General features: G+C 73.6%; 104 protein-coding genes and 5 pseudogenes (1 of these 109 running past the window's edge). 74 read left to right on the forward strand and 35 right to left on the reverse strand.

The features are described 5' to 3' along the window. Positions 1-90: 90 nt before the first annotated feature. From AB0H57_RS00005 to cofC, 5 genes are read right to left on the reverse strand one after another with little or no spacing between them, the layout of a single operon-like run. Positions 91-966, reverse strand: coding sequence for an NUDIX hydrolase (locus AB0H57_RS00005; protein WP_357501240.1), 876 nt, complete (start codon positions 964-966; stop codon positions 91-93). Next, entirely contained in the window at positions 954-2,483 is a 1,530-nt protein-coding gene (locus AB0H57_RS00010) for a CYTH and CHAD domain-containing protein (RefSeq protein WP_357501241.1), read from the reverse strand. Before AB0H57_RS00010 ends, AB0H57_RS00005 begins: the two co-directional genes overlap by 13 nt. A 19-nt stretch (positions 2,484-2,502) precedes the next feature. Continuing rightward, entirely contained in the window at positions 2,503-4,731 is a 2,229-nt protein-coding gene (locus tag AB0H57_RS00015) for an RNA degradosome polyphosphate kinase (protein ID WP_357501242.1), read from the reverse strand. A 50-nt stretch (positions 4,732-4,781) separates the two neighbouring features. Further along, the gene (locus AB0H57_RS00020; protein WP_357501243.1) at positions 4,782-4,979 is read right to left on the reverse strand and encodes a cold-shock protein; all 198 of its coding nucleotides are present in this window, start codon (positions 4,977-4,979) and stop codon (positions 4,782-4,784) included. A gap of 23 nt (positions 4,980-5,002) precedes the next feature. Then, a complete protein-coding gene (cofC, locus tag AB0H57_RS00025) occupies positions 5,003-5,650 on the reverse strand; it encodes a 2-phospho-L-lactate guanylyltransferase (RefSeq protein WP_357501244.1) in 648 nt (215 codons plus the stop codon). A gap of 118 nt (positions 5,651-5,768) precedes the next feature. On the opposite strand from cofC, the gene AB0H57_RS00030 reads away from it, so the two are divergent. The 5 genes from AB0H57_RS00030 to AB0H57_RS00050 all read left to right on the forward strand — a co-directional run bounded on the left by AB0H57_RS00030 (position 5,769) and on the right by AB0H57_RS00050 (position 10,735). Continuing rightward, complete coding sequence (locus tag AB0H57_RS00030) at positions 5,769-6,509, forward strand: lysophospholipid acyltransferase family protein (protein ID WP_357501245.1); 741 nt, start codon at positions 5,769-5,771, stop codon at positions 6,507-6,509. Then, entirely contained in the window at positions 6,506-7,513 is a 1,008-nt protein-coding gene (locus tag AB0H57_RS00035) for an NAD(P)H-dependent glycerol-3-phosphate dehydrogenase (protein ID WP_357501246.1), read from the forward strand. Before AB0H57_RS00030 ends, AB0H57_RS00035 begins: the two co-directional genes overlap by 4 nt. 6 nt (positions 7,514-7,519) lie before the next feature. Further along, complete coding sequence (locus AB0H57_RS00040; protein WP_357501247.1) at positions 7,520-8,638, forward strand: cystathionine gamma-lyase; 1,119 nt, start codon at positions 7,520-7,522, stop codon at positions 8,636-8,638. A 180-nt stretch (positions 8,639-8,818) separates the two neighbouring features. Continuing rightward, the gene (locus AB0H57_RS00045; RefSeq protein WP_357501248.1) at positions 8,819-9,610 is read left to right on the forward strand and encodes a putative protein N(5)-glutamine methyltransferase; all 792 of its coding nucleotides are present in this window, start codon (positions 8,819-8,821) and stop codon (positions 9,608-9,610) included. A 72-nt stretch (positions 9,611-9,682) separates the two neighbouring features. After that, positions 9,683-10,735, forward strand: a complete 1,053-nt coding sequence (locus AB0H57_RS00050) for an ROK family protein (protein WP_357501249.1) — start codon at positions 9,683-9,685, stop codon at positions 10,733-10,735. 32 nt (positions 10,736-10,767) lie between these two features. Here AB0H57_RS00050 and AB0H57_RS00055 read toward each other — a convergent pair whose 3' ends face one another. Together AB0H57_RS00055 and AB0H57_RS00060 are read right to left on the reverse strand one after the other, a co-directional pair. Then, the gene (locus AB0H57_RS00055) at positions 10,768-10,968 is read right to left on the reverse strand and encodes a DUF397 domain-containing protein (RefSeq protein ID WP_222953203.1); all 201 of its coding nucleotides are present in this window, start codon (positions 10,966-10,968) and stop codon (positions 10,768-10,770) included. 4 nt (positions 10,969-10,972) lie between these two features. Then, on the reverse strand, positions 10,973-11,818 hold the full coding sequence (locus tag AB0H57_RS00060) for a helix-turn-helix transcriptional regulator (protein WP_357501250.1): 846 nt from the start codon (positions 11,816-11,818) through the stop codon (positions 10,973-10,975). A 290-nt stretch (positions 11,819-12,108) separates the two neighbouring features. On the opposite strand from AB0H57_RS00060, the gene AB0H57_RS00065 reads away from it, so the two are divergent. Beyond that, a complete protein-coding gene (locus AB0H57_RS00065) occupies positions 12,109-12,324 on the forward strand; it encodes a hypothetical protein (RefSeq protein WP_357501251.1) in 216 nt (71 codons plus the stop codon). A gap of 190 nt (positions 12,325-12,514) precedes the next feature. Beyond that, complete coding sequence (locus AB0H57_RS00070; RefSeq protein WP_357501252.1) at positions 12,515-13,609, forward strand: D-alanine--D-alanine ligase family protein; 1,095 nt, start codon at positions 12,515-12,517, stop codon at positions 13,607-13,609. 42 nt (positions 13,610-13,651) lie between these two features. Here the strand turns inward: AB0H57_RS00070 and AB0H57_RS00075 are convergent, their stop codons facing one another. After that, positions 13,652-14,233 carry a DUF3515 family protein gene (locus tag AB0H57_RS00075; protein WP_357501672.1) on the reverse strand — a complete coding sequence of 194 codons (582 nt, stop codon included), beginning with the start codon at positions 14,231-14,233 and terminating at the stop codon, positions 13,652-13,654. A gap of 78 nt (positions 14,234-14,311) precedes the next feature. Further along, positions 14,312-14,545 (reverse strand): Lrp/AsnC ligand binding domain-containing protein, encoded by a 234-nt coding sequence (locus AB0H57_RS00080; RefSeq protein WP_222953704.1) that lies wholly within the window; start codon positions 14,543-14,545, stop codon positions 14,312-14,314. Positions 14,546-14,667: 122 nt separating this feature from the next. Here AB0H57_RS00080 and AB0H57_RS00085 point away from each other — a divergent pair, with 122 nt between their 5' ends. Together AB0H57_RS00085 and AB0H57_RS00090 are read left to right on the forward strand one after the other, a co-directional pair. Further along, complete coding sequence (locus AB0H57_RS00085; RefSeq protein ID WP_357501253.1) at positions 14,668-15,606, forward strand: thiamine-phosphate kinase; 939 nt, start codon at positions 14,668-14,670, stop codon at positions 15,604-15,606. 18 nt (positions 15,607-15,624) lie between these two features. Further along, positions 15,625-16,092, forward strand: coding sequence for a GNAT family N-acetyltransferase (locus AB0H57_RS00090; protein ID WP_357501254.1), 468 nt, complete (start codon positions 15,625-15,627; stop codon positions 16,090-16,092). A gap of 94 nt (positions 16,093-16,186) precedes the next feature. Here the strand turns inward: AB0H57_RS00090 and rpmB are convergent, their stop codons facing one another. Further along, positions 16,187-16,378: a 50S ribosomal protein L28 gene (gene rpmB / locus AB0H57_RS00095; RefSeq protein WP_013284551.1), complete on the reverse strand. Its 192-nt coding sequence runs from the start codon at positions 16,376-16,378 to the stop codon at positions 16,187-16,189. A 199-nt stretch (positions 16,379-16,577) separates the two neighbouring features. Between rpmB and AB0H57_RS00100 the strand changes: the two genes are divergently transcribed. Together AB0H57_RS00100 and recG are read left to right on the forward strand one after the other, a co-directional pair. Next, the gene (locus tag AB0H57_RS00100; RefSeq protein ID WP_357501255.1) at positions 16,578-18,197 is read left to right on the forward strand and encodes a DAK2 domain-containing protein; all 1,620 of its coding nucleotides are present in this window, start codon (positions 16,578-16,580) and stop codon (positions 18,195-18,197) included. Next, positions 18,194-20,395: an ATP-dependent DNA helicase RecG gene (gene recG / locus AB0H57_RS00105; RefSeq protein WP_357501256.1), complete on the forward strand. Its 2,202-nt coding sequence runs from the start codon at positions 18,194-18,196 to the stop codon at positions 20,393-20,395. Before AB0H57_RS00100 ends, recG begins: the two co-directional genes overlap by 4 nt. 675 nt (positions 20,396-21,070) lie before the next feature. On the opposite strand, the gene AB0H57_RS00110 is transcribed toward recG, so the two are convergent. Continuing rightward, positions 21,071-22,162 carry an LPXTG cell wall anchor domain-containing protein gene (locus AB0H57_RS00110; protein ID WP_357501257.1) on the reverse strand — a complete coding sequence of 364 codons (1,092 nt, stop codon included), beginning with the start codon at positions 22,160-22,162 and terminating at the stop codon, positions 21,071-21,073. A 335-nt stretch (positions 22,163-22,497) separates the two neighbouring features. Here AB0H57_RS00110 and rsmD point away from each other — a divergent pair, with 335 nt between their 5' ends. The 9 genes from rsmD to AB0H57_RS00155 all read left to right on the forward strand — a co-directional run bounded on the left by rsmD (position 22,498) and on the right by AB0H57_RS00155 (position 30,428). After that, positions 22,498-23,061 carry a 16S rRNA (guanine(966)-N(2))-methyltransferase RsmD gene (gene rsmD / locus AB0H57_RS00115; protein ID WP_357501258.1) on the forward strand — a complete coding sequence of 188 codons (564 nt, stop codon included), beginning with the start codon at positions 22,498-22,500 and terminating at the stop codon, positions 23,059-23,061. Continuing rightward, positions 23,058-23,546: a pantetheine-phosphate adenylyltransferase gene (gene coaD, locus AB0H57_RS00120; RefSeq protein ID WP_357501259.1), complete on the forward strand. Its 489-nt coding sequence runs from the start codon at positions 23,058-23,060 to the stop codon at positions 23,544-23,546. Before rsmD ends, coaD begins: the two co-directional genes overlap by 4 nt. A 151-nt stretch (positions 23,547-23,697) precedes the next feature. Then, positions 23,698-24,195, forward strand: a complete 498-nt coding sequence (locus tag AB0H57_RS00125; protein ID WP_357501260.1) for a hypothetical protein — start codon at positions 23,698-23,700, stop codon at positions 24,193-24,195. 110 nt (positions 24,196-24,305) lie between these two features. Continuing rightward, positions 24,306-24,869 (forward strand): YceD family protein, encoded by a 564-nt coding sequence (locus AB0H57_RS00130; protein WP_357501261.1) that lies wholly within the window; start codon positions 24,306-24,308, stop codon positions 24,867-24,869. Between the two features lie 5 nt (positions 24,870-24,874). Continuing rightward, positions 24,875-25,048: a 50S ribosomal protein L32 gene (gene rpmF / locus AB0H57_RS00135; protein WP_088646032.1), complete on the forward strand. Its 174-nt coding sequence runs from the start codon at positions 24,875-24,877 to the stop codon at positions 25,046-25,048. A 114-nt stretch (positions 25,049-25,162) separates the two neighbouring features. After that, positions 25,163-26,164, forward strand: a complete 1,002-nt coding sequence (locus AB0H57_RS00140; protein ID WP_357501262.1) for a phosphate acyltransferase PlsX — start codon at positions 25,163-25,165, stop codon at positions 26,162-26,164. A 103-nt stretch (positions 26,165-26,267) separates the two neighbouring features. Beyond that, positions 26,268-27,131 (forward strand): ribonuclease III, encoded by an 864-nt coding sequence (rnc, locus tag AB0H57_RS00145; protein WP_357501263.1) that lies wholly within the window; start codon positions 26,268-26,270, stop codon positions 27,129-27,131. After that, positions 27,124-27,981, forward strand: a complete 858-nt coding sequence (gene mutM, locus AB0H57_RS00150) for a bifunctional DNA-formamidopyrimidine glycosylase/DNA-(apurinic or apyrimidinic site) lyase (RefSeq protein ID WP_357501264.1) — start codon at positions 27,124-27,126, stop codon at positions 27,979-27,981. The genes rnc and mutM overlap by 8 nt, the downstream gene beginning before the upstream one ends. A gap of 230 nt (positions 27,982-28,211) precedes the next feature. Beyond that, complete coding sequence (locus tag AB0H57_RS00155; protein ID WP_357501265.1) at positions 28,212-30,428, forward strand: MMPL family transporter; 2,217 nt, start codon at positions 28,212-28,214, stop codon at positions 30,426-30,428. Positions 30,429-30,528: 100 nt separating this feature from the next. On the opposite strand, the gene AB0H57_RS00160 is transcribed toward AB0H57_RS00155, so the two are convergent. Beyond that, on the reverse strand, positions 30,529-31,410 hold the full coding sequence (locus AB0H57_RS00160; RefSeq protein ID WP_357501266.1) for an endo alpha-1,4 polygalactosaminidase: 882 nt from the start codon (positions 31,408-31,410) through the stop codon (positions 30,529-30,531). 187 nt (positions 31,411-31,597) lie between these two features. After that, complete coding sequence (locus tag AB0H57_RS00165; RefSeq protein WP_357501267.1) at positions 31,598-32,974, reverse strand: CAP domain-containing protein; 1,377 nt, start codon at positions 32,972-32,974, stop codon at positions 31,598-31,600. A gap of 369 nt (positions 32,975-33,343) precedes the next feature. Here AB0H57_RS00165 and AB0H57_RS00170 point away from each other — a divergent pair, with 369 nt between their 5' ends. The 3 genes from AB0H57_RS00170 to AB0H57_RS00180 all read left to right on the forward strand — a co-directional run bounded on the left by AB0H57_RS00170 (position 33,344) and on the right by AB0H57_RS00180 (position 38,142). Further along, positions 33,344-33,538 carry a hypothetical protein gene (locus tag AB0H57_RS00170; RefSeq protein WP_357501268.1) on the forward strand — a complete coding sequence of 65 codons (195 nt, stop codon included), beginning with the start codon at positions 33,344-33,346 and terminating at the stop codon, positions 33,536-33,538. 375 nt (positions 33,539-33,913) lie between these two features. Continuing rightward, positions 33,914-37,522 (forward strand): chromosome segregation protein SMC, encoded by a 3,609-nt coding sequence (gene smc, locus AB0H57_RS00175; protein ID WP_357501269.1) that lies wholly within the window; start codon positions 33,914-33,916, stop codon positions 37,520-37,522. Further along, positions 37,522-38,142 carry an HAD-IA family hydrolase gene (locus AB0H57_RS00180; protein ID WP_357501270.1) on the forward strand — a complete coding sequence of 207 codons (621 nt, stop codon included), beginning with the start codon at positions 37,522-37,524 and terminating at the stop codon, positions 38,140-38,142. The genes smc and AB0H57_RS00180 overlap by 1 nt, the downstream gene beginning before the upstream one ends. 101 nt (positions 38,143-38,243) lie before the next feature. Here the strand turns inward: AB0H57_RS00180 and AB0H57_RS00185 are convergent, their stop codons facing one another. Continuing rightward, positions 38,244-38,477, reverse strand: a complete 234-nt coding sequence (locus tag AB0H57_RS00185) for a hypothetical protein (RefSeq protein ID WP_357501271.1) — start codon at positions 38,475-38,477, stop codon at positions 38,244-38,246. Positions 38,478-38,495: 18 nt separating this feature from the next. Here AB0H57_RS00185 and AB0H57_RS00190 point away from each other — a divergent pair, with 18 nt between their 5' ends. Further along, entirely contained in the window at positions 38,496-38,708 is a 213-nt protein-coding gene (locus AB0H57_RS00190; RefSeq protein WP_357501272.1) for a helix-turn-helix domain-containing protein, read from the forward strand. On the opposite strand, the gene AB0H57_RS00195 is transcribed toward AB0H57_RS00190, so the two are convergent. From AB0H57_RS00195 to AB0H57_RS00215, 5 genes are all read right to left on the reverse strand, one after another. Further along, on the reverse strand, positions 38,695-39,225 hold the full coding sequence (locus AB0H57_RS00195) for a DinB family protein (RefSeq protein WP_357501273.1): 531 nt from the start codon (positions 39,223-39,225) through the stop codon (positions 38,695-38,697). The two genes, AB0H57_RS00190 and AB0H57_RS00195, sit on opposite strands and share 14 nt — an antisense overlap. Positions 39,226-39,327: 102 nt before the next feature. Then, complete coding sequence (locus AB0H57_RS00200) at positions 39,328-39,819, reverse strand: universal stress protein (RefSeq protein ID WP_357501274.1); 492 nt, start codon at positions 39,817-39,819, stop codon at positions 39,328-39,330. 4 nt (positions 39,820-39,823) lie between these two features. Beyond that, on the reverse strand, positions 39,824-41,443 hold the full coding sequence (locus AB0H57_RS00205; RefSeq protein WP_357501275.1) for an MDR family MFS transporter: 1,620 nt from the start codon (positions 41,441-41,443) through the stop codon (positions 39,824-39,826). Positions 41,444-41,662: 219 nt separating this feature from the next. Beyond that, complete coding sequence (locus AB0H57_RS00210; RefSeq protein ID WP_357501276.1) at positions 41,663-42,106, reverse strand: MarR family transcriptional regulator; 444 nt, start codon at positions 42,104-42,106, stop codon at positions 41,663-41,665. Between the two features lie 24 nt (positions 42,107-42,130). Continuing rightward, positions 42,131-43,843: an alkaline phosphatase D family protein gene (locus AB0H57_RS00215; protein WP_357501277.1), complete on the reverse strand. Its 1,713-nt coding sequence runs from the start codon at positions 43,841-43,843 to the stop codon at positions 42,131-42,133. Positions 43,844-43,988: 145 nt separating this feature from the next. On the opposite strand from AB0H57_RS00215, the gene ftsY reads away from it, so the two are divergent. The 24 genes and pseudogenes from ftsY (at position 43,989) to AB0H57_RS00335 (ending at position 67,664) form a co-directional block, all read left to right on the forward strand. Continuing rightward, positions 43,989-45,173, forward strand: coding sequence for a signal recognition particle-docking protein FtsY (ftsY, locus tag AB0H57_RS00220; protein WP_357501278.1), 1,185 nt, complete (start codon positions 43,989-43,991; stop codon positions 45,171-45,173). A gap of 6 nt (positions 45,174-45,179) precedes the next feature. Then, complete coding sequence (locus tag AB0H57_RS00225; protein WP_357501279.1) at positions 45,180-46,043, forward strand: aminoglycoside phosphotransferase family protein; 864 nt, start codon at positions 45,180-45,182, stop codon at positions 46,041-46,043. Positions 46,044-46,276: 233 nt separating this feature from the next. Beyond that, positions 46,277-47,653 carry an ammonium transporter gene (locus AB0H57_RS00230; RefSeq protein WP_357501280.1) on the forward strand — a complete coding sequence of 459 codons (1,377 nt, stop codon included), beginning with the start codon at positions 46,277-46,279 and terminating at the stop codon, positions 47,651-47,653. Positions 47,654-47,677: 24 nt separating this feature from the next. Then, the gene (locus tag AB0H57_RS00235) at positions 47,678-48,016 is read left to right on the forward strand and encodes a P-II family nitrogen regulator (RefSeq protein ID WP_357501281.1); all 339 of its coding nucleotides are present in this window, start codon (positions 47,678-47,680) and stop codon (positions 48,014-48,016) included. A gap of 13 nt (positions 48,017-48,029) precedes the next feature. After that, entirely contained in the window at positions 48,030-50,339 is a 2,310-nt protein-coding gene (locus AB0H57_RS00240) for a [protein-PII] uridylyltransferase (protein ID WP_357501282.1), read from the forward strand. 54 nt (positions 50,340-50,393) lie between these two features. Continuing rightward, a complete protein-coding gene (locus AB0H57_RS00245; RefSeq protein ID WP_357501283.1) occupies positions 50,394-52,517 on the forward strand; it encodes an acyltransferase family protein in 2,124 nt (707 codons plus the stop codon). 142 nt (positions 52,518-52,659) lie between these two features. Further along, positions 52,660-53,562, forward strand: coding sequence for an ABC transporter ATP-binding protein (locus AB0H57_RS00250; protein WP_357501284.1), 903 nt, complete (start codon positions 52,660-52,662; stop codon positions 53,560-53,562). Continuing rightward, entirely contained in the window at positions 53,552-54,373 is an 822-nt protein-coding gene (locus AB0H57_RS00255) for an ABC transporter permease (RefSeq protein WP_357501285.1), read from the forward strand. The genes AB0H57_RS00250 and AB0H57_RS00255 overlap by 11 nt, the downstream gene beginning before the upstream one ends. Before the next feature lie 20 nt (positions 54,374-54,393). Beyond that, entirely contained in the window at positions 54,394-55,521 is a 1,128-nt protein-coding gene (locus AB0H57_RS00260) for a sensor histidine kinase (protein WP_357501286.1), read from the forward strand. Further along, positions 55,518-56,174, forward strand: coding sequence for a response regulator transcription factor (locus AB0H57_RS00265; RefSeq protein WP_357501287.1), 657 nt, complete (start codon positions 55,518-55,520; stop codon positions 56,172-56,174). Before AB0H57_RS00260 ends, AB0H57_RS00265 begins: the two co-directional genes overlap by 4 nt. A 132-nt stretch (positions 56,175-56,306) precedes the next feature. Next, a complete protein-coding gene (gene ffh / locus AB0H57_RS00270) occupies positions 56,307-57,857 on the forward strand; it encodes a signal recognition particle protein (protein WP_357501288.1) in 1,551 nt (516 codons plus the stop codon). A gap of 59 nt (positions 57,858-57,916) precedes the next feature. Then, positions 57,917-58,996 (forward strand): amidohydrolase family protein, encoded by a 1,080-nt coding sequence (locus AB0H57_RS00275; protein WP_357501289.1) that lies wholly within the window; start codon positions 57,917-57,919, stop codon positions 58,994-58,996. A gap of 185 nt (positions 58,997-59,181) precedes the next feature. Continuing rightward, positions 59,182-60,588 (forward strand): proline--tRNA ligase, encoded by a 1,407-nt coding sequence (gene proS, locus AB0H57_RS00280; protein ID WP_357501290.1) that lies wholly within the window; start codon positions 59,182-59,184, stop codon positions 60,586-60,588. A gap of 74 nt (positions 60,589-60,662) precedes the next feature. Continuing rightward, the gene (locus AB0H57_RS00285) at positions 60,663-61,310 is read left to right on the forward strand and encodes a DUF402 domain-containing protein (RefSeq protein WP_357501291.1); all 648 of its coding nucleotides are present in this window, start codon (positions 60,663-60,665) and stop codon (positions 61,308-61,310) included. A 240-nt stretch (positions 61,311-61,550) separates the two neighbouring features. Continuing rightward, positions 61,551-62,054, forward strand: coding sequence for a 30S ribosomal protein S16 (rpsP, locus tag AB0H57_RS00290; RefSeq protein WP_357501292.1), 504 nt, complete (start codon positions 61,551-61,553; stop codon positions 62,052-62,054). Then, complete coding sequence (locus tag AB0H57_RS00295) at positions 62,029-62,289, forward strand: RNA-binding protein (RefSeq protein ID WP_357501293.1); 261 nt, start codon at positions 62,029-62,031, stop codon at positions 62,287-62,289. Before rpsP ends, AB0H57_RS00295 begins: the two co-directional genes overlap by 26 nt. Continuing rightward, positions 62,289-62,828, forward strand: a complete 540-nt coding sequence (gene rimM, locus AB0H57_RS00300; RefSeq protein ID WP_357501294.1) for a ribosome maturation factor RimM — start codon at positions 62,289-62,291, stop codon at positions 62,826-62,828. Before AB0H57_RS00295 ends, rimM begins: the two co-directional genes overlap by 1 nt. A 14-nt stretch (positions 62,829-62,842) precedes the next feature. After that, positions 62,843-63,631, forward strand: coding sequence for a tRNA (guanosine(37)-N1)-methyltransferase TrmD (trmD, locus tag AB0H57_RS00305; protein WP_357501295.1), 789 nt, complete (start codon positions 62,843-62,845; stop codon positions 63,629-63,631). A gap of 168 nt (positions 63,632-63,799) precedes the next feature. Beyond that, on the forward strand, positions 63,800-64,159 hold the full coding sequence (gene rplS, locus AB0H57_RS00310; RefSeq protein ID WP_357501296.1) for a 50S ribosomal protein L19: 360 nt from the start codon (positions 63,800-63,802) through the stop codon (positions 64,157-64,159). 185 nt (positions 64,160-64,344) lie between these two features. Continuing rightward, positions 64,345-65,195: pseudogene (gene lepB, locus AB0H57_RS00315) on the forward strand (signal peptidase I). A 30-nt stretch (positions 65,196-65,225) separates the two neighbouring features. Beyond that, positions 65,226-65,846 (forward strand): signal peptidase I, encoded by a 621-nt coding sequence (lepB, locus tag AB0H57_RS00320; RefSeq protein WP_357501297.1) that lies wholly within the window; start codon positions 65,226-65,228, stop codon positions 65,844-65,846. A 119-nt stretch (positions 65,847-65,965) separates the two neighbouring features. Then, complete coding sequence (locus tag AB0H57_RS00325; RefSeq protein WP_357501298.1) at positions 65,966-66,514, forward strand: NUDIX domain-containing protein; 549 nt, start codon at positions 65,966-65,968, stop codon at positions 66,512-66,514. After that, positions 66,508-67,344 (forward strand): ribonuclease HII, encoded by an 837-nt coding sequence (locus AB0H57_RS00330; RefSeq protein ID WP_357501299.1) that lies wholly within the window; start codon positions 66,508-66,510, stop codon positions 67,342-67,344. The genes AB0H57_RS00325 and AB0H57_RS00330 overlap by 7 nt, the downstream gene beginning before the upstream one ends. Next, on the forward strand, positions 67,341-67,664 hold the full coding sequence (locus tag AB0H57_RS00335) for a DUF2469 domain-containing protein (RefSeq protein ID WP_007075222.1): 324 nt from the start codon (positions 67,341-67,343) through the stop codon (positions 67,662-67,664). The genes AB0H57_RS00330 and AB0H57_RS00335 overlap by 4 nt, the downstream gene beginning before the upstream one ends. 65 nt (positions 67,665-67,729) lie before the next feature. Here the strand turns inward: AB0H57_RS00335 and AB0H57_RS00340 are convergent, their stop codons facing one another. Then, positions 67,730-68,836 carry a sulfite oxidase gene (locus AB0H57_RS00340; protein WP_357501300.1) on the reverse strand — a complete coding sequence of 369 codons (1,107 nt, stop codon included), beginning with the start codon at positions 68,834-68,836 and terminating at the stop codon, positions 67,730-67,732. Positions 68,837-69,177: 341 nt separating this feature from the next. Between AB0H57_RS00340 and AB0H57_RS00345 the strand changes: the two genes are divergently transcribed. Then, complete coding sequence (locus AB0H57_RS00345) at positions 69,178-69,897, forward strand: M23 family metallopeptidase (RefSeq protein WP_357501301.1); 720 nt, start codon at positions 69,178-69,180, stop codon at positions 69,895-69,897. 41 nt (positions 69,898-69,938) lie between these two features. On the opposite strand, the gene AB0H57_RS00350 is transcribed toward AB0H57_RS00345, so the two are convergent. Beyond that, positions 69,939-71,120, reverse strand: coding sequence for an aminotransferase class V-fold PLP-dependent enzyme (locus tag AB0H57_RS00350; protein ID WP_357501302.1), 1,182 nt, complete (start codon positions 71,118-71,120; stop codon positions 69,939-69,941). A gap of 69 nt (positions 71,121-71,189) precedes the next feature. Next, the gene (locus tag AB0H57_RS00355; RefSeq protein WP_357501303.1) at positions 71,190-72,164 is read right to left on the reverse strand and encodes a tyrosine recombinase XerC; all 975 of its coding nucleotides are present in this window, start codon (positions 72,162-72,164) and stop codon (positions 71,190-71,192) included. A gap of 253 nt (positions 72,165-72,417) precedes the next feature. Here AB0H57_RS00355 and AB0H57_RS00360 point away from each other — a divergent pair, with 253 nt between their 5' ends. Further along, the gene (locus AB0H57_RS00360) at positions 72,418-72,759 is read left to right on the forward strand and encodes a hypothetical protein (protein ID WP_357501304.1); all 342 of its coding nucleotides are present in this window, start codon (positions 72,418-72,420) and stop codon (positions 72,757-72,759) included. 100 nt (positions 72,760-72,859) lie between these two features. On the opposite strand, the pseudogene AB0H57_RS00365 reads toward AB0H57_RS00360, so the two are convergent. The 6 genes and pseudogenes from AB0H57_RS00365 to AB0H57_RS00390 all read right to left on the reverse strand — a co-directional run. Next, positions 72,860-73,798, reverse strand: a pseudogene (locus tag AB0H57_RS00365) (DNA-processing protein DprA); the annotation flags it as partial. Next, positions 73,794-74,045 (reverse strand): annotated as a pseudogene (locus AB0H57_RS00370) (transposase); the annotation flags it as partial. The pseudogenes AB0H57_RS00365 and AB0H57_RS00370, both read right to left, overlap by 5 nt. Before the next feature lie 274 nt (positions 74,046-74,319). Next, positions 74,320-74,544: a hypothetical protein gene (locus AB0H57_RS00375; RefSeq protein ID WP_357501305.1), complete on the reverse strand. Its 225-nt coding sequence runs from the start codon at positions 74,542-74,544 to the stop codon at positions 74,320-74,322. Between the two features lie 107 nt (positions 74,545-74,651). Then, positions 74,652-76,049: a recombinase family protein gene (locus AB0H57_RS00380; RefSeq protein ID WP_357501306.1), complete on the reverse strand. Its 1,398-nt coding sequence runs from the start codon at positions 76,047-76,049 to the stop codon at positions 74,652-74,654. Positions 76,050-76,077: 28 nt separating this feature from the next. Next, a pseudogene (locus AB0H57_RS00385) lies at positions 76,078-76,329 on the reverse strand (magnesium chelatase domain-containing protein); the annotation flags it as partial. Positions 76,330-76,417: 88 nt separating this feature from the next. Then, positions 76,418-76,777, reverse strand: a complete 360-nt coding sequence (locus AB0H57_RS00390; protein WP_357501307.1) for a YraN family protein — start codon at positions 76,775-76,777, stop codon at positions 76,418-76,420. A 174-nt stretch (positions 76,778-76,951) separates the two neighbouring features. On the opposite strand from AB0H57_RS00390, the gene AB0H57_RS00395 reads away from it, so the two are divergent. The 9 genes and pseudogenes from AB0H57_RS00395 (at position 76,952) to AB0H57_RS00435 (ending at position 86,033) form a co-directional block, all read left to right on the forward strand. Beyond that, a complete protein-coding gene (locus AB0H57_RS00395) occupies positions 76,952-77,107 on the forward strand; it encodes a hypothetical protein (protein ID WP_357501308.1) in 156 nt (51 codons plus the stop codon). Positions 77,108-77,179: 72 nt separating this feature from the next. Further along, positions 77,180-78,122: pseudogene (locus AB0H57_RS00400) on the forward strand (hypothetical protein). A 307-nt stretch (positions 78,123-78,429) separates the two neighbouring features. After that, positions 78,430-79,362, forward strand: a complete 933-nt coding sequence (rpsB, locus tag AB0H57_RS00405; RefSeq protein WP_357501309.1) for a 30S ribosomal protein S2 — start codon at positions 78,430-78,432, stop codon at positions 79,360-79,362. A 132-nt stretch (positions 79,363-79,494) separates the two neighbouring features. Next, positions 79,495-80,322, forward strand: a complete 828-nt coding sequence (tsf, locus tag AB0H57_RS00410; protein ID WP_357501310.1) for a translation elongation factor Ts — start codon at positions 79,495-79,497, stop codon at positions 80,320-80,322. Positions 80,323-80,484: 162 nt separating this feature from the next. Continuing rightward, positions 80,485-81,252, forward strand: a complete 768-nt coding sequence (pyrH, locus tag AB0H57_RS00415; RefSeq protein ID WP_357501311.1) for a UMP kinase — start codon at positions 80,485-80,487, stop codon at positions 81,250-81,252. 93 nt (positions 81,253-81,345) lie between these two features. Further along, complete coding sequence (frr, locus tag AB0H57_RS00420) at positions 81,346-81,903, forward strand: ribosome recycling factor (protein ID WP_357501312.1); 558 nt, start codon at positions 81,346-81,348, stop codon at positions 81,901-81,903. Between the two features lie 269 nt (positions 81,904-82,172). Then, the gene (locus AB0H57_RS00425) at positions 82,173-83,549 is read left to right on the forward strand and encodes a phosphatidate cytidylyltransferase (protein WP_357501313.1); all 1,377 of its coding nucleotides are present in this window, start codon (positions 82,173-82,175) and stop codon (positions 83,547-83,549) included. Positions 83,550-83,653: 104 nt separating this feature from the next. Then, positions 83,654-84,802, forward strand: a complete 1,149-nt coding sequence (rlmN, locus tag AB0H57_RS00430) for a 23S rRNA (adenine(2503)-C(2))-methyltransferase RlmN (protein WP_357501314.1) — start codon at positions 83,654-83,656, stop codon at positions 84,800-84,802. Positions 84,803-84,833: 31 nt separating this feature from the next. Further along, positions 84,834-86,033 (forward strand): DivIVA domain-containing protein, encoded by a 1,200-nt coding sequence (locus AB0H57_RS00435; protein WP_357501315.1) that lies wholly within the window; start codon positions 84,834-84,836, stop codon positions 86,031-86,033. An 84-nt stretch (positions 86,034-86,117) separates the two neighbouring features. Here the strand turns inward: AB0H57_RS00435 and AB0H57_RS00440 are convergent, their stop codons facing one another. Further along, complete coding sequence (locus AB0H57_RS00440; protein WP_357501316.1) at positions 86,118-86,342, reverse strand: DUF2631 domain-containing protein; 225 nt, start codon at positions 86,340-86,342, stop codon at positions 86,118-86,120. A 267-nt stretch (positions 86,343-86,609) separates the two neighbouring features. Between AB0H57_RS00440 and AB0H57_RS00445 the strand changes: the two genes are divergently transcribed. After that, on the forward strand, positions 86,610-88,190 hold the full coding sequence (locus tag AB0H57_RS00445; RefSeq protein ID WP_357501317.1) for a Rieske 2Fe-2S domain-containing protein: 1,581 nt from the start codon (positions 86,610-86,612) through the stop codon (positions 88,188-88,190). A gap of 108 nt (positions 88,191-88,298) precedes the next feature. Continuing rightward, positions 88,299-88,952, forward strand: coding sequence for a TMEM175 family protein (locus tag AB0H57_RS00450; RefSeq protein ID WP_357501674.1), 654 nt, complete (start codon positions 88,299-88,301; stop codon positions 88,950-88,952). Here the strand turns inward: AB0H57_RS00450 and AB0H57_RS00455 are convergent. After that, positions 88,933-90,537, reverse strand: a complete 1,605-nt coding sequence (locus tag AB0H57_RS00455; RefSeq protein ID WP_357501318.1) for an NAD(P)/FAD-dependent oxidoreductase — start codon at positions 90,535-90,537, stop codon at positions 88,933-88,935. The two genes, AB0H57_RS00450 and AB0H57_RS00455, sit on opposite strands and share 20 nt — an antisense overlap. Positions 90,538-90,697: 160 nt before the next feature. Here AB0H57_RS00455 and AB0H57_RS00460 point away from each other — a divergent pair, with 160 nt between their 5' ends. Beyond that, positions 90,698-91,120: a 50S ribosomal protein L7/L12 gene (locus AB0H57_RS00460; RefSeq protein ID WP_357501319.1), complete on the forward strand. Its 423-nt coding sequence runs from the start codon at positions 90,698-90,700 to the stop codon at positions 91,118-91,120. Positions 91,121-91,131: 11 nt separating this feature from the next. On the opposite strand, the gene AB0H57_RS00465 is transcribed toward AB0H57_RS00460, so the two are convergent. Beyond that, on the reverse strand, positions 91,132-91,974 hold the full coding sequence (locus tag AB0H57_RS00465; protein ID WP_357501676.1) for a YhjD/YihY/BrkB family envelope integrity protein: 843 nt from the start codon (positions 91,972-91,974) through the stop codon (positions 91,132-91,134). Between the two features lie 51 nt (positions 91,975-92,025). On the opposite strand from AB0H57_RS00465, the gene AB0H57_RS00470 reads away from it, so the two are divergent. Continuing rightward, on the forward strand, positions 92,026-92,571 hold the full coding sequence (locus AB0H57_RS00470; RefSeq protein ID WP_357501320.1) for a GNAT family N-acetyltransferase: 546 nt from the start codon (positions 92,026-92,028) through the stop codon (positions 92,569-92,571). A 75-nt stretch (positions 92,572-92,646) separates the two neighbouring features. Here AB0H57_RS00470 and AB0H57_RS00475 read toward each other — a convergent pair whose 3' ends face one another. Then, on the reverse strand, positions 92,647-95,733 hold the full coding sequence (locus AB0H57_RS00475) for a DNRLRE domain-containing protein (RefSeq protein ID WP_357501321.1): 3,087 nt from the start codon (positions 95,731-95,733) through the stop codon (positions 92,647-92,649). 446 nt (positions 95,734-96,179) lie between these two features. Here AB0H57_RS00475 and AB0H57_RS00480 point away from each other — a divergent pair, with 446 nt between their 5' ends. After that, positions 96,180-104,003, forward strand: a complete 7,824-nt coding sequence (locus tag AB0H57_RS00480; protein WP_357501322.1) for an RHS repeat-associated core domain-containing protein — start codon at positions 96,180-96,182, stop codon at positions 104,001-104,003. Positions 104,004-104,090: 87 nt separating this feature from the next. Further along, on the forward strand, positions 104,091-104,525 hold the full coding sequence (locus AB0H57_RS00485; protein WP_357501323.1) for a hypothetical protein: 435 nt from the start codon (positions 104,091-104,093) through the stop codon (positions 104,523-104,525). Between the two features lie 284 nt (positions 104,526-104,809). On the opposite strand, the gene AB0H57_RS00490 is transcribed toward AB0H57_RS00485, so the two are convergent. Then, the gene (locus AB0H57_RS00490; RefSeq protein WP_357501324.1) at positions 104,810-105,028 is read right to left on the reverse strand and encodes a hypothetical protein; all 219 of its coding nucleotides are present in this window, start codon (positions 105,026-105,028) and stop codon (positions 104,810-104,812) included. A 204-nt stretch (positions 105,029-105,232) separates the two neighbouring features. Between AB0H57_RS00490 and AB0H57_RS00495 the strand changes: the two genes are divergently transcribed. The 7 genes from AB0H57_RS00495 to ispG all read left to right on the forward strand — a co-directional run bounded on the left by AB0H57_RS00495 (position 105,233) and on the right by ispG (position 111,550). Then, positions 105,233-106,039, forward strand: a complete 807-nt coding sequence (locus tag AB0H57_RS00495; RefSeq protein WP_357501325.1) for a helix-turn-helix transcriptional regulator — start codon at positions 105,233-105,235, stop codon at positions 106,037-106,039. After that, on the forward strand, positions 106,030-106,236 hold the full coding sequence (locus tag AB0H57_RS00500; RefSeq protein WP_357501326.1) for a DUF397 domain-containing protein: 207 nt from the start codon (positions 106,030-106,032) through the stop codon (positions 106,234-106,236). Before AB0H57_RS00495 ends, AB0H57_RS00500 begins: the two co-directional genes overlap by 10 nt. Before the next feature lie 291 nt (positions 106,237-106,527). Beyond that, positions 106,528-107,121: a YcxB family protein gene (locus AB0H57_RS00505; RefSeq protein WP_357501327.1), complete on the forward strand. Its 594-nt coding sequence runs from the start codon at positions 106,528-106,530 to the stop codon at positions 107,119-107,121. A gap of 157 nt (positions 107,122-107,278) precedes the next feature. After that, a complete protein-coding gene (locus AB0H57_RS00510; protein WP_357501328.1) occupies positions 107,279-107,863 on the forward strand; it encodes a Uma2 family endonuclease in 585 nt (194 codons plus the stop codon). A gap of 43 nt (positions 107,864-107,906) precedes the next feature. Beyond that, positions 107,907-109,118, forward strand: coding sequence for a 1-deoxy-D-xylulose-5-phosphate reductoisomerase (gene dxr / locus AB0H57_RS00515; RefSeq protein ID WP_357501329.1), 1,212 nt, complete (start codon positions 107,907-107,909; stop codon positions 109,116-109,118). After that, complete coding sequence (locus tag AB0H57_RS00520) at positions 109,118-110,368, forward strand: site-2 protease family protein (RefSeq protein ID WP_357501330.1); 1,251 nt, start codon at positions 109,118-109,120, stop codon at positions 110,366-110,368. The genes dxr and AB0H57_RS00520 overlap by 1 nt, the downstream gene beginning before the upstream one ends. 9 nt (positions 110,369-110,377) lie before the next feature. Further along, the gene (gene ispG, locus AB0H57_RS00525; RefSeq protein ID WP_357501331.1) at positions 110,378-111,550 is read left to right on the forward strand and encodes a flavodoxin-dependent (E)-4-hydroxy-3-methylbut-2-enyl-diphosphate synthase; all 1,173 of its coding nucleotides are present in this window, start codon (positions 110,378-110,380) and stop codon (positions 111,548-111,550) included. 148 nt (positions 111,551-111,698) lie between these two features. Here the strand turns inward: ispG and AB0H57_RS00530 are convergent, their stop codons facing one another. Next, on the reverse strand, positions 111,699-112,373 hold the full coding sequence (locus tag AB0H57_RS00530; RefSeq protein WP_357501332.1) for a helix-turn-helix domain-containing protein: 675 nt from the start codon (positions 112,371-112,373) through the stop codon (positions 111,699-111,701). 131 nt (positions 112,374-112,504) lie between these two features. Here AB0H57_RS00530 and AB0H57_RS00535 point away from each other — a divergent pair, with 131 nt between their 5' ends. Beyond that, positions 112,505-113,329: a methyltransferase domain-containing protein gene (locus tag AB0H57_RS00535; RefSeq protein ID WP_357501333.1), complete on the forward strand. Its 825-nt coding sequence runs from the start codon at positions 112,505-112,507 to the stop codon at positions 113,327-113,329. Between the two features lie 120 nt (positions 113,330-113,449). On the opposite strand, the gene AB0H57_RS00540 is transcribed toward AB0H57_RS00535, so the two are convergent. After that, positions 113,450-114,001 carry a PadR family transcriptional regulator gene (locus AB0H57_RS00540; protein WP_357501334.1) on the reverse strand — a complete coding sequence of 184 codons (552 nt, stop codon included), beginning with the start codon at positions 113,999-114,001 and terminating at the stop codon, positions 113,450-113,452. 132 nt (positions 114,002-114,133) lie between these two features. Between AB0H57_RS00540 and AB0H57_RS00545 the strand changes: the two genes are divergently transcribed. After that, positions 114,134-114,512: the 5' portion of a GNAT family N-acetyltransferase gene (locus tag AB0H57_RS00545; protein WP_357501335.1), read on the forward strand. It continues 461 nt past the right edge of the window; the window shows 379 of its 840 coding nt (coding positions 1-379); it begins with the start codon at positions 114,134-114,136; its stop codon lies off the right edge, out of view.

The following is a 114,512-nucleotide window of genomic DNA, read 5'->3' on the forward strand; positions in this document are numbered from 1 at the left end:
TCAAAACCGGCACGCCCTACAACGAGACGACCGCCTGGCCACACCACACCGCCGAACCCGCTACTTGACACTCGTACGTCCTGGGATGTCTTACAGGCGGTCGGCGGCGAGGAGGCGGTCGCCGGTGAAGGCGAGCAGCCAGCCGCCGCCCTTCGGCGTGGTGAAGTCGTCGGACCGGCCGGTGAGGTGCGCCAGCAGGCCCGGGATCACCTTGCCCTGGCTGCACACCGCGACCGGGTCGCCGGCGACGGCGAGTTCGGTCAGTCGGGCCGCCGCGGCGAGCGCGCACTCGTCGGCCTGCTGGCCGGGCCGCGGTTCGTCCAGGTCGCCGCAGACCTCGATCGGCAGGTCCAGCAGCGCGGCCGCCGGGTCGAGGGTCTGCACGCAGCGTCGGGCCGAGGCGGCGAGCAGGCGTACCGGGCGGACCACGGCGACCAGGTCGGCCAGCGCCCGCGCCTGCGCCCAGCCCTCCGGGTCCAGCGGCCGGCCGTGGTCGGGACCGGTCCAGGTGCCTCGCTTGCCGGCGTGCGCGTGCCGGACCAGCACCATGGTCGCGGTGACCGGCGGCAGCGCCGCGAACGCGGCGAGCACCTCGGCGTCGTGCGGGTAGCTGACCAGCCGGGCCGCGTCGTCGACGGGCAGCCAGCGGACGTCGTCGACCTCGGTGTCCGGCTGGAAGCCGCCCTGGGCGACCGCCCGCATCGACCAGTGGTCGACCACCTTGGGGCGTCCCTCGCTGCGGTAGTGCGCGGCGGGGAGGCGGACCTGCGGCACCGCCCGGACGTCGGTCTCCTCGGCGATCTCCCGTACGGCGGCGAGCAGCGGATGCTCGCCGCGCTCCAGCTTGCCCTTCGGCAGCGACCAGTCGCCGTAGCGGGGACGGTGGATCAGGCAGACCTCGACCGCCGCGCCGGCCGGCCGCCAGACCACCCCGCCGGCCGCCCGGATCCCGGTCACGGCAGCCATCTCGTCCGCCGCCGCCGGCTCGCCCGCCGCCAGGCGGTCGGGAACTCGGCGCGGGCGCGGCGCACGGTCTGGCGTTCCCGTTCCAGCAGCCGGCCCGCCTCGACCGCCAGCCGGTGGTCGTCCGGGTGCTGGCCGGCGAGTTCCGCCCAGGTCCGGGCGGCGACCGCGGCGTCCTGGTGCTCGCCGAGCAGGTCCTGAATCCGGGCCAGCGCCTTGGCCAGCCTGCGGGCGTCCCGGCCGACCACCGGGGTCGCCGCGCCGGCGGCGTACCGGGCCTGCTTGGCCCGCTTGCGGACGGCGTGCCAGCGCTCGTCCGGCCCGAGCGGGTCCAGCGCCGCCGCCCCGCCGTCCGCCGCCCCGCCGGCCAGCTTCCGCCACGGCCGGGCGACCAGCCGGGGCAGCACCCTGCGCGCCGGCCGGTCCGCCCTCCGGGTGAGCCGGGGTGCCCGCGCGGCCAGCACCAGCGCGTCGACCAGCGCCAGGTAGCGCGGGGAGCGCAGCGCCTCGTCCACGGCGGCCAGCGCCGTCTCCTGCCGGCCGGCGAGGGCCGCGTCCAGCCGGTCCACCGCCGCCGGGTCCACCGGGCAGGTCGGGTCGGCCGCCGCGGTCCGCCGCAGCCGGTCCCGCAGCACCTCCACGTCCCGGGCCGGGCCGAGCACCTCGGCCAGCCACTTCAGCTCTGCCCGCAGCGGGCGGGCCCAGCCGGGCCGCAGCAGCGGGCGGAAGGTCCGCAGGTCGCTGCGCAGCCGCCGGCAGCCGACCCGCATCTGGTGTACGGCGGTGTCGTCGTCGCCGACCGGGGCGCGTAGCCGCACCAGCGGATCGTGCGCGAGCAGCCGGGCGACGTCGTCGCGGATCGCCTCGGTCACCACCGCGCCGGCGGTCGGCTTCGCCGGCAGCTCGGCCGGTGGCACCAGGTCCGGCTCGCCCCGGGCGGCTTCCCCGAGCGCCCGTACGTGCTTCGGCACGAACTCCCCGCCCCGGGCGCCGGCACCGGTCAGCACCGCGCCGATCCGGTCCAGCAGCGCCCGGTCACCGCCCTTGCGCTCCACCTCCAGCTCGCGGAACGCGTCGGTGCTCCGTCCGGCCGGGTCGAGCACGGTCACCCGGTCGTCGACCAGCTCGGCGAGCACCCGGCCGTCGGCGTCGCGCACCTCGTACGCGTGCCGTTCGGTGCGTACCGTCACCGCCGGGGCCAGCGGGGCGCCGCGGGCGAAGACGGTGACCAGCCCGGCCAGTTCGGCCGGCGGGTCACCGGCCGGCCCGGGCCGGGAGATCTCGTGTCGCAGCCCGGGGGAGTCCGTCGGCAGCTTCACCGTCCAGGGCGGCTCGTCGCCGGCGCGGTGGCGCAGCGAGGCGCCCGAGCGGGCCAGCCGCAGGTCGGCGGTGTCCAGGTAGCCGGCCACCAGGGTCACCGGGGCGGCGGCCACCACCGTGCCGCCGGCGGGCGCGACCCCGGACAGGTCGGGCAGGACGAAATCGTCCGGCACCGCGTACTTGCGCTCCTCCTCGACCATCCCGTCCTTTCGTGGTCGCTCAGCCGGCCGTGCCGCCGACGCGGCGCAGCAGTGTCTCCTGCAAGTGGACCAGCGGGGTGTCCTCGGTGCCCGTCCGCCGGCTCCACGTGCCGTCGGCGGCCAGTTCGAAGGCGTCCACCTCCGGGCTCATCGCGCAGCTGAGCACGCGGTCCAGCTCGGCCCGGGCGATCGGGTCGCTGACCTGCACCAGCGCCTCCACCCGCCGGTCGAGGTTGCGGTGCATCAGGTCGGCGGAACCCATCCAGAACTCCGCCTCGCCGTTGTTGCCGAACCGGAAGACCCGGGAGTGTTCCAGGAACCGGCCGAGGATCGAGCGGACCCGGATGTTCTCCGACAGGCCGGGCACCCCGGGTCGCAGCGTGCACATGCCCCGGATCAGCAGGTCGACGTGGACGCCGGCCCGGGACGCCCGGTAGAGCGCGTCGGTGATCTCCTCGTCGACCAGCGCGTTCACCTTGAACTGCACCAGCCCCGGCATGCCGAGCCGGACGTGCTCGATCTCCCGTTCGATCCGTTCGATCAGGCCGCTGCGGATGCCCTGCGGCGCCACCAGCAGCCGCCGGTACGCGGTCTGCCGGCTGTAGCCGGTGAGCACGTTGAACAGGTCGGTCAGGTCGGCGCCGATCTCCGGGTCGGCGGTGAGCATGCCGAAGTCCTCGTAGAGCCGGGCGGTCTTCGGGTGGTAGTTGCCGGTGCCGATGTGGCAGTAGCGCCGGATCTGGTTGCCCTCCTGTCGTACCACCAGGGCGGTCTTGCAGTGCGTCTTGAGCCCCACCAGGCCGTAGACCACGTGGCAACCGGCCCGTTCCAGGGTGCGCGCCCAGCCGATGTTGGCCACCTCGTCGAAGCGGGCCTTCAGCTCCACCAGCACCACCACCTGCTTGCCGGCGGCGGCGGCGTCGACCAGCGCGTCGACGATCGGGGAGTCGCCGCTGGTGCGGTACAGGGTCTGCTTGATGGCCAGCACGTTTGGGTCGGCCGCGGCCTGCTCGATGAAGCGCTGCACGCTGGTGGCGAACGAGTGGTACGGGTGGTGCACCAGCACGTCGCCGTCCCGCAGGGTGGCGAAGACGCTGCGCGGCACCTCGCCCTCGGTGAGCCGGGGGTGGGTGGCCGGCACGAACGGCTTGTCCTTCAGCTCCGGGCGGTCCGCCGCGGCGTACACCTGCCAGAGCGCGGAGAGGTCGAGCAGGCCGCGCACCCGCAGCACGTCGTGGCTGTCCATGTCCAGCTCGCGGACCAGCAGTTCCAGCATGTGGTCGGAGATGGAGGCGGCCACCTCCAGCCGGACCGGCGGGCCGAAGCGGCGCCGGGCCAGCTCCCGCTCCAGCGCCTGGAGCAGGTCCTCGTCCCGGTCCTCGTCGACCTCCACCTCCGCGTTGCGGGTGACCCGGAACAGGTGGCACTCCACCACCTGCATCCCGGAGAAGAGCTGCCCCAGGTGCACGGAGATCAGCTCCTCCACCGGCAGGAACCAGACGCCCGGGCGGTCCTGCTCCACCCGGACGAACCGGGGCACGTTGTTGGGCACCTTGACCCGGGCGAACAGCTCCGCCCCGCCGTCCGGGTCGCGGACCGCCACCGCCAGGTTCAGCGACCGCCCCGAGATGTACGGGAACGGGTGCGCCGGATCCACCGCCAGCGGGGTGAGCACCGGGAAGATGTGCTCGCGGAACCAGGTGCGCAGCCGCTCCCGCTCCGGGTTGTCCAGCTCGGCCCAGCGCAGGATCTGCACCCCCTCGGCCGCCAGCTTGGGCTGCACGTCGTCGACGAAGCAGGCGGCGTGCCGGGTGACCAGGTCGGCGGCCCGCTCGGCGACCAGCTCCAGCTGGGTGCGCAGCGGCATCCGGTCGCCGCCGCGCACCGGCAGGCCGGCCTGGAGCCGGCGCTTGAGCCCGGCGACCCGGACCATGTAGAACTCGTCGAGGTTGCTGGCGAAGATGGCCAGGAACTTCGCCCGCTCCAGCAGCGGGGTGCGCGGGTCCTCGGCCAGCGCCAACACCCGGGCGTTGAAGTCGAGCCAGGACAACTCCCGGTTGAGGAAGCGGTCCTCGGGCAGCGGATCCGCCACCGGCGGCTCGTCGCCCGTCGGGGGTCCCGCGTCCATCACCTCCTCCAGACCGGCCGAGTCGGCCCCGCGGCTGCGGGTGCCGTTGCGCGGCTCGGCGGAGGGCGGATCGTCGGTGACGGACGGCTGGCCGGCGGAGTGCTCGCGAGGGGTGCTCACCCGCCCATAATCACCCGATCCGGGTTAACGCAAAATGAACTTGGCCCGGATCATGCCATCGTCGGCAAGGTCACCCGGATTACCTCGCCCCGTTCGTCGGTCTCCACCCGGACCCGCTGCCCCAGCCGCAGCAGCCGCAGCCCGGAGGCGTCGAAGGCGCGGGTGGGAAAGGGCAGCTCCGTGCCGTCGTCGAGGAGCAGCAGGCCGCTGCGGGTCTGCGCGTCGTAGCTGGCCACCGTGCCCTGCATGCCAGCACCGTACACCGGGGCCCTCAGCCGGTCGGGCCGGCGGCCCGCTCCGCGTCGACCAGCGCGGCGCTGGCCGGGCCCAGCCCGATCCGGGCCGCCGCCGCCAGGTCGGCGGCGGTGTCCACGTCCCGGCGCAGCGACGGCCAGCCGCCGGCCAGCGGCAGCGCCCCGCTGGCCGCGTGCGCCGCCGCCGAGCCGGCCCCGAAGTGCGGATCCAGGGGTACGCCCCGCGGCGCGGCCAGCAGCACCGTGCCGGTGCCCGGGGCGTCGGCGACGAACCGGCGTACCCCCGGGGGGCCGGCCTGCGCGGCGGCCAGCGCCTGCGCCAGCTCGGCCGGGCGTAGCGCCGGCAGGTCCGCGGTGATCCCGGCCACCCCGGTGCCGGCGGCGGCCGCCGCGCCGTGCCGGAACGCGGCGTTCAGGCCGGCGTCCGGCAGGTCCGGCACCACCCGGGCCCCGAGTTCGGCCAGCTCCGCCCCGGCCCGGGGATCCGCGGTGACCACCAGCACCTCGGCGACCAGCGGGCAGGCCCGCACCGCGCGGACCGTGTCGGCCGCCAGCGCCAGCGCCAGCGCGTCGTGCGGTACGCCGGGCAGGGCACCCCGCAGCCGGCTCTTCGCCGCGTCGAGGCGCTTCACCGGCACCACCACGGTCCAGGTCGGCTCACGCACGGCAACACATCCTGCCAGCAGGCGAAGGTACCCTCACTGGCCGTACCCGGGGCGAGCAGGCATGATTTCCCAGCGGACCGCGGCACGGGTGCGGACGCGTGGGCGACGAGGAGGCAGGGTGACACGGCGCAGCCTGGGATTCTGGCGACGGTTCGCCGTGGTGCTGGTCAAGCCCGTGATGACCGTCTGGACCCGGCGCACCTGGCGCGGGATGGAGCAGCTGCGCGACACCCCCGGCGGGCTCATCATCGTGCCCAACCACCTCTCGCACGCCGACCCGCTGGTCTCCGCCCACTTCGTGTACGACTCCGGACGCTGGCCGCAGTTCCTCGGCAAGGCCAGCGTCTTCCGGGTGCCGGTGATCGGCTGGATCCTGCACCGGTGCAAGCAGATCCCGGTCGAGCGGGGCAGCGTCGACGCCGTCAAGTCGCTGGACAAGCTGGTCGCCGCCCTGGCCGAGGGGGGCGCGGTGGTGATCTACCCGGAGGGCACCACGACCCGCCATCCCGACCTGTGGCCGATGAAGGGCAAGACCGGGGCCGCCCGGCTCGCGCTGGCCACCGGCGCGCCGGTGGTCCCGGTGGCCATGTGGGGGCCGGAGAAGATCTTCGACCCGCGTACCAGCCGGCTGAGCCTGCGGCCGCGGATCCCGGTCACCGTGGTGGCCGGTCCGCCGGTCGACCTGAGCCGGTGGGCCGGGGCCACCCCGAGCCGGGCCACCCTGGACGAGATGACCGAGGCGATCATGCTGCGGCTGCGCGACATGCTCGCCGAGATCCGGGGCGGCACACCGCCACCCCTGTGGGAACGCCCGAGCCGGAACCGACCCAGTGACCAGCGCCCGGAGGCGGCAGCGTGAGCGGACATGTGGCGGTGCTCGGAGCGGGCTCGTGGGGCACCGCGTTCGCCAAGATCCTCGCCGACGCCGGGCGGGACGTGACGGTCTGGGCCCGACGGGCGCCGGTGGCCAAGGTGATGCGCGCGCAACGGCGCAACCCGGAGTACCTGCCGGAGCTGCTGCTGCCGGCCCGGGTGGACGCCACCGACGACCCGGCGGCGGCGATCACCGGCGCGGAGCTGGTGGTGCTGGCGGTGCCGTCGCAGACGCTGCGCGGCAACCTGGCCGAGTGGGCGCCGCACCTGCACCCGGACTCGACCCTGGTCTCCCTGATGAAGGGGATCGAGCTGGGCACCACCCGCCGGATGAGCGAGGTGATCGTGGAGACCGCCGGGGTGACCCCGGACCGGGTGGTGGTGGTCTCCGGCCCCAACCTCGCCCCGGAGATCGCCGCCGAGCAGCCCGCCGCGACCGTGGTCGCCGGCACCGACTCCCGGCGCGCCGCGCTGGTCCAGTCCTCGATCCGGACGGCCTACTTCCGGCCGTACACCAACGACGACGTGATCGGCTGTGAGCTGGGCGGCGCGGTGAAGAACGTGATCGCCCTGGCGTACGGCATCGCCACCTCGATGGGCTTCGGCGACAACACCCGGGCGATGCTGATGACCCGGGGGCTGGCCGAGACCGCCCGGCTGGGCGTGGCGCTCGGCGCCGACCCGATCACCTTCGCCGGCCTGGCCGGGATGGGTGACCTGGTCGCCTCCTGCTCGTCGCCGCTGGCCCGCAACCGCACCTTCGGCGAGCACCTGGGCCGCGGCGAGACGCTGGAGCAGGCGCAGGCGGCCACCCGGCAGACCGCCGAGGGCGTGAAGAGCTGCCTGGCCATCCGGGACCTGGCCCGCGCGCACGGGGTGGAGATGCCGATCACCGAACAGATCGAGCGGATCTGCCACGAGGGGATGGACCCGCGGCTCGCGGTGGACGCCCTGATGAGCCGGACCGCCAAGCCCGAGTCGTACGAGTAGGCGGCGATGGGCGAATACCGCGACGGGACCCGGTGCGTGCGGGCGGGACTGCCCGAGCCCGTGCCGGGGGAGCCGTTCCTGCCCGGGCCGGTGCTGGCCGCCCCGTACCACCTGGACCCGTGGCGGGGCCCGGAGGCGGCGGCGAACGGCTACGGCCGCCCGGACAATCCGACCCGGCGGCTGCTGGAGGCCGCGATCGGGGAGCTGGAGGGCGGCGACTGCCGGGTCTTCGCCAGCGGGCAGGCGGCGATCACCGGGCTGCTGCTGGCCCTGCTGCGACCGGGGGACACCGTGCTGCTCCCCACCGACGGGTACTTCCCGGTGCGCGCCTTCGCCACCGACACCCTGGCCGGCATCGGGGTCCACGTGCGGTTCGTGCCCACCGCCGGGCCGTACCCGTCCCTCGACGGGGTCCGGCTGGTGCTGGTGGAGACACCGGCGAATCCCGGGCTGGACGTCGTCGACGTGGTCGAGCTGGCCGCCCGGGCGCACGCCGCCGGTGCGCTGGTCGCGGTCGACAACACCACCGCCACGCCGCTCGGGCAGCGCCCGCTGGACCTCGGCGCGGACCTGGTGGTCGCCTCCGGCACCAAGGCGCTGACCGGCCACTCGGACCTGCTGCTCGGCTACGTCGCCACCCGCTCGGCGGAGCTGCTCGACCCACTGGTGTCGTGGCGCACCCTCACCGGGGCGGTGCCGGGGGCGTTCGACGCGTGGCTGGCGCATCGCTCGCTGGCGACCCTCGACCTGCGGCTGGGCCGGCAGACGGGCAACGCCGAGGCGGTCGCCCGGGCGCTGGCCGGCCGCGCCGACGTGGCCGGTCTGCGCTGGCCGGGGCTGCCCGCCGACCCGGCGTACCCGGTGGCCTCGGCGCAGATGCGCCGGGTGCCGGGAGTGCTCTCGTTCGACCTCGGCAGCGCCGACCGGGTCGCCCGGTTCCTCGACGCGGCCCGGCTGGTCAACGCGGCCACCTCCTTCGGCGGCCTGCACACCACCGCGGACCGGCGCGCCCAGTGGGGCGACGACACCGCGCCCGGCTTCGTCCGGCTCTCCTGCGGGGTGGAGGACGCGGCCGACCTGGTGGCCGACATCGTCACCGCGCTCGACGCCGCCGGCCCCGCCTGAACCGCCCGCCCCACCCGGCCCGGAGCGCCGGGCTGGGTTATCGTGACGGCGGCCCCGCACCGGGGCCCCGACCGGAGGAGGTGAGTCCGATCCGACCGACAGCAGGACCGGCGCTCCCTCCCGGATCCGGGTCGCGATAGCGGCCCCGGGAGCGCCGACGAGCGTTCCCGGAGGTTCCCCATGAGATCTGTCGCGTACCACCCCGACCGTGCCGCCCTGGTCCGCCGGCTGCGCGCCGCCGGCTGCGTCTTCGCCGAGGACGAGGCGGAACTGCTGATCGCCGCCGCCGATTCGGCCGAGGCGCTGGCCGGGCTGGTCGAGCGTCGCCTCGCCGGCCACCCGCTGGAACACGTGCTGGGCTGGGCCGAGTTCTGCGGCCTGCGGGTCGCCGTCGATCCGGGGGTGTTCGTGCCGCGCCGGCGTACCGCCCTGCTCGTGGCGACCGCGGCCCGGCTGGCCGCGCCGCGGCCGGCGATGGTCGAGCTGTGTTGCGGCACGGGCGCCGCGACGCTGGCCCTGATGCCGCTGGTCGAGCCGCGGTGGGCGGCGGCCGTGGACGTCGACCCGGCGGCCGTGGCCTGCGCGCGGCGCAACCTGGCCGGGCCGGGGGTGCCGGTGTACGAGGGGGACCTCTTCGACCCCCTGCCGGAGACCTGGCGGGGCCGGTTGGACCTGGTGGTGGCGAACGCCCCGTACGTCCCGACCGAGGCGGTGGCGCTGCTGCCGCCGGAGGCGCGGCTGTACGAGGCGCCGGTGGCGCTCGACGGCGGGCCGGACGGGCTGTCCGTGCTGCGCCGGGTGGCCGAGGGCGCGGCCCGCTGGCTGCGGCCCGGCGGCCAGCTGGTGGTCGAGTCGAGCGGCGCGCAGGCCGCCGGGCTCTGCGCGGTGCTGGACGGGTGCGGCCTGGCGCCCACCGTGGTCCGGGACGAGGAGGCGGGCGCCACCGCGGTCGCCGGCCGCCGGCCTGGCTGACCAGCCATGGCGGTACGGCCGGCGGCGAACTAGCCTCACGTCAGGCGGGTTGCGGTGGGAGGCGGTGGCGCGGTGGGCAGCGTGGGTGTGCCGGTGGTGGTCGGGCTGGACAACGGCGGCACCGCCAACAACGCCACCGTGCTGACGCTCGACGGCCGGTTCCTGGTCGACGGGCTGCTGGAGATCCCGAGCGAGGTGCGCTCCGGGCCGGACGTCGCCGTCGAGGCGTTGGCCCGGGCGTTCGACAACGTGCTGGCCCGCACCGGGGTGCCCCGGGAGCTGGTCCGCGCGGTCGGGCTGGACACCCCCGGCCCGGCCAGCGCGGCCGGGGTGATCTCCTCCCGGGGCTCCACGAACTTCGTCCACCCGGACTGGCGCGGCTTCGACGTGCGCGGCGCGCTGGAGCGCCGGCTCGGCCTGCCGGTGGCCTACCACAACGACGGCAACGCGGCGGCGCTCTACGCCCACCACGTCCACTTCGGAGCCGACGCGCTGCGCCGCTCCTCCGTCGCCGCGATCGTCGGTACCGGCCTCGGTGGCGGGGTGATCGAGAGCGGGCGGGTGGTCACCGGCGCGGCGGGGATGGCCGGCGAGTTCGGCCACGTGCACATCCCGCTCACCGGCCTGCTCGGCGCCGGCCAGCCGGTCCCGACGTGCGCGTGCGGCTTCTCCGGCGACGCGGAGAGCGTGGCGTCGCTGACCGCCATCGAGCGCAACCTGCTGCCGTACTGGCTGGGCCGGCACCCCGGGCACCCGCTGGCCGGGGAGGGGCCGGCGCGGGCCGCGAAGCTGGTCCGCGGGTACGCCGAGCGCGGCGACACGCTGGCCCGGGAGCTCTTCGCCCAGCAGGCGATGGCGTTGGGCCGGCTGTTCACCATCGCGGCCAACTTCACCGACCCGCACGCGTACTTCGTGGGTGGGGGCGTGGTGGAGGCGGCGCCGGAGTTCCGCGACTGGTTCCTCGCCACCGTGCGGGAGCACACCGTGCTCCGGGACGAGCAGGCCGAGGTGGCCACCTTCGCCCTGGTCCCGGAGCGGGACATGGCCGGCGCGCGGGGGGTGGCCATCGCGGCGGCCGAGGCGTTGCGCGCCGTGCCGGCGCCCCGGTCGCTGGTCGGCGGCTGAGGCGCCGGCGGTTCAGCGGCGCGGGCGACGGGTCAGCGGCGGGGCGGCGCCCCGGCGAAGGCGGCCCAGGCGGCGGGCGGGAAGAGCAGGACCGGCCCGGCCGGATCCTTCGAGTCGCGTACGGCGACCGTGCCGGGCAGGGCGGCCAGCTCCACGCAGGCGCCCTCGTCGCCGCTGTGGCTGCTCTTGCGCCACCGGGCCACGGCCAGCGCCGCGCCGATAGTCGGGGTCATGGTCCTACCGTCCCTTCAGGAGGTGGTGGAGCTGGTCCCGACTCGCCGCCGGAGTCAGCGCGACGGTCCGGAGATGCTCCATGATTTTGGTGCAGGTGCGCAGGTCGCCCGGCCGGTCGAGGACCATCTGCCCGGCCACGGTCTCCACCGAGGCGATGAGCGGGTCCTCCGGGTCGGCGAACTCCAGGATGTGCAGCGAACCCCGGGTGCCCCGGTGGTAGCCGGCGCTCAGCGGGATCACCTGGACGGTGATGTTGGGCAGCTCGGTCATCTTCAGCAGGTGCCGTAGCTGCCCGTCCATCGCCGTCCGGTCGCCCACCGGGCGCAGCAGGGCCGCCTCGTCGATGATCGCGTCGAGGATCGGCGGTTCGTCGCCGGCGAGCCGCTGCTGCCGGTCCAACCGCAGGTGCACCCGCTGCTCCACCTGCTCGTCGCCGAGGGTGTGCGGGCCGCCGCGCATCACCCCCCGGATGTAGTCCGCGGTCTGCAACAGCCCGGGCACCACGCAGGGTTCGAAGTTGGCGATCCCGGTGGCCTCGGCCTCCAGCGCGATGAAGTCGATCGTGCGCCGATCCAGCAGGTACGAGTAGGAGACCCACCAGCCGGGCTTGCGGGCGTCCTTGGCCAGCTGCACCGCCGCCGCCACCTCGTCGCCGCCGACGCCGTAGAGGGTGAGCAGGGCGCGCACGGTGGCCGGGTTGACCAGGGTCTGCGCGTTCTCGTACCGGGACAGCGTGCTCCGGGTGCTGTTGATCTCGTCGGCGGCGGCCTCGAGGGTGAGGCCGGCGGCCTCGCGGTGGGTGCGTAGGGCGATCCCCAGCCGTCGGGCCCGTGCGGTCTTCGGTGCCATGCATCGATGGTCGCACATCGGTGGGAGATCGGGCATGAGAGAACGTCGATGAGAGTTGCATTCATGCGTTCGTACCTGTCAATCTGTAACCACGTCCTCACCGCCGGTTGTCGTGGCGACGGCGGTGGTGAGCGACGGAAGGGGATGGGGCGCGCGGCGATCGGGTTGGTCCCCCGGACTCGATCGCCGCGTGCCACGTCCGGACCGGGAGGAGCCGGGATGAGGACCACCACCCGCGGGCGGGCCGGCCTGGCTGACGAGCCGCGGTGGGACGGGCCGGTCGGTGCCCGATGACCCGGTTCCTGGTGGTGCTCACCGACGTCCGCCCGCTCGACGGCCGGGTTCGCAACGAACGAACCTGCCCCGAGCGGCGCCGCCAGGTCGTCGGCGCGAGCAGCCGCGAGGCGGCCGACCGGATCGCCGGGGCGTTCATGGCGCTGGGCATGGTCCGCGCCGGCCGGCAGCGGGTCAAGGTGATCGCCGTCGGGTGGGGCCGGGAGGGCTGAGCCGACCGTGCCGGCCGGCGAGTGCGCCGAGTCCGGTTACGCTAGGTGTATCGCTCATTGACCGATTGCCAGGCATGCTCGTTCTCGCCGGGTATCCCCAGCCGGCCTTCGCCACGCACAGTAAGGTCAACCGGGTGAGCGCCACGGGCGAGCACGGCCAGCCGCAGTCGCGAGCGAAGAGGTGACCCCAGTGACCACCCCAGGCAAGACCCGTGTGGCGATCGTCTTCGGTGGCCGCAGCCCCGAGCACGGCATCTCCTGCGTCAGCGCGGGCAGTGTGCTGGGCGCGCTGGACCCGGACGAGTACGAGGTGGTGCCGGTGGGCATCACCCGCCAGGGGCAGTGGGTGCTGGCCAGCGGCGACCCGGCCGAACTGGCCATCGCCGACCGCAAGCTGCCCGAGGTCACCGCCGGCTCCGGCGCCGAACTGGTGCTGCGGGCCGACCCGACCGCGGGCGGCCTGCTGGTGCTCGACCCGACGCAGGGCCCCCGCGCGCTCGCCGACGTCGACGTGGTCTTCCCCGTGCTGCACGGCGCGTACGGCGAGGACGGCACCATCCAGGGCATGCTGGAGATGGCCGACATCCCGTACGTGGGGGCGAACGTCTTCGCCTCGGCCGCCGCGATGGACAAGGAGTTCACCAAGAAGCTCTGCGCCGCCGAGGGCATCCCCGTCGGCCCGTACGTGGTGCTGCGCAACGGGATGACACTGACCGAGGAGGACAAGGAGCGGCTCGGCCTGCCCGTCTTCGTCAAGCCGTCCCGGGCCGGCTCGTCGTTCGGCATCACCAAGGTCGACGACTGGGCCCTGCTCGACGCGGCGGTCGCCACCGCCCGCGAGATCGACACCAAGGTGCTGGTCGAGGGGGCGATCGTCGGCCGGGAGGTCGAGTGCGGCGTGCTGGAGGGCGAGGCCGGCGGCGCGCCCGAGGCGTCCGTGCTGGCCGAGGTCCGGGTCGTCACCGGCCACGACTGGTACGACTTCGAGGCCAAGTACATCGACGACGCCTGCGAGTACGACATCCCGGCGAAGCTGCCCGAGCAGGTCACCCGGCAGGTCCAGGAATACGCCACCCGGGCGTTCACCGCGCTGGACTGCTCGGGCCTGGCCCGGGCCGACTTCTTCGTCACCCCGGAACTGGACGTCTACCTCAACGAGATCAACACCATGCCCGGCTTCACCCCCACGTCGATGTTCCCGCGGATGTGGGCCGCCGCCGGCCTGGAGTACCCCAAGCTGGTCAGCCGTCTGATCCGTACCGCCCTGCGCCGCGCCGGCCGCTGACCCGGACCGCCTCGGCGGCGGCCGGGGTGCGCGGGCCGGGGGTCAGCCGCGGGCGCAGCCGGACGGGACGGACTTCGCCGACGGGACGGTGGCCACGACCGTGTCGGAGAAGGGCGGGAGCCACTGCAACGCGCCCTCGTACGCGCCGGGCAGGGTCAGCGTGACCGGGACCTCGCGGTCTACCGAGGTGAGCATGGTCGAGCCGTCCGGCTGCTCCGCCGGGTGCCAGCAGACCTTGTCCACCACCCAGACCTCGTCCGTCGCCGGGAAGCTCGGCGCCGCCCCGCCGCAGGCCACGGTCAGCGCGGGATCGCCGTACGCGGCGTTCTGCTCCGGGCCGGCGGTGACCGGCCGCTGCGCCAGGTCGCGGACGGTGGCGGGCAACTGGGAGACCAGCGCCCGGCAGACCGTGGCCGGGCGGTCGGCCAGGGCCGGCGCGGCCATCTCGACCGGCGCCGTGGACTGGGGGCGGGCCGGGGTCGGGCTCGGCGCGGCGGCCGGCTCGGACGGGGCGAACCTGACCAGCGCGAGCACCGCCACCAGCGCGGTCACCGGCACGGCGACCAGGGTGGCGAGCAGCGCGGCGCGCCGGTTCGTCCGGTCTGCGGCCGGCCGGCCGGTCACCGGAGCACCGTCGGAGCCGGCCTCGCCGTCGGGCCGGGCGCGATCCGCCACGGTACGGGAGGAGGTGATCTCGTCCACTTAGAGGCGCACCACCGAACAGGTGAGGGTGCGGGTGATGCCGGGCACCATCTGCACCTTGCTGACAATGAGTTTGCCGAGCTCGTCCACGGTGTTGGCCTCGGTGAGCACCACCACGTCGTACGGCCCGGTGACGGCGTCGACGCGTGCCACGCCGGAGATGTCCGCGATCTGGCCGGCCACGTCACGGGCGCGTCCGACCTCGGTCTGGATGAGGATGTACGCCTGTACCACCACTCGACCTCCGTCCGCCGCCGCTCGCTGGCGGCCCGAAGGGTGAAACTACCTTACGGAGTAGGCGTGATCCCGATCGGTGGTCGAGGAGAAGCGGTGAGCGAGCGTGACGAGGGGACGACATGAGCGTGACGGGTGTCGGCGAGTTCGGGCTGATCGACCGGGTGACCGCCCGGCTGTCGTACGGTCCGACCTGTCTGCTCGGGCCGGGTGATGACGCGGCGGTGGTGGCCGCCCCCGACGGGCGGGTGGCCGCGTCGACCGACGTGCTGGTCGAGGGCCGGCACTTCCGGCGGGACTGGTCGAGCGCCCGCGACGTCGGGCACCGGGCGGCGGCGGCCAACCTGGCCGACATCGCGGCGATGGGGGCCACCCCCACCGCGCTGCTGGTCGCCCTCTGCGCGCCGCTGGACCTCCCGGCGGCCTGGGCGGAGGAGTTGGCCGACGGGCTCGGCGCGGAGGCCGCCGGGGTCGGGGCGAGCGTGGTCGGCGGGGACATGTCGGCCAGCCCGACGCTGACCGTCGCGGTCACCGCCCTGGGCGACCTGGGCGGCCGGCCGCCCGTGCTGCGCTCCGGCGCCCGGCCCGGCGACGTGCTGGCGCTGGCCGGGCGCACCGGCTGGGCGGCGGCCGGCTACACCGTGCTGTCCCGCGGGTTCCGCACCCCGAAGGTGCTGGTCGAGGCGTACCGCCGGCCGGAGGTGCCGTACCGGGCCGGGCCGGCGGCGGCCGAGGCCGGCGCCACCTCGATGATCGACATCTCGGACGGGCTGCTGGCCGACGTCGGGCACGTGGCCCGGGCCAGCGGGGTCGCGGTGGACGTGCACCGGGCGGCCTTCGAGGTGCCCCGGCAGATGGGGGACGCCGCGCAGGCGCTCGGCGTCGACCCGTACGCCTGGTTGCTGGCCGGCGGGGAGGACCACGCCCTGGCGGCGACGTTCCCGGCCGGGACGGCGCTGCCGGAGGGCTGGCGGCCGATCGGCCGGGTCGACGCGGGGGAGGGGGTCACCGTGGACGGGCGGGCCTGGGACGGCCCGGCCGGTTGGGACCACTTCCGGTGACGGTCGTACCCTTCCACCGTGACTGAGCTGGAGATCCACCCCCGGCGGTTCGACTCGCCGGAAGCCCGACGGCTGATCGCCGTGACCCTGGCCGACCTGGGTGAGCGCTACGGCGGCGACGGGGACGAGACCCCGGTCGACCCGGCCGAGTTCACCCCGCCGAACGGCGAGTTCCTGATCGCCTACCTGGCCGGCGAGCCGGTCGGCTGCGGCGGCTGGCGCAGCCACGGCGGCCCGGACGACGCGGCCGAGCTGAAGCGGATGTACACGGTGCCGGCGGTCCGGGGGCGGGGGGTCGCCCGCGCGCTGCTCGCCGCGATCGAGCGGTCGGCCCGCGAGCGGGGCCGCAAGCGGGTGATCCTGGAGACCGGCGACAAGCAGCCCGAGGCGATCGGCCTCTACACCTCCGCCGGCTACGAGCGGATCCCGAACTTCGGCTACTACAAGGACGAACCGGGCTGCCTCTCGTACGGCCGCACCCTGTAGCCGACCCCGAGGGTGGTTCGCGGACACGACGACAGCCGGCGGGCCATGAGGCCCGCCGGCTGCGACGAGATCGAAACCCGGTGGTGCTACCGCGTCAGGCGCGGGTGACCTTGCCGGCCTTGATGCACGAGGTGCAGACCTGCAACTTCTTGGTGGTGCCGCCACCGGCCGGGGTACGCACCGACTGGATGTTCGGGTTCCAGCGGCGGTTGGTCCGCCGGTGCGAGTGGGACACGTTGTGGCCGAAGCCCGGCCCCTTGCCACAGACGTCGCACACGCTAGCCACGGGATACTCCTGGGATTGAAACGTTCATGAGGTCGCCGCCAGGCGCAGCCCGGGCAACCTGGCCAGGTTACCCGATCGCCCCGGCCGCCGACCAACCGGCCCGGCCAGGGCCGCAGGCGGGGCCCGGCCACCCCGCCAGGTTAGCGGACACGCCGGCCGACCCGGGCGGGTGTCGGTGTGCGCCAGTAGGCTTCCCGACGTGCTGGAGACCCTCGACGCCGCCGCGGTGCGCCGCTGGTGCGCGAGCGGCCTGGCCGCGCTGCGGCGGCACCAGGGCGAGATCGACGACCTGAACGTCTATCCGGTCCCGGACGGGGACACCGGCACCAACCTGGTGCTCACCCTCACCTCCGCCCAGCAGGCCCTGGCGATGGACCTGAACACCCTCCCCGACGGCGCGTCCACCGCGCACGGGCACGCGCTGCGGCTGATGGCCCAGGGCGCGTTGCTCGGCGCCCGGGGCAACTCCGGGGTGATCCTGTCCCAGATCCTGCGCGGCTTCGCCGACGCGCTCGCCGCCGCGCCGGCGGTCCGCGGCCGGCAGTTGGCCGCCGCGCTGCGCGACGCCACCGCCGCCGCCTACGCGGCCGTCGCCAGCCCCGTCGAGGGCACCCTGCTCAGCGTGGTGGCCGCCGCCGCCGAGGCCGCCGAGCGGGCCGACAGCGACGACCTGCGGGCGGTCGCCCGGGCGGCCGCGGCGGCCGCGGCGCGCGCCCTGGCGCGTACCCCGGAGCAGCTGCCGGTGCTCGCCCGGGCCGGCGTGGTCGACGCCGGCGGTCAGGGCCTCTGCCTGCTGCTCGACGCGCTGGTCGAGGTGATCACGGGGGAGAGCCCGGCCCGGCCGGCGCCCGCGGCCCGCGCCGTCCGCCCGCCGGCCGCGGCCGGCCGCGAGACCGGTTCCGACGAGTACGCCTACGAGGTGCAGTTCCTGCTCGACGCCGACGCCGCGGCCGTGGACCGGCTGCGCGCCGAGTTGGCCGTGTTGGGCGACTCGCTGGTGGTGGTCGGCGACGGGCGCCCCGGCACCGGCACCTGGAACGTGCACGTGCACGTCAACGACGTGGGGGCGGCGATCGAGGCCGGGGTGGTGGCCGGCCGGCCGTACCAGATCTCGGTGACCCGCTTCGCCGACCAGGTGGCGGCGCCGGCCGTGGCCGCCGGCGTGCCGGACGGCCGGGCCGCCGTGGTGGTCGCCCCCGGCGCGGGCATCGCCGACCTCTTCGCCGCCGAGGGCGCCACCGTCGTCCCGGCGAACCCGTCCATCGGCGAGCTGCTCGACGCGGTCCGGGCCACCCGCGCCGCGCGGGTGGTGGTGCTGCCCAACGACCCGAACACGCAGGCCGTGGCGAACGCCGCCGCCCGGGAGGCGCACGCGCTCGGGGTGAAGGTGAGCGTGGTGCCCACCCGGTCGCCGGTGCAGGCGCTCGCGGCGCTCGCCGTGCGCGACCCGCAGCGCCGCTTCGAGGACGACGTGATCGCGATGGCCGAGGCGGCCGGCGCCTGCCGGTACGCCGAGGTCTGCCACGCCGGCCGGGAGGCGCTCACCGTCGCCGGGCCGTGCCGCCCGGGCGACGTGCTGGCCCTGGTCGAGGGGGAGGTGCACCTGATCGGCGCCGACCTGGTGGACACCTGCACCGCCGTGGTGGACCGGATGCTGGGCGGCGGCGGTGAGCTGGTGACCCTGCTCAGCGGGGCGGACGCCCCGCCGGGGCTGGCCGACCGGCTGCGCGAGCACGTCGAACGGTCCTGGCCGTTCGTCGAGGTGCAGGCGTACGAGGGCGGGCAGCCGCACTATCCGCTCCTGCTGGGGGTCGAATGACGAGCGAACCGACCACGGTGGACACGCCGCTGAAGAAGGTGGTCGGGGAGAAGACGGCGAAGGCCCTGGCCGGCCACCTCGACCTGCACACCGCCGGCGACCTGATCTACCACTTCCCCCGCCGGTACGACGAGCGCGGCGAGCACACCGACATTCGCTCGCTCGACGTCGGCGAGCAGGTCACCGTGCTGGCCCAGGTGCAGCGCACCGCGGTCCGGCCGATGCGCCAGCGCCGGGGCAACCTGCTGGAGGTGACCGTCGGCGACGGCTCGGGCGGGGTGCTCACCCTCACCTTCTTCGGCAACCAGGCGTGGCGTGAGCGGGAGCTGCGCCCGGGTCGGTGGGGGCTGTTCGCCGGCAAGGTCACCGAGTTCCGGGGCAAGCGGCAGCTCAACGGCCCGGAGTACGTCCTGCTCGGCGAAGGCGGCGACGGTGAGGCGGCGGCCAACGAGGAGGTCGAGGAGTTCGCCGGGGTGCTGATCCCGGTCTACCCGGCGGCGGCCGCCGTGCCGACCTGGGTGATCGCCCGGTGCGTGCGGGTGGTGCTGGACACCTTCGTCCCGCCGGACGATCCGCTGCCGGCGACCGTGCGCGCCACCCGCAACCTGGTCGGCATCGGCGCCGCGCTGCACGAGATCCACCGGCCGTCCAGCAAGGAGGCGCTGTACCGGGCCCGCCGCCGGCTCAAGTGGGACGAGGCGTTCGCCGTGCAGCTGACCCTGGTGCAGCGCAAGCACCGGGCGGCGGCCTGGCCGGCGAAGGCCCGCCCGCCGAGGCCGGGCGGCCTGCTGGACGCGTTCGACGCCCGGCTGCCGTACGAGCTGACCGCCGGCCAGCAGACCGTGGGCCGGGAGATCGCCGCCGACCTGGGCACCGCGCACCCGATGCACCGGCTGTTGCAGGGTGAGGTCGGCAGCGGCAAGACCGTGGTGGCGTTGCGGGCCATGCTCCAGGTGGTGGACGCCGGCGGCCAGGCCGCCCTGCTCGCCCCCACCGAGGTGCTCGCCGCCCAGCACCACCGGGGCATCCTCGACCTGCTCGGCCCGCTCGCCCGGGCCGGCGAGCTGGGCGCGGCCGACGACGCCACCCGGGTCGAGCTGGTCACCGGCTCGCTGGGCGCGGCGGCCCGGCGGCGGGCGCTGGCCGAGGTCGCCGAGGGCCGGGCCGGCATCGTGCTCGGCACCCACGCCCTGCTCTACGAGGGGGTGGACTTCCACGACCTCGGTCTGGTGGTGGTCGACGAGCAGCACCGGTTCGGGGTGGAGCAGCGGGACGCGCTGCGTGCCAAGGCCGACCAGCCACCGCACGTGCTGGTGATGACCGCCACCCCGATCCCGCGTACGGTCGCCATGACCGTCTACGGCGACCTGGAGACGTCCACCCTGTCCCAGCTGCCGCAGGGGCGCTCGCCGATCGCCTCGCACGTGGTGCCGGCCGCTGAGAAGCCCGCCTTCCTGGACCGGGCCTGGCGCCGGTTGCGCGAGGAGGTGGCCGCCGGCCACCAGGCGTACGTGGTCTGCCCGCGCATTGGTGAGGGACCGGTCTCGGACGAGGAGCCGCCCCGGGAGGACGACAACGGCCGCCGGCCGCCGCTGGCGGTGACCGAGGTGGCGCCGCTGCTGGCGGACGGGCCGCTGCACGGGCTGCGGATCGGGGTGCTGCACGGCCGGCTGCCGGCCGACGAGAAGGACGCGGTGATGCGCTCCTTCGCCGACGGCGAGCTGGACGTGCTGGTCGCGACGACCGTGGTCGAGGTCGGCGTGAACGTGCCCAACGCCACCGTGATGATCGTGCTGGACGCCGACCGGTTCGGGGTCTCCCAGCTGCACCAGTTGCGCGGCCGGGTCGGCCGGGGCAGTGCGGCCGGCCTCTGCCTGCTGGTCAGCGAGGCCGCCGAGGGCTCGTCGGCCCGTACCCGGCTGGACGCCGTCGCCTCCACCACGGACGGCTTCAAACTGGCCGAGCTCGACCTCGAACAGCGGCGGGAGGGCGACGTGCTCGGCGCGACCCAGTCCGGTCGCCGGTCACATCTGCGGCTGCTGTCGCTGCTGCGCGACACGGACCTGATCCGCGATGCCCGGGCGGAGGCGATCGCCCTGGTCGACGAGGATCCGGAGCTGGCCTACCACCCGGCGTTGGCCGCATCGGTGGCCGCGCTGGTCGACGAGGAACGCGCGGAGTACCTGGAGAAGGGCTGACGCCCCGACCCGTCGGCTCCCGGCTTCCCGGCACCGGTCCGGCTTCCCGGCCCGCCCGCTGGCCCTGGTGGGTCGGCTTCCGATGGATCGGCTTCCGGTGGACCGGTGACTGACCGGGTACGGGTCGACCGCCTACCAACTTGATGTCATGAACGAATCACTCCGGCCCGGACGGTCATCCCTGCCGCCGGTCGGGTGGCGCAGTGCGACGGGCTCCGCTGCTGGCGCGGGTCGTCGCCTACCAGGGACTTCACGGCTTCGTCGCGGCGTCTGCGCCGGTCCCGCCGCGAGATGCCGACACCCGGCGCGGGCCAGGCGGCGGCCGGGTGATTCGTTTGCGACATCAAGTTGGTAGGGGCCGGGGACGGACCTGTCCACCTCGCACAGCCAGCCAGCCCGCCAGCCAGCCAGCCCGCCCGTGCTGTCGCGCAGCCGGCCCGCGCCGTCGCGCTGGCCCGTGCTGTCGCGCAGGCCCGTGCCGTCGCGCCGGCGGACCGGCGTGCCAGGTCGGCCACGGCACGTCCCGGATCGCTCTCCCAGCACAGGTGTCGGGGGCGCCCGATCAGCCCGTGGGGAAGGGCGCGCGGGGCGCCCGATGGCGTCCTACCTCGGCCGGGAAAGGGCGAGGGCGCGCCGACCGGTTGGTCGGCGCGCCCTCGGACGCTTACGCCTGGATCAGGCGGTGAAGCGGATGTTGCGGCGACGGCGGGCCAGCATGAACAGGCCGGCACCCACGGCGAGCAGCACTGCGGCACCGCCGGCGATCATGCCGGCGGGGGCGCCGGTCAGCGGCAGGCCGCCTTCCTCGCCACCGCCCGCGCCCGGAGCGCACTCGGCGGGCTTCTCCCACTCCAGGGCGTCGGCCGGGTCCGGCTTCTCACCGGGGAAGCTCGGGGTGATGGTGAGGCCCTCGTAGGCCTCGAAGACGACCTCGGTCTTCTCGCCCGGGATCAGCTTGAGCTCCTTGGTGACGCCCTTGTCCGTGGTGAACACGATGGTGGCGGTCACGCCGTCGGCCGGGTTGTCGGCGGTGACGGCGAGCGCGTCACAGGCGAAGATGACCTCGAAGACCGGGGCGTTCGGCTCGTCCGGCACCAGCGGGCCGCCCGGCTCGCTCGGCTGCGGGGTGGGCACCGGGGAGGTGGGGGCGGGGCTGGTCGGCTCCTCGCTGGGCGCGGGGCTGGTCGGCTCCTCGCTCGGCGTCTCGGTCGGCGCAGGGCTGGTCGGCTCCTCGCTGGGCGCGGGGCTGGTCGGCTCCTCGCTGGGCGACTCGGTCGGCACCGGAGTCTCGGTCGGCTCCGGGGAGTCGGTCGGCTCCGGGCTGGTCGGCTCCGGGGTGGGGGTGGGGGTCGGCGCGCACTTGCCCGCGGTCCGGGCGCTGCCCGCAGCGGTGTTGGTGACCCGCTTGTCACCGCGGAACCACTCGGCGCTGATCTTCAGCTCCGCCTTCTTGCCCGCCTTGACGACCTGCTGGCCCGTCACCGCGCCGTCGCCCGCCTTGGGCAGCTCGATGCCGGGGGCGATGCCGGTGATCTCGGTGGCGGACGGCGTCCACACATCGGTGATCTTGCCGACGAGGTCGCTCTCGCTGTTCTTCACGGTCCAGGTGACCGACAGGTCGCCGGACGGCAGCTTGCAGGCGGTACCGGAGATGATCGAGTGGTGCGCGCTGGCCGGCGCTGCGAAGGCGGCGGCGGCGGCCACGCCGACCAGGGTGGCGCCGAGGGCGGCGAGTGGTCGCCGCAGCGACAGCTTCGGACGGATCACGGGTTCTCCCGGGGTCAAGGGGCTCGTCGTTGACGTCGGGTGGCAGAAGGCCGGCCGCGGGTGTAGTGGGGTCGCGGCGGCGCCGCACGGACGTCGTGCGCCGACGGACTCGCCGGCACCCGGCAGACCCTAGCGAGAACGGGACTCGCGTCACAGTCCTCAATGCCCGCTAAGGATGATGTTGCCAATTCGTGATCATTGATCGGCGCATCGTGATCGATGCAACACGTTTTCGATACCCACCGTGCCGTCCGGCCCGATGCGGCGTCGCGTAGCGTCACTGGGGTGAGTGAGCACCTCGACCGGGCCGGTCGGGCGTTCGGCGGGCGGCGTCGGTGACCCGGATCGTGGCCGGTACGCACGGCGGCCGGCGGATCGCCGCCCCGCCCGGCGCCGGCACCCGGCCCACCTCCGACCGGGTCCGGGAGGCACTGTTCAGCGCGGTGCAGGCCGACGTCGACCTCGACGGCGCGCGCTTCGCCGACCTGTACGCCGGCTCCGGCGCGGTCGGGCTGGAGGCGCTCTCCCGGGGCGCCGGGCACGTGCTGCTGGTGGAGTCCGACCCCCGGGCGGCCCGGGTGATCCGGGAGAACATCGCCGCGCTGCGCGCCGCCCCAGCCGCTCGGCTGGCCGCCGGCAAGGTCGCCACCGTGCTGGCCGCCGGCCCGGAGGGCGAGCCGTACGACGTGGTCTTCGCCGACCCGCCGTACGCGGTGCCCGACGACGAGATCACCGCGCTGCTGGCCGCGCTGGTTCAGCGCGGGTGGCTGGCGCCGGACGCGCTCGTGGTCGTGGAGCGGTCCACCCGGGGCGGGCCGTTCACCTGGGTGGAGGGCGTCACTGCCCAGCGCAGCCGCCGCTACGGCGAGACCACCCTTTGGTACGGTCGCCGATCATGAGACGCGCGGTGTGTCCCGGCTCCTTCGACCCGGTCACCAACGGACACCTCGACATCGTCGGGCGGGCCAGCCGGCTGTTCGACGAGGTGATCGTCGGCGTGCTGATCAACCAGTCGAAGCAGGGCCTGTTCACCGTCGAGGAGCGGATCGAGATGCTCCGCGAGGTGACCGCCTCGTACGAGAACGTACGGGTGGAGTCGTTCCGGGGGCTGTTGGTCGACTTCTGCCGGGCCCAGCAGGCGAGCGTGCTGATCAAGGGCCTGCGCGCGGTCAGCGACTTCGACTACGAGCTGCAGATGGCCCAGATGAACATCGGCCTGGCCGGGGTGGAGACCCTGTTCATGCCGACCAATCCGCTCTACTCCTTCCTCTCCTCCAGCCTGGTCAAGGACGTCGCCAAGTGGGGTGGCGACATCTCCGCGCACGTACCCGATGTGGTTCGGGAGGCGCTGAAGTCCCGACTCGGCGCGCCGCCGCCGGCCTGAACGCCATCCGGACCACCCACCCGGCCGCGACGCGCCGAACCGGGTGGATGAGCCTCCCGTCGCCCCCGCAGGACATGATTGACGCAAGCGGGAACCCGGCCGCAGCCCGCATCATGTAGGTCGGCCGACGAACGACAGGAGTGAGGTACCGGTGGACCCGCTCGATCGCATCGACGAACTGATCGCCATGGTGGAGCAGGCGCGCTCCGTCCCGATGTCGCGGAACAACTGCATGGTCGACCGGGGCGAGATGATCGCGGTCCTCGACGAGCTTCGCGGCGAACTCCCGGCCGACCTGCGCCGCGCCGCCGCGCTGCTGGAGGAGCGGGACAAGATCATGGAGGCCGGCAAGCGGGAGGCCGACCGGATCATCAGCGAGGGTGAGGCGGAACACGCCCGCCTGGTTTCGGTGAACGAGATCACGGTCTCCGCCGAGCACGAGGGGGCCCGGATCATCGCCGAGGCCCGCGCCGAGGCCCAGCGCCTGCGCGAGGAGGTCGACGACTACGTCGACACCGCGCTGGCCAACTTCGAGCAGTTCCTCACCAGGGCGCTGGCCTCGATAGAGCGCGGCCGGGACAAGATGCACGCCTTGCGCGAGATCGGCACCTTCGGTGGGGACGAGGCGGATCGCCCGCTACCCTTCTGAGCGGCACCTCACCTGCCGACATGGCGGCCACGGGCGTGGCCCCGGTTCGACGGTCCGGCGGTCGCCCAGGTAACCTTCTTTGTCGGCCTCTCACCGGCCGGAGTCTGACTATGCCCAAGAACTCGTCACCGCACCTCGACCCCAGGTCGCCGCTGGTCCTCGACACGAGGGACCTGCCGCGTCGGCCTGGTGCGATGCGTACGGTAAAGCGGGTCGCCCCGGCACCGGCGGACCTCGGCGTGGAGTTGATCGGCGTGCCGGAGGGCGCCCCTCTCGACCTCGACCTGAGGTTGGAGTCGGTGTCCGAGGGCGTGCTCGTCTCCGGGACCATCACCGGTCCCGTCCGGGGCGAGTGCGGCCGTTGCCTGCGTGAGATCAACGACTCGTTGGCCGTGACCGTCCAGGAGCTGTACGCGTACGAGAACAGCACCACGGACGACACGACCGACGAGGACGAGGTGGGCCGGATGCAGGGCGACCTGATCGACCTGGAGCCGGCGTTGCGGGACGCGGTGGTGCTCACGCTGCCGACCAACCCGCTCTGCCGGGAGGGCTGCCCAGGCCTGTGCCCCGACTGCGGGGTGCACTGGGACGATCTGCCGGCCGACCACAGCCACCAGCAGGTCGACCCGCGATGGGCGGGCCTGTCGCAACTGAACCGTACAGAGGAGTAGGAACCGTGGCCGTCCCCAAGCGCAAGATGTCGCGCAGCAACACCCGGTCCCGCCGGGCGAACTGGAAGGCGGCCGTGGTCGCGACCGTGGCCTGCCCGCAGTGCAAGTCGCCGAAGCTGCCGCACGCGGCGTGCTCCGTCTGCGGCACGTACAACGGCCGCCAGGTTCTCGAGGTCTGACCTGGACGCCGAGTGACGCCCCCGACTCCGGGTCGGGAGGCGCGCACGACCGGGCGATCCCCCGGTGTCCCGGCTCCGTCCGCTGCCGGCCGGCCCCTGTTGGCCGGCGTTCCGGTGGAGCCGGGCACCGCGCGGATCGCCGTCGACCTCCTCGGCGGGGACGATGCTCCCGCCGTCGTGGTTGACGGCGCTCTGCGGGCCATCCGCGTCGACCCGTACCTGCACCTGCTGCTCGTCGGACCCGCCGAGGTCGCCGACGAGCTGGTCGGCGCGCTCGACCCGGCCCAACGGGCCCGGGTCATGGTCCGACCGATCCGCGACGCCGTGGGCATGGCCGACGATCCGACCGCCGCCCGCGCCCACGGCAGCGTCCGGGCGGCCGTCGCCGCGGTACGCGAGGGAGCCGCGGACGCGTTGGTCTCCGCCGGCTCCACCGGTGCCACCGTCACCGCCGCGGCGCTTGGCCTCGGCCGCTGGCCGGCGATCCGCCGACCGGCCCTGGCCGCGTCCCTGCCCGCGGTCGACGGGCCGGTGGTGCTGCTCGACGTCGGCGGCACTCTTGAGGCACGGGCCGCCACGTTGGCCCGGCACGCCGTGCTCGGCGCGGCGTACGCGACGGTGGCGCACGCCGTGGAAGCGCCCCGGGTGGGGCTGCTCTCCGTCGGTACGGAGGCGGGCAAGGGCGACCGGCCTCGCCGGCACGCCGACAGCCTGCTGGCCGTCGAGGTGCTGCCCTGCGGTGCCCGCTACGTGGGCCTGGTCGAGGGGTACGACGTGACCCTCGGCGGTCGCGCCGACGTCGTGGTCACCGACGGGTTCACCGGCAACGTCCTGCTCAAGGCCATCGAGGGCGCGTACGCCATGGCAGGCGGGACGCCGGCGGCCGGTGGCGTCCCGCGGGCCGCCGCCCTGCTCGGGGTGGGCGGCACCGTGGTGGTCTGCCACGGCGCGGCCCGCGCGGACGACGTGGCCTCCGGCATCGGGCTGGCCGCCCACCTCTGGCGCCGCCGGGCCACCGACCGGGTCGCCACCCTGCTGGCCGACGGCATCCCGGCCGGCGTGGCGGCCGCCGACGACTTCCCCGTAGGTTCCACCGACACCGAGGTGCGCCGATGAGCGCGCGGTACGCGTTCCAGGACGGTCGCGGGTTCCGCGCCGTCGCCGGGACGCGGGTCGCGCCCGTCGCCACCCGGGTCGCACAGGAAGAGGTGACAACCCCATGACCAACGACAAGCGCCGGCGCGCTCCGGTCGCCGACCTGGAGGCGGCGTTCGGCGTGTCGCTCGATCCGGAACTGCTGGAGCGCGCGCTCACCCACCGCTCCTACGCGTACGAGAACGGTGGCCTGCCCACCAACGAGCGGCTGGAGTTCCTGGGCGACTCGGTGCTCGGCGTGGTGATCACCACGGCGCTCTTCCGCAACCACCCGGACCTGCCCGAGGGGCAGTTGGCGAAGCTGCGCGCCAGCGTGGTCAACATGCGGGCGCTCGCGGACGTGGCGCGCGGGTTGGGCCCGGACGGGCTCGGCGCGTACCTGCTGCTGGGCAAGGGGGAGGAGGCCACCGGGGGCCGGGACAAGGCGAGCATCCTCGCCGACACCCTGGAGGCGCTGCTCGGGGCGATCTATCTCCAGTACGGCCTGGACACCGCCGCGATCGTCATCCACCGGCTCTTCGACCCGCTGATGGCCGAGTCGGCCGGGCGGGGCGCCGCGCTGGACTGGAAGACCAGCCTCCAGGAGTTGACCGCCGCGCTGGGGCTGGGCGTGCCGGAGTACCGGATCGAGGGCACCGGCCCCGACCACCTGAAGACCTTCACCGCCTGGGTGGTGGTGGCCGGCAACCGGTACGGCGGCGCCGAGGGGCGGAGCAAGAAGGAGGCCGAGCAGCGGGCGGCCGAGTCGGCCTGGCGGGTGCTCACCGAGCAGGCCGAGGCCGAGCGGGCGGCGGCCACCGCCGCGGCGAGCGCCACGCCGGCGGCCGACGGTCCGGCGGCCGGCACCGACCCCGGGAGTGTCACCGGCCCGGGGCGTGTCACCGGTCCGGCGGCCGACGCGGCGGAGGCGGGTGCCTCCCGTGCCTGAGCTGCCCGAGGTCGAGACGGTCCGGCAGGGCCTGGCCCAGTGGGTCACCGGCCGGACGATCGCCTCGGTAGAGGTGCGCCATCCCCGGGCCGTACGCCGGCACCAGCCAGGCGGGGACCACTTCGCCGACGTGCTCGCCGGCCGCACCGTCACCGAGGTGCGCCGCCGGGGCAAGTACCTCTGGCTGCCGCTGGACAGCGGCGACGCCCTCGTCGGCCACCTCGGCATGTCCGGGCAGCTGCTGCTGCAACCGGTGGGCGCGGCCGACGAACTGCACCTGCGGATCCGGTTCCGGTTCGCCGACGACGGTCCGGAGCTGCGCTTCGTCGACCAGCGCACGTTCGGCGGGCTGGCGGTGTCCGAGGGGGGAGCGGAGCTGCCCGGCGAGATCGCGCACATCGCCCGGGACCCGATGGACCCGGAGTTCTCCGACGCCGGCTTCGTGGCCGCGCTGCGCCGGCGGCGTACCGAGGTGAAACGGGCGCTGCTGGACCAGACGCTGATCTCCGGGGTGGGCAACATCTACGCCGACGAGGCACTGTGGCGGGCGAAGCTGCACGGCGCCCGGCCGACCGACGCGCTGACCGCGCCGGCCGCGGCCCGGCTGCTCGGGCACGTCCGGGACGTGCTCGGCGAGGCGATCAAGGTGGGCGGCACCAGCTTCGACGCGCTCTACGTCAACGTCAACGGCGAGAGCGGCTACTTCGACCGCGCACTGAACGCCTACGGGCGGGAGGGCGAGCCGTGCCACCGCTGCGGGGCGCCGATCCGGCGGGAGGCGTTCATGAACCGGTCCTCGTACAGTTGCCCGCGCTGCCAGCCGCGGCCCCGGGGTGCCCTGAGGGGATGACCCCGACGGCGGCTCGGGGTTGCGCCGGTGTGCCGCGTCCCCCGGCTGCGGGAGGCCCCCGTACCGTTCGCCGGTCCTGACCCGATCCGTCCACCCGGCCGGGCCCGTCGGCCCCGGCCCGGCGCCCGCCGCCGTTCTCCGGGATGACCGGGGGCCGGACCCGGATGTCCGGAACCGATCAGCTCCCTAGCGTCGACATGGTCGATCGGCGGGTGGAGAGGGAGCGCGGCATGGGTAGGCGACCGGTGACGGTGCGGTTGGCGCGGTGGAGCGCGGAACATCCCTGGCGGGCCATCGCGCTGTGGGTGGTGTTCGTGGCGGTCTGCCTGGTGGGCGGCAGCGCCGCGGGGCTGAACGAGGCGACCGACGCCGACCAGGCGATCGGGGAGGCGGGCCGGGCGCAGCTGATCGTCGCCGAGGGCGACTTCCACCAGCCGGCGGTGGAGAACGTGCTGATCACGCCGCGCTCCGGCGCGCTGGATCCGGCCGCGGCGAAGGCCGCGGCGGACGACGCCGCGGCCCGGCTGCGCCAGGTCGACGGGGTGGCGTCGGTCGGGTCGCCGGTGCCGTCCCGCGACGGCGGGGCGCTGCTGGTGCCGATCACCATGGCCGGTGACCCGGAGACCGCGTCCGACCGGGTGCAGCCGCTGCGGGACGCCACCGCACAGGTGCAGGCCGCGCACCCCGCGCTGCGGGTCGAGGAGGTCGGCGGGCCGTCGATCGGCCAGGCCCTCGACGACACCCTGGGCCGGGACTTCCAGCGCGCCGAACTGCTCAGCCTGCCGGTCACCCTGGCCATCCTGATCATCGCCTTCGGGGCGCTGATCGCCGCCGGCGTGCCGGTGCTGCTGGCGCTCTCCTCGGTGGCCGCGGCGATGGGCCTGTCCACCCTCGCCTCGCACCTGGTGCCGGCCACCGACACCACCTCCAGCGTGATCCTGCTGATCGGCATGGCGGTCGGGGTGGACTACTCGCTGTTCTACGTGCGGCGGGAACGGGAGGAACGGGCCAAGGGACGCTCCGGGCTGAACGCCGTGGAGATCGCGGCGGAGACCTCCGGGCACGCCGTGGTGGTCTCCGGCCTGGCCGTGATGATCTCGATGGCCGGCCTGCTGCTCGCCGACGACGCGGTCTTCTCGTCGCTGGCGGTCGGCTCGATCCTGGTGGTCGCGGTCGCGGTCACCGGCTCGCTGACGGTGCTGCCCGGACTGCTGGCCAAGCTCGGCCGGTGGGTGGACCGGCCGCGGGTGCCGCTGCTGTGGCGGCTGACCGCGCCGCGTACCGGGCGGCCCGGGGCGGGCGGCCCCCGGTTCTGGCCGGCCGTGCTGCGCCCGGCGCTGCGGGCGCCGCTGGCCACGCTGGTCGTCTCGGTGGGGCTGCTGCTCGCCCTGGCCGCACCCGCGCTGGGCATGAAGCTGAAGTTCCCCGGCATGGAGGACCTGCCGCGCAGCACGGCGGCCATGCAGGCGTACGACCGGCTGACCGCCGCCTTCCCCAGCAACGGCACCAGCCACACGGTGGCCGTACAGGCACCGGCCGACCAGGCCGACCGAGTGCGGGCCGCGCTGACCGAGCTCGCCGGCCGGACCGCCACCGACCCGCTCTTCGCGCCGGCCGAGGGGGACGGCCCGAAGATCGAGGTGTCGGCCGACCGGCGGGTGTCGGTGCTGGAGGTGGCCACGCCGTACGCCAGCCGCACCGACGAGGCGGCGCGCTCGCTGCACGAACTGCGCGACGAGTTCGCCCCGGCCGCGCTGCGTGGTCTGCCCGACGTCGAGTACGCGGTCGGCGGCGGCGTGGCCGCCAGCGAGGACTACGCCCGGCACATCGAGGAGAAGCTGCCCCTGGTGATCGGCTTCGTGCTGGCGCTGACCTTCCTGGTGATGGCCTGGACGTTCCGGTCGGTGGTGGTCGCGCTCACCTCGATCCTGCTCAACCTGCTTAGCGCCGGGGCCGCGTACGGGCTGCTGGTGCTGGTCTTCCAGGGCGACTGGGCCGAGGGTTTGCTCGGTTTCACCTCGATGGGGGCGATCGTCTCCTGGCTGCCGCTCTTCCTCTTCGTGGTGCTGTTCGGGCTCTCCATGGACTACCACGTCTTCGTAGTGAGCCGGATCCGCGAGGGCATCCGTTCCGGCCTGTCGAACCGGGAGGCCGTCGCGTACGGGATCACCTCGTCGGCGGGCGTGGTGAGCAGCGCGGCGATGGTGATGGTGGGGGTCTTCTCGATCTTCGCCACGCTCAGCACGATCGACATGAAGCAGCTCGGCATCGGGCTGGCCGCGGCGATCCTGTTGGACGCCACGATCATCCGGGCGGTGGTGCTGCCGTCGCTGATGACCATGCTCGGCGACGCCAACTGGTGGGCGCCCCGGTTCCTGCGGCCCCGGGCGGTGGCCCCGCCCGCCGAGCCGCCCGCACCGGCCCCGGAGCTGGTCGGCGCCCGCTGAGGCGTAAGGGGGGCCCTGTCAACAGACGTCTGTTGACAGGGGCCCCCTCCTTACACCCTCCAACCTGAAACTCCCACCCCCCGGGGGGCGGCGTCGCCGCTCAGGTCGCCGGGCAGGGCTGTCGCCAGGCGTCCAGGGTCCGGTTCTTGCGGATCGAGGAGAAGCCGTACCCGACGCTGGTCACGCAGAACGTGGCGGTGGCGCCCGCGTACTCGACGTGGAACACCGGCTTGCCCGCGTCCACGAACGGCAGCAGCCGGGCGCACTGGCGCAGCCGGACGCACTCCTCGTTGACCGCGAAGTCGAAGTCGGGCGCCAGCGCGGCCACCTGCGCCACGTCGTTGACCAGCCCGGGGGAGAGATCGAGGGACCGGGCCAGCTCGGCGACCCGGCGGTTGAACACCAGCTGGTCGTCGAAGCCGAACGGAAAGCCCGGCCGGTGCGCGTACCCGTCGGCGTCGGTGATCGCGACCGCCCCGAAGCCCTTGCCCCGGCAGAGCCGGAACCGGTCGGCCAGCACCGGGCGCAGCACCTCCCACCGCCGCACGTCGACCCAGTGGCTACCGGTCCGCCGGGCGGGGGTGCCGCGCACCGCCGCCGGGTACCGGGTGGCGTCCGGGTCCTGTCGGGCGTACGACCCCACGGGCACCTGGCAGACCAGCCGCCGGCCCCGCTCGCGCAGCGCCGCCGTCTCGGTCGACGTGACGGTCACCGGGTCGAGCAGGAACACGTCCGCGTCGACGTCCGGGTCGACCGGCCCGCGCAGCTGCCACTGCCACTGCCAGTGCCGGGCGGCCTCGCTCGGCCACGGGGTCGGCGCGCCCGGTGGGACGTCCGGCGGCCGGCAGCCGTACAGCGGGCCGGTGACCAGCAGCACGACGGCGACGACGCCGATCCGCCGCGCCCGGCGCGGTGCCGGGGCGTGCCCGCCCGACGGTGTCGCCCTGGCCCGCGTCGTGGACGCTGGCGGCCGGATGCGCATCGGCGGCTCCCGGGTCGCGGGCGGCGCCGGGCCGCCCTGCCGGTGCGCCGCCGTAGCACCCGCGCCGCGCACCTCACCCGGTCAAACGAGCGCGGGCCGGCCGACGACTCGCCTCGGGCCGGGGTTCATGAGGACTGGCCGGCCTGCGGCGGCCCAGACGAGCCCGGCCGCCCTCATGGACCACGGTCTAGCGCGGCGTGCCGAAGTCCTGCGTCCAGTACGGCCCGTTGCTGCGCGCCACGCCGACGCCGATCTCGGTGAAGCCGCAGTTCAGGATGTTCGCCCGGTGGCCCGGGCTGTTCATCCAGGCGTCCATCACCGCCTCCGGGGACTGCTGGTTCCAGGCGACGTTCTCGCCGTACGCGCGCCAGGCGTAGCCGACCCGGTCCAGCCGGGCCCCGGCGTCGCTGCCGTCGCTGCCGTCGTGCGACATCTTCCTGTGGTCGGCCTGGTCCTGGCTGTGCGCCTGCGCGGCCTGGGTCAGCTTGCCGTCCACCGACAGCGCCTGGCAGCCGGCCTTGGCCCGCTCCTGGTTCACCAGGTCGACGACCTTCTGCAACTCGGCGGTGAGCCCGGAACTCGTCGTGGTGCCGGTCGAGGTGCGCGACGGGCTGGCGGTGGGCGCGCTGGTCTTCTTCTTCGGGCTGATGCGGTCGGCCGCGCCCCGCGACGCCGCGGTGGTCCGGTCCGGCGCGGGCGTCGCCGCCCGGCTCGGGGTCGGCGTGGGGGCCGGCCGGCTGGTGGTCGGCGCCGCGCTGGGCGCGGCCGACGTCGGTGCGGGGCTCGGCGTCTCGGCGTCCGCCGCCAGGGTGTCCGGCTCGGCCGGGGCGGTGGCCACCGGCACGTCGGCCGCAGTGCGCTCGGTGGACCGCTCGCCGTCCCCGCCGGGCAGGGCCAGCGCGGCCACGCCCAGGCTGACCACCAGGGTGGCCGCCGCGGCGGCGCCGCCGATCACCATCGGGCGGCGGAACCGGCCGCCCTGCCGGTGCCGGCCCTCGCCGCCGTCGGCCGCCGTGGACCGGCGGGGGCGGGACTCGGGTTCCGGCCAGTCCGGGCCGGCCGGCGCGGCGCCCACCCGGTACGGCTGGTCGACCGGGCCGAGAAACCGGGTGGGCGGACCGGGGTCGGCAGAGACCTGCTCGTCGCGCCAGGTCCCGGTGGGCTCGTCCCGCCACGGCTGGCCCGGCTGGTCCCGCCAGACGCCGGTGGGCTCGTCCCGCCACGACCCGGTGGAGTGCCCCCGCCACGGCTGGCCCGGCTCGTCCGGCCGGCTGCCGGTGGGCTCTTCGCGCCAGGCGCCGGTGGGCTCGCCGCCCCATCCCCGGGCCCGCTCGTCGCGCCACGATTCGGTCGGTTCGTCCCGTCCGACGCCGGCGGGGTGGTCGCGCCACGGCTCGGCCGGTCCGCCGCGCCGCGGCTCCTCGGCGGGCGTGCCCGGCTCGTCCCCGAACAGGTACGCCGACCGCGGCTCGGGGCGGTCGGTCAGCCAGGCGGGTTCTCCGGCCGGCGGTTGCGGGCGTCGGCGGGCTCCGTCGGGGTCGATCGGGTCGGTCCAGCCGTGCACGCTGTTCCTCCACGGGTTGGTTTCGGGGCGGCAGTGACGCTACGGGTGTGCGCTGAACTGCGGCAACGTGGCTAAGAAAGAGTTAAGGCGAATCAGCCTCGGCCGGTCACCGATCCGGCAATACCCGGCGTACAGTAAAGCTGTCCGGACAGAGCGTGTCCGAGCCTTGTGGCGGCCCCCCGGCGAGTGGACAGGTTGACGTGGAGATGATCTACGGCCTGCGTGAACTTGACGAAGGAGGGGGTTTCGCTCAATATATAGGTGTCGCCAGTCGCGCCCGGTCATGCCCACATTGCGTTGGGTGGGCAGTCGCGAACCAATGGGCGCGCGTTGGCCGGCCTTTCCGGCAGCGCATATCAAGGAGTCAGCATGGCGAAGGCCCTCTACGGCCACGTAGGTGCAGCGCCCGACCGGCGTCTGCTCGACGAGGTCACCCGGCTGCGTGCCAGGGTTCAGGCACTGGAGTTCGAGATCACGCGCCTGCGTGCCGACAATGATCGGCTGGCGGCGGCGGCGTCGGAGGCCGATGACCTCCTGCGACTGGCCGAGCCGGCGCTGACCTGATCTCCAGATGTCGGAAAACTGAATCGCCGCACCAAGAAATCGCGCGCCGACACTTTCGTGCCGGCGCGCAGCCATGTCCGGTCCCATTTCGTCCGGCAGACAATTGCTGATCTTGAGCCGGGCGCCCGCCGATCGCGGCGGATATCGGAGCCGCCGGGGCGTGATTCCGGCGACACTTTCGATGATCATTTCGACGTTTCCGGCCGCCCGGGGCGAGCCCGACGCCCCGCCGTTCCGCCGGCCTCCCCGCCTCGACTCCCGACGGGCCCGGGCGGGTCGCGTGCCAGGGCGGCGCGGGCGCCGGGTTAGTCTGCGGGGTGACCAGGTCCGCGCAGCCGGCGACGGTACGGCGGCCACCGGACAAGGATCGAGAAAGTGCATCTCAAGAGCCTGACGGTGAAGGGCTTCAAGTCCTTCGCCTCCGCGACGACGCTCAAGCTGGAGCCGGGGATCACCTGCGTGGTCGGCCCGAACGGCTCCGGCAAGTCCAACGTCGTGGACGCCATCGCCTGGGTGCTCGGTGAGCAGGGCGCCAAGGCCCTGCGCGGCGGCAAGATGGAGGACGTCATCTTCGCCGGCACCGCCGGGCGGGCGCCGCTGGGCCGGGCCGAGGTCACCCTCACCATCGACAACACCGACGGCGCGCTGCCGATCGAGTACACCGAGGTCTCCATCACCCGCCGGATGTTCCGCTCCGGCGAGAGCGAGTACGAGATCAACGGCGACTCCTGCCGCCTGCTGGACATCCAGGAGCTGTTGTCGGACTCCGGCATCGGCCGGGAGATGCACATCATCGTCGGCCAGGGCCGGCTCGACGGCATGCTGCACGCCAAGCCGGAGGACCGGCGGGCGTTCATCGAGGAGGCGGCCGGCGTCCTCAAGCACCGCAAGCGCAAGGAGAAGGCGCTGCGGAAGCTCGACGCGATGCAGACCAACCTCAACCGCCTGACCGACCTCACCGCCGAGCTGCGCCGCCAGCTCAAGCCGCTGGGCCGGCAGGCCGAGGTGGCCCGCCGCGCCGCCGCCATCCAGGCCAACCTGCGTGACGCCCGGCTGCGGCTGCTCGCCGACGACCTGCACACCCTGCGTACCACCCTGGACAAGGAGATCGCCGACGAGACCGCGGTGCGTGAGCGGCGTGAGCAGATCGAGGCCGAACACACCGAGGTGCAGGCCCGCCTCGGCGAGCTGGAGGGCGCGCTCGCCGAGGACGCGCCGCTGCTCGCCGCCGCGCAGGACACCTGGTACAGGCTCTCCGCGCTCCAGGAGCGGTTCCGCTCCATCGAGCAGCTGGCCCGCGAGCGGCTGCGGCACCTCAGCACCACCGGTGACGACGAGCGCCCCGGCCGCGACCCGGAACAGCTGGAGGCCGAGTCCCGGCGGGTCCGCGAGCAGGAGGAGGAGCTGCGCGCCGCGCTCACCGAGGATCAGATCCGCCTCGCCGAAGCGGTCGAGCACCGGCAGGAACTGGAGCGTCAGCTCGCCGCCGCCGAGCGGGAACTGGTCGCCGCCGCCAAGGCCATCGCCGACCGGCGGGAGGGGCTGGCCCGGCTCACCGGCCAGGTGAACTCGGCCCGGGCCCGGACCACCAGCGCCGGCGAGGAGATCGAGCGGCTCGCCGCCGCGCACACGGACGCCCTGGGCCGCGCCGAGCAGGCCCAGGCCGACCTGGACGTGGTCGCCGAGCAGTCCACCGAGGCCGACCGGGACAACGCCGACCTGGACGCCCGGCACGCCGAGGCGGTCGCCGCGCACGAGCAGGCGCAGGCGGCCGTCCGCTCGCTCGCCGACGCCGAGCGGGGCGCCGAGAAGGACGCGGCGACCTGGAAGGCCCGCGAGGAGGCACTCGCCCTGGGCCTGCGCCGCAAGGACGGCGCCGGCGCCCTGCTGACCCGGGCCGGCGAGGTGCCGGGGCTGCTCGGCAGCCTCGCCGGCCTGCTCACCGTCGCGCCGGGCCACGAGGCCGCGCTCGCCGCCGCGCTGGGCGGGCTGGCCGACGCGGTCGCGGTCACCGGGGTCGACGAGGCGGTCGAGGCGATGCGGCTGCTCAAGATCTCCGACGCCGGGCGGGCCGGCCTGCTGATCGGCAGCCCGGCCGGGCCCGGCATGGACGGCCCCGCGGACGCGTTGCGCCCGAAGCTGCCCGACGGCGCCCGCTGGGCGCCGGACCTGGTGGAGTGCTCGGCCGAGCTCCGGCCGGCCGTGCACCGGGCGCTGCGCGACGTGGTGCTGGTCGACGACCTCGCCGCCGCCGCCGAGCTGGCCGCCGGCAACCCCGAGCTGCGCGCGGTCACCCGCGAGGGCGACGTGCTCGGCGCGTACGCGGCGGCCGGCGGGTCGGCCAAGGCGCCCAGCTTCATCGAGGTGCAGGCCGCCGTCGAGGAGGCCCGGGCGAACCGGCTCACCGCCGAGCGCACCGGTGCCGAGCTGCGGGAGCAGCTCGTCGACGCGCGGGCCGAGGTGGCCGCCGCCAAGGAGGCCGTCCAGCACGCCGCCGCCGCCAAGCGGGAGGCGGAGAGCCACCGCAACGCCGCCGCCCGCCGGCTGGCCGAGCTGGGCGCGGCGGCCCGGTCCGCAAAGGCCGAGACCGACCGGCTCGGCGAGTCGCGGGCCCGCGCCGAGGCCGCCCGGGAACGCGACCTGCTGGCCCTGGCCGAGCTGGAGGAGCGGCTGCGGCTGGCCGAGGACACCCCGATCGACGCCGAACCGTCCACCGAGGAACGCGACCAGCTCGCCGCCATGGTGCCCCGGGCGCGGCAGAACGAGATGGAGGTCCGGCTCGCGGTGCGTACCGCGGAGGAGCGGGTCTCCTCGATCGCCGGCCGGGCCGACTCCCTGGCCCGCCAGGCCACCGCCGAACGGGCGGCCCGGGAGCGCGCCGCGGCCCGGCGGGCCGCGCGAGCGCGCGGCGCGGGCATCGCCCAGGCCGTGGCCGGCGGCGCCCGGGAGGCGCTGACCCGGCTCACCGTCTCCATCGCCCGCGCCGAGGAGCACCGCGACGCGGTGGCGCGGGAGCGCGCCGCGCGGGAGGCCGAGCTCTCCGAGGTACGCGGCGCGGCCAAGCGCCTCGGCGCGGAGCTGGAGCGGCTGACCAGCCAGGTGCACCGGGACGAGGTGGCCCGCGCCGAGCAGCGGCTGCGCATCGAGCAGTTGGAGGCGAAGGCCGCCGAGGACTTCGGCCTGGACGTGGAGACCCTGGTCGCCGAGTACGGCCCGCACCAGAGCGTCCCGCCCACCCAGGCCGACCTCGCGCTGGCCGAGCAGGAGGGCCGGCCCGCGCCCGAGCCGGTCCGGTACGAGCGGCCGGTGCAGGAGAAGCGGGCCGCCAAGGCGGAGCGGGAACTGGCCCTGCTCGGCAAGGTCAACCCGCTGGCGCTGGAGGAGTTCGCCGCGCTGGAGGAGCGCTTCAAGTTCCTCTCCGAGCAGCTGGAGGACCTGAAGGCCACCCGCCGGGACCTGCTCACCGTGGTCAAGGACGTGGACGACCGGATCCTGGAGGTCTTCGCCAGCGCCTTCGCCGACACCGCCCGCGAGTTCGAGCAGGTCTTCACGGTGCTCTTCCCCGGCGGCGAGGGGCGGCTGGTGCTCACCGACCCGGAGGACCTGCTCGCCACCGGCGTGGAGGTGGAGGCCCGGCCGCCGGGCAAGAAGATCAAGCGGCTGTCCCTGCTCTCCGGCGGTGAGCGGTCGCTGACCGCGGTGGCCATGCTGGTGGCGATCTTCCGGGCCCGGCCCAGCCCGTTCTACATCATGGACGAGGTCGAGGCGGCCCTCGACGACGTCAACCTGGGCCGGCTGATCACTTTGCTGGCACAGTTGCGGGAGAAGAGCCAGCTGATCGTCATCACCCACCAGAAGCGGACCATGGAGGTCGCCGACGCCCTGTACGGCGTCACCATGCGCAACGGCGTCACCCAGGTGATCAGCCAGCGGCTCAACCGGACCGACGACGGGCCGGCCGGCAACGACGAGGAGAACGAGTAGTGGCTCGGGAACGCGCGACGGCGCTCCTGGTGGACTTCGACGGCGTGCTGCGCCGCTGGGACCCGGCGGTCGCCGCCGGCGTGGAGGAGGAGTACGGCCTCACCGAGGGCGTGCTCGGCGAGATCGCCATGTCCTGGGGGCTGCTCCAGCCGGTGCTCACCGGCAAGGTCAGCCACGCCCAGTGGGTGCAGAGCGTGGCGGAGGCCCTGACGCCCTCGGTGGGTGACCCCGCCCGGGCCCGCGCCGCCGTCGACCAGTGGCAGCGCTACCGGGGCGAGGTCGACCCCGACGTGCTCGCCTTCGTCCGCGAGGTGCGCGCCGCGGGCGTCCGGGTCGGGCTGGGCACCAACGCCACCGACCTGCTCGACGCCGACCTGGCCGCGCTGGGCCTCACCGACGAGCTGGACGTGGTGGTCAACTCCTCGGTGCTCGGCGTACACAAGCCGGCCAAGGAATACTTCCAGGCCGCCTGCGAGGCGCTGGCCACCCCGCCCAAGCAGGTGCTCTTCGTCGACGACGAGGACCGCGCGGTCAGCGGCGCCCGGGTCGCCGGGCTGCCCGCGTACCGGTGGACCGGGGTGGGTGACCTGCGGTACCTGCGCGCGGCGCTGGCCTACTGAGCCGGACGGGCCCCGTGCCCCGTCCGGCCGATCCGGGCCCGCGTACCGGGCGGAGCCCCGCCCGGTACGGCGTCTGCCGGGCCGCCCCGGCCAGCCTCACGTCAGCGCAGGCCTGGGACCTCCGTGACGGTGAACGGTGCGGCAGGCCGGGCGGCGAAGAGCTGACTGTTCACCCAGAGCAGCCGGTTGCCGTCCCGGGCGACGGTCGTCGGTGACCGGCCGGTGCCGACCGGTTGCGACCGCCGGACCACCCGGGCGGTGCGCAGCTGCGGGTCGAGCAGGGCCAGGTCGACGGTGAACCGGTAGCCGCCCGCCCCGTCCGGGACGTTGACCACCCCGTACAGCCGGCGGCGGTGCTGGGCGCGGTGGTCGACGCGCCCAGCACCTCGCAGCTCGCCGAGGCTGTGGGCGTCTCCGTCGCCTCGGCCAGCCAGCACGCGGCCATCCTGCGGGCCGCCGGGCTGATCACCACGGATCGGGCCGGCCCGGCCGTGCGGCACGCGCTGACCCCGCTCGGAGAGCACCTGTTGCGGGAGGGCCGGCCGGTCGGCGTCAGTCCCCGGTGACCCCGTCGATCCGCTCCCGGATCAGGTCGGCGTGCCCGTTGTGCCGGGCGTACTCCTCGATCATGTGCACGTACACCCAGCGCAGGCTCATCTCGTCGCCCCGACCGTCACGGCGCGTTCGGGGGAAGACGTGCTCCACCGGCAGGTCCGCCACGGCCGCCTTGGCGGCAGCCACCTCGGCGGCGAAGGTGGCGAAGGTCTCCGCCGGATCGGCGCCGACGTAGTCGTTCAGGTCGGCGTCCGGGTCCTCGGCGTCGTCGTAGAGGCCGGGGACGTCCTGGCCGGCGGCGCGGATGCGGAACCACCAGCGCTCCACGTTGGCCATGTGCCGGACCAGGCCGAGCAGGGTCAGCCCGGACGGTTCGACGCTGGGGGTCTTCAACTGTTCGGCGGTCAGGCCGGCGCACTTGTGCAGCAGGGTGTCGCGGTGCCAGTCGAGCCAGCCCTCCAGCATGGGGCGCTCGTCGGCGGCGTACGGCTCGCTGGTCCGGGTGATCTCCGGTGCTTTCCAACTCATGCCGGCCATCGTCGCGTCCCGGCGGGCGTGACGCGAACGCTATTCGAGGTGTTAAGCGGGGGCCCCGTACAACGCCAGGCGTCAAGCGGGAGCCCCTCCTTTCTACGGCACCACGACGACGGGCCAGCGGCCGGTGCGGACCAGGCGGGTGGCGACCGAGCCGACCAGCCGGTGGCCGGCCTGCTCGGAGGAGCCGACCACCACCAGGTCCGCCCGGGACTCGTCGGCCGCCGCGCAGAGTTCGGCGTACGCGTCCCCGCGCCGGCACAGGAAGGTCACCGGCACGCCCAGCTCCTCGGCCCCGCGCCGGCACTCGGCGCGCAGGTCGGCGGCGAGTTCGTCGTGGGTCTGCTGCACCGCCCCGGCCACCACGCCGGACATCATCGCCGCGTACGGGGCCGGTGAGCTGACGAAGACCACCACCAGTCCGGCGCCCTGCCGGCGGGCCAGCCCGGCGGCGTAGGCGGCGGCCCGCAGCGAGGTCCGGCTGCCGTCCACACCGACCAGGACCACCCGGGGCCCGTCCGTGCCGCGTTCGAACGGCAGCCGCCGGGCCTCCGGGCCGTACTTCTCACGCTCGACGGAGGCGCTCACGGTGTCAGTCCCGGATGCCGGTCCGTACCACGGCGGCACCGCTGCCGGCCGCGACGGTCGACTCCTGCTCGACCTCGTCGGCGATCGGGTCGCTGTTGCGCAGCCGCAGCGGGACCTCCTTGATGAAGCTGACCGCGATCAGGGCGATCAGCCCGAACGGGGCGGCGGCCAGGAAGATGTCCCCGGCGCCGTGCCCGTACGCGCTCTCCACCACGGCCCGGATCGGGGCGGGCAGGGTGTGTACGTCGGGCAGGACCCCGCCGCTGCCGGAGCCGGACGCGTTGATGCCCAGGCCGGCCAGCCCCTCGGCGATGTAGTCCTTGACGTGGTGGCCGAGGATCGCGCCGAGCGCGCTGACGCCGATCGCGCCGCCGAGGCTGCGGAAGAAGGCGACCACCGAGCTGGCCGCGCCGAGCTCGTGCGGGCCGACCGTGTTCTGCACGGCGAGGACCAGGTTCTGCATGGTCATGCCGAGCCCGAGGCCGATCAGCGTCATGAAGATGCTGACCTGCCAGTACGGCGTGTCGGCGCGCAGCGTGCCCATGGTGGCGAAGCCGACGGTGAGCAGCGCGGAGCCGGCGACCAGGTAACGCTTCCAGCGGCCGGTGTTGGTGATGATCCGGCCGACGACGGTGGAGGAGACCAGCAGGCCGAGGATCATCGGCAGCGTCATCAGGCCGGACATGGTCGGGCTCTCGCCCCGGCTGATCTGGAAGTACTGGCCGAGGAAGACCGAGGCGCCGAACATGCCGACGCCGACCGCGACGCTGGCCACCACGGCGAGGGTGATGGTGCGGTTGCGGAACAGCCGCGGCGGGATCATCGGCTCGCTGGCCCGGTGCTCCACCCGGATGGCGAGCGCGCCGAGCAGCAGCGCGCCGGCCACCAGCACGGCGCTCTGCCAGGAGATCCAGTCGTACCTGTCGCCGGCCAGGGTGACCCAGATCAGCAGCAGCGAGACGGCCGCGGTGATCAGCGTGGCGCCCCACCAGTCGATCTTGGCCGGGCGCTTGACCACCGGCAGGTGCAGGGTCTTCTGGAGCACGACCAGGGCGAGGATGGCGAACGGCACCCCGACGTAGAAGCACCAGCGCCAGCCGAGCCAGGAGGTGTCGACGATCACGCCGCCGATCAGCGGGCCACCGATGGTGCCGACGGCCATCACCGCGCCGAGGTAGCCGCTGTAGCGGCCGCGCTCCCGGGGCGCGATCATCGTGGCCATGATCACCTGGGCCAGCGCGGTGAGCCCGCCGGCGCCGACGCCCTGCACCACCCGGCAGGCGATCAACTGGCCGGTGGACTGGGAGAGGCCGGCCAGCACCGAGCCCAGCACGAAGATCGTGAGGGACAGCTGGATGAGGGTCTTCTTGCTGGTCAGGTCGGAGAGCTTGCCCCAGATCGGGGTGGTCGCGGTGGTCGCCAGCAGCGTCGAGGTGACCACCCAGGTGTACGCGGACTGGCCGCCCTGCAGTTCGGTGATGATCCGGGGCAGCGCGTTCGAGACGACCGTGCCGGAGAGGATGGCGACGAACATGCCCAGCAACAGTCCGGAGAGCGCCTCCAGGATCTGCCGGTGGGACATGTCGACGGCGGTCGCCCGGGTGGGCGCTGTCGCCTGCGTCATCGTGGAGTGCCTCCGCGGGGAGTGGGGGAAAGATGCCTCAGGCAACCGTAGGCTTCTGTTGCCTGGAGCAACAACCCGACGTGGTGCAGATCTATTCCGCGCCCGAAGTGCGGCATGTCGCGGTGTCCGGTGGGTGGGGCGCCCCGACATGCGGTATGTCGCGGTCTGCGGCGGGCGGGACGGCCGGACTTGCGGTATGTCACGCTCGCCCCACGGCGCTCAGAGCGCGGAGGACTCGTTGAACTGGCGCAGCAGCCGCGCGAAGTCGTCGATGTCCTCCTGCGGCCAGCTCTCCAGCGTCCGCCGGATCTGCCCCAGCCGGGAGGTGCGCGCGGCGTCGAACCGCCGGGTGCCCTCCTCGGTCAGGCTCAGCTGGAAGGCCCGCCGGTCACCGGGATCGGGGTCGCGGCGGACCAGGCCGAGCAGCTCCAGCCGGTTGATCTGCCGGCTCAGCGTGCCCTTGCCGATGCCGAGCCGGGCGGCCAGGTCGGTGAGCCGGACCGAGCCGGCCCGGCGCAGCCAGAGCAGCAGCCCGTACGCGTTCGGTTCCAGGTTCGGATGGACCTCGCTGGCAATCTCCCAGGACAGCGCCCGGCCGCGGCGCAGCAGGGCGGTCAGCTCGTGCTCCACCGCACGCAGGGTCTCCGGCAGGTGCTCGTCCACGGCACCGAGGGTACGTGGCCTGGCTCACCCGTCCGGGGTCAGTTGCCGACGGGCCACCTCGCGCAGCCGCCCCTCGCTGGTCGTCCCCTCGATCAGCACCTCGGCCGTCCGGCCGCTGTGGGTCAGCGTGGACACCGCGTTGCCGAAGTACGGCCCCTCCAGCTTCTTCCACCGCACGTGGGGCCGGCGCACCCCGGCGGAGCGGGCCAGCGCCTGGGCGGCCGAGGCCGGCCCCGGGTTCCAGCCGAGCTTCATCAGCGGGCGCATCGCCGCCGGCACCTGGTTGTGGATCGGCGAGCAGGTCAACTGGTGCACCGGGGTGCGCACCGCCGGGTCGGCGAACCGGGCCCGGGCCACGTACGAGTGGTGCACGTCCCCGCCCAGCACGCTGATCGACGCGGGCGGCGGGTACGCCGGGCCGGCGCCGACCCGCGCCCCCGGCTCCCCGGGGCGGCCGCTGCCCAGCCGGGCGAAGAGTTCGCCGAGGGCGTCGAAGGAGCGGCGGAACGACGCCCAGTGCTCCAGGTCCAGGGCCCGCCGCAGCCGCTCCGCCAGCCCCGCCACCCACGGCCGGCGGGAGTCGGCCAGCTTCTCGTTCCACGACTCGACGTGGTGGATGCCCGGGGGCAGCAGCCAGGGCAGCGACGCGCCCACCACCAGGTGGTCGTAGACGCCGTGCGCCCGGTCCAGGAACCAGGACCACTCGCCCGGCGGCAGCATCGCCCGCGCGCCCGGTTCGAGCACCCGGCTGGAGCGGTTGTCCAGCATCACCAGCCGGGTCCGGCCCAGATCCAGCGAGTAGCTCCACTGGTACTGCACGGCCCGCCAGCGCTCGGTGTCGTGCGCCACGTCGGCCTCGGTGTCGACCCGCTGGCCGAACTCCTCCAGCACCGACGTCGCGTCCTCGGCGGCGACCACCTTGGCGTACAGCGGGTCGGTGGCGATCTCGTCCGGGGAGAGGTTGCCCAGGTGCTGGTAGACCCAGTAGGAGGCGAGCCCGCTGCGGATCCGCTCGGCCCACCAGGGCTGCTCGCGCATGTCGGCCCGCCACGACTTCGAGGTGTTCCAGTCGTCGATCACCTCGTGGTCGTCGAAGATCATCACGCTGGGCACGGTGGAGAGCAGCCAACGGATCTCCGGGTCGCGCCAGGACTCCAGGTAGAGCTTGGTGTACTCGTCGAAGCTGACCACCTGGGTCGCCGGGGCGTCCTTCGGCCGGCGCCGGCGTCGCCTGAGCAGCTTGCGCATGGTCGGCGAGGTTTCGTCGGCGTACACCTGGTCGCCGAGGAGCACCAGCAGGTCGGGCCGGCCCGCCGGGTCGCCCGCGGCGATCATCCGCCGGGCGAACGCGTCGAGCGCGTCCGGGGGCAGCTTGCGCGCGGTGGAGTGCTGGGTGGTCTCCCGGCAGGAGCCGAAGAGCAGCCGGACCGGCTGGTCCCGGTCGTCGGCGGCGCGGGTCCGGATCACGCTGGGCGGAAAGTCGGCGCCCGGCTCCGGCCAGGCCAGCTCGTCGTCGATCAGCACCTGGTAGCTGGTGGCGCTGTCCGGGGTGAGCCCCTCGACCACCACGATCGCGTAGTGGTGGTCGTACGCGGTGAAGGTCGGCGCGGAGCCGGTGGCGCCGTCGGCCGTGCGGACGGTGACCACCGCGGGCCCGCTGGTCTCCACCCAGACGGTCGCCCGCGTGTCCACCACCCGGCGCAGCAGGGGGCCGATGAGCAGGCGGGGACTGGGCACGACGCACCTCCGACGAAGATCGTTCAGGATCTCCTACCCGGCCGGCGGTTGCGGCACGCCTTCCGAACGCGAGCGTACCCGCAGGTTGTTCGCGTGCCGAGGCGGTGAGTGGGACGCCGGGGTCGGCATCTGACAGGATTTCGGCATGACGGAATACCTCCTCATCGCGCTCGCCCTGCTCGGCGTGCTGATCCTCGGTGCCATCGGGTTGGTGGTGCCCCGGTTGCGCCGGCGCCCGCAGCCGCCGCTGCCGGAGACGGAGGTCGACACCCGCGCCGAGGAGGACCTCGCCGGGCCGCCGGTCGAAGCGGCGGAATCCGACCTGTCCACCGGGGTCCTGGTCGCGCCGCCGCCGGTCGTCGAGGCCCCGGCGCCGACCGTCGAGGTCCCCGAGCCCACCGCCGGCCGGCTGGTCCGGCTGCGCTCCCGGCTGTCCCGCTCGCAGAACGTCTTCGGCAAGGGCCTGCTCGGCCTGCTCAGCCGCGACCACCTGGACGAGGACACCTGGGAGGAGATCGAGGACAGCCTGATCACCGCGGACGTCGGCATCGACGCCACCCGCGAGATCGTCGACCGGCTCCGCGACCGCACCCGGGTGCTGGGCACCCGGTCCGGCACCGAGCTGCGCGCGCTGCTCGCCGCGGAGCTGGTCAACGCGCTCGACCCCACGCTGGACCGGTCGCTGAACGCCGACCCGAAGGTGGGCATGCCGGGGGTGATCATGGTGGTCGGGGTGAACGGCGCCGGCAAGACCACCACCTGCGGCAAGATCGCCCGGGTGCTGATCGCCGACGGGCACTCCGTGCTGCTCGGCGCGGCCGACACCTTCCGCGCCGCCGCCGCCGACCAGCTGGAGACCTGGGGCGGCCGGGTGGGCGCCGAGACCGTCCGCGGCCCGGAGCAGGCCGACCCGGCCAGCGTCGCCTTCGACGCCGTCAAGCGCGGCATCGACAGCCAGGTCGACACCGTGCTGATCGACACCGCCGGCCGGCTGCAGAACAAGGTCGGCCTGATGGACGAGCTGGGCAAGGTCAAGCGGGTGGTGGAGAAGCACGGCCCGATCGACGAGACGCTGCTGGTGCTCGACGCCACCACCGGGCAGAACGGCCTGGAGCAGGCCCGGGTCTTCACCGAGGTGGTCAACGTGACCGGCGTGGTGCTGACCAAGCTCGACGGCACCGCCAAGGGCGGCATCGTGATCGCCGTACAGCGCAAGCTCGGCATCCCGGTCAAGCTGGTCGGCCTCGGCGAGGGACCGGACGACCTGGCCCCGTTCGAGCCGACCCAGTTCGTGGACGCGCTGCTCGGCACCGAAGCCGCCGGCGCGTGACCCTAGGTGGGCACTGACCCTCGCGCCTACCTCGGTTGGCGCGACCCCAGCCACTCGTCGCAGCGCCTCGGGAGACCGTACGTGACGTCGCAGGAAATCCCGCTGCACGGCGGGAACGTGAGCACCGTGGTCCGGGTCGGCGACACGGTCCGGCGCAACGCCGGGCCGTGGACCCCCTCGGTGCACGCGCTGCTGCGCCACCTGGAATACGTCGGGTTCACCGGCGCGCCCCGGGCGCTCGGCATGGACGAGCGCAACCGGGAGGTGCTGTCGTACCTGGAGGGGGAGTGCGGGGAGTACCCGCTGGCCCCGCACTGGGTCACCGACGAGGCGCTGGTGACCGTGGCCACCATGCTGCGGATGTTCCACGACGCCCAGTACGGTTTCGTGCCGCCGCCCGGGGCGGTCTGGCGCTCGTTCGGGCCACCCCCGCCGGACACCGAGGTGATCTGCCACCACGACGCGGCCCCGCACAACGTCATCTGGCGTCCGGACGGCACCCTCGGGCTGATCGACTTCGACCTCGCCTCGCCCAGCGCCCGGATCTACGACGTGGCGTACGCGGCCTGGACCTGGGTGCCGGTCTTCTCGGACCGGGACTCCATCACCCTCGGCTGGAAGCGCCCGGACCGGCCGCGCCGGCTGCGGCTGTTCGCCGACGCGTACGGGCTGATCCCCCGGGACCGGCACCGGCTGGTGCGCACGATCCGCAAGCGGATCGTGGACCACGTCGAGGGCATCCGCCGGATGGCCGCCGCCGGGGAGCCGGCGTTCGTCCGGATCGTGCACAAGGGGCACCTGCGGCGCCCGATGCGTGATCTGCGCCTGCTCGACTACGAGCGGCACGACCTGGAGTACGCGTTGCGCTGACCCGCACCGACGACGAAAGGGTGGTCGCTTCATCCGCGGAACGGCCACCCTTTTCGCGTTCCGCTGCCATGATCGGGGTTTGTCACACGCCGGAAACAACCTGTCACCCGTCGGAAATCGAGGGGTGCCGGTTGAGGAAACAGCCGGCGACCAAGCTTCGGCCCAACCGGCGTACGGGCGACGCTGCCCCGGAAGCCGCGAAGGAGGGAACTTCACCTTTTTAGGAGGCCAGCGTGCCTGAAGCACCGACGATCGACACCGGGAACACCGCCTGGTTGCTGATATCGAGCGCGATCGTGCTGCTCATGACGCCGGGTCTGGCGCTGTTCTACGGTGGCCTGAACCGGTCCAAGGGCGTTCTCAACATGATGATGATGAGCTTCTCCTCGATCGGGCTCGTCAGCATCCTCTGGCTGTTCTATGGCTTCTCCGTCGCCTTCGGCGACGACAAGGGCTCGGTCATCGGCGACGTGGGCCAGTATCTCGGCACCAAGACCTTCATGGCCGAGACCGACCTGTGGGGCGAGACCGGCATCCCGCTCTACGTGTTCATGGCGTTCCAGATGATGTTCGCGGTCATCACCGTCGCGCTGATCAGCGGCGCGATCTCGGACCGGGCCAAGTTCTCCGGCTGGCTGCTGTTCGCCTTCGGCTGGGCCACCCTGGTCTACTTCCCGGTCGCCCACTGGGTGTGGGGCGGCGGCTTCATCGGCGCGAAGCTCGGCGCGCTCGACTTCGCCGGGGGCACCGCGGTGCACATCAACGCCGGTGCCGCGGCCCTGGCCCTGGCGCTGGTGCTCGGCAAGCGGCTCGGTTGGCCGCGCGAGGCCATGAAGCCGCACAACGTCCCGATGGTCGCGCTCGGTGCCGGTCTGCTCTGGTTCGGCTGGTTCGGCTTCAACGCCGGCTCCGAGCTGACCGCCGACTCGACCACCGCGATCGCCTTCCTCAACACCCAGGTCGCCACGGCCGCCGCCGTGCTCGGCTGGCTGGTGGTGGAGAAGATCCGCGACGGCCGGCCGACCCTGGTCGGTGCCTCCTCGGGCGCCATCGCCGGTCTGGTCGCGATCACCCCGGCCTGCGCGTTCGTCGCCCCGTGGGCGGCGGTCCTGCTCGGCCTGGTCGCCGGCGCGGTCTGCGCCGTGGCGGTCGGCCTGAAGTACCGGCTCGGCTTCGACGACTCGCTCGACGTGGTGGGCGTGCACTTCGTCGGCGGCTGGATCGGTTGCCTCTGGATCGGCCTCTTCGGCACCAGCACCGTCAGCTCGCTGGTCAGCGACGAGGGCCTGTTCTACGGCGGCGGCGTGACCCAGCTCGGCGTGCAGGCGCTCAGCGCCCTGATCGTCACCGTCTACTCCTTCGTGGTGGCCTACCTGCTGGGCCTGGCGATCGAGAAGACCATCGGCTTCCGGGTCACCGCCGAGGCCGAGGTCGACGGCATCGACATCGCCGAGCATGCGGAGAGCGGCTACGACCTGTCCCCGACGGCCGGTGGCGGCTCCGGTGGCGCGTTCGCGATGGCCGGGATCGGCACGTCCGCCCCGGCGGGAGAGGGCAAGGCGGCCCCGGTGGAGCCGGCCGAGCCGGTCAGCGAAAAGGTCGCCGGTTAAGTTCCTGGGATGGAGGGATTGGACATGAAGCTGGTGACCGCGGTCATCAAGCCGTACCAGCTGGACGCGGTGAAGGAGGCCCTGCACGCCCTCGGCGTGGCCGGCCTGACCGTCAGCGAGGTCCAGGGCTACGGCAGGCAGAAGGGGCACACCGAGGTCTACCGGGGTGCCGAGTACACGGTCGAGTTCCTGCCCAAGATCCGGGTCGAGGTGCTCACCGACGAGATGGACGTCGACAAGATCGTCGACGCCATCGTCGCCGCCGCCCGGACCGGCAAGATCGGCGACGGCAAGGTCTGGGTCACCAGCGTGGCGGAGGTCGTCCGGGTCCGTACCGGCGAGCGCGGCCTCGACGCCCTCTAGGAGGCACCCACCGATGACCCCGTCGACCAGGAGCGACGCGTCGGGCACCCGCCCATCCGCCGACGCCGACCCCCAGGCCGACGGGGTCACCGGGCTTTCCCCCGGGATCGGCGAGGCGGCCCGCCACCGCCGGGCGGACGCCCTCGACGGCTGGCTGGGCCGGCTGCTGCCGCTCCCGCCGGGGGTCGCGCTGATCGCCGTGGGCGGGCTCGGCCGCCGGCAGTGCGCCCCCTACGGCGACCTGGACCTGGTGCTGCTGCACGCCGGGGTGCCCGGCATGGACGAGCTGGCCCCGCGCCTGTGGTATCCGATCTGGGACGCCGGGCTGCGGCTGGACCACTCGGTGCGCACGGTCGCCGAGGCGCTCTCCGTCGCCCAGGACGACGTCAAGGTCGCCCTCGGGTTGCTCGACGCCCGGTACGTGGCCGGGGACCGCGCCCTGGCCGAGTCGCTGAGCCACACCGCCACCGACCACTGGCGGCGTACCGCCCTGCGGCAGCTGCCCGCGCTGCGGGAGATCACCACCGTCCGCTGGCAGGCCCACGGCGAGCTGGCCTTCCTGCTGGAGGGCGACGTGAAGGAAGCCGCCGGCGGGCTGCGCGACGTGGGCATCCTGCGGGCGATCGCCACCGCCGGGATCACCGACGCGCTGCGCCCCGCCGTACGCGCCGCCCACCTGCGCCTGCTCGACGTCCGCGACGCCCTGCACCGGCAGGTCGGCCGGCGGGTGGACCGGCTGGTCGCCCAGGAACGCGACGGGGTGGCCGGCCTGCTGGGACTGGACGGCGGTGACACGCTGCTGCGCCGGGTCGCCGGCGACGCCCGGACCGTCTCGCACGCCCTGGACGACGCCTGGCGGGCCGCCGACCGGCTCCGCTCCGGCCGGGGCCGGCGCGGCGCCGACGGCCGCCCACTGCGCCGGCCGGTGGCCCGGGACGTCGTCGAGCAGGACGGGGAGCTGGTCCTCGCCCGGACCGCCATCGGCGCCCGCCCCGACCCGAGCATCTCCCTGCGGGTCGCCGCCGCCGCGGCCACCACCGGGCTGCCGATCGCCCGCGCCACCTGCGAGTGGCTCGCCGCGTACTGCCCGCCGCTGCCGGCGCCGTGGCCGCCCGCCGCCCGGGCGGCGTTGATCACCCTGCTCGGCGCCGGCCCCGGCCTGGTCGCCGCCTGGGAGACCTGCGACCGGTACGGCCTGGTCGACGGCTGGCTGCCCGAGTGGACCCGGATCCGCAGCCTGCCCCAGCACAACCCGGTGCACCGGTTCACCCTGGACCGGCACCTGGTGCAGACCGCCTTCGAGGCCAGCCGGCACACCCGCGACGTGGACCGCCCCGACCTGCTGCTGCTCGGCGGGCTGCTGCACGACATCGGCAAGGGGCTGCCCGGCGCCGGCCCCGACGCGCACGAGCCCGCCGACCACAGCACGGCCGGGGTGCCGCTGGCGGAGGCGGTGGCGACCCGGATCGGGCTGCCCGACGCCGAGGTGACCCTGATCGGCAGGCTGGTCCGGCTGCACCTGCTGCTGCCCGACGTGGCCACCCGGCGCGACCTCACCGACCCGGTCACCATCGCCGGGGTGGCCGAACGGGTCGGCGACACCACGACCCTGGACCTGCTGCACGCGCTGGTCCGGGCGGACGCCGCCGCCACCGGGCCGGCCGCCTGGTCGGGCTGGAAGGGCCGGCTGATCGCCGAGCTGGTCGGTCGGGTCCGCACCGCCCTCGACACCGGGGAGCTGCCCGCCCCGCCCGCTCCGGACCCGGCGCTGGTGGCCGGGCCGCTGCCGGCCGTACACCTGGGGGAGGACCGGGTGTCGGTGGCCGCGGCGGACCGGCGCGGCCTGCTCGCGACGGTGGCCGGTTGCCTCGCCCTGCACCGGCTGGAGGTCATCTCCGCGGACGCCGCCACCGTCGACGGCCGGGCGCTCGTCGAGTGCCGGGTCCAGCCCCGGTACGGACTGGCGCCCGACCCGATCGCGCTCAGCGCCGACCTGCGCCGGGCGGTCTCCGGCGACGTCTCGGTCAACCAGCGGCTGCGCGGACGGGCCTTGGCCGCCCGCGGCTCGGGGGCCGCGGCCCGGGTGGTCTGGCACCGGGCGGCGGCCACCGACGCGGTCGTGCTGGAGCTGCGCGCGGCCGACGCGGCCGGTCTGCTCTACCGGGTGACCTGCGCGCTCGACGAGGCGGGCGCCCTGGTCCGGGCGGCCCGCATCGCCACCCTGGGCGGCGACGTGGTGGACACCTTCTACCTGGTGGGTGGGTGGCCGGCGGACGCCGAGCGGGCCCGGCTGGCGGCAGCGGTGCTGGCCGCCGCCGGCTGACCGGGCCGGGGCCGGCCGGTTTCGGGGCGCCCGCTCGTGGATACCATCGGCCGGGTGACGTCACCGCCCCTGACCAGTACGCCCGCCCCCGGCACCCCCTTCGACCCGGGTGCGACGCGCCCGTCGGCCCCGGCCTTCCGGGCCGACATCGAGGGGCTGCGCGCGGTGGCGGTGCTGTCGGTGGTGCTGGCCCACGCCGGGGTGGCGGGGCTGGCGGGCGGCTTCGTCGGCGTCGACGTGTTCTTCGTGATCTCGGGTTTTCTGATCACGTCGTTGTTGCTGCGGGAGCTGCGGTCGTCGGGCCGGATCTCGATCCGGCGGTTCTACGCCCGCCGGGCGGTGCGGCTGCTGCCGGCGTCGTCGGTGGTGATGGTGGCGGCGCTGGCCGGCTCGTGGCTGTGGCTGAGCCCGCTCCGCTCCGCCGAGTACGCCTGGGACGGGCTGGCGAGCGCGTTCTACTGGGTCAACCTCAGGATGGCGTCCACGGGGACGGACTATTTCGCGGCGGAGGCATCCCCGTCGCCGTTCCAGCATTTCTGGTCGCTGGCCGTGGAGGAGCAGTTCTACCTGGTGTGGCCGCTGCTGATCCTGGCGGCGACGGTGCTGGGCCGGCGGCGGGGCCGGGTACGGCTGGTGCCGGTGGCGCTGGCGTTGCTGCTGTTGACCGTCGGGTCGTTCGTGCTGAGTGTGACGGAGACGCAGCGCAGTGCGCCGTGGGCGTACTTCGGGGCGCACACCCGGGCGTGGGAGCTGGGCCTGGGGGCGATGGTGGCCCTGGCCGCGGGGTGGCTGTCCCGGCTGCCGGGCTGGCTGGCGGGGCCGTCGACCTGGCTGGGGCTGGCCGCGGTGGTGACGGCGATGCTGCGCTACGACGAGTCGACCCCGTTCCCGGGCACCGCGGCGTTGCTGCCGGTGGCGGGGACGGCGTTGGTGATCGCCGGTGGCTGCGCGGGGCCCCGGTTCGGCGCGGAGGCGTTGCTGGGCCGGGGGCCGATGCGGTGGGTCGGGAAGCAGTCGTACGGCTGGTACCTGTGGCACTGGCCGGTGCTGGTGATCGTGCCGGTCGCGGCCGGGTTCAGCCCGTCGGTGCCGGTGAACCTGGCGCTGTGCGCGGGTGCGCTGGCGCTGGCCGCGCTCTCCCTGCGCCTGGTCGAGGACCCGGTCCGGCACCGGCGCTCGCTGCGCACCCGCCCGGTCCGCGGCATCGGCCTGGGGGTGGCCCTGTCCGGCGTGACCGCGGTGCTGGCGGCCGTGGCCCTCGCCGTCCCGCCCGCGTTGAACTCCGGCGGCGAGGGTGCGGACCTCGGTACCGCCCTGGCCGGCGCGGCCGACCCGCAGCGGGTGCTGGGCCGGTTCGTGGCGGCCGCCGCCGACACCCGGGAACTTCCGGCGAACCTGAACCCGTCGCTGGCGGAGGCGACCGACGCCCGGCCGGAGATCTACGCCGACGGCTGCCACGTCGCCGACGCTCCCACCGCGCCGAAGCTGCCCTGCGCGTACGGGGACCTGGACTCCGACACGACAGTGGTGCTGCTCGGCGACTCGCACGCCGCGCACTGGTTCCCCGCGCTGGAGAAGCTGGCCGAGGAGGACGGCTGGAAGCTGGTGTCGATGACGAAGGGCGGCTGTTCGCTCGCCGACACCCCGGTCTGGAACGGCACCCTCAAGCGGATCTACCGGGAGTGCGCCCAGTGGCGGACGAACGCGCTGCGCGTCGTGCGCGACCTCCGCCCGGAACTGGTGGTGGCGACCTCCCACGTCAACTTCGCGGCCCCCGAGGGCGAGACCGACGAGCAGTGGGTCGCCCGGTGGACCGCGGGCTGGGGGCGTACCTTCGGCGCGCTCCAGCGCTCCGCCGACCGGGTGGTCACCATGGTGGACACCCCGAAGCTGTCGGCCGACGCACCGGAATGCGTGGCGCAGAACCCGCGCCGGGTGGACGCCTGCGCCACCCCCACCGACACCGCGCTGCGCCGCCCCGAGCTGCGGGCCGCCGTGGTGCGGCAGGCGGAGCGGAACGACGTGACCGTCGTCGACCCGGCGCCCTGGCTCTGCGAACGGCAGTGCCCGGTCATCCTCGGCAACGTCCTCGTCTACCACGACTCCGGGCACCTGACGACCCGCTTCTCCACCCTGCTGGCCCCGCTGCTGAAGGACCGGCTGCCCCTCCGGAGGTAAGGAAGGGCCCCCGCTTGACGCATTCGGTAGAGGCGGGGCTCCCGCTCAACACCCCCGGGCCCGCGAGCTACGTCCGCTGACGTACGCCGGGAGCCGCCTCTGGACCGACGTGCCGCGGGCCGGCCCCCGGCACCCTCGGGGCATGAACCTGCCTGTGCAGACCGAAGGACTCACCAAACGGTACGGCGGACTGACCGCCGTGCGGGATCTCGACCTGACCGTACGGCCCGGCGAGGTGTACGGCTTCCTCGGCCCCAACGGCGCCGGCAAGACCACCACCCTGCGCATGCTGCTCGGCCTGGTCCGCCCCAGCGCCGGCACGGTACGGCTGTTCGGCCGTACCCCCGGCGCCGGCCGGCTCGCCGGAGTCGGCGCGTTGATCGAGGGGCCGGCCTTCTACCCGTACCTGTCCGGCCGGGAGAACCTCCGCGTGCTGGCCTGTTACACCGGGGCCGGCGCGGACCGGGTCGCGCTGGTGCTCGACCTGGTCGACCTCGCCGACCGGGCCGGTGACCGGTACACCGGCTACTCGTTGGGCATGAAACAGCGGCTCGGCGTGGCGGCCGCGCTGCTGAAGGACCCACGCCTGCTGATCCTGGACGAGCCGACCAACGGCCTCGACCCGGCCGGCATGGCGGACATGCGAACGCTGATCCGGCGGCTTGGTGCGGCCGGCTGCACGGTGTTGGTCTCCAGCCACCTGCTCGGCGAGGTCGAGCAGGTCTGCGACCGGGTCGGCGTGATCGCCCGGGGCCGGATGGTGGCCGAGGGCAGCGTCGCCGAGCTGCGCGGCGCCGCCGGTCTGCGGCTGCTCGCCGACCCGCTGGACGAGGCGGCGGCGCGGGCCCGGGAACTGGTGGGCGCCGACCGGGTACGTGTCGTCGACGGCGGCCTGGAGCTGGCGGTCGAGCCGGACCGGGCGGCCTGGCTGAACACCGAGCTGGTCGGGGCCGGGCTCGCCGTCCGCGAGCTGCGACCCCGGGAACGGGACCTGGAACAGGTCTTCTTCGACCTCGTGGAGAGGGGAACCGCTGATGTCGCGTAGTTTCCGCGCCGAACTCGTCAAGCTGGTCCGCCGTCCGGCCGCCTGGCTGCTGCTGGCCATCACGCTGGCGCTCTCGCTGATCTTCACCTACCTCTTCCCGTACGCCGGGGTAGCGGGTGGCGCCGACGGCCCGAACACGGACCGGGCGCTGCCCGCGATGCTCCCGGACCACCTGGTCGGCAACTCGCTGGGCGGCCTGCCGGTCTTTCTGGGCGCGATCCTGCTGATCCTCGGCGTGCTCGTGGTGGGCGGCGAGTACGGCTGGGGTACCTGGAAGACCGTGCTCACCCAGGGACCCACCCGGCTCCAGGTGTACGCCGGCAAGGTGCTCGCCCTGGCCGTCGCCGCGCTTGCCGTGGTGTTCGCCGTGTTCGCCGTCGGGGCGGTGGCCAGCGTGGTCATCGCGTCCGCCGAGGCGCAACCGGTGCGCTGGCCGTTGGCGGCCGACCTGCTGACCGGCGTCGGGGCGGGGTGGCTCATCGCGACGATGTGGGCCATGCTCGGTGCCGTGCTCGCCGTCGCGCTGCGGGCGGTGGCGCTGCCGGTCGGGCTCGGCCTGGTGTGGATGCTCGCCGTGCAGAACCTCCTCGCGGCCATCGCCGCCCCGCTCGTCGACTGGGTGGCGACGGCCCAGCGTGGGCTGCCCGGCCCGAACGCCGGGGCACTGGCCGCCGCGCTGGGCGCGCCGGGGGACACTCCGGGCGTCGCGGCCACCGTCGGCGGTGGGCAGGCGACGGTGGTGGTGGCCGCGTACCTGGTGGGCTTCGCGGCGGTCGGCGCGGCGCTGCTGCGCCGGCGGGACATCGACTGAGCCGGGACGGGGGAGGGGACGTGGACCGCGCGGGTGAGGACCGGCGACGGTGGCTCCTCGACGGCCTGTTCGCCCTGGCCCTGCTGGCGATCGGGCTGGTCGGCACCGCGCCGGCCGGCCTGAACCAGGGCGTGGGCACCGGCCGGGTCACGTACCCGCTGGTCGTGGTGGCCGCGGTCGCGGTGGCGGGTCGCCGGCGATGGCCGTTGGTCGTCCTGGCCGTGGTCACCGCGGCGGTCACCGCGTACCTGATGCTGGGCTACCCGTACGGCCCGATCCTGCTGTCGTTCATCGTCGCCGTCTACACGGTGGCCGCCCACCGTTCGGTCCGGACCGCGGCCGTGGCCGGCGCCGCGACCTTGTCCGCGCTGCTGGTGTACGTCTTCGTCGGGGCGCGCCCGCCCGGCCTGATCGGCCTGATGCCGGTCGCCGCGTGGGTGGCGGTTCCGTTCGCGGTCGGGACGGTCGTGCGCCTGAGCCGGGAGGCCGCCGTTCGGGGCCGGGCCGACCAGGCCCGCCGCCTGGCCGACGCCGAGCGGTTGCGGGTCGCCCGGGAGGTGCACGACGTGGTGGGCCACGGGCTCGCCGCGATTCATCTGCAGGCCGAGATCGCGTTGCACCTGCTGGGGCGCAAGCCGGAGCAGGCCGAGGCGGCGCTGACCGCGATCAGTCGGACCAGCAAGGAGGCGCTGGACGAGCTGCGGGTCACGCTCACCGTGGTCCGCCGCGACGGGGCCGCCGACGAGCGGGCGCCGACGCCCGGCCTGGCCCAGCTCCCGGAGCTTCGGCAGCGGCTGGCCGGCGCCGGAGTGCCGGTCACCGTCGAGGTGGCCGGCGCACCACGTCCACTGCCGGTGGCCGTCGACCTGGCCGCCTACCGGGTGGTGCAGGAGGCGCTGACGAACGTGCTGCGGCATGCCGGCCCGGCCACCGCCACCGTCCACCTCCGGTACGCAGCGGACGGGGTGACCGTGACGGTCATCGACACCGGCCGGGGCCGGGTCGGTGTGCCGGACCGGCCCGCCGGTCACGGCCTGGCCGGCATGCGCGAGCGGGTCGAGGCGCTCGGCGGTGCGTTCGACGCCGGGTCGGCCCCGGCCGGTGGTTTCCGGGTACACGCCACACTGCCCGTGCGGGAGGTCGAATGATCCGCGTGCTGCTCGCCGACGATCAGGATCTGGTCCGGATCGGGCTGCGGGCCCTGGTGGAGAGCGAGGACGACCTCGCCGTGGTCGGGGAGGCCGCCGACGGCCTCGCCGCCGTGGAGTTGGCCCGCCGGGAACGCCCCGACGTGGTGCTGATGGACGTGCGGATGCCCGGCGTCGACGGCATCGAGGCGACTCGCCGCATCCTCGGCGACCCGGCGCTGACCGGCACCCGGGTGGTGGTGCTGACCACGTTCGAACTGGACGAGTACGTTTTCGACGCGCTCCGGTTCGGGGCCAGCGGCTTCCTCACCAAGGACACCCGGCCGGTCGAGCTGCTGCGGGCGATCCGCCTGGTCGCGGAGGGGGAGGCGCTGCTGTCCCCGTCGGTGACCCGCCGGGTGGTCCGGGAGTTCGCCACCCGGCCGGCCCGGGTGCCCCGCCTGCATCCCCGGCTGGGCACCCTGACCGATCGGGAACGCGAGGTGGTGGCGCTGGTCGGCGAGGGGCTGAGCAACGCCGAGATCGCCGTCCGGCTGGTGGTCAGCCCGGCAACCGCGCGGACCCACGTCAGCCGGGCCATGGTCAAGCTGGGTGCCCGGGATCGGGCCCAGTTGGTGGTCTTCGCATACCAGTCGGGTCTGGTCGTTTCCTGATCTCCGGGCGGTGGCGGGGCGCGGGGCTGGCCGGCCCAGAGCGGGGGTGCGGGCGGCGGGCTACCCTAGCGGTGGGTTGGACAACAGCCCGGCCGCACTGTGCCCGCCGAAAACGACAAACGGGATGTTCGCGTGTTTGACACCTTGAGTGACCGCCTGTCCGGGATCTTCACCAAGCTCCGCGGCAAGGGGCGGCTCACCGACGCCGACATCGACGCCACCGCGCGCGAGATCCGGCTGGCGCTGCTGGAGGCCGACGTCGCCCTGCCGGTGGTCAAGGGCTTCATCGCGAACGTCAAGGAGCGGGCCCGCAGCGCCGAGGTCTCCCAGGCGCTGAACCCGGCCCAGCAGATCGTCAAGATCGTCAACGAGGAGCTGGTCAACGTCCTCGGCGGCGAGGGCCGGCGACTCCAGTTCGCCAAGAACCCGCCGACGGTGATCATGCTGGCCGGTCTCCAGGGTTCCGGCAAGACCACCCTCGCCGGCAAGCTGGCCCGCTGGCTCAAGGGCCAGGGCCACCAGCCGCTGCTGGTCGCCGCCGACCTCCAGCGCCCCAACGCCGTCGGGCAGCTCCAGGTGCTCGGTGGGCGGGCCGGCGTCGAGGTGTACGCCCCGGAGCCCGGCAACGGCACCGGTGACCCGGTGCAGGTGGCCCGCGCCTCGATCGAGCACGCGAGGCGGGCCGCCCGCGACATCGTCATCGTCGACACCGCCGGCCGGCTCGGCATCGACGCCGAGATGATGCAGCAGGCCGCCAACATCCGGGACGCGGTCCAGCCGGACGAGGTCATCTTCGTCATCGACGCCATGGTCGGTCAGGACGCCGTCCGCACCGCCGAGGCGTTCCGCGACGGTGTCGGCATCACCGGTGTGGTGCTCTCCAAGCTCGACGGCGACGCGCGCGGTGGCGCCGCGCTGTCGGTCCGGGAGGTCACCGGGCAGCCGATCCTCTTCGCCTCCACCGGTGAGAAGCTGGAGGACTTCGACGTCTTCCACCCCGACCGGATGGCCAGCCGGATCCTCGGCATGGGCGACGTCCTCACTCTGATCGAGCAGGCCGAGCAGGCCTTCGACGCCGATCAGAAGGAGAAGATGACCGCCAAGCTGATGGGCGGCGAGCAGTTCACCCTGGAGGACTTCCTCGACCAGCTCATCGCGGTCCGGCGAATGGGCCCGATCGCCAACGTGCTGGCCATGATGCCCGGCATGGGGCAGATGAAGGACCAGCTCGGCGAGCTGGACGACAAGCACTTCGACCGGGTCACCGCCATCATCCGGTCGATGACCCCGGCCGAGCGCACCAACCCGAAGATCATCAACGGCTCCCGGCGGGCCCGCATCGCGGGCGGCTCCGGGGTCACCGTGATGGACGTCAACCAGCTGCTCAACCGCTTCGCCGACGCGCAGAAGATGATGAAGCAGATGGGCGGCATGATGGGGCTGCCCGGCGGGGGCCGGCGCAAGGCGACCAAGTCGCCGAAGAACAAGCGCAAGGGCACCAAGGGCGGCAACCGGCCGCGCGCCGGGGCCGGGATGCCGGGCGGCTTCCCCGGGGGCATGCCGCAGCTGCCGCCGGGGATGGACCCGGGTGACCTGGCCGGCGGCCAGGGGCTGCCGCCGGGCTTCAAGCTCCCGAAGATCGACTTCAACAAGCTCGGCAAGGGGGACAAGGGCCCCCGCTGAGCGCCCGGCGCGACGCCCTGCTCGCCGCCGAGGACGAGTGATCGGGTAGGACTGTGCACATGGCCCTTCATGTGCGCGGTGTGCTCCTGCCGGACGACGAGGTACGGGACCTGTGGCTGGTCGGCGACCGGGTGACCTTCGAGCCGGTGCCCGGCGCGGAGACGGTGGTCGACGGCGGCTTCGTGCTGCCCGGCCTGACCGACGCGCACTGTCACCTCGGCATCGCCCGGGGCGGCGCCCCGATCACCTCGCTGGACCAGGCGCGCGAGCTGGCCCGCGTCGACCGGGACGCCGGGGTCCTCGCGATCCGGGACGCCGGCTCGCCGTACCCGTACCCGGAACTCGACGACGAGCCGGAACTGCCGCGACTGGCCCGCGCCGGCCGGCACGTCGCCCCGCCGAAGCGCTACCTGCGCGACATCGGCGTGGAGGTCGAAGCCGCCGAACTGGCCGCCACGGTCGCCGCGCAGGCCGCCGCCGGCAACGGCTGGGTCAAGCTGGTCGGCGACTGGATCGACCGCGGTGTCGGGGACCTGGCGCCGGCCTGGGACGCGGACGCCATGACCGCGGCCGTGGCCGCCGCGCAGGCCGCCGGGGTACGCGCCGCCGTGCACACGTTCAGCGAGGCCGCCGTGGAGATCATGGTGCGGGCCGGGGTGGACTCGGTGGAGCACGGCACCGGGCTGAGCCTGGACCTGATCGACCTGATGGCCCGGCAGGGCACCGCGCTGGTGCCGACGATGATCAACATCCAGACCTTCGGCGGCATCGCCGAGCAGGCGCGGGCCAAGTTCCCCGGGTACGCCGACCACATGCTCGCCCTGCGCGACCGCTTCCCCGAGGTGGTCCGTGCCGCGTACGAGGCGGGGGTGCCGATCTACGTCGGGACCGACGCCGGCGGCGGCATCGACCACGGGCTGGCCGCCGAGGAGATGCTCCTGTTGCACGAGCGGGCCGGCATGTCCGCCGAGGACGTCCTGGCCGCCGCGTCCTGGGGCGCCCGCGAGTGGCTCGGCTTCCCCGGCCTGGTCGAGGGGGGCCTGGCCGACCTCACCGTCTATCCCGAGGACCCCCGCCGCGACCTGCGGGTCGTCCGTACCCCCGCCCGCATCATCCTCCGCGGCCACGTCCTCCGCTGAACACCGCGGGGCGCGGGGCGGGCGCTTGTCAGCGGCGGTGGCGAGGAAGAGATGGACGGCCAGGTCGGCGAGTCGGGCGGCCGTCTCCTCGACCGGCGCCTGCGGCAGCACGACATGACCGCACATGCTAGTGATGGCGCGCCCGCCCGCGCCGTCCCGCCGGTGGCCGCATAGGATGTGCGGTCATGGCTCGCGTGCTCACTCCCCGTGCGGAGGACTTTCCCCGCTGGTACCAGGACCTGATCGCCAAGGCGAAGCTGGCCGACAACGGCCCGGTCCGGGGGACCATGGTCATCCGACCGGCCGGCTACGCCATCTGGGAGCGGATGCAGGCCGAGATGGACGCCCGGATCAAGGCGGCCGGCGCGGAGAACGCGTACTTCCCGCTCTTCATCCCGGAGAGCTACCTCAAGCGCGAGGCCGAGCACGTCGAGGGCTTCTCGCCGGAGCTGGCCGTGGTCACCCACGGCGGCGGCAAGCAGCTCGCCGAGCCGGTGGTGGTCCGCCCCACCAGCGAGACGGTGATCGGCGAGTTCATGGCCAAGTGGATCGACTCGTACCGGGACCTGCCGCTGCTGCTCAACCAGTGGGCGAACGTGGTCCGCTGGGAGCTGCGCCCGCGGATCTTCCTGCGCACCAGCGAGTTCCTCTGGCAGGAGGGGCACACCGCCCACGCCACCCGCTCCGATGCCCGCGCCTACGCCCGGCGGATCCTGCACGAGGCGTACGAGGACCTGATGGTCAGCGTCCTCGGCATCCCGGTGGTGGTCGGCCTGAAGACCGCCCGGGAGCGGTTCGCCGGGGCCACCGCCACGTACACCTGCGAAGGCATGATGGGCGACGGCAAGGCGCTGCAGATGGGCACCAGCCACGAGCTGGGGCAGAACTTCGCCAAGGCGTTCGACATCAGCTACTCCTCGGCCGAGGGCGGCCGGGAGCACGCGTGGACCACCTCCTGGGGCACCTCGACCCGGATGCTCGGCGGCCTGATCATGTGCCACGGCGACGACAACGGCCTGCGCGTGCCGCCGAAGCTGGCGCCCGTGCAGGCGTACGTGATGGTCGTCAAGGACGGCGAGGGCGTAAGTGAGGCCGCGGCCAAGCTCCGCGACGCGCTGCGCGACGCCGGGGTCCGGGTCGCGCTCGACGACCGCACCGACACCCCGTTCGGCCGCCGGGCCGTCGACGCCGAGCTGCGCGGCTATCCCGTACGCGTCGAGGTCGGCCCGCGCGACCTGGCCGCCGGCAACGCGGTGGTGGTCCGGCGTACGGACGGCTCGAAGGCCCCGACCCCGGTGGCCGACGTGGTGGGCGCGGTCCTCGCGGCGCTGGAGGCCGACCAGCGGGCGCTGCACGACCAGGCGCTCGCCAACCGCGAGTCCCGGACCACGGAAGTGTCGACCCTCGCCGAGGCGATCGAGGCGTCCGCCACCGGCTGGGCGCGGGTGCCGTGGTCGGCGGTCGGCGCGGCCGGCGAGGCCGAGGCGAACGGCCAGGGCGTGACGGTCCGCTGCCTGCAGCGCGCCGACGGTTCGGTCCCCGACGCCGAGGACGAGCCGGATCTGGTAGCCATCCTCGCCCGCGCCTACTGAGGTGTAAGGAGGGCCCCCGCTCAACGCATTCGGTAGAGCCGGGGGCGCCGCTCAACAAGCGAGGGATGGTGGGCGTGCGGTTCGAGCCGGGCCGGCTGATCATGCACCGGAACGTGCGGCACGGGCGGATCGGCTGGGTCCGGCCGGCCCGCGTCGTCCTGGACGACGAGCGGGGGTTGCTGGTCTGGGTCGCCCGGGACACCCCGATGGCGCACGAGGTGACCGAGGCGGGGCTCGGCATGCGGGCGATGCCGTTCACCGAGTGGATCACCTCGTCCTACCGGCTCGCCCGGGGCCGCTGGGAGGGACCGCCGGTGTTGAAGTTCCTACCCACCGGCGCGGCCCACTCGGTCTGGTGGTTCCGGGACGCCGACGACCGGTTCGCGTACTGGTACGTCAACCTCGAAGAGCCCGGGGTTCGCTGGGACGACGGCCCGGTGGCCGGGGTCGACATGGTGGACCAGGACCTGGACGTGCTGGTCCGGCCGGACCGGAGCTGGGCCTGGAAGGACGAGGACGAGTTCGTCGAGCGCCTCGCCCATCCCGACCACTACTGGGTGACCGACGAGAAGGCGGTACGGGCCGAGGGGGAGCGGGTGATCCGGATCGCCGAGGCGGGACAGTTCCCGTTCGACGGCACCTGGTGTGACTTCACCCCGCCACCCGACTGGGACGTACCGGACGAACTGCCGCCCGGCTGGGACCGCCCGCCGGCGCGCTGAGCCAGTGTCCTGCGTCACCCGGGTGCCGGCGCGGGCGAGCTGTCCGGGTCCGGTGCGGGAGATCGGCGCGGGATCTGGCAGAATGGGGCGCTGGTATCCGGCGCGCGTCCGGCGCCCTCTAACCCGGGCGCGTCGCCAGTCCACCGAGTAGTCTCCGGCCCAACCCCACTGTGCCGGTCGGCGCTCACCCGCACACCGCCCGTACCGGGCCGGTGAGATCGCAACAGGAGCGAAACAACTGTGGCCGTAAAGATCCGGCTCCTGCGGATGGGCAAGATCCGCAACCCGCAGTACCGCATCGTCGTCGCCGACTCGCGTACCAAGCGTGACGGTCGCGCGATCGAGTTCGTCGGTGTGTACCAGCCGAAGGAGGACCCTTCGGTGATCGAGGTCAAGTCGGAGCGGGTCCAGTACTGGCTCTCGGTCGGCGCGCAGCCGAGCGAGGCCGTGCAGCGCCTGCTGGAGCTGACCGGTGACTGGCAGAAGTTCAAGGGCCTGCCCGCCCCGCCGCCGCTGAAGGTCGCCCCGGAGCGGGCCGACCGCAAGGCGGCGTACGAGGCCGAGGCGAAGGCCGCCGCCGGCGTGGCGGAGACCCCGGCCAAGCCGGCCAAGAAGGCCGCCAAGGCGGAGGCCCCGAAGGCGGAGGCCCCGAAGGCGGAGGCCCCGAAGACCGAGGCCCCGGCCGAGACCGAGGCGCCGAAGACCGAGGAGCAGGCCGGTGCGGACTCCGGCGAGCAGGCCTGACGTGGAACTGCGTCCCGCCCTGGAGCACCTGGTCAAGGGCATCGTCGACCACCCGGACGACGTCCGGGTGCGGATGGCTGATTCCCGCCGGGGCAAGCGGCTCGAGGTCCGCGTGCACCCCGAGGACCTGGGCACGGTGATCGGGCGGTCCGGCCGGACCGCCAAGGCGCTGCGCCAGGTGATCGGCTCCATCGGCGGGCGCGGGGTACGCGTCGACATCGTCGACTCGTACTGATGCTTCTCGTCGTCGGCAGGATCGGTAAGCCGCACGGGATCCGCGGTGAGGTCACCGTGGAGGTGCGGACCGACGAGCCCGAAGCACGGTTCGCCCCCGGCATGGTGCTCCGCACCACGCCGGGGGCGGTCGCGCCGGAGCCCGGTGCCTGGCGGGTGCCCGCCGAGCTGACCGTCGAGACGGCCCGCTGGCACCAGGGACGGCTGCTCGTCGTCTTCGAGGGCGTGCTGGGCCGCGACGTCGCCGAGGCGCTGCGCAACACGCTGCTCGGCGTGGACAGCGCCGACGTGGCGGCCCCGGAGGACCCGGAGGAGTTCCACGACCACCAGCTGGTCGGCCTCTCGGTGGTCACCCGGGACGGCGAGCGGCTGGGCGAGGTGGCCCGGATCGACCACGCCCCCGCCTCCGACCTGCTGGTGCTGCGCCGCCCCGAGGGGCGGACCGCGCTGATCCCCTTCGTCAAGGCGATCGTGCCCGAGGTCGACCTCGCCGGCGGTCGCGTCGTCGTCGACCCGCCCGCTGGCCTGCTCGACCTGTAGCTGGAGCCACCCCCATGCGCGTCGACATCGTGTCGATCTTTCCGGAGTACCTCGCCCCGCTGGACCTGTCCCTGATCGGCAAGGCCCGCGCCAACGGCTCGCTGCGGCTGGCCGTACACGATCTGCGGACCTGGACCCACGACGTGCACCGCACGGTCGACGACACCCCGTACGGTGGCGGGCCCGGCATGGTGATGCGGCCGGAGCCGTGGGGGGAGGCGCTGGACGCGCTGGCCCCCGACGAGCTGAGCCCGGACGGGCACACCCTGCCCCGGCTGCTGGTGCCGTCGCCGGCCGGCGTCCCGTTCACCCAGGCCATGGCGCACGAGCTGGCCGCCGAGTCGCACCTGCTCTTCGCCTGCGGCCGGTACGAGGGCATCGACCAACGGGTGCTCGACCACGCGGCCACCCGGATGCCGGTGACCGAGGTCTCCCTCGGCGACTACGTGCTCTTCGGTGGCGAGGTCGCGGTGCTGGTGATCCTGGAGGCGGTCACCCGGCTGCTGCCCGGGGTGCTCGGCAACGCCGGCTCGCTGGACGAGGAGTCGCACGCCCACGGGCTGCTCGAAGCCCCGATGTACACCAAGCCCGCCACCTGGCGCGGGCTGGCGGTGCCGGAGGTGCTCCGCTCCGGCGACCACGGGCGGATCGCCCGGTGGCGGCGCGACGAGGCGCTGCGCCGGACGGCCGACCGGCGGCCTGACATGATCGCCGCGCTGCCCCGGGAACACCTGGACAAGCGGGACGTCGACGCGTTGGACCGGGCCGGATTTCAGCTGCCACCGGTGGATATGGCAAAGTAGAGGGGTTGCCGCATCCGCCCGCGCCGTGGGTGGCTGCGAGGACCCCCGAACGGGGTCGGCTGCGAGGACCCCCGGACGGGGTCGGCGTCGCCGGCCACATCCGGGGGTCAGAATCACCCATCCGCGCATCGAGTGACGGTGCGCCGTGAGCCTCACGAGGACACAGCGATGAACATCCTGGACTCCCTTGACGCCCAGTCGCAGCGGGTCGACATTCCCGATTTCCGTGCCGGTGACACCGTCAAGGTGCACGCGCGGGTCATCGAGGGTGCCCGGTCCCGGGTCCAGATCTTCCAGGGCGTCGTCATCCGCCGCCAGGGTGCCGGCCTGCGCGAGACCTTCTCGGTCCGCAAGGTCAGCTTCGGCGTGGGTGTCGAGCGGACCTACCCGATCAACAGCCCGGCGATCGACCGGATCGAGATCGTGACCCGCGGCGACGTCCGGCGGGCCAAGCTCTACTACCTGCGCGAGCTGCGCGGCAAGAAGGCCAAGATCAAGGAGCTGCGCGAGAAGCAGCCGGCGAGCTGACCACCGCTCGCCACGTCGCCCTGGCTGCCCGGATGTCGTACGCGTCAGAGCCCACTACGCTGTTCGTACGGGCGCGGGAGGGCGGCGGGTCGCGGTGACCGCGACGACGGAACGTCCACCACCGCCCGTGGGGCCTCGACGAGGCTCCCGGGCGGTGGTGTTCTTTCTGCGGACCGGAGACTGGCATGGTGCAGATGATTGACGAGGACGGCACCGTCGATCCCTGGCGCCGGCGGGCCCGGCGCGGCCGGCGACAGATGCCGCTCTGGCAGGAGTTGCCGCTGCTGCTGATCGTCGCGTTCTGCCTGGCGGTGCTGATCCGCACCTTCCTGCTCCAGGCGTTCTACATCCCCTCCGGTTCGATGCAGGACACCCTCCTGATCGGCGACCGGGTGCTCGTCAACAAGATCGTCTACGACGTCCGGGACCCGGTCCGCGGCGAGGTGGTGGTCTTCCGGGGCACCGACAACTGGGTCGCCCAGGAGGTACGCGAGCCCGAACCGGGCCTGGCCGGCAAGGTCGGCCGGACGCTGGGTGACCTGGTAGGGGTGTCCCGCCCGGGCGAGAAGGACTTCATCAAGCGGGTGATCGGCCTCCCCGGCGACCGGGTGCGCTGCTGCGACGAGCAGGGTCGGGTGATCGTCAACGGGGTGTCGCTCGACGAGCCGTACGTGATCCGCGACTCGCCGCTGGACGTGCCGCCCAACCCGAAGGAGTGCCGGTCGCGCTTCTTCAACGAGGTGGTGGTGCCGCCCGGCCAGCTCTGGGTGATGGGTGACCACCGGGCGGTCTCCCAGGACGCCCGCTGCCAGGGGCCGGTGCCGATCGACAACGTCGTCGGCCGGGCCTTCATGGTGGTCTGGCCGTCGTCGCGGTGGGCCTCGCTGCCGGTGCCGGACACCTTCGGGGCCCTGGACCGGCCGGTGGCCGCGCCCGCCGGCGCCCCGGTGCCGGTCGAGCCGGTGCCGCAGGGCGGTGTCAACCTGGTTCTGCCGGTTCTGGCGGCGCTGTCCGTCGTCGCGCGTTCCGGTCGTAACCGCCGCGCCCGGCAACGTAGGCTCCTTCCGTGATTGACGAGCAGACCGACAAGCCACACAGTTCCTTCTGGAAGGAGCTGCCCATCCTCCTGGGTGTGGCGATCCTGGTCGCGGTGCTGGTGCGCGCCTTCGTACTGCAGACCTTCTTCATCCCGTCCCCGTCCATGGAGAACACCCTCAAGATCGACGATCGGGTGCTGGTCAACAAGCTGGTGTACGACTTCCGGTCGCCGCACCGCGGCGAGGTGGTGGTGTTCAAGGCGCCAACCGAGTGGAGCGGGAACCCCGACGGCGAGGACTTCATCAAGCGGGTGATCGGGGTCGGCGGCGACCACGTCGTGTGCTGCGACGCCGACCGGTTGGTGATCAACGGCAAGCCGATCGACGAGCCGTACATCTTCCCCGGCAACAAGCCCGCCGACCAGGAGTTCGACATCACCGTGCCGAACGGCCGGCTCTGGGTGATGGGTGACCACCGGCAGGCCTCCGGCGACTCGCTCGAGCACTGGCAGCAGTCCAACCAGAACATCGACAGCGCCACCATCCCGGTGGATCAGGTGGTCGGCCGGGCGTTCACCGTCTTCTGGCCGGTGAACCGGGCCACCTGGCTGACCGTGCCGAAGACCTTCGACGGCGTCCCCAACCCGTAGCCGAGCCCGGCTACGCCGGGTCGACTCGTCCAGGTCGCGGCGCGGCGCCAGACGCGCCGAGCCGGAATGGTCGAGGGTGGGCGTGGGCGTTCGTCGGTGCGGTCTGGCAGTCTGGGACGGTGACCGTCTACACCCCTCGTCGCGCGGCGCGCGTGCTGCTGGTCGACGCGGCGGGGCGGGTCCTGCTCTTCGCGGGCACCGACCCGGCCCGCCCGGAGCACCGCTACTGGTTCACCCCGGGCGGCGGCCTGGACGCCGGGGAGACCCCGGCCGCCGGCGCGGCCCGGGAACTGGCCGAGGAGACCGGGCTGCGGCTGCGCCCCGAGGAGTTGGGCGAGCCGGTGTGGCGGGAGACCATCGAGTTCCCGTTCGACGGCGTCCGGTACCGGCAGGAACAGGAGTTCTTCCTGGTCCGGGTGGACGCCTGGGAGGTGGACACGGCCGGCTTCGACGCGGTCGAGCGGGCCAGCGTCACCGGCCACCGCTGGTGGTCGCCGGACGCGCTGACCGCCACGACCGAGCGGTACTACCCGGACAAGCTGCCGGCGATCCTGAGCGCCGCGCTCGCCGGCCACCGGGCAGGGCCGGCGCGGGCCGTCGCCGCCCCACCGGGCGCACCCGTGGGCAGCGCCGGCCCGACCTGCCGGGGCGGTGGTGCGGCGTGCTGACGCCCCCGCGCACCGTGGTGCGCCGCGACGGCGGCCTGTACGCCCTGGAGCGCGCCTTGCAGCGCCGTGGCTTCCGGCACGTCGCCGGCGCCGACGAGGCCGGCCGGGGCGCGTGCGCCGGTCCGCTGGTCGCCGCCGCGGTGGTGCTGCCCGAGGGGCGGCGGGGTGAGATCGACGGGCTGGCCGACTCCAAGCTGCTCACCCCCGCCAGCCGGGAACGGGTGCACGACGAGGTGGTCGCCCGCGCCCTGGCGTACGCCGTGGTGGTCATCCCGGCCGTCGAGGTCGACGCCCGCGGGCTGCACGTGTGCAACCTCGCCGCGATGCGCCGGGCGCTGGCCTCGCTGACCACCCGTCCGGAGTACGTGCTGACCGACGGGTTCGGGGTCGACGGGCTGGACGTGCCCGGGCTGGCGGTCTGGAAGGGTGACCGGGTGGCCGCCTGCGTGGCGGCGGCGAGCGTGCTGGCCAAGGTCACCCGGGACCGGATCATGGTGGAGCTGGACGCCAGCTTCCCCGGGTACGGTTTCGCGGAGCACAAGGGTTACATCACGCCGGAGCACTCCGCCGCGCTGCGGGCGCAGGGGCCCTGCGCGGAGCACCGGTTCTCGTACGTCAACGTGGCCGCCGTCTCCGGTCGGGACGGCCGGCCGCCCCGGTCCCGCCGGCCGGTCCTCGGCGGTGCCCACGATCCGGCGGGCGCTGGCGCGTACCAGCCGATGGCGCGCTCGGCGGCGGCAGGGAGTACCGTCGGCGTGGCGTTGGACGAGCAGCCTCGGCCTCCGGTGCCGGTGGGGGAAGATGTGGTCATGGAAGGCGGAGAGCGATGAGCGCGGAAGATCTCGAGAAGTACGAGACCGAGATGGAGCTGCAGCTCTACCGGGAGTACCGCGACATTGTCCGCCAGTTCTCGTACGTGGTGGAGACCGAGCGCCGCTTCTACCTCGCCAACCAGGTCGACCTGCACGTGCGCAACTCCGACGGCGAGGTGTACTTCGAGGTCGAGATGCACGACGCCTGGGTGTGGGACATGTACCGTCCCGCCCGGTTCGTGAAGAATGTCCGGGTAATGACGTTCAAGGACGTCAACGTCGAGGAGCTCGAGAAGCCGGACATCTCACTGCCGGCCGACTCCGGCTTCGGCGGCTGACCCGCCGGCCCAACCCGCTCTGCCTCCGCCGCGGGGCACCCGGCCGCCGGTCTCCGGACCGTCCGTCACTCCGGCAACACCACCACCTCCACCCGTTGCACCAGGTTGTTCGCGAACCCGCCGCGGTTCCACGCCTGCTCCACCGGTTGGCACCGCCCCGAGGCGTCGGTGGCCCGCGCGCCCAGCACGTGCCGGCCCGGCTCCGGCGTCCACTCGTAGCGCCAGCGCCGCCAGGCCCACTCCCCGCCGGTCGGCGGGTCGAGCAGCGCCGGCCCCCAGGTCGCCCCGCCGTCGGTGGTCACCTCCACCGAGGTGACCGGGGCGTGCCCCGACCAGGCCCGCCCGTCCAGCACGCACCGCCCCGGCCGCAGCACCCGGGTACGGGACATGAAGTCCGGGAAGCCCGGCGGCCGGACCAGCGCCCGCGGCTCGATCCGGGTCACCGGCACCCCCGGGTCGTCGGCGTCGCGCCGCAGCCGGTAGGCGACCGCGTTCTGGTAGCCGTCGAACGGCTCGGTCCGCACCGTGATCCCGCGCAGCCACTTCACGTGGGCCATCCCGTACCAGCCGGGCACGATCAGCCGCAGCGGGGCGCCGTGCTGCGGCAGCAGCGGCGCGCCGTTCATCTCGTACGCCAGCAGCACCTCCTCCCGCAGCGCGTCCGCCGCCGGCAGCGCCCGCTGGTAGTCCTGCTCGACGCCCCGCTCGACGCCGTGGTCGGCGCCGGTGAAGACCACGTCCACGGCGTCCGGGGAGATCCCGGCCTCGCGCAGCAGCGGCGCCAGCGGGATGCCCGTCCACTCGGCGTTGCCGACCGCCTCCACCAGCCACGGCTGGCTCACCGGGCGCGGATGCAGCAGCGCCCGCCCGTTGCCGGCGCACTCCAGGGTGACCCGGTGACTGACTCGGGGCCGTTCCCGCAGCGCGGCCAGGTCCAGGGTGAGCGGCCGGGCCACCGCGCCGTCGACGGTGAGCGCGTGCACCGCCGGGTCCACGTCCGGGATGTCGTAGTGGATGAGCAGGTAGTGCAGCCCGGCCGGGGTGACGTCGTAGCGCAGCGCCTCCAGCGGGATGCCGTGGTTGCGGGCGGCGAGCTGCAACTCCTCGCCGCTGATCGCCTCGTCGGGGCCGGCGATCCGACCGGGTCGGCTGGCGTCGTCCATCGTGGTCATCAGGGGCCTCCCGGGTTCGGCGACGGGTCGCGGCCCGGTGGGCCGGCGGTACGAGTATGCCGAGCGGGTGCCCTGGCCGGTCAAGATCTGGCTTCCGGTCCGGGCCCGGCCGGGGGTCTGGACGCGCTTCGACTCCGGGCCTGGCCGGGGGGCCGGACGTGCTTCGGCGGGGTCGCGCGGGCGCTGGCGCGGTCGGGCGCCTTCGCCGGCGCCCCGGCCCGGCGGCAGCCCGGTATAGCAGATCATCACGGCCGGCGGGCGCTGTCCACAGTGGCGGTGTTGTCCACCGACGACCGGGCTGAGGGTGGCGCGGCGGGCCGGTGATGGCGCAGGCTGCGCCCGTGCTGACAGCCGTGCGGCGCGCCGCCGCGACACTCCTGTCCGGGACGCTGGTCCTGGTGGCCACCGCCGCGTCCGCCGGCCCGCCCGCCCCGGCGTCCGCCATCGGTGCGGTGCGGTCGCCGCTCCAGATGCCGGCCGTCCGCGCCCCCTCCGCCGGGTTGGCAGCGCCGGCCGCCCGCGGCGCGTCCACCGAGACGACACCGCCGGCCGCCCCCGACCCGGCGGTCCCCGATTCGGCCGTCCGGGACCCGGCCGTCGCAGGCCCGGGCGGTGACGTTCCGGAGCGGCTCGTCTTCCGGTGGCCGCTGGACGGCCCGCCCACGCCGGTACGCCGGTTCGCGCCCCCACCGCAGCCCTGGCTCGCCGGGCACCGCGGCGTCGACCTGGCCGCCCTGCCCGGCGGCACCGTCCGGTCGCCCGGACCCGGGGTGGTGAGCTTCGCCGGCCAGGTGGCGGGGCGCCCGGTGGTCACCGTCGGGCACCGCGCGGGGCTGCGCACGACCTACGAGCCGGTGCTGGCGAGCCTGCGGGTGGGCGAGTCGGTCGTCGCCGGCTCGGCGCTGGGCACCGTGCTGCCCGGCCACCCCGGTTGCCCCGCCCCGGCCTGCCTGCACTGGGGGCTGCGCCGGGGCGAGGAGTACCTCGACCCGCTGGCGCTGGTGGGTGCCGGTCCGGTCCGGTTGCTCCCGCTCGGGTCGCCGCCGGCCGGTCCCGGGTGAGCCGCCGGGCCCCCAGCCGGCCCCGGCAGGCGGGTCGCCGGTCAGCGGCGGGCGAGCAGGGTGGGCAGCCGGACGGCGAGCCGGTCGTACTCGTCCGGCGAGTTGTAGACCTGGCCGCTGAGCCGCAGCCAGCCGCGCCCGCCCCAGCTCATCACCGCCACCTCGGTGGCGAGCCGGTCGGCGATCAGCGTCCGCACCGCGGTCGCCTCGTCGAGGGTGGTGGCGACGCCGGGCGGCAGTGGCACGATCCGCATCGCCACCCCCGGCCCGCCGGGCGTAGGCAGGTCGGCCGGGGCCACCCCCAGCGCGTCACCGACGACCCGCTGCCCGTACGCCGCCAGCGCCGCGTTGTGTGCGCGGACCCGGTCCACGCCCAGGCTGCGCAGCGTGTAGAGGCCGACCGGCGCGGCCAACCACGACGTGTAGTCCAGCGTCGCCTGCCACTCCACGTTGCCGGGGAACCCGGCCGGCTGCTCCCAGGAGACCACCAGCGGTTCGATCCGTTCCCGCCACGGCGGCGCCACCACCAGGACCGCGGTGCCGCGCGGGGCGTACCCCCACTTGTGCAGGTTGCCCACCCAGAAGTCGGCGCCGATGCCGCTCACCGGCGCGGGCAGCATGCCGGGCGCGTGCGCCCCGTCGACCAGCACAGGTACGCCCTGCTCGCGGGCCACCCCGACGATGGCGGCGGCCGGGAGGAGGCGGGCGGTGGCCGAGGTGAGCTGGTCGACGACGAGCAACTTCGTCCGGCCGGGGCGCAGACCGGCCCGGACGATCTCGACGATCTCCTCCTCGGCGGCGTCCAACGGCACCCGGACGACCCGGGGGACGGCGCCGGTCCGCCGGCACTCCCGTTCGACGCTGAGGCCGACCGCCCCGTACCCGTGGTCGGTGGTCAGCACCTCGTCCCCGGGACGCAGGCCGAGCGAGGCGAGCACCACCGCGACCCCGGTCGTCGCGTTGCCCACCAGGGCCGCCCCGTCCGGGTCGGCGCCGAGGCAGGCGGCCAGGTGCCGGCGGGTGTGCGTGATCCGGTCGACCAGCCCGCGGGTGAAGAACCGCAGCGGGTTCGCCTCCATCTCGTCGCGTAGCCGCTGCTGGGCCCGCTGCACCCCGATCGGGACCGCGCCGAACGAGCCGTGGTTGAGGTGGCTCACCGCCGGGTCGAGCGAGAAGAGCAGCCGCGCTCCGGCGATGGGCTCGGGCGGCTGCGGGACGCTCACCGCATGATCGTAGCCCGAGATCGATCATCGGCGGGCTCTTCGCGCGGTCGCCCCGCCCGGCCGGGTCGGTCAGGCGCGCGGGTGGGCCTGCCGGTACGCGGCGCGCAGCCGCTCCGTCGAGACGTGGGTGTAGATCTGGGTGCTGGCCAGCGAGGAGTGGCCCAGCAGCTCCTGCACCGAGCGCAGATCCGCGCCGCCTTCGAGCAGGTGGGTCGCGGCCGAGTGCCGTAGCCCGTGCGGGCTGACCCGGGGGAGGCCGGCGGCCTCGGCGTACCCCGCGACGATCCGCCGAGCGGTCGTCGGGTTGAGCCGCCCGCCCCGCGCGCCGAGCAGCAGCGCCCGCCCCGAGGCCGGGCCGGCCAACGCCGGCCGTCCCCGGTCCAGCCAGTCCCGCAGGGCCCGTTCGGCCGGCAGCCCGTACGGCACCGCGCGTTCCCGGCCGCCCTTGCCGAGCACCCGGACCACCCGGCGACCCTGGTCGACGTCGGTGAGGTCGAGGCCGCACGCCTCGCTGACCCGTACCCCGGTGCCGTAGAGCAGTTCGAGCAGCGCCCGGTCCCGCAGCCGCGCCGGCTCGGCGGCATCGGCCTCGGCGGGCGCGTCGGCGGGCTGCCGGCGGCCGGGCGCCTCGACGAGGTCGGCGGCCTGGTCGGCGCGGAGCACGGTGGGCAGCTCACGGTGGGCGCGGGGGCTCGCCAGCCCGGCCGCCACGTCGGTGGGCAGCAGCGCCGCCCGGTGCGCCCACCCGCTGAAGGTCCGGGCGGAGGCGGCCCGCCGGGCCAGTGAGGTACGGGCGGCGCCCGTCGTGCGCTGCTTCGCCAACCAGCTGCGCAGCACGGTCAGATCCAGCTCGGCCGGCTCGGCGCAACCCATCCGGGCGGCATGGTCGAGCAGGGAGACCAGGTCGGTGACGTACGCCCGCACGGTGTGCGCGGAGCGGCCGCGCACGCCGGAGAGGTGAGCGGCGAAGTCGTCGACCGCCTCGCGCATCGCCGGTGGCAGCGCCTGATGCAGCGCGCGCGTGCCGGTGGCGGGCCGATCCATCAGCGCGCCGCCGCCGGTCGATGGCGCGCCGCTCCGGGCGCGGCCGCCGCCCCGCCCGGAAAGAGCTGGTTGTCCCGTGACACGGGTTCAGCTTACGGTCGAACCAGGCGGGGTGGCAGCCCGGCGAACCCGCCGGTCCCGGGGCCACGACGGCCCGGGCGCGTGCGGGTTGTCCACGATGGCCGGTGGGCGGCCATCTGTTCGGCACCGCACGTCCGCCGGCACGGGCACGTCGGCGGACGGAGGCGACCGGATGGGCCTGGATGCGGTTCTCTACCGAGTGGTCCGGGCGGGCTCGTCCGGGCGGCGCAGTTCGTACGTCCCGGTGCAGGTGGTGTCGGACGACGACGAGGTGCTGCTCGGCCTGCTGGCCCGGGTCCGCGGCGGTGGCCGAACCCCACTGCTGGACCGGCTGGACCCGGTTCGGGATGCGGTGGTCGTGCCCGAGCAGGGGGCGCAACTGCTCGCGGAGCTGCGCTGCCTGGTCGAGGTGGCGGGGTCGCAGCGGGAGACCGACCGGATCCGCGCCCTCGCCGCGCTCACCCGGCGCTGCCTGCGGGAACGCGATGCCGAGATCCGGTTCGAGGGCGACTGAGCCCTCAAGGCGTGCGTCCCGCACCCGGCGGCGTCGTGCGCGGCGCCCGGGGCGGTCCGCGCGGGGGACGACCCTGCCTCGCCGCGGCTTCCGGCGGTGGCTAGGAGGGCTCGATGGCCGTCCCGCGGCTCCGGTCGGGGCCGGGGGCCAGCGCGTAGCCGCCGTCGTCGCGGCGGACCGCCAGGACCAGCTCCTCCAACAGGGACAGTTTCCGCAGTGCCGTCCGCACGGAGACGCCGGCACGCCCGGCGAGGGCGTCCACGCCGATCGTCCCGCGCCGGGGCAGCGACTCGCGGACCAGCGCCGCCTCGTCGTCCAGGGCATCCGTCGGCCGGTCCGGTCCCCGGGCCGGCGGGGCGAGGTCGTCCCCGATCCGGCCGACCTCCTCGAGCACGTGCGCCAGCCCGGTGACCAGGCGGGCTGAGGGCTGCTCGCGGAGCAACTCGTGGGCCCCGACCGACATCGCCGACGTGACCGGCCCGGGCACCACCATCGCCGGCCGGTTGAGAGCGAGGGCCCGGTTCATGGTCTGGGTGGCGCCACTGCGGGCCGACGCCTCCACCAGGACGCTGCCCCGGGTGCCGGCGGCGATCCCCCGGTTGCGGATGAGGAACCGGGGTCGCAGCGGTTCGGCCCCCGGCAGCCACTCGCTCACCAGCAGCCCGGTCTCCGCGATCCGGTCGAACAGCGCGGTGTTGCCCACCGGATAGGGGCGGTCGATGCCACAGGCCAGCACCGCGACGGTCAGCCCACCGGCGGCCAGGGCGCCACGGTGCGCGGCGGCGTCGATGCCGAAGGCGCCCCCGGACACCACCGTCCAGTCCCGGTCAGCGAGCCCGTGCCCCAGCTCGGTGGCGACGTGCACGCCGTACCCGGTCGCAGCCCGCGCACCGACCACCGCCACCGAACGCTCCAACGCCTCGCCCAGCGCGGCGGTGCCGCGTACCCACAGGCACAGCGGCGGGGCGGTCTCCAGGTCGACCCGGCGGTGCGCCCCGGGCAGGAGCAGCCGCCGCAGGTTGTCGACGCGCGCCGGCCATCCGCCGCATCGCCAGGCCAGGCAGGTAGGCCACCTGATGCCCACACGCCCGCGCCACGGCGACGGGCAGGGCGCCGATCGACGCGGGCTGGTCCACCACCACCAGGACCCGCCCGTGGCGGCCGAGTTTGTCGAACACGGCCCGCAACCGGGCCTCGGTGTTGGGCAGCGGCGCGTCATGCAGTCGCTTGCCGTCCGCGGCCAACCCGACCGCGTGATGATCACCTTTACCGACGTCCAAGCCCAGGAAGACCTGGTAGTCGCCGGTGCCCCTGCACCGCCTCCGTTCGCTGTCGCGTACCTCGGCCGCTGGTCAGGGCGTCGGACTGCCGGCAGCCACGTTGCGAAGAGACCTACCCCGAGCACCGGGGTGGCCGGGTCCCTATCAGCGGTCCGCCGACGCCACCCGACCCGGCGACAACACCCCCCGGATCATGCGTACGACAGGGGAAGTAAGTCATACCGGGCCGGGCGACCGAGGAGTCCCCGGCTGGGGACAATCAAAAAGGTAATGGGGCACTTCATGCCGCTGCACTGGCCTGCCCCCCACCGTTGATGAGGGCGGAGAGCCGGGCGCGCTGCTCTTCGGTCAGCGGTGGGGCGGCGTCGACCAGGCGAGTGATGTGCCGGGAGAGTGCTTCCTCTCGCAGCTCGCGGGATGCGGCTTGCGTGGCGGGGTGATCAGCGCCGTGGCAGCGCTTGAGCGCGGCATACCTGGCGCGCTTCGAGATGAGGACGTCATTCATCAGTTTGCCGGCCCTCCCGGACCGGTTACTGCGTCGACGTCAGCTAGCAGCTGAGCAAAGAAGATCGTTTCGGCCGCGTCGGGATGGTCACCGCGTTGCCGCCGCCGTCAGCCCTTCCATTTGATGTCGACGGTGGACGGATCGAAGTACGAGCTGCCCGGCGTCCAGCCGCGCGGCCTGCCCTTCTTCGTCCGGTGGATCGTCACCGTCATCAGCGTGTCGACGACCGCTCGCCGCCGGTGAAGGCCGAGCGCTTCCCACGCCTCGCCCGGGTCCGGCACCCCGATCAGGCCGGCCAGCGCGTCACCGCGGCCGGCGGCGGCCATCTGTTCTTCGAGCTCGGCGAGCCGGGCACGCAACCGCTCGGAGCCCTCGCGCAGCTGCCGGACGTCGATCGCGCCGTCGGCGTACGCGGCGGCCAGGCCGTCGAGACGCTCGCGCAGCGCGGCGGCGTCGCGATGCAGCGCCCCAGTGTCCGGGCGACCGGACGCGGCGAGCAGCTCGGTGACGTCGGGCCGAGACAGTCGCTCGACGACGATCGCGCCGACGAACACGTCCAGCTCGGCCGCGTTCCGGCTGACGCACTTCGCCGCCTTGCAGGTGTACGAGGGCACGTTGCGGCTGTTGGTGGCCACCAGCGTGGCGCGCACCGGCGAGCCGCATACCCCGCACAAGGCCAGGCCGGAGAGCAGCCACCGGCGGGCCGACGACCACTGTGTGCGCCGGCCGGGGTGAGTCAGCACCGACACCACCGCCCGCCAGCGCTCTTCGTCGACCAGGGGCAGCCACGCGGCCGGGCCGACGACCTCGCCGCGGTGCTCGCGCAGCCCGGCGTTGCGGGCGCGCAGCAGCACCTTGCGCAGCTCGCTCGGGGTCCAGGGGCGCCCGGTGGAGGTGAGTAGACCGCGAGCGTTCATCTCGGCAGCGTGGCCGCGCAGGCTGGCACCGGACAGAATCGCGTCGGTGGCCTCGGCGACGGCCCGGGCCTCGTCGGCCCGCAGCGTCACGCCGTCCGGTTCGTACCCGTACGGCCGCCGGCCGCCGGCCCACTTCCCGTCGGCAGCAGCCTGGAGCTTGGCGCGCTGCTGCCGCTCGACCAGGTGCTCTACCTCGTACCGGGCGACGGCGCCGAGCTGCCGGGCGACCATGCGGCCGCTCGGGGTGCTCAGGTCGAGCGGGCCCGCCTTGACGGTGAACGTCGGCACCCCTCGCGGCTCGCAGGCGCTGATGTACTCCTCCAGCTCGGTGGGGGAGCGGTGCAACCTGTCGGTGTGCCAGGCCAGGATGGCATCGATCCGGGCGGCGGCGATGTCGTCGAGCATCCGCCGGTACGACGGGCGCGGCTTGCCGGAGTACGCCGATAGGTCGTTGTCGCTGTATACCTGAGCTACCGTCAGCCCGTGCCGCGCGGCCAGCTCTCGGCAGTCTTGCTCCTGTCGGGCCACACCGAGGCCGCCGCCCTCCCGGTCGCGGGAGATCCGGACGTAGATAGCCGCTCGCGTCATGGCGCTGAGTATGGCACAGCTTGACATTCGCTAGGTCGAACGCCGGGCCGAACTTCGGCAGCGTGGCAGGCAGCAGGTTGAGGGTGATCCGCCGGTTCGGCCACCGCTGGCCGGAGTTGACGATCGCGGCCCGGACCCGGTCGCGGGCCTCGTGCAGGGCGGTGTCCGGCAGCCCGGAGATCACCACCGCCGGCAACCCCGGCGCCAGGTCCGCCTCCACCTGCACGACGTGGCCGGTCACCCCGACCAGGCCGACGCAGAGCACCCGCGCGTAACTCACCGGGTGCCCCCGCCGGGCCGCCGGTCGGTCCCGCCCCGTGCCGGTCCGACCGTCGCCCCGCCGCCCCGTCCGGCCGCCACCCGCCGCATCAGAACGGCCCCTTGACGTGCTCGACCCGGGCCGGGCCGGCGTCGGGCAGCTCCACCGCGAGCAGGTCGAACCGCAGCTCGTCGGCGGTGGTGGCGGTCGCGGCCAGCCAGCGGACGGCGAGCCCGCGCAGCCGGCGGGCCTTGGCCGGGACGATCGCCTCCGCCGGGGTGCCGAAGCGGCCGGTGCGGCGGGTCTTCACCTCGCAGAAGGCGAGCACCGCGCCGTCCCAGGCGACGATGTCGATCTCACCGGCCGGGCAACGCCAGTTGCGGTCGACCGGGCGCAGCCCGGTCTCGATCAGATACCGGACGGCGCACCGCTCGCCGTACGCGCCGACCGCCTGGTTCCGTGTCGTCATGGCGGTCAGGGTGCGCCGTCGGCCCTCGGGCGCGCCGCCCTCGACCCGCAACCTGTGGACGGCGGGACCGCCTGTGGACAGCCGGACGATCATGCCTCGGTTGTGCTAAGGGAGGTGCCCGGCCAGCCCCTTCACGCGTCGACGTCCCCGGCGCTGGCCGGCTAGCCTCCGACCATGATCGAGAACTGGCGCGCCGAGCGGGTCGGGGTGGCCCTGCGCGGCGAGAATCCGACCGTGCTCCGACGGCTCTCGGCCGGTTTCGCCGTCATCGGCGGGCACGACGATCTCCGGGCGGACCTGATCGTGGAGATCGCAGCGCTCGCCGGCTGATCACGCTCCATACGTCAGGCGTGACCCGACCGCGGTGGGATTGACCAGCGCGATCGGGACCGTGGAGCACGAATGGCGCCGCGGCGGCGCGTCACATACGGTGCCGGACGTGGACGGACGACGGAGCTTTCCCGAAGATCAGGAGTCGCGGTGGTATCCCGCCGAGCGCGGGTACGGCGAGCCGGACTGGCGCACCGCGGGCGAGCCGCGGCACCGCGACGAGCAGCACCCGGACGAGGGCCGGTACGCGGAGCCGGTGAGCCCGGCCGGTGACCGGTACGCCGAGCGCTTCGGCGCGGCCCAGCCGGCCGGGGAGACCCGCCCGGCCGACGACGGCTACCGCGCCCCGCGGATGCGGCGGCCGGACGCCGATCCGGAGATCTCGGGCGAGCTGCCCTCCGAGCGGGCCGGCCGCCGGGCCGTCCGGGAGGCCGCCGACCCGCTGCTCGGCGCCGGCGTCGAGGCCACCCGGCCGGCGCCGTTCGCCGGGTACCCGATCGTCGAGCCGCCGCGCCCCGCGGAGCCGCCCCGCCCCGCCGATCAGCCGCACCCCGCCGAGCCCGCCCACCCAGTGGACCAGCCCGGTCCCGCCGCGGGCCCGCACCCGCTGGACGTCCCGACCGGTCCGATGCCGGCGGTCGGGCTGCGGCTCGACGGCGGCGTCGCGTACCCCCCGGTCGGCGCCCCCGAACCGGCGCCCCGGCCCGGTGACGGCGTCTACCGGACTCGGCGGCCCGCGCTGGCGGTGATCCTCGCCGTGCTGACCCTGGTCTTCGAGGTGCCCGCGCTGCGGGTGCTCTACAACGGGGTGGTCGGCGACCCGGTGTCGGCGGTCAACGTCGTGGTCGGCACCTTCCTCGTCGCCGGGCTGCCGATCTTCGCCACCGGCCTGTACGGCCTGCGCACCGGCGGGCTGGCCCTGGCCGAGGGCAGCCGGGGCTGGCTGCGCCCGCCGACGGCGTACCTGACGGTGGGCCTGGTGCTCTTCCTCGCCGCCGCCCTCGCGGCGGGCTGATCCGGCCCCGCCCCGCCGCGCCGGCCCGGACCGGCGGGGCGCGGGGGACGCCAGCGCCGAAACGGGATCGGAAACGGTCACCGGGCCGCCGGCCGCACCCGTGGGGTGGGCGGCGGAGAAGGGGCGTACACTGGTCGACTGGCGACCGCCTCGTGCGGTCGACCTCGCGCGCCTTCCCCACGGTTGATCGTGGGGCGACGGCCTCCCTGGTCCCGATCTTGGTCGGGCCCACCATGGCCGGCGACCGGGTGCCAGGACGCCCGGCCGCCGGCCGGGCGGGACAACCAGGGATCACAAGGAGTACCCCATGGCCGTCGTGACCATGCGTCAGCTGCTGGAGAGCGGTGTCCACTTCGGGCACCAGACCCGGCGCTGGAACCCGAAGATGAAGCGCTTCATCTTCACCGAGCGCAATGGCATCTACATCATCGACCTGCGCCAGACCCTCGACTACATCGAGAAGGCGTACGACTTCGTGCGCGGCACCGTGGCCGAGGGCGGCAGCATCCTCTTCGTCGGCACCAAGAAGCAGGCCCAGGAGGCCATCGCCGAGCAGGCGACCCGGGTCGGCCAGCCGTACGTCAACCACCGCTGGCTCGGCGGCATGCTGACCAACTTCCAGACGGTGTACAAGCGGCTGCAGCGGATGAAGGAGCTGGAGGCCCTGGGTGACCTGAGCGGCACCGCCGCCGGTTACACCAAGAAGGAGACGCTGCAGCTCTCCCGCGAGAAGATCAAGCTCACCAAGACCCTCGGTGGTCTGCGGGACATGCAGAAGCTGCCGGCCGCGGTCTGGATCGTCGACACCAAGAAGGAGCACATCGCCGTCGACGAGGCCCGCAAGCTGGGCATCCCGGTGATCGCCGTGCTGGACACCAACTGCGACCCGGACGAGGTCGACTTCCCGATCCCGGGCAACGACGACGCGATCCGCTCTGCCGAGCTGCTGACCAAGGTCGTCGCCGCCGCCGTCGCCGACGGCCTGATCGCCCGCTCCGGTCGTCGCCGGGGCACCGACGAGAAGCCGGAGCCGGGCGTGGGCACCGACGAGCCGTTGGCCGAGTGGGAGCGCGAGCTGCTGGAGGAGCCGAAGAAGGCCGACGAGCAGCCCGCCGCGACCGAGCAGCCGGCGACGACCGAGCAGCCGGCCGCGACCGAGCAGCCTGCCGCGGCCGAGCAGCCGGCTGCCGCGACCGAGCAGCCCGCGTCGACCGAGCAGCCGGCCGCCGCCGCCCAGTGACCCGTACCGCCGCCCCCGCCCCGGCCGTCGCGCCGGCGGCGGGGCGCGGCGGAAGGCCCGGGCAGCTCCGGCCCGAAACCGGGTAACCGGACCATCACTCCGCAGTTCCGACACGACACCGAAGAGAGAGTCATGTCCAACTTCACCGCCGCGGACGTCAAGAAGCTCCGCGACCTCACCGGCGCCGGCATGATGGACTGCAAGAAGGCGCTGACCGAGGCTGAGGGCGACTTCGACAAGGCCGTCGAGATCCTGCGCGTCAAGGGCGCCAAGGACGTGGGCAAGCGGGCCGGCCGGACGGCGGCCAACGGGCTCGTCGCGCACTCCGGCCAGGCGCTGCTGGAGCTCAACTGCGAGACCGACTTCGTCGCCAAGAACGACGCCTTCATCGCGCTGGCCCAGCAGCTCGTCGAGCACGGTGTGGCCAGCGGTGCCAGCAACGCCGAGGAGCTGCTCGCCAGCACCCTCGACGGCCGGACGGTCGCCGACCTGATCCAGGAGCAGTCCGCCAAGATCGGCGAGAAGCTGGTGCTGAGCCGGTTCGGCAAGCTCGACGGCACCACTGCCGTCTACCTGCACCGCAAGTCCCAGGACCTGCCCCCGGCGGTCGGCGTGCTGGTGCAGTACGCGGGCAAGGCCGACGAGGCCGCCGACGCGGACGCCCGGGGCGTGGCGATGCAGATTGCCGCGATGCGGCCGAAGTTCCTCACCCGGGACGAGGTTCCGGCCGAGACCGTCGAGTCCGAGCGGCGGATCGCCGAGCAGACCGCCCGCGAGGAGAACAAGCCCGAGGCGGCGCTGCCGAAGATCGTCGAGGGTCGGGTCAACGCCTTCTTCAAGGACTTCGTCCTGCTGGAGCAGTCCTCGGTCGCCGACAACAAGAAGAGCGTCAAGCAGGTGCTGGCCGAGGCCGGCATCGAGGTGACCCGCTTCCTGCGCTTCGAGGTCGGCCAGGCCTGAGCCGGTCGCCGGAGCGCATGACGCGCCCGCGCGCAGGGAAATGTGGACGAGGAGGCCGCCGGTGTACGTGACAGGCACCGCGGCCTCCTCGTCGCATAGGGTCAGCAGCGGCAGTTTCGCAGTACGCGACGCACGCGAGGCGCGCGAGGGAGGGGCGAGCGGATGACGCAGGTTGTGAGTGACCGGAGCCTGGCGGCGGACGACCCGACGGCGCCACCGCCGGGGCGGGCCCGCCGGGTGGTGCTGAAGCTCTCCGGCGAGGTCTTCGGTGGCGGCGCGATCGGCGTCGACCCGGACGTCGTGCAGGCCATCGCCCGGCAGATCGCCACCGTGGTACGCCGCGGCGTGCAGGTCTCCGTGGTGGTCGGCGGTGGCAACTTCTTCCGCGGCGCGGAGCTGCAGAAGCGCGGCATGGACCGGGCCCGCGCCGACTACATGGGCATGCTCGGCACGGTGATGAACTGCCTCGCCCTCCAGGACTTCCTGGAGAAGGAGGGCATCGAGACCCGGGTGCAGAGCGCTATCACGATGGCCCAGGTCGCCGAGCCGTACATTCCGCTGCGGGCGATCCGGCACCTGGAGAAGGGCCGCGTGGTCATCTTCGGCGCTGGCGCCGGCATGCCGTACTTCTCCACCGACACGGTGGCCGCCCAGCGGGCGCTGGAGATCCACGCCGACGTGGTGCTGATGAGCAAGAACGGGGTGGACGGGGTCTACGACGCCGACCCCCGGGTCGACCCGTCCGCGAGCAAGTTCGACTCGATCACCTTCTCCGAGGTGCTCCGCCGCAACCTGCGCGTGGCCGACGCCGCCGCGTTCAGCCTCTGCATGGAAAACGGCCTGCCGATGCTGGTCTTCGGCGCGCAGGGCGAAGACACCATCGTCCGCGCCGTGGGTGGCGACAGGATCGGTACCCTGATCACCGCCTGAGCCGCCCGGCGGGAGTTTCCCGCCGACGACCGCGGCGGTCCTCCGACACGACAGCAGAGCCCACACGAGCACAAGAAGGAGGCGAGGAGACCGGTGATCGACGACACCCTCCTCGAGGCTGAGGAGAAGATGGAACGTGCCATCGAGCACGCCAAGGAGGAGTTCGGCGGGATCCGCACCGGTCGCGCCAACGCCGCCATGTTCGGCCGGATCGTCATCGACTACTACGGCAGCCCCACCCCGCTGCCGCAGATGGCGTCCATCGCGGTCCCCGAGCCGCGGATGGTGATCATCAAGCCGTACGACAACTCGCAGATCAACGCCATGGAGAAGGCGATCCGCGACTCGGACCTCGGGGTGAACCCGAACAACGAGGGCAACCAGCTGCGCGTCCTGCTGCCGCAGATGACCGAGGAGCGCCGCCGCGAGATGATCAAGGTCGCCCGGCAGAAGGGCGAGGAGGCCAAGGTGGCCGTCCGCAACATCCGCCGCAAGGCCAAGGAGGAGCTCGACCGCCTGGTCAAGGACGGCGAGGTCGGCGAGGACGACGGGCGCCGCGCCGAGCGCGAGCTCGACGAGCTGACCCAGCGGTACGTCGCCCACGTCGACGAGCTGATCAAGCACAAGGAGTCCGAGCTGCTCGAGGTCTGAGCGCGCCGAGGACGTGTCACGGCACCGGTGTGCCGCCACCCCGCCGAGCGGGGCCGGCACCCGGTGCCGTCGTCGTCGGGCCCCCACGTCCGCCGTGTCCGGCCGGCGGGTGCAGTAGGCTCGGCACGATTCCCGCCCGTCCCTGGAGTGAACGGCGGGGATCGACCGGTCGTCGGGCCGGTCAACCGTAGGGAACAGTCGCGCCGGTAGGGGATGGTCTTGGTCTTGCGTTCTGTGGTGGAACTCGCGCCGAACCCGTTCGGTGCCTGATGTCCCACCTCGACCCCTACGGCACCGCTGAGCCGCGCGGCTGGGAGCGGCCGGAGCAGCCGGCCGGCCTGCCGTGGCCGGAGCGGGACATCGAGCCCGGACGGCCCCGCCGGCACCCGGCCAGCGGCCCCGAGCTGTACGTGGAACCGTACGCCCGCCCCCGCGCCGATCGACCGGCCGAGCCGTACGAGCGCCGGGGCGGCCGGTACGACGAGCACACCCGGCCCGAGCTGGAGCAGTTCTGGCCGGGGTCGCACGAGCCGCACCCGGACGAGCCGCCGCACCGGCCGGACCCGGGCCACCACGAGCCGCCGGAGCCGGGCTGGCGTCCCGGCCCGAACCGGCCCGACCAGCACCGCGCGGACGACCGGTACGACGCCCGGCCCGACCCGGACGAGGAGTACCCGACGGCGCAGTTCGCGCCGGTGCGGGGCGAACCGGTACGGGACGAACCGGTGGCGGATCCGGCCGGTCCGGAGGCGGAGCAGCCCTCCGCCCGGCGGCGGCCGGGGCGGCGCCGGGCGAGCGCCGACCGACCGGCCACCCAGCAGGCCCCGGCGAGCCGGGCCGGGCGGAACCTGCCGGCGGCGGTCGCGGTGGGGGTGGGACTGGGCGCGGTCATCCTGCTGCCGCTGTTCCTCTACCCGCCGGCCTTCCTGGTCGTGGTCGCCGCCGCGATCGCTGTGGGCACCTGGGAGATGGCCCGGGCGGTACGCCGCAGCGGCGCCCATCCGCCGCTGGTCCCGCTGATCGCCGGTGGTGTGCTGACGGTGGGGCTGGCCTGGTGGGCCGGGCCCGACGCGCTCAGCCTGGGCCTGCTGGTCACCGTGCTGGGCACGATGATCTGGCGGCTCGGTGACGGCCCGGCCGGTTTCCAGCGGGACCTGACCGCCGCCACCCTGATCGCCGTGTACGTCCCCTTCCTCGGCGGCTTCGCCGCGATGCTGGCCGCGGCGCCCGGGGACGGCCACTGGCGGGTGCTGGCCACCCTGGTGGCCGTGGTGCTCTCCGACACCGGCGGGTACGCCGCCGGGGTGACCTTCGGCAAGCACCCGATGGCCCCCCGGATCAGCCCGAAGAAGTCCTGGGAGGGCTTCGCGGGCTCGGTCACCGCGGCGGCCGCGGGCAGCGCCGTGCTGGTGTGGCTGCTGTTCGACGTGCCGCCCTGGTGGGGGGCGCTGTTCGGGATGGCGGTCTCGGTGGCGGCCGTCCTCGGTGACCTCGCCGAGTCGATGATCAAGCGGGACCTCGGCGTGAAGGACATGAGCAACCTGCTGCCGGGGCACGGCGGCCTGATGGACCGGCTGGATTCGATCCTGTTCGCCGTGCCGGCGGCGTACCTGCTGCTGGCGGTGTTCGTGCCGGTGACGGGCTGAGGCATGAATCACGCCGGTGAGCTCGGGTCATTCGTCCGGACGGAGCGGATTCGGCACCTCCGGACGGATGCGTTCGCGCTAGGGCGTGACAGACTGGACCCGCCATGACGAGCTTGCCGCTGATTCCCGTAGATCCCGACGCGCCCGGGCGCCGGCCCGCGATGCCTCCCCGTCACCTTGCCGACCTGGACCTGCCGGGCCGGCAGGCGTTGGTTGCCGAGCTGGGTGAGCCGGGCTTCCGCGCCAAGCAGGTCTCGAACCACTACTTCGGGCGGCTGGTCCGCGACCCCGCGCAGATGACCGACCTGCCGGCGGCGGCCCGGGAACGGATCGCCGACGGGCTGCTGCCTCGGCTGCTGACCCCGGTCCGGGAGCTGGCCTGCGACGACGGGGCGACCCGCAAGGCGCTCTGGCGGCTGCACGACGGCTCGCTGGTGGAGAGCGTGCTGATGGGCTACCCGGACCGGGTCACCGTCTGCATCTCCAGCCAGGCCGGCTGCGGCATGGCCTGCCCGTTCTGCGCCACCGGCCAGGCCGGCCTGACCCGCAACCTCTCCACCGCCGAGATCGTCGACCAGGCGGTCTACCTGGCGGGGGTGGCCGCGTCCGGCGCGGTGGCCGGTTCCCCGCCCCGGCTGTCGCACGTGGTGTTCATGGGGATGGGCGAGCCGCTGGCCAACTACAACCGGGTGTTGGCGGCGATCCGCCGGCTGGTCGCCCCGGCCCCGGAGGGGCTCGGCCTCTCCCAGCGGCACATCACCGTTTCCACGGTGGGGCTGGTTCCGGCCATCCGCCGACTGGCCGGCGAAGACCTCTCGGTGACTCTTGCGCTGTCGTTGCACGCACCCGATGATGATCTGCGCGACGAACTCGTGCCGGTCAACCAGCGCTGGAAGGTAGCCGAGGTGCTGGACGCAGCGTGGGACTACGCGGCCCGGACGGGGCGCCGTGTGTCGATCGAGTACGCCATGATCAGGGACGTCAACGACCAGCCGTGGCGGGCCGATCTGCTGGGTCGGCTGCTGGCCGGCAAGCTGACCCACGTTAACCTCATCCCGCTCAACCCGACCCCGGGCAGCCGCTGGGACGCGAGCCCGAAGCCGGTGGAGCGGGAGTTCGTCCGGCGGTTGCGCGCGGCCGGTGTCTCCACGACGGTGCGGGACACCCGGGGGCGCGAGATCGACGGTGCGTGCGGGCAACTGGCCGCCGCCCAGGACCAGGACACCGACGTGTCGCGCGAGGCCATGGCGTGACCGGGCGTAGCGAACGAGACCAGGAGACATAGTGGCGAGTCAGGGTCAGCGTTTCCGGCGTAAGGCGCTCCGCCGGGGATACAAGGTCGACGAGGTCGACGCCTTCCTGGACCGGGTCGAGGCGACACTCGCCGGCCAGCCGGTCGGTGCCCCGGTCGCCGCCCAGGAGGTCCACGACGTCGTCTTCCGGGTCCGGTTCAACGGCTACGACGAGTGGCAGGTCGACCTGCACCTGGACCGCGTCGAGCGGCAGCTGGCCGAGCTGGAGGAGCGCGGCGGCCCGGCCGGGCGCGGCGGTGACCCACGCCAGATGGACCGGCTCGGCCCGCCGATGCGCGACGACCGCGGTCTCTCGCCGGTGCCGCAGCCACTGCCGCCCCGGGCCATGCCGGCCCAGGCCGGCCCGCCGGACCGGTACGGCCGCTACGACGAGCCCACCGGTGCCTTCGCGGGCGGGTACGACGGCCCTCGCGGTGGCTACGACGGGCCGCGCGGTCCCGGTGGTCCCGGCGGCCCCGGCCCGATGGGCCCGGGCGCCCCGATGGGGCACGGCGGCCCGCCGTCGCGTGGCCTGCCGCCCGGCCCGGGCGGTTACGGCCCGGACGACCGGTTCGACGGTTTCGAGGCCGGCCGGCACGGCCGAACCGACATGACCGCGGAGATCCGGATGCCCGACCGCGACCCGCGCGGCCGCGGCCCGGCCGGCCCGCCGGCGGTGCCGCAGCAGGGCTACGGACCTGGCCCCGGCCCGGAGCAGGGCTACGGACCTGGCCCCGGCCCCGAGCAGGGCTACGGCCCCGGCCCCGAGCAGGGGTACGGTCCCGGCCCCGGCCCCGAGCAGGGCTACGGACCCGGCCCGGAGCAGGGGTACGGTCCCGGCCCGGGCATGTCCGGCCCGCCCCCGATGGCCGGCCCCCCGATGGGCAGCCCGCCTATGGGTGGCCCCCCGATGGTCGGTCCCCCGATGGCTGGCCCGCCGGGCAGCGACCTCTACCGGGTGGACCAGATCCGGCGTCGCTTCCAGGTGCGCCGCTTCGGCAGCGGGTACGACCCGGACCAGGTGGACCGCTTCTTCGAGACCCTGCTCGGCGGCATGCAGGGGCGCAACCCGATGCCGGTCAACCCGAAGGACCTGGACACGCTGCGCTTCGGCCTGGTGCCCGGGGGCTACTTCGAGGCCGAGGTCGACGCCGCGCTCAAGGACGTGCAGGACATCCTCCTCGGCCGCTGAGCCGGGTACGACGCGAGGAGGGCCCACTCCCGCCCGGCGGGAGTGGGCCCTCGTGCGTGTCCGGTTCGGCGTGCCCCGGCCCGGTCAGGACCGCAGGCCGTTGCGGCGCAGCACCGCGTCGCCGATGACGATCAGCACCAGCAGCGCGGCGACGCCGATCAGCCAGATGTCCTCGACCCGGCCCTCGTGGTTGCCCCAGAGCGCCATCAGCACCAAGGCCGCCGCCGTGACGAGCGCACCGATCCGGCCGGACTTCCGGTGCCCCGGCTTGTGCTGATCTGGCGCCGTTACCGGCTCGCTTCCTGCCACTGTCGGTCCTTCCCTCGCGATCGGATCTCCGATTAGTCTGGCACGTCCGGTGGCCGGCCCGGCGCAGGGTCCGGACCGGCGGCACCCAGCGACGACCGGCGGGCGCCGGACGCCGCGCGAGGCGGGTCGAGCCGGACCGGCCACACCGGCCGTTGGACCTGTTCCGGGCGGGGCAGACCGGCACTACCGGCGTCGCGGGGCGGTGGCGAGACTCCCTCCGGTAGCGTCTTGACGTACACCTTGATTGTCTTTTTGAGGGGGACTGCGGTGCGAGTGACCGGTACGGGACATGCCAGCATGCGGATCGACACGCCCGCGGGCAGCATCCTGTGCGACCCGTGGGTCAATCCCGCCTACTTCGCGTCCTGGTTCCCCTTCCCGGACAACTCCCAGCTCGACTGGGGGACCCTGGGTCAGGTCGACTACCTGTACGTGTCGCACCTGCACCGGGACCACTTCGACGCGAAGCACCTGCGGGACTTCATCTCGAAGGACGCCACCGTCCTGCTGCCCGAGTTCCCCACCTCGGAGATGGAGGACGAGCTGCGGGCGCTGGGCTTCACGAAGTTCCTCAAGGCGCCCAACGAGCAGGTGGTGGAGCTGCCCGGCGGCCTGAAGATCATGATCCAGGCGCTGACCAGCCCGACCGACGGCCCGATCGGTGACTCGTCGCTCTGGGTGGAGTACGACGGCGTCCGGCTGCTCAACCAGAACGACGCCCGCCCGACCGACCTGAGCGTCTTCGCCGAGCTGGGCCACGTGCACGCGCACATGCTGCAGTTCTCCGGCGCGATCTGGTACCCGATGGTCTACGAGCTGCCGCAGGCGGCGAAGACCGCGTTCGGCAAGCAGAAGCGGGACCGGCAGTTCGACCGCACCTGGCGCTACATCGACGACCTGAAGGCCGACCACGTCTTCCCGATCGCCGGCCCGCCGTGCTTCCTCGACGACGAGCTGTGGCAGTTCAACGACATCTTCGGCGACGAGGGGAACATCTTCCCCGACCAGTCGGTGTTCCTGGCCGAGTACGCGAAGGTCGGCGGCACCAACGGCATCGTGCTGCTGCCGGGGAGCGTCGCCGAGGTGACCACCGAGGGCGCGACCACCACCCACCCGGTGCCGGTCGAGGAGTTCTTCGCCGACAAGGTGGCCCACCTGGAGGAGATGCGGGAGCGCAAGCGGCCGATCATCGAGGCGGAGAAGGCGTCCTGGCGGCACCCCGAGGTGGACGTGCTCGGCGAGATGAAGCGCCGGATCGAGCCGCTGCTGGACGAGTCGATCTATCTGGCCAAGGGGGTCGGCGGTCCGGTCCGCTTCGACCTGGTTGGCTACGACGGCGACAGCGTCGAATCAATCGTGGTGGACTTCCCGGGCAAGGAGGTCCGGCCGTACGCGGACGAGAAGGTGCGCTACCGGTTCCGTACCGAGCGGGCGCTGATCGAGCACCTGCTGCACATCGACGAGGTGGACTGGGTCAACTCGCTCTTCCTGTCCTGTCGCTTCTCCGCGGCCCGGATCGGCCAGTACAACGAGTTCGTCTACGCCTTCTTCAAGTGCCTCTCCGAGGAGCGCCTCCAGTACGCGGAGGGCTGGTACGACGAGAACGAGCGGGCGGTCGACGCCGAGGACATCTCGCTGGAGGGCTGGGTGGTGCAGCGGCGCTGCCCGCACCTGAAGGCGGACCTGACCCGGTTCGGCATCGTCGACGGCGACCAGCTCACCTGCCAGCTGCACGGCTGGAAGTTCGACCTGCCCAGCGGGCGCTGCCTGACCAGCGTCGGCCACAAGATCCGCGCCCACCGCGCGGACGCCGACGCCCCGGCCCCCGCCGGGGAGGCGGTCATCTGAGTTTCGCCCCGCCCGCCGCCCCTGCCAGGTGACCATCAGGTCAGGAGGGGCGGCGTGACGGAGTCGGGCGCGGAAGGCAAGCAGTACCGGTACCGGCGTGACCGGGAGATGGTCCGGGACGCCTCCCGGGTGGAGACGTTCAGCGACGGCGTCTTCGCGGTCGTGCTGACGGTGATGGCCGTCGAACTGCTCCAGAACGGCCCGGCCCGGGACCCCGGGAAGCAGCTTCCCGACGCCCTCGCCCACGCCTGGCCGTCCTACCTGGCGTACGTGATCACCTTCGGGATCGCCGGCCAGATCTGGCTCGGCCACCACAACATGTGGCGGTACGTGGTGCGGGTCGACCAGCTGCTGCTGGTGTTCAACCTGCTCGTGCTGCTCTTCGTCGCCACCATCCCGTTCACCGCCGACCTGCTGTCGGACAACCTGCGCCGCAGCCCGGCGGAGCAGCGGCTGACCGCCGCCCTCTACGTCGGCACCGTGCTCGGTGAGTCGCTCTTTTTCAACCTGAGCTGGTGGTGGGCGCGCCGCAGGCACCTGCTCCATCCCGAGTTGGATCCCCGGCTGGCGCGGGCGGTCGCCTGGCGATTGCGGCTGCGCCCACTGCTCTACCTGATCGCCTTCGCCTTCGTCTTCGTCGACCCGATCCTCAGCCTCCTGCTCTACCTGCTGCTCGTCGGCCTCTCCCTCATCCGCCGCCCCGGCGACCTGCCCCGTTTCGCCGCCGGGGCCAGCGAGGAGATCAACGGCCGAGGTCGCTGAGGATGCGCTGGGCGGCGTTGTGGCCGGCGGCGCCGATGACGCTGCCGGCGGGGTGGCAGCCGGCGCTGCCCGCGTACACGCCGTCGATCCCGGTGGCGTACGGCATCCGGTCGGTGAACGAGACGGTGTTGTCGACGTGGTGGATGTGCCCGCCGGTGATGCCGAAGTGCGCCTCGATGCCGGGCGGGGGCAGCGGCACCGCGTCGGCGATCAGGTCCCCGGTGCCCGGGGCGTACCGCTCGCAGATCGCAACCAGCCGCTCGACGTAGCCGGGCAGCGCCTCGTCCCAGCTGGTGCCGGCCAGCTCGTACGGCACCGACTGCACGAACAGCGCCGACGAGTGGTGCCCGGCCGCGTCGGACAGTGACGGGTCGACGGTGGTGTGCAGGTACCACTCGATGGTCGGCTCCGCCGGCAGTCGCCCGGCCTGCACGTCCGCCCACATGGCGCGCAGCGCGGCCATCGGCGACTCGCCGCCGGCGCCGACCAGCGAGGCCGACCCGGGCAGCAGGTGGATGGTGGAGCCGAACGGGCTGGGCGCGTCCGCCGGCAGGCAGGAGAAGCGGGGCAGCCCGGTCAGCGCCAGGTTGAGCTTGAGCGTGGTGCCGGGCCGGCGGACCGCCGCCATCCGGTCGCCCAGCTCGGCCGGCAGCGCGCCGTCGGGCACCAGCTCCATCAGCCGGTACGGGTCGCAGGCCCCGAGCACCACGGAGGCGGCCACCTCCCGCCCGTCGGCGAGCACCACCCCGGCGGCGGCCCCGCCGTCCAGGGTGATCGCGCTGACCGGCGTACCGGTGTGGATGCGGGCCCCGGCCGCACGGGCGGCGTCGGCGAAGGTGCGGGACACGGTGCCCATGCCACCCCGCGCGATCATCCAGGTGCCGTCGGAGCCGGGCAGCCGGCACATGTTGTGCACCAGGAAGTTGTGTCCGGTGCCCGGGTCGTCCGGGCCGGCGTTCAGGCCGGAGAGGCCGTCAGTGACCGCGTACATGCTGACCAGCAGCTCGGAGCGGAAGTCGAAGCGGGCCAGGTAATCGGCGACCGAGCCGCGGACCAGGTCGACGAAGACCTGCCGCAGTGCGGGGCGGACGTACCGCTCGGCGGTCTCCTCCACCGGCAGCGGCTCGGCCAGCCAGGCCGGCGCCAGGTCCGCGCGGAGCTGGGCCAGCTCGGCCTGGAGCGCGTCGTCGGCGGCCACGTCGGCGGGGGAGAACATCTCGGTGAGCTGCCGCCGGGTGGCGGCGCTGTCGCTGCCGAAGAGCAGGTACGGCGAGCCGGGCCCGCCCGGGGTGGGCAGGAAGTAGTGCGGGTCGCGGCGCAGCACCGGAATGGTCACGTCGAGCGTGGCGAGCAGTTCCGGCGGCATCAGCCCGAGCAGGTACGACCCGGTGGAGTGCCGCAGCCCCGGCACCTTGGGGAACGGGTTCTCCGTCCGGGTCGCCCCGCCGATCACGTCGGCGGCCTCCAGCACGACCACGTCCAACCCGGCCCGGGCCAGCAGGATCGCCGACACCAACCCGTTGTGCCCCGATCCGACGATCACCACGTCGGCCCGCCCGGGCATCCCACCACCGTCTTCGCTCATACTCGCGCACCCTACTGCCCGCAGTGCCTTCCCCAACCGCCTCCGGCGCCCCGACCTGTCGATCATGAAGTTAGCGGGGGTGGGGAGCGCTCTCTCGGCCGCAAACTTCATGATCAACGGGTTGGGTCGGGGGGAGGGACGGTGGGTTACGGTGGGCGGCATGTCGGCGGGTGTTCAGGTCGCCCTTGGGGTGGCGGTTGTCGTGGTGGTGCTGCTGGTGGTCGTGCTCGGGCGGGCCACGGGGCGGCCGCGGGAACTGGGTGCGCCGGGTCGGTCCGCCGAGGGCGGGCAGGCCGAGGTCCTCCGGCTGGTCGGGGAGCGGCGCACGGTCGAGGCGGTCAAGGTGCTGCGCCAGCAGACCGGGCTGCCACTGCTGGAGGCGAAGCGGGTGGTCGACCTGCTGGCCGCGGGCGGCAGCTGGTCACCCGGGTCCGCGCCGCCCGGAGCCGACGTCGACGACGGGGTGCGGGCCGAGGCGGCCCGGCTCGCCCACGGCGGGCGGAAGATCCAGGCGATCAAGCTGGTGCGGGAGCACACGAACTGGTCGCTGGCCGAGGCGAAGGGGTACGTGGAACGCCTCTGACGGCGGGCCGGTCAGGGGCGGCCTGCCGCCCGGGCGGCCCGCCACCGGCTCAGCGCCAGCGTGGCCGAGTAGCCGGCCAGGACGATCACGTGGAAGAGGTAGAGCCAGAGCAGGACGGCCACCCCGGCGCCGACCGCGCCGAACCCCCCGAACGGGACGCCCAGGTCGAGGGGGAGCGAGCAGAACAGCACGAAACCGTGCAGGAAGCCGGCGAGGTTCGCCGCCGTGAACGACCCGAGCGCCAGCGTGGACAGCCAGTCCGGGGAGGCCGGCCCGACCACCCGGAACACCCACATCAGCACCGGGGTGAGCACCAGCCACACCCCGAGGAAGGACAGCACGACGCCGAGCGCGCCGATCAAACCACCCTCGCGGACCAGCCGGGTGGTCAGCGGCAGCGCGATCAGGATCGACAGCAGCAGCGCGGGGGCCGGGGCGAGCAGCGGGAGCAGCAGCAGCCGGCCCCGCCAGCCGACCAGCGACTCGTCCGTGCCGCCGGGCAGGGCCACCGAGACGAACGCCCGGCGCAGGCCCTCGCCGTACAGCGAGGCGGGCAGCAGCGACGCCAGCGCCAGCAGCGGGGTCAGGTCCAGGCCGGCCTCGACCAGCGCGGCGACCGCCCGGTTGGCGCCGATGTCGGCGGGCAGGGTGTCGATCGCGTACGAGGTGAGCCGGCGGACCCGGTCGTCGCTGGCGAGCAGCCCGGTCAGCCAGATGGCGAGCAGGGCCACCGGCACCACGGCGATCCCCCCGTAGAAGGTGATCGCGGCGGCGTGCAGCGACACATCCCGACCGCTTACCGGCCGGAACGCGCCCCTGGCGATCCGCTTCGCCCGCTGCCACCCCGCACCCATCGCGATCTTCTTCCCCACGCGGTGACCCGGTACGCATTACGATCGCGCCTCATGACCGTCCTCACCACCGACCGGCTGCTGCTGCGCGACTGGACCGAATCCCCGGCCGACCTGGCCCGGCTCTACGACATCTACTCCCGCACGGAGATCACCCGCTGGTTGAACGCGCCCGGCCTGCCGCTGACCGCCCCGGAGCAGGCGGCCGAGCGGGTGGCGATGTGGCGGGCCCGGCACGCCGAGCACGGCGACCGGTACGGCACCTGGGCGATCGAGCCGCGCGGCGGCGGGCCGGTGATCGGCTCGCTGCTGCTCAAGCCGATGCCTGGCCGGGACGAGGCGGTGTTGACCGACGACATCGAGGTGGGCTGGCACCTGCATCCGGACTCGTGGGGCCACGGGTACGCCACCGAGGCGGCCCGGGCGGCGGTGGAGCGCGAGCTGGCCACCGGCACCGCCCAGGTCTTCGCGGTGGTGCCGCCGGGCAACGAGCCGTCGATGGCGGTCGCCCGGCGCATCGGCATGACGCACGTGGGCCAGCGCACCGACTGGTACGGCGGCGAGTTGCTGGAGACCTTCGTCCGCCGCCGGCCGGCCTGACCGGCCCGCCGGACCTGAAAAGGGACGGGCCCGAGCAGTCGCCTGCTCGGGCCCGTCCTCGATCGGGGAAGTTCGTCAGCCGAAGGCCTTGACCCCGCTCCAGTTGTCGCCCAGCACGGTCTTCACCGGCGCGTTGGTGTTGGTGGTGGACGGGTGGTAGATCACCATCGTGCCGTCCGCCCCCTTGCGGGCCCACATGTCCGGGACCCGGTCCCCGTTCACGTCGGGGATGCCGATGACGGCGCTGATGTTGGTCTCCGTCCAGTTCGTGCCATAGGAGACGTCCCCGCTGCGGGAGGCGGCGGCCGACTTGAGCGAGTCCAGGTTCACGCTGCCCGCGGCGGTGCCCGGCTTACCGTGGCGGACGTACATGGTGCCGGCGTCCAGGTTCCGCCAGAGCAGGTCCGGGGTGCCGTCCAGGTCGATGTCCGCCACGTTGAGGATCTCCCGGCGGGCCCAGGCGGTGCCCTCCATCAGGGTGGCCTCCTGGAAGCTCGCCCCGGTGTAGCCGCTCAGCGTCCAGAACGCGGTGCCGGCCCGCAGCACCAGGTCGGGCAGCTTGTCGCCGGTGATGTCGCCGACCGCCTTGAGCTGCGTCCAGGTGTCCGGGGCGGGGGCGTTGGCCGGCAGCAGCACCCGCAGCCGCTTGTCGACGTTGAAGCTGCCGTACCCGTCACCGGGGTAGAGCCAGAACCCGCCGTCCGGGGTGCGGGCGAACAGGTCGGTCGAGCCGTCGCCCGGGTACGCGTCGCCGTACTTGGCGATCAGTGCCGACTTGCCGCTGGCCGCGTCGTACCAGTGGCCCGCCGGGTTGAGCGCGCCCTTGTCGTCGTAGGAGGCGTACTGCCAGCCGTACAGTTCGCCGTCCACGTCGCCGGCGTAGTTGCGCAGCCGGCCGCTGGTGTCGATGAGCAGCAGGTCGGGGATGGCGTCGCCGCCGGTGTCACCGGGGCTGTCCGCCGCGTCCCTCGGCGGCATGTAGAAGGAGTAATCGGTACGGGCGCTGCGGTTGCCCACCGTGTCGTACGCGTACACGTGCAGGGTGGTGGGGCCGGCGTGCCGTGGCGCCAGGTCGGTCACCGTGGCGGTGCCGCCGCTGGCGGTCACCTCCTTGGTGCCGATGCCCTCGAAGGCGTAGCTGAACTTGGCCGCCCCGGTGGCGGTGAAGGTGATCGGGCCCTTCTGGCCGAACTTCACCGTGGCCCAGGTGGCGCCGTCCGGGGTGGCCTGCTTGAACACGTCGCTGGTGACCTCCGGCGCGGGCGGGGCGGAGGCGTCGATGGTGAACCGGCACGGCTCGGTCCCCGGCGGGAAGTACGTCGACACCTCGCCGCCGGAGTCCTCGGAGCGCACGTCCCACGAGTAGGTGGCCTTGTCCTCCAGGGTGGTGGACGGGATGGTCACGGTGCCCTTGCCGCTGCTCAGGCTGGTGACCAGGGTGCCCGCCGGCACCGTGCCGCCGGTCTTCCACCAGCGGAAGCGCAGGCCCTTCAGGTTGCCGTCGGGGTCGCTGCCGGTCGCCGTCAGCACGATGTTCGTCTTGGCGATCGTCACCCCGTTGCCGGGGCCGGGCACGCACGCGCCACCGGGCGTGGTGGTGCCGCCGGTCGGCTCCTTCGGCGGCCGGTTGTAGGTGACGGAGAGCTCGGCGGAGGTGGCCCGGAACTTGCGCCAGGTGTACTTGTCGGTCTCACTGGTGGCGCGCATGCCGAGGGTGACGCTCGACCAGCCGTTGTCCGCGCCCTGCTGGGCGGCGTTGAGCACGTTGAAGCTCACGTAGTCGTCGGCGCAGCTGCTGCTGTAGCCGTACGCGAAGCTCTTGCGCTGCTGCTCCTTGGTCCAGCTCGGCTGCTTGTTCCAGGTGGTGCCGGTGGAGATGGCGCCGGTGAGCCAGAGCTGGATCTCGCGGCCGGAGCAGGACCAGGAGTAGTTGTTCAGCACCTTGAAGCTGGCCGAGCTGATCGTGGCGCCCTTGAGGCTGCTGCTGTAGCCCATCCGCCAGAAGGCGCGGGACGTGCCGCCGGTGTCGGACTCGTAGCCCACCCGGGCGTCGGAGGTGCCGCCGTTGAAGTTGGTGCCGTTCCAGTAGTTGCTGTTGGGGTACGGCTTGTAGGCGAAGGTCCACGCCGATTCGCCGGTGGTGAGGGTCGGGTCCAGGAAGACGGGGAAGCGCACGTCGGCGCGGGTGAGCAGCCCGCTGGCGGTGGCGTCCAGGCGTAGCAGCACGTCGCCGGTGCCGTCCCGGTCGAGGCGGGTGGGGATGGGCGCCTGGTGGGCGCCCGGCTCGATGCCGCTGAGACCGGAGAGCTTCAGCACGTCCGCCGCGGTGCCCACCGCGGTGCGGGGGGCGCTGCCGGGCTCGGCGTCCGGGTCCCGGCCGGAGGAGTCCCAGCCGAACGGGGTGGGGATCGAGCTGATCTCCTTGCCGGCACGGTCCAGGGCCCGGACCCCGCCGGTGTCCGGGTCGTGCCGGAAGACCAGCGTCGCCGAGCGCAGGCCGTAGCCGAGGGTGCGCACCGCCGCCAGGGTGCCGGCCGACCGGTCCTTGACGATCAGCAGCTGGGCGAAGCCACCGGCCTCGCGGGCGACCACGAGCAGGTCCACTCCGGAGCGTACGTCGGGGTAGAGCGCGCGCGGGCCGTCGAGCACCGGCTCCGGCAGCGGGCCGGGCCAGACGTACGCGATGGTGTGGCCGTCGACGTCGATCTCGGCCAGCACGCTGTCCTCGCCCTTGCTGCCGCCGGAGAAGCGGACCGGGGTGGGCGGGTTGGCCGGGCGGACGCCGAGGTCGCCGCCCCCGGTCCGGGTCAGCCTGGTGTCGATGTCCGTCCACCGGCCGGCGGCGTCCCGCACCCGGCGGGGCGCGGCGTGGAAGGTGGTGCGCAGCTGGCCGTCGGGCAGCGCCCAGGTCTGCGAGGTGGCGGTGGTGGCGGTCTCCACCAGCACCTCCTTGCCGGTCCGGCGGGCGTCGGCCACCGCGACCACCTCGTCTCGCGGTCCGGTGGGCGCCGGCGCGGCGGCGGTGGCCGCCTCCTGCGGCTCGTCCGGCCCGAGCCACCAGGGCAACGGGGCGGCGACGAGGGCGGCCAGTGCGAGGCCCAGGGTGAGGGTCAGCCTGGTGCGCGTGCGTACGAAGGGGCTGAGCAGGCGAGGCACGGTCACGGCGGTCCACTCCCGTGGGGGCCAGGGGACAGGGAAGGGCGACAACGAACGGCCCCGGTCGGCGGGGCCGAGGGGCAGAACGCGGGCACACGATCGCACGCCGCCAGCGGTTCGCGTCGTCCCGTGACCGTTATGAATCCGTTATGCGCGGAGCGTGACCGTCCGATGTGGTGCCGGAAATTGATCATGCGTCCGGATTTGGCCACGCCGCATGACGGACATGCCGGGATCCGAGCCTTTGGTGGCAACGCTGGCGATGTGACGGCTTCTTACCCCAAAGAGACAGTGATAGAGGTCACTTCGATGACCATCTTGTCACCCTCCGTGCCCTTGAGTGGCGGCTCCTCCTGACGCAGAGTGCTCACGCACGTGCCGTATCGGCGCGTGTCCTGCTGCGGTTTACCGCGCCCTTTTTTCGTTCTCGCGCTGGGTGGGAGTCGACGCGTATGCCTGGTACCGGTTTGCTGTCCCGGCGGTGGCCTGGCCGGGGGAACCCGACAGAGCCCGGTCGCCGTGTCCGGCGGCGTCGCGCCCGTACGGCCATGACACTGGCCCTGTCCACCACCCTGGTCGCCACGATGCTGCCGGTGCCCGCGTGGGCGGTCCCCGGCGCGGGCATGAGCCGCGAAGGGCTCACCCTCACCCTCCCGGACGTCCCCGCCAGCGAGCAGGTCGGTGAGGACGAGAGCGGCGAGAAGAACCTGACCACCGCGGACGAGGTCCCGGTCGAGCCGTACGAGCCGCAGGCCGTCACCCCGTGGCAGCAGGACAGCGGCGTGGTCGACCTGACCGGCGTCGAGGCGGGCGCCTCCGTGCCGGTCGACGACCTGCCGGTGGCCCTCGGGGTGCCCGAGGGCGCCGACCCGGCCGCCCTCGCCGGCACCTGGAGCGTCGACCTGGCCGCCCCCGAGGCGTCCCAGGACGCCGGCGTCGCCGGCCTGATCATGAAGATCACCCCGCCGGCCACCGCCGACCCGGCGGCCGAGGTCGCGCTCAGCGTGGACTCCACGCCCTTCGTCGACCTGTACGGCCCGCAGGCCGCCGACCGCTTCGGCGCGGTGCTGCTGCCCAACTGCGTCTACGACTCGCCCGACACCGGCGACTGCGCCCCGGACGGCGGGGAGGAACCGCCCGCGCCGCTGCGGACGCTGACCAGCGACGTGGAGCTGCTGCCCGGCAAGGAGGCCGGCTTCCGCGCCGCCGCCGGCGGCGACGAGCCGACCCGGCGGGTCATCACCAGCACCGTGCCCGTCGGCCCGCTGCTCACCGGCCAGGGCGAGACCGCGGCCCGGTCGCTCGGCGCGGCGGCGACCGACCCCAGCGTCGTCGGCGTGCTGGACACCGGCGCCTCCACGGGCGGCGACTTCACCGCCACCCCGCTGCTCTCCTCGGGTTCCTGGGCGGCCGGCGCCTCGTCCGGCGCGTTCACCTACTCGTACCAGGTGCAGGTGCCGGAAACCGCCGGTGGCCTGATGCCGAAGGTGGCCCTGGCGTACTCCTCGCAGTCCGCCGACGGCCGCACCTCCGCCACCAACAACCAGGCCTCCTGGATCGGCGAGGGCTGGGACTACAACGCCGGCGCGATCACCCGCAGCTACGCGAACTGCCGGCAGGACTCCAAGAAGACCGGCGCCAACAACAAGGACCACCGCACCGCCGACCTCTGCTGGGGCTCGGACAACGCGACCCTGTCGCTGGCCGGGATGACCACCGAGCTGGTCTGGGACAAGAGCAAGCAGAGCTGGTTCACCGCCAACGGCGACGGCTCCACGGTCGAGTTGAAGAAGAACACCGCGCTGGCCAACGGCGACGCGGACGGCGAGTACTGGGTGGTGACCACCCGGGACGGCACCAAGTACCACTTCGGCCTGAACCGCCTGCCGGGCTGGTCGGACAACGGCTCCGCCGCCGACGACCCGGTCACCAACTCGGTGCTCACCGTGCCGGTGTACGGCAACCACCCGGACGAGCCCTGCTACCAGGGCACCGGCACGGACAAGTGGAAGACGTCCTCCTGCACCCAGGGCTGGCGCTGGTCGCTCGACTACGTCGAGGACATCCATGGCAACGCCATGAGCTTCTGGTGGGCCAAGGAGAAGAACTGGTACGCCAAGAACTTCAACTTCAAGGCGCCGGTCGAGTACGACCGGGCCGGCTACCTCACCCGGATCGACTACGGCCAGCGGCGGGACAGCCTGTTCTCGGCCGAGGCGCCGGCCCGGGTCCGCTTCGAGGTGGCCGAGCGGTGCTACGCCGAGGGCGGCCTCGCCTGCACCGACGCGAACTTCGCCGCCAAGGACCCCGGCAAGTACCGCATCTGGTACGACACCCCGGCCGACCTGCGCTGCGAGTCCGGCAAGAAGTGCTGGAACGCCGGGCCGTCGTTCTTCAGCCGTAAGCGGCTCGACAAGATCAGCACGTCGGCCCAGCGGCGCACCGACACCACCGCCCGCCAGGTGGTCGACGAGTACCAGCTCAAGCAGTCCTTCCCGATCCTGCGGACCGGCCCGAACACGGCGCTCTGGCTGGAGTCGGTCACCCGGACCGGCTACGGCCGCAACGGCACCACCGACGCGAAGGTCACCCTCAACCCGGTGCGCTTCGAGCCGAACGTCGAGGACATGCCGAACCGCGTCAAGCGGGACCACCGCCCCGGCTTCTCCCGGCTGCGCATCGCCCGGGTCATCAACGAGTACGGCGGCGAGACCGTCATCACCTACCAGCAGCCCACGGGGGACTGCGCCAGCGGCACCGGCCTGCCCGGCAAGGAGGACACCGCCGAGCTGAAGGCCAACACCCGGCTCTGCTACCCGTCCTTCTGGCACCCGGATCCGGACGCCGAGCAGATCGACTGGTTCCACAAGTACGTGGTGGAATCCGTCGAGGAACTGCCCAACGTGGACGGCGCGTTCAGCACCCTCACCCGGTACGCCTACGCCAAGGCCGGCTGGAAGCTCGCCGAGCAGGAGTTCACCAAGAAGTCCACCCGCACCTGGTCGCAGTTCGCCGGCTTCGAGCAGACCACCGTCATCACCGGCGCGGACGACCCGGCCATCGGCAGCAAGCGGACCAAGGCCGTCACCCGCTACTTCCGCGGCATGGGCGACGCGGTGTCGATGAAGGACGTCACCGGCGCCGAGATCGCCAAGGACCGGGAGCCGTTCGCCGGTCGGGTCGCCGAGGAGCTGACCTACGCCAACGCGGACGACGCCGACACGAACTGGCTCACCCGCAGCGTCACCTTCCCGGCCGCACAGCTGCTCGCCAGCCGCACCCGCGACGACGGGCTGAGCCCGCTGGAGGCGTGGCGGGTCACCGAGCCGCGCCAGGTGTCGTACACGAAGTCGTCGGGCACCGGCGACGACACCCGTACGTCGCGGTCGGTCGAGACGAAGACCACCTTCGAGACGACGTACGGCCTGCCGACGCAGATCGAGTCGCTCGGTGACACCGGCAAGGCCGGCGACGAGTCCTGCACCTTCCTGGAGTACCAGCACCGGACCGACAAGAACCTCATCGGTCTGACCAGCCAGGTCCGGACCAGCCCGACGACCTGCACCGCCGCCACCTTCGACAACCTGAAGACGCTCAGCTCGGCGACCCGGGTCGCCTACGACAGCCAGCCGTACGGCACCGCCCTGGACGCGACGACCCGTGGCCTCGCCACGCAGACCTGGTCGCTGAAGGGCGACGGCTCGGGCTTCCAGAACGAGGGCACCACCGGCTTCGACAGCATCGGCCGGGTCGTCTCCGGGACGGACCCGGACGGCAAGACCTCGACGATCACATACACCCCGTCCACCGGTCAGGCGTTCAGCGTCACCGAGCAGAACTCGCTCGGGCACAAGCAGGTCCAGGAGCTGGACCCCGGCCGGGCCGTCTCGGTGAAGACGACCGACCTCAACAACCGGGTCAGCGAGGCGAAGTTCGACCCGCTGGGCCGCCTGGTCGAGGGCTGGGCCCCCGGCCGTACCCCGTCGACCGCGGCGATGCCGGACTTCAAGGCCGAGTACGCGACCCCGGTCGGCAAGCCGCCCTACGTCACCACCTTCAGCCGCGGCCACGACAACAAGATCCAGACCTCGGTCACGCTGTACGACGGTCTGGGCCGCGAGCGGCAGAGCCAGGACGAGGCCACCGGCGGCGGCCGGCTGATCACCGACACGCTGTACAACAGCTCGGGTGAGGTGTGGCAGACCAACAACGCCTACTTCGCCGAGGGCTCCCCGGTCGGCACGCTGTTCACGCCGCTGGCGGACACGGCCGTGCCGAACGCCACCCGCTACACCTACGACGGGCTGGGTCGCGTCCTCCAGGAGATGCCGGTCCTGCGCGGGGTCGACACGCCGGCGCGGGCCATCACCTACACGTACGGGGCCGACAACTCGTCGGTGATCAACCCGACCGGCGCGGCCTCCTACCGGCTGTTCACCGACGCTCTGGGCCGCACGACCCGGGTGGACACCTTCAAGGACGCCGGTCGCAGCGAGTTCACCTCGATGCGCTACGAGTACGAGGCGCGGGGGCTGCTGGCGAAGGCCACCCACTCCGCCGACCCGACCCGCCCCTGGACCTGGACCTACGACCAGCGCGGTCGGATGGAGACGGCCACCGACCCGGACAACGGCACCTCCCGGACGACCTACGACCACCGGGACCGCCAGCTGACCGCCACCAACGCCCGCAACGTCACCATCTGGAACAGCTACGACGAGCTGTCCCGCCCGGTGCAGCAGCGGCTCGGCGGCAGCACCGGCACGGTCCTGGCCGACTTCCGCTACGACACGGCTCCCGGGGGCAAGGGCCTGCCGGCGAGCGCCACCCGCTACACCGACGGCCTGCCCTACACCCAGACCGTCGGCGGCTACACCAACGACTACCAGCCGACGTCCACCACGCTGACCCTGCCGCAGTCGATCGCCGACACCTGGGGCCTGCGCTCCTCGTACCGGTACGACTACACCTACACCGACACGGGGGTGCCCGAGTCGGTCACCGTGCCGGCCGTCGGCTCCCTCGGCGCCGAGAAGATCCTGGTCCGCTACACCAAGGACGGCCTGCCGCTGTCGGTCTCCGGCAACAACTGGTACGGATCGGAGACCGTCTACTCGCCGTACGGTCAGGTGCTGCGGTCCACCCTCGGCGCGCAGCCGTACCGGGTCTGGACCATGGCCAGCTACGACGACGCCAGCGGCGCGCTCACCGACCAGCAGGTCTACCGTGAGCAGACCGGTGACAAGGCGATCGTCTCCGGCAACCTCGTCTCGCACCGCTCCTACTGGTACGACAACGCGGGCAACGTCACCTCGATCCGTGAGCGCTCCCTCGGCATCGAGGAGCGGCAGTGCTTCCGGTACGACACGGTCGGCCAGCTGACCACGGCCTGGACGGCCAAGGACCAGGCGTCCTGCCAGGCCGACCCGGCCGGTACCACCGTGGCGGCCGGTCCGGACGGCGCCGGCTACTGGCAGCAGTACGAGTACGACCTGCTCGGCAACCGCAGCAAGCTGGTGGAGAAGGACCTCACCGGCGACACCGCCAAGGACGCCACCACCACCTACTCGTACGGCAAGGCCGACGGCAGCCAGCCGCGCACGCTGACCAAGGTGAGCAAGAACTACGTCACCCCGGAGGGTGCCGCGGTCACCGCCGAGGCGCAGCGGCTCTACGAGCTGACCGGCGAGACGAAGTCGGTCACGTCGGTGCAGAACGGCGACCAGCAGACGCTGTCCTGGAGCTACGACGGCCAGATCGAGCGGATCAGCGGGCAGGGCAGCAAGGGTCGGACCGCGTACGTCGGCCTGGGAAACAAGTGCGTCGACCTGAAGGGCGGCCTGGCGGTCGCCAGCCAGCCGCTCCAGCTGTACGGCTGCAACGACTCGATCGCGCAGAAGTGGACCTTCACCCCGGCCCCGAACCAGCCCAACGCCAACCTGGGCACCCTGACGGTGTACGACGAGTGGTGCGTCCAGCCGACCGCCAACACCGCCGGATCGGCGTTGCAGATCCAGAAGTGCAACGGGTCGACCGGTCAGCGTCTGGAGCGCACCGCCGCTGGTCAGCTCAAGCACACCGGCTCCGGCCTGTGTCTCGCCGTGAAGGACGCCAGCACGACCGACGGCACGCCGCTCGTGCTGGTGAGCTGTGACGCCGCCGCGGCGGCGCAGCAGTGGGAGGCGCAGAACGAGACCCGGCACATCTACGGCCCGGACGGCAACCGGCTGCTGACCATCCAGAACCGCCAGGCCAAGTTGCATCTGGGCGAGGCGGAGGCCACCGTCCAGAAGGGCGGTGCCCTGGTCAACACCCAGCGCACCTACTCGGTTCCGGGCGGCACGATCCTGCGCTACGCGTACGGCACCAGCGGTTCCACGTTGGTCGCCCTCGCCGACGATCACCAGGGCAGCCCGTACGCGGAGGTCGGCCTCAGCGGCACGTCCGTCGTCCGGATCCGTAAGCAGGATCCGTTCGGCAACCAGCGGGGCGCCTCGCGGGTCGGTGGCAACCTGCAGACCCACCAGGGCTTCCTGGGCGCCACCCAGGACGACGCCTCCGGCTACACCCCGCTGGGCGCGCGGCTGTACGACCCGGCGGTGGGCCGGTTCCTCTCGGCCGATCCGATTCTCGACCTGGCGGACCCGCGGCAGTCCAACGGATACGCCTACGCGCACAACAACCCGGTGACGCTCACCGACCCGACCGGGCTGTCGGTGTCGCTGAACGCCTCGGAGATGGCGGCGGCCCTGGCCGGCGCGGGCCTGTCGGCCGCGCAGGTCGCCCAGGCGCAGTCGACCATGGGGCGCTCGCTGGTGTCGGTGATCCTCGACTCGGCGTGGTACGTCCTCAAGGAGTTCATCGGGATCAACGACGCGATCAACTGCTTCGGCGGTGACATGTGGTCGTGCGGCAGCCTCATCATCGGGGCGATCCCCTGGGCGAAACTCGGCAAGATCCCTGCCGTGATCAAGGCCGTCAACCGGGTGATCGACGCGATCCAGGCCTGGCGGGTGGCGAAGAAGGCGGCCGAAGCGGTCCTCGCGGCGGCCAAGGCGGCGGAACGAGCGGCGATCAACGCCAAGAAGCTGGCCATCGAGCGGGCGAAGAAGGCCGCCCAGGCGGCGAAGAAGAAGGCCGCCGACAAGCTCAAGACGACGAGCCAACGGGCCGTCGAGGCCAAGAAGAAGACGGGCAACCCGGTCCACAAACAGGCTCAGGCCAAGGCCAACCCGAGAGGGTCCGCCGCCGCCTCCAGCGGCGCGGGCAAGTCGGGCGGTGCCAGCAAGCCGGCCAAGCCGGGCGGCGCCTCGGGTGCCTCCGCCCGCAGCCAGGGCGGTGCCACCGGTGGCGGCGGCGCCGGCAAGGCGGGGGGCAGCTGCAAGACGGCGGGCAACAGCTTCGTTCCCGGTACGAAGGTCCTGATGGCCGACGGTTCCACCAAGCGGATCGAGGACGTGAAGCCCGGTGACAAGGTCCGGGTCACCGACCCGGCGACGGGCCGTACCGAGGTGGAGACCGTCACCGCGACGATCAAGGGCGAGGGCGTCAAGCACCTGGTGCGGGTCACCATCGACACCGATGGTGCGCGTGGCTCGGCGACTGCTGAGGTCGTCGCGACCGACGGTCACCCGTTCTGGGTGCCCGAACTCCGCGAGTGGGTCAACGCCACCGACCTGCGGGCGGGCCAGCTGCTGCGGACGAGTGCCGGTACCCGCGTCCAGGTGGCGGCGGTCGAGCGGTGGACCACGCCGCGAGCCACCGTCCACAACCTCACGGTCGCGAACATCCACACCTACTACGTGCTGGCCAGCAGCACGCCGGTGCTGGTGCACAACTGTGGCGGCAACACCGCCTACAGCGAGGTGGAGAACGGCCGGGCCGGTGCGGCGTACGCGGAGATCACCCCGCAGGTGCTGGACGACGCGGCCGCCGGCCGGATCGGCAGCGGGACCAGCCGGGGCCTGACCCGCAACGCGCCGGCGGGCTTCCAGGGTGGGGCCGCGGGCCACTCGAAGGGGCACCTGATCGGTCGCCAGTTCGGCGGTGACGGCCGGGACGTCCGCAACCTGGTCACCCAGTCGGCAGCGCAGAACAATGGGCCGATCTCGGACGTGGAGGACATGATCGCCGCCCATGTCCGGCAGACCGGCAATACGGTCATCATGTCGGTCACGCCGTTGTACGAGAATGGCGGTGTCGTGCCCAGCCATGTGCTGATCGAAGCGGTGGACGACTTCGGGTTCAACATCAGCAGGAAAATGGACAACATGTAGCATCCACGCGTGGATGAACTTGATTGTTTGAAGCGGCTCTGCCCGCCACCGCCGGCTCCTCGCACCACCGGCGGTGGCGGGTACGGGGTGGCTTTGCCGGACGACTATGTCCGCCTGGTCGCCACGTACGGGCAGGGCTGCTTCGACGACTTCCTCTGGGTGCTGTCCGAGGGCTCCGGGAATCCCCATCTCGACCTGGCCGAGCAGACCCGGACGATGCGCGAGATCCTGGGCAGGAAGCAGAATCCGGGCTTGCACGCGACGCTCGCGGACCACGGCGTGTCGGCCACCGAGCTGATTCAATGGGCGACGACCGATGGTGCCGACTCGCTTCTCTGGCTGCCGGTCGGTCCTCCGGGGAGTTGGCAGACCATCGTGGTCGAGGCCGGGGCGTTGAGTTTTTCCGTGCTGGATCAGAGCACCACGGCGATCCTTTTCGACCTGCTGCGGGGCGCGCTGCGGCTGCCGCAGTTCCCGGACGATTTTCCGGGTGACGAGCCTCGGTTCGTGCCGGTGGACTGACGGGCATCTTCCAGTATCCGGCGGCCGGAGGATTTCGTGCCGAACGGCGATGAACCGGGCGAAGAACTCGGCCGGGTCGACCTCGTCGGGCCGCAGCCGCAGCCGATCGGCCACCGCGTCGTGCAGCAGCGTGCAGAGGTAGACGGCCAGGCCGGGCCGGTCGTCGGCGTAGTCGGCGCGCAGGGCCAGCTTCGCCGGTTGGCAGGGCCACGGCGCGGCGCACACCCGGCAGAGCCAGGTCGGCCGGGCCGCGACGTGCCGCCGCAGATCGGCGAGCGAGACGCTCATCCCGGGTCACCCGTCGCGCCCCGGCGCAGCGCCGCGACCCGCACCAGCGCGGTCCGGGTACGGCCACTGGCGGCCTCGGTGCCGCCGGGCCGCAGCTCCACGCCGGTCAGTTCCACCCACTCCAGTTGGGCATGGTCCAGCCCGGCGGGCTCCCGGGTGACCCGCAGCCGCAGCGGCCCGGCCCCGTAGCAGTAGTCCGCCTCGAGCACGGTCACTATTCGCCCGACAAGCGGAAAACGGTGGTCCATCGGCTTGCTCCCCTCGCCACACCTGCTCACACTCTGCTGTGGACGTGACTACGGTCGGAAGGTGCCGCGAGCCCTCATCGCCGCCTGTGCCGGTGGGCACGGCACCGTGGCACGGCTGTGGTGACCGGGCACGGCTGTGGTGACCGGCGGGCGGGCTGTGGTGGAGGTGTGATGGGCAACGACCGGATGTCGACGCTGGAGTTCCTCGGCGCGGAGCTGCGCCGGGCCCGCCGGGCGAAGGGGCTCAGCCAGGAGGAGCTGGCCCAGCGGATCAGCTACTCCTCCTCGCTGGTGGGGATGGTGGAGATCGGCCACCGCACCCCGTCGCAGGACTTCATCGCCCGGGTCGACGCGGTGCTGGAGGCCGGCGGCCTGTTCGAGCGCCTGCTCGTCCTGGTCCGCGCCGACGCCGCACCGCCGTGGCTGCGGGAGTGGATCAGCGTGGAGCGGGAGGCGACGCTGATCCGCTGGTTCGAGCCGTCGCTGGTCCCCGGCCTGTTGCAGACCGAGGCGTACGCCCGCGCGGTGCTCGAATGGGGCGGACTCATCCGGCTCCCCGAGGTCGAGCAACGGCTGACGTCTCGTCTGGAACGCCAGTCGGTGCTGACGACGGACAAAGCTCCCCAGTTCATCGCGCTGGTGGACGAGTTCGCCCTACGTCGAGCGGTCGGCGAGCCGGCGCTGATGGTGGAGCAGCTTGAGCACCTGCTGCGGATGACCGAGTTGCCGCACGTGCATCTGCATGTGGTGCCGTCCGAAGCGGGTGCCCACGCAGGTCTCGCCGGGCCGTTCATCTTGGCCCGGACCGCCGAGGGCACTGAGGTGACGCACCTCGACAACCAGCTCCGCGCTCAGGTGACGGACAACCCCGAAGACGTTGATACCCTTCAGCGCAAGTGGGAGGCCGTGCGCGGCGAAGCGTTGCCCCGACGGGCGTCCCGAGAATTAGTCCGGGAGTTGGCGAAGTCATGGACCTGACGGGCGCGGTCTGGCGCAAGTCCACCCGCAGCGGCAACGGCGGCTCCACCTGCGTCGAGGTGGCCACCAACCTGCCGGGCGTGGTCGGCGTACGCGACAGCAAGGACCGTCAGGGGCCGGCGCTCACCTTCCCGTCCGCCGCCTGGACCGCCTTCACCCACGCCACCACCACTGGATCCTTCGGCTCGACTCGCTGAGCACGCGTGAGCGCAGCCGCGCCCGGTCGGCGAACTCCGCGGTCGCCAGCGTGTGCCGACAACGTTGGGCGCTCCGACCACGCCGCCGTGGCCTACCACGCGGCCGCCCCGGAGATCTTGGACAGTTGCCGTTCGTCATGAGCGCTAACCGTCCAAGATCTTCAAGGGAAGGCGTTCGATGACGAGGTTGAGGTGCGTTGGAACGCCGCGCTTCTCGTGGCCAACGGCATGCCTCGGCTGCCGGGTCGACGGGGCGTCCCGGATGGTCGTCGGACGCTAGGGTCGACGCCCGTGGTGATCGAGTTCACGTATCAGCGCGACCGCGCGTACGCCCGCCGGCTCGCCCGCGCGACGACCACCCGGCTGCGGATCACCTGCGCCGTCGTCGGCCTGTCGGCGGCCTGCGCCGGCTTCGGCGCGTTCACCGCCGACCCGGGTTGGGCTGTCCTGTGCGGCATGGTCGGCCTCTGGGTCGGCGGCACCTTCCTGCTCACGGCGCTGATGCTGCCCTGGCAGGTGGCCAGGCGGGCGCCCGCCACCAGCTACCGGACGTTCACCTACCGGGTCGACGACGAGGGCCTCGCCTGGGCCTCGTCGGACCTTCGGTCCTGGGTGCGCTGGACCTACTTCGCGCGGGTCACCGAGCGGCCTTTCTGCTACCTGCTCTGGCAGGAAGGTGGCCATACCGCCTGGGACATTCCGCGCGCCCCGCTCACCCCGGAACAGGACCGTCGGCTTGCCGACCTGCTCACCGAGCGGGTCCGCCCCGCGACCCGTACGGCCGTCCCCGTTCCCGCCGCCGGACAGGCCGAACCGCCCGCCGAGCCGGAACTGCGGCCGGACCACCAGGTGCGGCCCTCGGCTCCCGCCGCCGACGCGCCCTGACGGACAACCGGTGCGATCCGCCGGCCGCGGGACAGCGCGACTAGGGTGTTCGGTAGCACGATGTCCCGCTGAGGGGGTGAGCCCGATGGCCCAGGCCGCATACGCGCCGGAGCCGGCACCCGGGTCGGCGTCCGAGTCGATCGGGCCGTCGTTCGACGTGCTGCGCTGGCGTGACGAGCCGTGGACCGCCCAGCTCGCCCTCGACCTGTTGCCGGAGACCAACGGTCCCAAGGTCGAGGTCCTGAGCGGAAGCGTGATCGTGACACCACATGCCGGATATGACCACCAGGATGCCGAACTCGACCTGGCCTACCTGCTCAAGCAGGCGGCCCGTCGGGCGAAGCTGTGGCTCTACCTCGAGGCCAACGTCGTTTCGGGGGACGACCTGTTCATCCCGGACATCGTCATCCTCAGGGTGCCGGGTGGCGGTCGCACGACGATGGACATCGGCCACGCCGTGTTGCTGGGTGAGATCGTGTCGCCGGGGAACCGCCGGAAGGACGTGATCGACCGGCCGCGGGAGTACGCCGCCGCTGGCGTTCCGTACTTCCTCCGGGTCGATCTGCGGAACCGGGTTCCCACCATCGCGTTGTTCGAGCTGACCGATGGCGAGTACCGGCCTGTTGCCGCCGCCGCGGCAGGGACGTCCTTCGTCATGAGGGAACCGTTCGAGTTCCGTATCGATCCCGCCGACCTGCTCGGCGAGGAAGCCCCGGTCGAGGACGACGGCGGCGCGGGCTGAGGCTCCCGGCGGGCCCAGCGCGCCGCTGGGGAAGAATGGCCCCGTGACATCTCCCCGCGCCCTCGTCCTGCTCGGCTCGACCGGTTCGATCGGCACCCAGGCCATCGACATCGTGCGGCGCAACCCGGACCGGTTCCGGGTGGTGGCGCTCGGCGCCGGCGGCGGCAACGTGGAACTGCTCGCCGCCCAGGCCCTCGAACTCGGTGTCGAGGCGGTCGGCGTGGCGAAGGCGTCCGCCGCCCAGGACCTCCAGCTCGCCTTCTACGCCGAGGCGAGCCGCCGGGGCTGGGCCACCGGCGACTTCAAGCTGCCCAAGATCGTGGCCGGGCCGGACGCGATGACCGAGCTGGCGCAGTGGCCCTGCGACGTGGTGCTCAACGGGGTGGTGGGCTCGTTGGGGCTGGCGCCGACCCTGGCCGCGCTGCGCTCGGGGCGTACCCTCGCGCTCGCCAACAAGGAGTCGCTGGTGGCCGGCGGCCCGCTGGTGAAGGCCGCGGTGCAGCGGCCGGGGCAGATCGTCCCGGTGGACTCGGAGCACTCGGCGCTGGCGCAGTGCCTGCGCGGCGGCACCCGGGGCGAGGTACGGCGGCTGGTGGTGACAGCCAGCGGCGGGCCCTTCCGGGGGCGGCGGCGCGACGAGTTGGCGTCGGTCACACCCGAGCAGGCACTGGCGCACCCGACCTGGAACATGGGGCCGGTGGTGACGATCAACTCGGCCACCATGGTCAACAAGGCGCTTGAGGTGATCGAGGCGCACGAGCTGTTCGACGTGCCGTACGCCGACATCGAGGTGATGGTGCACCCGCAGTCGGTGATCCACTCGATGGTCGAGTTCACCGACGGCTCGACGCTGGCCCAGGCCAGCCCGCCGGACATGCGGCTGCCCATCGCGCTCGGTCTCGGCTGGCCGGACCGGGTGCCCGACGCCGCGGCGGCGGTGGACTGGACCAGGGCGCACACCTGGGAGTTCGCCCCGCTGGACGACGAGGCGTTCCCGGCGGTGGCGCTGGCGAAGGCGGCCGGGGAGGCCGGGTGCTGCCGGCCGGCGATCTACAACGCGGCCAACGAGGAGTGTGTGGCGGCGTTCGTGGCCGGGCGGCTGCCCTTCCTCGGCATCGTCGACACCCTGCGGCGGGTGCTGGAGGACGCACCCGACTTCGCCGAACCAGGTACCGTCGAGGACGTGCTCGCGGCCGAGTCGTGGGCGCGTGCGCACGCGCAGGAGATCATCGCGGGTTCGGTGGAAGGAGCTTGATGTCGTACCTGCTCGGGGTGGTGCTCTTCGCCCTCGCGATCCTCATCTCGGTGAGTCTGCACGAGGCGGGGCACATGGCCACCGCCAAGGCCTTCGGGATGAAGGTCACCAAGTACTTCGTCGGCTTCGGCCCCACCCTCTGGTCGGTCAAGCGGGGCGAGACCGAGTACGGCGTCAAGGGCGTCCCGCTCGGCGGCTTCTGCAAGATCGTCGGCATGACGCCGCAGGACGACGACGTCGAGCCCGCCGACCAGCACCGGGCCATGTGGCGGTACCCGGTCTGGAAGCGGACGATCGTGATGTCCGCCGGCTCCATCACCCACTTCGCCCTGGCCCTGGTCGCGCTCTGGATCATGGCGGTCTCCGTCGGCCTGCCCAATCCCGCCTTCCCGACCACCGACGCCGAGGCCCGTCAGGAGCCGGCGGTGGTCGGGCTCGCCGAGTGCGTGGTGCCCGGAGCCACCCCCCGCGCCTGCCAGGCCGGCGACCCGGCCAGCCCCGCCGCCCAGGCCAACCTGCGCGACGGCGACCGGATCACCTCCCTCAACGGCAAGCCGGTTGCCGACTACGGCGACCTGCTCACCGCGCTGCGGGCCGCCAAGCCCGGCGAGCGCGCCGAGATCGGGTACGTCCGCGACGGCCAGCCGGCCACCACCAGCACCGTGCTGGCGACCACCCAGCGCCCGCCACTGGACAACCCGGACGGCAAGGTCGGCCCGGTCGCCGCGCTCGGCGTCGGCCTCCAGTTCACCACCCCGACCCGGGTCACGTACGGGCCGGTCTCCGCGTTCGGCGCCACCGGGGACTACACCGGCCAGATGGCGGTCGGCACGTACGAGGCGATGAAGCGCATCCCGCAGAAGGTGCCCGCGCTCTGGACCGCCATCACCGGCGGCGAGCGGGACGTGGACACCCCGATCAGCGTGGTCGGCGCCAGCCGGCTCGGCGGCGAGGCGGTGGAGAACAACGCCTGGTACCTGTTCTTCATGTTGTTCGTGTCGCTGAACTTCTTCATCGGCGTGTTCAACCTGCTGCCGCTGCTTCCGCTGGACGGCGGCCACATCGCCATCGCCTGGTTCGAGCGCGCCCGGTCCTGGCTGTACGCCAAGATCGGTCGCCGGGACCCGGGGCGCGTCGACTACCTCAAGCTCATGCCCCTCACGTACGGGGTGATCCTGATCGGTGGCGCGTTCACGCTGCTGACCATCACCGCGGACGTCGTCAACCCCATCACGCTCTTCGCAAGGTGAGTGCCTGAAGTGACTTCCGTCAGTCTCGGTATGCCCGCCGTACCGCCCCCGCCGCTGGCCCCGCGCCGGGCCAGTCGCCAGATCATGGTCGGCTCGGTGCCGGTCGGTGGCGGTGCGCCGGTCTCGGTGCAGTCGATGACCACCACCCTCACCGCCGACGTCAACGCCACCCTCCAGCAGATCGCCGAGCTGACCGCGTCCGGCTGCCAGATCGTGCGGGTCGCCGTGCCCTCGCAGGACGACGTGGAGGCGCTGCCGGCGATCGCCAAGAAGTCCCAGATCCCGGTCATCGCCGACATCCACTTCCAGCCGAAGTACGTCTTCGCCGCGATCGACGCCGGCTGCGCCGCCGTCCGGGTCAACCCGGGCAACATCCGGCAGTTCGACGACAAGGTCAGGGAGATCGCCCGGGCGGCCGGCGACGCGGGCGTGCCGATCCGGATCGGGGTCAACGCCGGCTCGCTGGACAAGCGGCTGCTCACCAAGTACGGCAAGGCCACCGCCGAGGCGCTGGTCGAGTCGGCGCTCTGGGAGTGCTCGCTCTTCGAGGAGCACGGCTTCCGGGACATCAAGATCTCGGTCAAGCACAACGACCCGGTGGTGATGATCCGGGCGTACCGGCAGCTCGCCGAGCAGTGCGACTATCCGTTGCACCTCGGGGTGACCGAGGCCGGCCCGGCGTTCCAGGGCACCATCAAGTCCGCGGTCGCCTTCGGCGCGCTGCTGGCCGAAGGGATCGGCGACACCATCCGGGTGTCGCTGTCCGCCCCGCCGGTCGAGGAGATCAAGGTCGGCAACCAGATCCTGGAGTCGCTCGGCCTGCGCGAGCGCGGCCTGGAGATCGTCTCCTGCCCGTCCTGCGGCCGGGCGCAGGTCGACGTCTACAAGCTCGCCGAGGAGGTCACCGCCGGCCTGGAGGGGCTGCCGGTGCCGCTGCGGGTGGCCGTGATGGGCTGCGTGGTGAACGGCCCCGGCGAGGCCCGCGAGGCCGACCTCGGCGTCGCCTCCGGCAACGGCAAGGGGCAGATCTTCGTCAAGGGCCAGGTCATCAAGACCGTGCCCGAGGGGCAGATCGTGGAGACCCTGATCGAGGAGGCGCTCCGGCTGGCCGACGAGATGGGCGCGGAGATCCCCGAGGAGCTGCGCGACCTGGTCCCCGGCGCCACGGTCACCGTGCACTGACAACCACCGAGAAGGGCCGGCTCTCCCGCGGGAGGCCGGCCCTTTTCGCGTACGCGGCGGTGTGGCCGGCGTGGCGGGCGGCACTGCCGGCACGGTCACGCCGGGCGGCGTTGCCGGGGAGGCCGGCCGGGCGGTGTGGCCGGTGCCGTCAGGCCGGGGCCGGGCGGGGCACGGTGGCGAAGGCGGAGAGGGTGAACCAGCCGGGCAGGGCCCGGCGCACCGGCTCCGGGCCCGACACCTGCACCGCGCCGTCCCGCAGCGCCGCCGACCAGGTCAGGTCGCCCCGCCACACCTGGACCAGGCCGCGCAGCCGGGCGGTGACCGTGACGGTCACCGCGTGGCCCGGGTCCACGTCGCAGACGTCGACCTCCGCGCCGGCGATCACCAGCCACCAGTCGCGCTGACTCGGCGGCACGTCGGGGAAGGTGAAGCGGACGACGGTCCGCCCGGCGGGCACGGCGTCGTGGTCGACGTGCCGGTGCATGTCCCACAGCAGCAGCTTCGGGTCCAGGTCCTCGTCGCCCAGCTCACCGATCCAGCGGACCCCCCAGGCGCCGAGCGCCTCCAGCACGGGCCGCAGTTCCTCGCCGGCGGGGGTCGGCACGTACGCCCCGTCGGCCTGCCGGCGTACCACCCCGGCCCGGACGAGCTGGTGCAGCCGCCGGGACAGTAGGGTGGGTGACATTCGCGGCAGGCCGCGGCGCAGCTCGTTGAAGTGCCGGGAGCCGCTGAGCAGCTCCCGTACGACGAGCAGCGTCCAGCGCTCGTCGAGCAGTTCCATCGCCTTGGCGACCGGGCAGAACTGGTGGTACGGCGCACCCATGGCGGCAGCTTATGCCCGCGCCGGCCCGGCGCCGGTCGGGAAGCCGACCGGTACACATCTGGTACTAGGTGGCCCGGGCCCGGCTGCCTAGCGTCGGTGAGGAGCAGGACCCGACCACGAGGAGATGCGTCATGACCACCGAGGCGATGGAGGCGGACCGGGCCGTGAAGGAGCGGCACCGGCAGATGTGGGCGCTGGGCGACTATCCGACCCTCGTCGACGAGATCATTCCCGAGCTGGGTTACACGCTGGTGCGGGCGGCCGGCGTACGGCCGGGGGACCGGGTCCTGGACGTGGCGGCCGGCACCGGGAACGCCGCCGTCCCGGCCGCGCTGGCCGGGGCGAGCGTGGTGGCCAGCGACCTGACCCCGGAACTGCTGGCGGCCGGGCAGGCCCGCGCCACCGGACGGGGCGCGGTGCTGGACTGGCAGCAGGGCGACGCGGAGGCGCTGCCGTACGGCGACGGCGAGTTCGACACGGTGCTGTCCTGCGTGGGCGTGATGTTCGCGCCCCGGCACCGGGTGGCCGCCGACGAGCTGGTCCGGGTCTGCCGGCCGGGCGGCAGCATCGGCCTGCTCAACTGGACGCCGGGCGGCTTCGTCGGGCAGTTGTTCGCCACCATGAAGCCGTACGCCCCGGCGCCGCCGCCGGGCGCGCAACCGCCCCCGCTCTGGGGCGACGAGGAGCACGTGCGGGCCCTGCTGGGGGACCGGGTCACCGATCTGGTCGCCCGCCGGGAGACGGTCGTGGTGGACCGGTTCACCGAGCCGGAGGCGTTCCGCGACTACTTCAAGACCCACTACGGGCCGACGGTCGCGGTGTACCGGGCCATCGCCGGTGACCCCGACCGGACCGCCGCCCTGGATCGCGATCTCGCCGGGCTGGCCCGGCGGCACCTGGAAGCCGGCGCGATGCGGTGGGAGTATCTGCTGCTCACCGCGGTCCGGCGGGGCTGAACCAGCGCGACCCGGTAGCAGTGGCCGGGCTGAACCAGCGCGACCCGGCAGGAGTGGCCGGGCTGAACCGGCACGACCCGGCGGGGGTGGCAGGCACCCCCGCCGGGGGCCGGGCGGCGCTCACTCGCTCTCGGCGAGGATGGCGTAGAGCTTGCGCCGGGTCTCGTCGAGCACCTGGGCGGCGCGTTCGCGCTGGTCGTCGGTGCCGTTCCTCATCACCTGGCGCAGCGCGTTCATCGCCTGCATGCCGGCCTCGCGGATGTCGTGCCAGCTGGCGACGGTGTCCTCGGCGAACTCCGCCCACGGCGGGGCCTGCGCCGCCTCCGTCGCCTCGGCCTGTCCCTGCTCGGTCAGGGTGAACCGCTTCCGGCCGCCGCCGGACTCCTCGACGGTGGTGGCGACGACGCCCTCGTCCTCCAGCAGTTGCAGGGTCGGATAGATCGATCCCGGGCTGGGCCGCCAGGCCCCGCCGGTGCGGGAGTCGATTTCCTGGATCATCTCGTAGCCGTGCATCGGCCGCTCGGTGAGCAGCGCGAGCACGGCGCCGCGGACGTTGGGCCGGCGGCCCCGCCCCCGGCCGCCGCGGCCGTGCGGGCCGTGCGGGAACGGGGGGAAGCCCATCCCGCGCATCCGGGCCTCGTGCATCGCGTGCATTCGTCGGTGGAATCCCATTCGATCCTCCTGGGAGCTATCGCTGATGCATCAACGATATATCGCCGATGCATCAGCGACAAGGATGGCGCGCTGCCGGCGAGGGGCGGGTCCCACCGACGGGCGGGCGGCGCGTCTGGCAGGCTGGTATTCGTGCTGACGGTGCCGGTACGGCAACTCGGGGAATCGGAGCGCCGCGCGGTCGAGCGGCTGCTCGACCTCGACCCGTACGCGGGTGCGCAGGTGGCCGAGCGGGTCGCCGCGCGCGGATTGGCCTGGTGGCGGGCCGAGGGCCGGATCCTCGGCTACGGCAGCCGCCGCAACCTGGAGTCGATCTGCTGGCTGGGCGGCAACCTCACCCCGGTGCTCGCCACCGAGCCGGCCGTCGCCGCCTACGCCGACCTGCTCGTCGGCGAGGAACGGCTCTGCTCGTCGATCGTCGGCCGGGCGGACGCCGTGCTCGGCCTCTGGGAGCGGCTGCGGGAGCACTGGGGCCCGGCCCGGGACGTCCGGGCCAACCAGCCGCTGCTGG

Source organism: Micromonospora sp. NPDC050686, from assembly GCF_040654475.1.
Classification (GTDB): domain Bacteria; phylum Actinomycetota; class Actinomycetes; order Mycobacteriales; family Micromonosporaceae; genus Micromonospora.

Excerpts from the sequence above, each read along its gene's own strand:
- AB0H57_RS00005 (WP_357501240.1), bottom strand. The coding sequence starts at position 966 with ATGGCTGCCGTGACCGGGATCCGGGCGGCCGGCGGGGTGGTCTGGCGG.
- AB0H57_RS00010 (WP_357501241.1), bottom strand. The coding sequence starts at position 2,483 with ATGGTCGAGGAGGAGCGCAAGTACGCGGTGCCGGACGATTTCGTCCTG.
- AB0H57_RS00020 (WP_357501243.1), bottom strand. The coding sequence starts at position 4,979 with ATGCAGGGCACGGTGGCCAGCTACGACGCGCAGACCCGCAGCGGCCTG.
- AB0H57_RS00040 (WP_357501247.1), top strand. The coding sequence starts at position 7,520 with ATGGGCGAATACCGCGACGGGACCCGGTGCGTGCGGGCGGGACTGCCC.
- AB0H57_RS00045 (WP_357501248.1), top strand. The coding sequence starts at position 8,819 with ATGAGATCTGTCGCGTACCACCCCGACCGTGCCGCCCTGGTCCGCCGG.
- AB0H57_RS00055 (WP_222953203.1), bottom strand. The coding sequence starts at position 10,968 with ATGACCCCGACTATCGGCGCGGCGCTGGCCGTGGCCCGGTGGCGCAAG.
- AB0H57_RS00060 (WP_357501250.1), bottom strand. The coding sequence starts at position 11,818 with ATGGCACCGAAGACCGCACGGGCCCGACGGCTGGGGATCGCCCTACGC.
- AB0H57_RS00065 (WP_357501251.1), top strand. The coding sequence starts at position 12,109 with ATGACCCGGTTCCTGGTGGTGCTCACCGACGTCCGCCCGCTCGACGGC.
- AB0H57_RS00085 (WP_357501253.1), top strand. The coding sequence starts at position 14,668 with ATGAGCGTGACGGGTGTCGGCGAGTTCGGGCTGATCGACCGGGTGACC.
- recG (WP_357501256.1), top strand. The coding sequence starts at position 18,194 with ATGACGAGCGAACCGACCACGGTGGACACGCCGCTGAAGAAGGTGGTC.
- coaD (WP_357501259.1), top strand. The coding sequence starts at position 23,058 with ATGAGACGCGCGGTGTGTCCCGGCTCCTTCGACCCGGTCACCAACGGA.
- AB0H57_RS00130 (WP_357501261.1), top strand. The coding sequence starts at position 24,306 with ATGCCCAAGAACTCGTCACCGCACCTCGACCCCAGGTCGCCGCTGGTC.
- rnc (WP_357501263.1), top strand. The coding sequence starts at position 26,268 with ATGACCAACGACAAGCGCCGGCGCGCTCCGGTCGCCGACCTGGAGGCG.
- AB0H57_RS00155 (WP_357501265.1), top strand. The coding sequence starts at position 28,212 with ATGGGTAGGCGACCGGTGACGGTGCGGTTGGCGCGGTGGAGCGCGGAA.
- AB0H57_RS00160 (WP_357501266.1), bottom strand. The coding sequence starts at position 31,410 with ATGCGCATCCGGCCGCCAGCGTCCACGACGCGGGCCAGGGCGACACCG.
- AB0H57_RS00170 (WP_357501268.1), top strand. The coding sequence starts at position 33,344 with ATGGCGAAGGCCCTCTACGGCCACGTAGGTGCAGCGCCCGACCGGCGT.
- AB0H57_RS00195 (WP_357501273.1), bottom strand. The coding sequence starts at position 39,225 with ATGAGTTGGAAAGCACCGGAGATCACCCGGACCAGCGAGCCGTACGCC.
- AB0H57_RS00205 (WP_357501275.1), bottom strand. The coding sequence starts at position 41,443 with ATGACGCAGGCGACAGCGCCCACCCGGGCGACCGCCGTCGACATGTCC.
- ftsY (WP_357501278.1), top strand. The coding sequence starts at position 43,989 with ATGACGGAATACCTCCTCATCGCGCTCGCCCTGCTCGGCGTGCTGATC.
- AB0H57_RS00235 (WP_357501281.1), top strand. The coding sequence starts at position 47,678 with ATGAAGCTGGTGACCGCGGTCATCAAGCCGTACCAGCTGGACGCGGTG.
- AB0H57_RS00240 (WP_357501282.1), top strand. The coding sequence starts at position 48,030 with ATGACCCCGTCGACCAGGAGCGACGCGTCGGGCACCCGCCCATCCGCC.
- AB0H57_RS00250 (WP_357501284.1), top strand. The coding sequence starts at position 52,660 with ATGAACCTGCCTGTGCAGACCGAAGGACTCACCAAACGGTACGGCGGA.
- AB0H57_RS00255 (WP_357501285.1), top strand. The coding sequence starts at position 53,552 with ATGTCGCGTAGTTTCCGCGCCGAACTCGTCAAGCTGGTCCGCCGTCCG.
- AB0H57_RS00265 (WP_357501287.1), top strand. The coding sequence starts at position 55,518 with ATGATCCGCGTGCTGCTCGCCGACGATCAGGATCTGGTCCGGATCGGG.
- AB0H57_RS00275 (WP_357501289.1), top strand. The coding sequence starts at position 57,917 with ATGGCCCTTCATGTGCGCGGTGTGCTCCTGCCGGACGACGAGGTACGG.
- proS (WP_357501290.1), top strand. The coding sequence starts at position 59,182 with ATGGCTCGCGTGCTCACTCCCCGTGCGGAGGACTTTCCCCGCTGGTAC.
- rimM (WP_357501294.1), top strand. The coding sequence starts at position 62,289 with ATGCTTCTCGTCGTCGGCAGGATCGGTAAGCCGCACGGGATCCGCGGT.
- trmD (WP_357501295.1), top strand. The coding sequence starts at position 62,843 with ATGCGCGTCGACATCGTGTCGATCTTTCCGGAGTACCTCGCCCCGCTG.
- rplS (WP_357501296.1), top strand. The coding sequence starts at position 63,800 with ATGAACATCCTGGACTCCCTTGACGCCCAGTCGCAGCGGGTCGACATT.
- AB0H57_RS00335 (WP_007075222.1), top strand. The coding sequence starts at position 67,341 with ATGAGCGCGGAAGATCTCGAGAAGTACGAGACCGAGATGGAGCTGCAG.
- AB0H57_RS00340 (WP_357501300.1), bottom strand. The coding sequence starts at position 68,836 with ATGACCACGATGGACGACGCCAGCCGACCCGGTCGGATCGCCGGCCCC.
- AB0H57_RS00355 (WP_357501303.1), bottom strand. The coding sequence starts at position 72,164 with ATGGATCGGCCCGCCACCGGCACGCGCGCGCTGCATCAGGCGCTGCCA.
- AB0H57_RS00360 (WP_357501304.1), top strand. The coding sequence starts at position 72,418 with ATGGGCCTGGATGCGGTTCTCTACCGAGTGGTCCGGGCGGGCTCGTCC.
- AB0H57_RS00375 (WP_357501305.1), bottom strand. The coding sequence starts at position 74,544 with ATGAATGACGTCCTCATCTCGAAGCGCGCCAGGTATGCCGCGCTCAAG.
- AB0H57_RS00380 (WP_357501306.1), bottom strand. The coding sequence starts at position 76,049 with ATGACGCGAGCGGCTATCTACGTCCGGATCTCCCGCGACCGGGAGGGC.
- AB0H57_RS00390 (WP_357501307.1), bottom strand. The coding sequence starts at position 76,777 with ATGACGACACGGAACCAGGCGGTCGGCGCGTACGGCGAGCGGTGCGCC.
- AB0H57_RS00395 (WP_357501308.1), top strand. The coding sequence starts at position 76,952 with ATGATCGAGAACTGGCGCGCCGAGCGGGTCGGGGTGGCCCTGCGCGGC.
- rpsB (WP_357501309.1), top strand. The coding sequence starts at position 78,430 with ATGGCCGTCGTGACCATGCGTCAGCTGCTGGAGAGCGGTGTCCACTTC.
- tsf (WP_357501310.1), top strand. The coding sequence starts at position 79,495 with ATGTCCAACTTCACCGCCGCGGACGTCAAGAAGCTCCGCGACCTCACC.
- pyrH (WP_357501311.1), top strand. The coding sequence starts at position 80,485 with ATGACGCAGGTTGTGAGTGACCGGAGCCTGGCGGCGGACGACCCGACG.
- AB0H57_RS00425 (WP_357501313.1), top strand. The coding sequence starts at position 82,173 with ATGTCCCACCTCGACCCCTACGGCACCGCTGAGCCGCGCGGCTGGGAG.
- rlmN (WP_357501314.1), top strand. The coding sequence starts at position 83,654 with ATGACGAGCTTGCCGCTGATTCCCGTAGATCCCGACGCGCCCGGGCGC.
- AB0H57_RS00450 (WP_357501674.1), top strand. The coding sequence starts at position 88,299 with ATGGTCCGGGACGCCTCCCGGGTGGAGACGTTCAGCGACGGCGTCTTC.
- AB0H57_RS00455 (WP_357501318.1), bottom strand. The coding sequence starts at position 90,537 with ATGAGCGAAGACGGTGGTGGGATGCCCGGGCGGGCCGACGTGGTGATC.
- AB0H57_RS00460 (WP_357501319.1), top strand. The coding sequence starts at position 90,698 with ATGTCGGCGGGTGTTCAGGTCGCCCTTGGGGTGGCGGTTGTCGTGGTG.
- AB0H57_RS00465 (WP_357501676.1), bottom strand. The coding sequence starts at position 91,974 with ATGGGTGCGGGGTGGCAGCGGGCGAAGCGGATCGCCAGGGGCGCGTTC.
- AB0H57_RS00470 (WP_357501320.1), top strand. The coding sequence starts at position 92,026 with ATGACCGTCCTCACCACCGACCGGCTGCTGCTGCGCGACTGGACCGAA.
- AB0H57_RS00480 (WP_357501322.1), top strand. The coding sequence starts at position 96,180 with ATGCCTGGTACCGGTTTGCTGTCCCGGCGGTGGCCTGGCCGGGGGAAC.
- AB0H57_RS00495 (WP_357501325.1), top strand. The coding sequence starts at position 105,233 with ATGGGCAACGACCGGATGTCGACGCTGGAGTTCCTCGGCGCGGAGCTG.
- AB0H57_RS00500 (WP_357501326.1), top strand. The coding sequence starts at position 106,030 with ATGGACCTGACGGGCGCGGTCTGGCGCAAGTCCACCCGCAGCGGCAAC.
- AB0H57_RS00520 (WP_357501330.1), top strand. The coding sequence starts at position 109,118 with ATGTCGTACCTGCTCGGGGTGGTGCTCTTCGCCCTCGCGATCCTCATC.
- AB0H57_RS00530 (WP_357501332.1), bottom strand. The coding sequence starts at position 112,373 with ATGGGTGCGCCGTACCACCAGTTCTGCCCGGTCGCCAAGGCGATGGAA.
- AB0H57_RS00535 (WP_357501333.1), top strand. The coding sequence starts at position 112,505 with ATGACCACCGAGGCGATGGAGGCGGACCGGGCCGTGAAGGAGCGGCAC.
- AB0H57_RS00540 (WP_357501334.1), bottom strand. The coding sequence starts at position 114,001 with ATGGGATTCCACCGACGAATGCACGCGATGCACGAGGCCCGGATGCGC.